The organism is Rhodococcus sp. D-46, assembly GCF_011290655.1.
Classification (GTDB): Bacteria; Actinomycetota; Actinomycetes; order Mycobacteriales; family Mycobacteriaceae; genus Rhodococcus_F; species Rhodococcus_F qingshengii.
The window spans coordinates 1-115,343 of the sequence record NZ_JAANTF010000010.1 but is presented as its reverse complement, the minus strand read 5'-3'; the positions used below and the strand labels follow the sequence as shown (position 1 = coordinate 115,343).

The following is a 115,343-nucleotide window of genomic DNA, read 5'->3' as shown; positions in this document are numbered from 1 at the left end:
CGTAGATGAGGGTGCGGAGCGTCGAATAATCGTGGCTTCGCGCAGCCGGGTGGGCAAGCATCATGTAGATGAGTGTCGGGGGAAGGAAGAGCGTCGTGATCTTGTGCCGCTCGATCGCATCGAGAATGGCGCCGGGATCGGCTTGATCCATCAGAATGTGGGTTCCGCCGTGACGATGCAGGGCGGCCGCGTAGATGCCCGCCGCGTGTGTGATCGGCGCGACGACGAGGTGACGCGGCGGCTCCGGGTAATCGAAGATCTCGTCGAAGTCTTCGAGCATGGCCACAAATGCACGGTGCGGAACGACAATTCCCTTGGGTTTGCCGGTCGTGCCGCTCGTCAGCAAGATCGCTGCGGGATCCTCCGGGGCGCTGGAGGGGAACGTGCGCGCAGGCTGCGCGGGTAGCCAGTCCTCCAGTCCCGGGTGCGCTAGCCCGGATCCGTCCAGCAAGACTACGCCCACCGGACCGACATCGACGCCGTCCAGTTCTGCCTCCAGTGACGTGTGAGCGAAGACGCCGGCGACCGAGATGTCGTGAAGCGTCTCGCGAACTGCTGCGGCTCCCATACGGTAATTCAGTGCTACCCAGGCACATCCGGCACGTACGATGCCGTAGTTGACCGCCAGCCCGTACACGTGATTCGGGCTGAAGATCGCAACACGGGATCCAGGTGCGACACAGGCCGCCATGATTCCGGTCGCGACTCGGTCTGCAACCGAGGCGATTTCGGCGTAAGTCCATTCACGCCCCTGCGGGTCGATCGCGAACACCCGCTCGGGAAATTCGGCGGCGCCGTCGTAGAAACTGTCGACAAATTGCTTCATTGGTCGTCCTTCTGGTCAGTTGCGTCCGACAGTTCAGGTCGAAAGGATGGTCACGACAGCAACGGCTGCGTCGTCACCGAGCCAGCCACCACCGTTCTCCGCGAGAGCAGTCCGTGCGCCTTCCCGTTGGCGGTCTCCTGCCCGGCCGCGCAGTTGATCGACGAGTTCGACGATCTGCGCGCACCCGGTCGCGCCGATCGGATGTCCCCGAGAAAGCAACCCGCCACTCGAATTCACCGCGATTCGCCCGTTGATCGCGGTGGCGTTGGTTCGAATCAACATCGACGCTTCGCCCGGTGCGCAGAATCCAAGGTCCTCGTAGAGTCCGAGTTCAGCGGAGGCTGTTGCGTCGTGAACCTCGGCGACATCGATGTCCTGGGGTTCGATTCCGGCTCTCTCGTAGGCTGCGCGAGCAGCGCGAGCGGCAGCGACAGGGCCGGCGACGTCTCCTAAGCCCGAGGTGATTTCCACTGCCCGAACGAACACGGGGGCAATCCCCCGACGACGCGCAGACTCAGCAGACATCACGACTACTGCGGCGGCACCGTCTCCGATCGGGGAGCACATCGGAAGGGTCAGCGGGTCCACCACGGTTCGAGCCGCAAGCACCTCGCCTACAGTCGTGGTCTTACGGAACTGAGCGCGGTGGTTGAGCGATCCCGCCTGACGACTCTTTTCGACGATTCGCGCGAAATCTTCCTGTCCAAGATCGTATTTCGCCATTCTTCGACGAGCTGCGTCAGCATAGATGTCCATGAAGATGCTGCGATTCGTTCGACCGTCCAAGCGTTCGACAAGCGATCCGATATCTCCGACGTCCGTGCCTCCGTTCAAAGCCGCAAACATCGCTGCTTTGTCCGGATAGGACATCTTTTCCGCCCCGACAGCCAGCGCCACTTCGCGGGCACCGGAGGCAACTTCGAGGCATGCCGTTCGAAATGCGGTCGAGCCGGAGGCACATGCATTCTCGACATTCACGATGGCGCGTCCGAGCAGTCCGGTGTCGCGTAGTGCAACCTCACCGCGGATCGAGTGCTGACCACTCATAGCGCCTGCCGTGGAATTGGAATAGGCAACGAACTCGATCTCGTCCACCCCACATCCACTGTCCGCGAGAGCCTCGTCGACAGCCTGACGGCTCAGATCTACCAAAGTCCGTTCCGGGAACATTCCGAAGGATGTCATCCCTACTCCCGCGACGACAACGTCTTCCATAAATGACTCACTCTCCTATTTTTCTGACTCTATAGTCACTGAACGTACATAGCCTGCAATGCAACGTCAAGAGCCGATTTCCGTTCACGTACAACCTTGTTCGTGATGCTTCACCACGTTACTCTGACTTTGAAGTCATCTTTACGACTAGATAGTCACTAACTCTGGAGGCCGTAATGATCCCCCCTTGGACCACCGAGCAGGAGGCCCTGCTTTCATCGTTCGTCCAGTTCTGTCGGGACCGCGTCCGTCCTGCGCTCGAGGCCTCGAAAGAACCCATCGGCGCAAGCCGAGAGCGGTTGCTGCCGCTGCTTCGCGACTTCCTCGGATTCGGCCTCGGCAACGGGCGAGTCCCGGTCCCCGACGGAGGACTCGGCTTGGACGCAGTCACGGCAGGGCTTATCTTCGAAGCCGGGATCGAACATGCCGTCGACGTCACGACACCTGCCTTCATCAACGAGACAGTCGGTCTCGTTCTCGCGCGCCACGCGTCAGCTCCCCTACGCGAGCGCTACCTTTCCCCGCTCATGACGGGCGACAGGATCGGCGCCACAGCGAACACTGAATCGTCCGGCGGTTCAGATGTCCGTCGCACGGCAACACGCGCAACGCGAACCAGTGACGGTTACCACCTGCGCGGCACGAAGGTCTGGATCACCAACGGCCACATCGCCGACTTCACCATCGTGCTCGCCCGGACCGACGACGATGCCCTGGACCTATTCGTAGTCGACAAGGAAACCCACGGCTACGGCGTGACACCCCTGGTCACCAACGGATCGATTACCACCGCCGAACTTTCCTTCGATGTCGAAGTGCCCACAGACCATCGTCTCGACACCCACGGCAAAGGGCTGGGTGCGATGCTCGGCACCTTCCAGGAAGCGCGGGCGCTCGTCGCTCTGAACGCTGTCGGCTTGGGACAAGCAGCCCAATCGGCAGCCCTGCGCTACGCCGATGAGCGGGAACTCTTCGGCGATTCTCTAGCCGGCAAGCAACTCGTACAGGCCAAGCTGGCAGACAACCATGCTGAGATCCAGGCCGCACGCGGGCTCGCATACCAGGCGCTGTCTCTCGTGGATCGAGGTCAGCCATTTGCACTCGCGTCTGCGACCGCCAAACTGTTTGCCACCGAAATGGCCCATCGCGTCGCCGATCGCGCACTCCAGATTCACGGCGCTTACGGCACATCCCCTGATTTTTCTGTCGAAAAGTTGAGCCGACTCATCGCGATGACCCGCATCTACGAGGGTCCGTCCGACCTCCAACGGCTCATCATCGGCAAGTCCCTCACCGGACGCGCAGCTTTCTGATCACCCTCAACCGCAAGGACTCTCCGCATGACACTTCCCCTTTCCGGACTCCGGATCGTGACTGCCGCCGAGCAATACCCCGGGCCGTACGCCACGATGATCCTGGCCGATCTCGGCGCCGAGGTCATCATCGTCGAACGCCCAGGAGCCGGCGATCCGACGCGAGCGTTCCCCTCCTTCCACGCCGCTCTCAATCGCAACAAACGCTCGGTGGCGCTCGACCTCAAGAGCGCCGAAGGCCGCGCGGGATTGCGCCGACTCCTTGGCACTGCGGACGTGTTCATGGAGGGATTTCGCCCAGGAACAATGACTCGTCTCGGTTTCGGTCCGGACGACGTCAGTGCCATCAATTCGCAGACCGTGTATGTCTCGATCACAGGATTCGGGCAGACCGGCCCGAACCGCCTCAGAGCAGCACACGATATCTCGTATCAAGCCTCAGCGGGACTGCTCCATGCGAGAGTGGCCGATCGCGACACTTCCGCGATCGACGAATTGGCTTTGGGAGACCTGTCGTCGGGCACCTTCGCGGTGGTCGGCACGCTCGCTGCCCTCCTCGCCCGGCAACAGACCGGGCGGGGCGCGCATGTCGACGTGTCGATGACCGACGGACTGGTGTCCTGGCTGACTGCGTCACTCGTGCCGTCGTTGAACGATCAGCCGAATCCCGAGCTCGGATCAGCCGAACCCGCCTACGGGCTGTTCGCGTGCGCCGACGGCAAGCTGCTGAGCTTGTCGGTCGCATACGAGGACTGGTTCTGGGAGCCGCTGTGCGACCTCCTCGACATGTCAGATGTCCGTGAGTTACCCCGAGCGGCCAGGATCCGGGGACGCGTGGCTCTACGCGACCGGCTCGAGAACGCGCTGCTTCAACGCACCCGTGACGAGTGGTCCGGCCTGCTGGATGCGGCGGACATCGCCTGGTCTCCCGTCCTGGACATTGCGGAAGTTCAGCAGGACAAGCACTTTCGAGATCGAGATCTGTTTCACGCAGTGCCACTCACCGATGGCACGACGCTGACCTGTGTAGCCCAACCGCTGATGTTCGACGGTGCCAGACCTGGCCCCACACGCGGTACTCCCCAACTCGGGGAGGCGAACCGCGACCTGTTGTAGCCCGCCACTGCTCAGGAGGCGGTCAAGCCGTCGAGCAGCATCCCGGACATCTCGACCGCGAGTTCCGCCGGCGACTGGTCCCGATCCGGGTCGTACCAGCGCGGAATCCAGTTGATGGCTCCCATCACGGTGCGCACGACTAGTAGTGGGTCGAGGGCGGCTTTGAGACTGCCGTCCGCGACTCCCCTCTCGACCATGGTCGAGAGGCTCAGTTCGAATCCGCGCCTGCGCTCGACCGCTTCCTTCCGGTCCGCGGGCCGCAGGGCGTCGACTTCCAGCAGTGCGGCGCAGGCACCCAGGTTCTCCGCAATCCGCTCCAGGTAATACCTGATCGCAAGCCTAAGTTGCTCTGCACCGGTAGTGGCGAATGATGAGTGCTCCATCGCTGCGTCACCGATGTCGAGTGCTTCCTTGTGGCACTCGAACAGAATTTCCTGCTTGTCCCGCACATAGTTGTAGAGCGTGCCCTTGGCGATGTTGAGCGAGCGAGCGACGTCGTCGAGGGACGTGTTGTGGTACCCCTTTCGCCCGAATGCGCGAGAGGCCTCTTTCAAGACAGCCTGGCGTTTGATCTCACGGACCTGCTCACTCGTTTTGTGTTCGTTCTCCCAGCGCGCCATTGCTCGGTGCTCCCCCTTTTGTCCATGCAGACAGTCGGTGTCTGAGACTGCCGTGCCTACAACTGCCGATGCCTACAACCAAACAGATCCATTCGATTGTCATCGGTATGACACCACAGATCAATTCGATGACTGTGATGGCTAATGGAGTGAACATCAAGTATGACGTGTTTCTTCACAGGCGGCAGGGCCCGACTTGACGTCGGGCCCTGCTGCATGGTCACCGCGGTTCAGCTACACACCGGTTCGCCCAATGCGTTGTGAGATCCGTTCGCGATCGTGACAAGTTCGAAGCATCCCAGAGCGACGCGATCGGTTGGGGAGAGTTCTACCGAACCGAACCACGGACCGTCATCCAGGGTGAGCGAATCGTGAGCCTTCATGAGGGTTTCACGGTTCAGATCCTCACCTGCATCTTCGAGAACGGCCGCCAGAATCGTTGCGTTGGCAATGCCCACCATCGTCCACTGATTGGGTTCAACCCGTTCCCCGTACTGACGGACTATGTCGTTGGCCGCCTTGACAACTGGGTCTGCCTCATCTTGATAAGGCCTGACCGACAGGGCGGAAACGACGCCGTCCGCGGCAGCACCGGCATTCGTTGAGACGCTCGAGTCGTATCCGACCGACGACATGAGGGTCGGTACGTTCCAGCCCAACCGTTCTATGGCGAGGAGCCCTTGCGTAGCGAACTTCGGAGCAGACGCGAACAGTAAGACGTCCACTCCCGCTTGACGCAGCGCAGTGATCTGCGTCGAGACATCTGCATCGGTGGTGCCGTAGCCCTCGGAGGCGTAGCGTCCGGCAAACGCAAGGGTCAATGCCGCATCGACCGTCTTACCCGAGTTGTCGTTCTGGTACAGCAGGCCGACCTTGGCTCCGGGATGGATTCTTTCGATGTAGTCGATCCACAGTGCCGATTCCATGCCGTATGTCGGCTGCATGATCGACACGAAGGGCATCGGTGGATCTACGAGTGCGTCCAGGCCGGTGATGGCAAGAAGCGTCGGTATCTCGTCCCGATTGTTGGTTGCAGCAACAGCACTTTGCGTGGCGCCGCCGACTCCTCCGACGACGGCCAGCACTTCGTCGGACTTGACCAGTCTCGACGTCTCGGTCACGGTCTTCGCCGGATCGTACGCATCATCGCGGACGATGAGGTCGATCTTTCGGCCGTGAATTCCACCGTCCGCGTTGACTTTCGCGAAATACGCCTGCATCCCCTTCGCGAAACCGCTGTAGGATGCTCCCGGACCGGTCAACGGAGCGGTCATTCCCAAGCGCACCGTGTCGTCGGTGACACCGACGACACTGGACTCATCCGACCCGCGTGCTTGGCCACACGCAACCAGGGTGAGCGCCGTCGCACACGCGACCAGCACAGTGATTGGCTTCAATTTCTTTCTCCTTCTTCTGATGTTGCGTCGACTGGAATTTGCGCTGGTGCCGCGGGACCTGGAACCAGTGATGCATCGGTGACTGTCGTTCTGCGGTGCCATGTGTGGAACAGGGCACCGAGGCGCTGCGGAAGGCCGGACAGACCCGTCGGCATCAGCAGGAGGACGAGAATCAGCACGATCCCGAAGACGGCCTGCGGGCCGAATGCCACGGAGAATCCCGACCCCACCGGTACGGAGATCTCTTCGAGATGGGTTTGCAGAAGATGTACGGCGCCGGCTCCGATGAATGCACCGACGATGGAACCCGTGCCACCGATGACGACCATGACCAGTAAGTGGATGCCGAGCATCAGACCGAAGCTGTCCGGACTCACGAAACCAACTGCAACGCTGTAGAGACCGCCGGCCAGCCCGGCGAGGAGTGAGCTGACGAGAAAGGCTTGCATCTTTGCGCGTCCTAGGCTGATCCCGATACCGCGAGCTGCGACAGGGCTGTCGTGCATCGCACGGAGACCGAAGCCGACGGGTCCGCGCGCGATATTCCAAGTCAGCACACCGGCCACTATCGCGACGGCCAGAACCAGCAGGTAGAGAAACTGGTCGTCCGTGAGTGCAGGAATCGGTGAGTGCAGCGGCGGAATCGAAATCCCGTGCACCCCGCCGGTGACATCGGCGAAGTACTTGAGCAGGATTGGCGCCACGATCGCGAACGCACCGGTGAGAATCGCCAGATAGACGCCGTCGAACCGCACTGCAACGAGGCCGAGAAGCCATCCGATCAGCCCGGTAACCGCAACCCCTGCCGGGATCGCAGCGAGCACAGGCCATCCATGCTCGCTCGCGAGTATCGCAGTCGTGTACGCGCCGATTCCCAACATCGTTCCCTGGGCAAGGCTCAGCTGACCGCTCAACCCGAGCAGCACGTACAAACCCAATGCTGCGATCCCGAAAATCAAGACCTGCACGAGATCCACTGGTGCAATCAGTGACGGTGCGAGAACAAGAACGAGCAGAGTCGGCAAGGCCGAGGCACGAGCGAGCCCTAGTGCACGCCCGACAGCTACTCCGGCGATACCCGCAGCGACCAGAACGAGCCAACCGGGGATCCACGCCATGCTGTAGAGCACGCCGTAGACCACTGCCGTTGTAGCTGTCCCGGCGACCGCCGCGATGGTTCTGCGATTCGTCAATCGATTCATACCTTGACCACCGGTGCCTTTCCGAACAGCCCGCCTGGTTTGACCACCAGAACGAGAATCAGGGCGAGAAGTGTTACGACAATGCTCAATTCGGTGCCGATGAGCTTGAAACTACTTGCGACTGCGTTCAACAATCCGAGAAGCAGGCCGCACACGACCACCCCAGCTGGACTCGTCATACCGGCGAGGACCAAAGTGGCGAACGAGAACAGAAGCAATGCGTAGGCCGTACTCGGGTCCAGGAGAAGCAGATTCACGGCGAGCATTCCGGCAACCGCACCGACTGCCGACGCCAGACCCCATCCCAGCGAAATGATTCGATGATTGCTGATGCCCATGAGCGAGGAGGCAGTGGGATTGTCGACTACGGCGCGCATCGCCAGACCGACACGTGTCAGGCGGAACAGAGCCGTCAAACAGAGCATCACACACGCTGCTGTGCCCAGAATCCCGATGCTGACCCAGCTGACGCGGGCATCCCCGATCTCGACAGTCCCGGAAGGGAACGGCGACGGGAACGATTTCGGTCCCCCCGGCCACCAGTCTCGTTGGAAGCTGTTGAACATCATGAACAGCCCGATCGTCACGATCATGACAGTGAGTGGGTTGGCCGCGCCCGCAGGCCGGACGAAGATTCGCTCGACCACGACACCGAGCACGAACGAGAAGAGAACCGTCGCAGCGAATCCCAGCCACAGACTCACACCGAAGCTCACGATCAGAGACCAGGCTACGTAAGTACAAAAGACCGCCATCTCCCCCTGAGCGAAGTTGAGCACGCCAGTGGATCGATAGACCATCAGCAACGACAATCCGACGAGTCCGTAGATCACGCCGATCGCCACCCCGTCCACAACGAGTTGCAAGCTCAGATTCATGCCGTTTCTCCCAGATAGATTGCTCGCAGTGACTCGTCCGACCGGATCTCGTCAGCGGTTCCGGAAACACTGATCCGCCCCGACGCCATGACATGCGCGTGCGACGCGATAGACAGCACCGTCGTAATGTCCTGCTCCACAACAAGTACGGTGAGATCTAGGTCCCGACACACTTCCCGCAAGGTGCCGTACACCGCGGCAACAATCTTCGGCGCCAATCCCAGTGATGGTTCGTCCAGAAGCAGCAACTCCGGCTGCGCCATGAGTGCGCGCCCGATCACCAACATCTGTTGCTCGCCGCCGGACAAAGTACGCGCTGTCTGCGATGTTCGGGCAGCAAGCACGGGGTAGTACTCGAGGACACGATCGAGCATCGACCGGTCGACGCGGCGTCGACCGAGGCGATGACTGCCCAAGCGGAGGTTCTCGAGCACCGTGAGGTTGCCGAAAATCTCACGTCCTTCCGGGACTGTTGCGATACCCGCCCGGGCGATTCGCTCAGGAGACAAGGACTCGAGGCGCCGACCTTGCCAGACGACCGATCCGCCAATCGGCCGGACGAGGCCGTTGACAGCTTTGACGATGCTGGACTTTCCAGCGCCGTTGGCGCCGAGCAATGCGACCACTTCGCCTGGCGCACAGGCAAGGTCGACACCATCGACTGCTGCAACAGCGCCGTAGGAGACTGTCACTCCAGTCAGCTCAAGCATGTTCGCCTCCCGCTGGAACGCCGAGGTACGCCTCGATGACCTTTGGATTCGAACGGACTTCGACCGGCGTCCCCTCGGCGATCGGCTTTCCGGCGTCGAGCACGTGAATGCGGTCGCTGATCGACATGACCAGCGGCATGTGATGTTCGACCAGGAGAACCGACACGTCGAGGTCGGTCCGGATCCGTGTGATGGACTCTCCGAGTTCGTCGAGATCGGCATGGGTCAGTCCCGCTGCCGGTTCGTCGAGGAGCAGTAGACGTGGCCTGCCTACCAGTGCTCTGCCGATGTCCACACGCTTCTGCACCCCATAGGGCAGGGCGGTCACCGGAAGATCCAACAAATCTTCGAGACCGAGCCGACGTGCCACGTCCAGGGCAGCGGACCGCGCCGAACCAACGAGCCCGGAACATCGCCTTGCCCAGATGGCACCCGCGAAGAGTCCACACCGCTCGACCGCTTCGTAACCCACGGCCAAGGTTTCCGCGACTGTCATCGAACCGAAAAGCTCGAGTCCCTGATAGGTCCGGCCGATTCCCAGACCCGCGATCGCATGGGCGGGAAGTTCGAGAAGATCCTTGCCCTTGAATCTCACCTGACCTGCCTGCGGATCAACTATCCGCGTAATCACGTTGAACGCAGTCGACTTTCCTGCACCGTTGGGCCCGATGAGCGAAACGATCTCCCCCTCTCCCACCTCGAGGGATAGACCGTCGAGGGCCTTGAGCCCGCCGAAGCGAACTTCGATATCCGACACTTCCAACATTGCCGCTCCAAAATGGCCTCATGGTCAATTACTTGACTTTCAAGTCATCGATTGATGTGATGCACACCATAAAGGTGAAGATTTCTGCTTGTCAATGCCGACCCCACCGTGGCCCGAAACATGAAAAGGACTGGGACAGTGCGCTTTTTTACAACACCACCAATCGAGAACGTCACGTTCGGCGAGGGCGCACTAGAGGCTCTGCCCGAGCGACTCAGATCCATCGGAGGCACCCGGGCGCTCGTCGTCATGTCTGCATCCCTGGCCAGAGGCAGCGTCGGGGAGCGGGTACAGACGGTCTTGGGCGGTGCGGGAACCGGCACCTTCGCCGAAACCCCTCAGCATGTTCCTCGGGAAGCCGTCCTCGCCGCCGCACGGATGGCCAGAGAATGCGGCGCTGACAGCGTGATCAGCGTCGGCGGCGGTACGTCAATCGACTGCGCGAAGGGTGTCGCGATGTGCCTTTCTCAGGGCCTGACCGAGTTGCCCCAATTCGACGCTTATCGCGCACTTCGAACAACGGACGGCGAGGTCATACTTCCAAAAGAGCTCGAATCAGCCATCCCACACGTATCGATTCCTACGACACTGTCTGGCGCCGAGCACACCGACATCGTCGGCATCAGCGATACTCGGACCCACGCCAAACACGTCTTCCGCTTCCGGGCCCTGGCCCCTCGCGCCGTCATCCTCGACCCACACGTAGCTGCCTACACCCCTCCACAACTCTGGGCTGCGTCGGGAATCAGAGCACTGGATCACGCAGTCGAAAGCATCCTGGCCAGCGGGAGCATTCCTTTCGTCGACGCTCTCGCCACGAAGGCGATACGCATGCTCGACGAGCACTTGGCGCACAGCACATTTCATCCCGACGATGCGGCCGCTCGGTCAGCGTGCCTCGAAGCCGCGTGGCTGGCAATCTTCGGAATCACGAACACTGGAGCCGGACTGTCGCACGCAATCGGCCATCAACTCGCGACTCGGTTCAACCTCCTTCACGGAGTGTCGTCGGCGATCATGCTCCCGACGGTAATGGAATTCAACGCCCCCGTGACCCGCGAGAAGCTCGCGCTCATAGCCGCAGCCTTCGGGTGCACCGACGACGGATACGCCTCATCTGCTCCAGAACTTGTCCGTCAGTTCGTCGACCGGCTACCCGTACCCAAACGAATCTCAACGGCAGGAGGCAACCGTTCACACTTCGCCGAGATGGCCTCAGAGATCGCGGGCGACATCTCCTTGGCATCCAACCCCCAACCCGTGACCGAGAGCAGCATCGTCACGCTACTGGAAGCGGCGTGGTGACGATCAAGGGTTGGGTAGCCTGGAACGAGCTTCACCCTGATGAGCTGCGCGTCATTTATCGCATTTTCTTGACCAATTCTGCTCCATGGACGGAATCGTCATAGGATAGGAGGGAGTCGGGCGCACGTCATTGCGCTACACCTACCTATCGCGGCTGCGTCGCGAGTCCCGAGAATCCTTGCAGTCGTGTTTGTTCTCGTGACCGGCGCCTGCCTGGCGACAACGACGACTCCCGGCTCATGTCTTTGTCGAAACGGACTGACAGAAAACCTCTTTCGATCTGCCGGCTTGTTTCATTGCCAATTCATTCAGGAACCCTGCAGATTCAGCGGAAGGCTCGTTCTCGACCGCAAGAAGGTCGTTCAGGGCCTTGGTGAAGACGTGGCTTCGATCTGACAGTCTTCGCTGCACATCCGGTCTCGCCTGCAGTTTCGCGCGGTCGTGGCGCCGGTCCGCTCTTGCTTGCATAGCAAGCGGGGCCGTGCAAGCGACTCCACTCGATCCAGACCCCGTATTCAGCGGCCGAACCGAGCCATCCGTGATCCTGACAAACTGGGGCGGGGTACCCGAGATCGCGCGACCTGATTAGCTCAATCCCAGATTCCACACGGGGTTCGGGCCGGACGGACTGTCCCCTTTCCGATGCAGGTATTCTCATGGCTGAAATCAAGCGAAAGCTGCGCCCCGTCGTGGCAGTGAGTTTCGAAGGCCGCCTGATCACGGATCTGGTAATGAATTCACCACTACTCGCCGACATCGCGCAACGGCTCCCCGAAGAACCCCGTTCGATGAACTAGTTGCTGTCCAAGCGGGGCCGAGATCGCTGGACAGTCTGACATTCATCGAGAGGTGGAGTCAGAGCGTGACGATCGGGAATGCAGGGTGAGGGACGTCGAGAAGTCCGAGTAGTAGTGTAAAGACCTCCGAATCTCTTGTATTTTCCAGCTTTTCGAGACTGGCACCAGTAAGTAGGCCGAGCAGTTCAGGCTTGGTGAACGTGACAGAAAGGTCGACCTTGGCCTCAGTGCGAGGGTTCAGAGTGCGGAAGAACGTCTCCGTTGGAGAGGGTGAGGGGCAGCGTTAGATCGAGATCGGTGAAGCGCCAGTCGATGCGGAACGAGTCCTCGGCCGCGCGTGACCCGTCAACTCGGATCGCGAGGGTATCGAAGAGTTGCTCAATCGTCAGCGCAGTTACCAACCCGGCACTGTTATCCACCGAAATCGGAGCGACTCCGTGGCGCAGTTCTTGGGCACCGGTGAAGTTGAAACCGCGCCACGTCGCATTCTCAGCGCCATAGCCGAGTTGGGTGAAAACGCCGGCCAGAACCTCCTTGGCCGCAGTGTTGTCCAGGTCCGCGAACACCGCGTGCTTGAGCAGTTCGGCGCCGCACCAAGATCGCCCTTCTCGGCGGTCGTGAATCGGACACGGGCCGCCGACCGCAGCCCGCAGCCCGCAGCCCGCAGCCCGCAAAGCCAAGAAGGCTCAGATCATGCCGGCGGTCGCTGGCTGTGCCTCGCCTGACCGCCACATCGACTTGCCGGCGAGGGTTGGACGGTGCAGTGATCGTTCAGATCGCAGCGGCCGGTGTAGTCATGGGCCAGCGGAACCGACCGCGATCCCGTTCACAGACAAGTTATCCCAGGTATGGGCCCAGCTCTGGCCCTTCAGGTAGCCGAAGAAGGGTCATGGTGACGTCTGCGTCGGTGTCGGACGAGACGACCCTCCTTGCCCCATACAACGGCTGGGATCAGGTCAGTTCGGCGCTGGCATTGGGGACCCGGCCTGACCATTCTGACCGGGTCCCGTCGAACGCCACACGTGTTGAGCACACAACGCGAATGGCCAACCACATGTCAGATCCGACCCCTCGATTGAATCCGACCCGTCGAATAGTTTCGGCAAGCATCAGGCAAACACGCAGATCGGACAAAAATCCACCAAACGAACGAGGATGGCCCCTAGCCTCAGAGGAGATCGGGGCGCGATCTCGACAGTGCAGCGGAAGGCCCACCCCCGGCGAATGGACAGCCGGAGGGCAGGCCCTGCGCGGCTGAACTGACCACTCAGAATCGCCGCAGCAAAGAAATGATATCTGATTTTGTTGTTGTGCAAACCTCGCGCCTCAGTGGTTCGCGACCGCTGATCCATGGAGGTTCTGCCCTGGACGGAGAAGGAATTGGATATGGATGTGGAAGAAGAACAGCAAGTGATTACTCACGGAACTTCGCGCTCGAGAGTCCGATATCCACCGGGACCGCCCTGTCGGTGCCACCGTCGCCGGACTTCGAAAGTTGGAACGTCGCCGCGCCCGGGAACGTGCTCGTCGTCTCGACACCTAGCGGCACGATCGCAGCGTGGAACTGGCCCAGCACCGACGGACATGGCTCTCCATGAATACCGGCACCGACGCCCGAGCACTACTCCCGAGACCACAAATTTGTCGCACACTTCATCCCCGCCGGAAACTTCCTGACCGGCAATCGCGAGGACAAGACTCATGACTTCCGATCACCCGCACGATCCTTCACCCGAATCACCAGATCTTCACACTCTGATCCTCGAGGTAGCCGACGACTACGATCACGGCCGAACCTCCCTGCACGCCTTGGTAACCGTCTACGAATCGATCGTCGACACGTACGAGCACGAACAACACGATCGCCACGAAGACCTACGCTGGGCATGGGGGCAGATCGAAATCATGAACGCTCTACGCCACGATGACCCGAGCCGCGCACCGCACGACGAGGACCAAGTGTGCGAAACCATCGATGGGTTCGTGACCACATTCCAGTCGCTCCATTCCGCCTGAGCCATCGCCAATAGTGCTGGCGATCAGCAGGTTCGATAGACCGCAGGTCCCTCGATGATCCGCAAGATTCAAGCCACAGACGGTGTCTGGCTCAACGAGGAGTGACCTATGGACTGCCGTCGACGATGCGTCCTTTGCCGAGCCTACTCGCCTGCAAGGGAACTCGGGGAATGATCTGCACTGACAGGTGCGGGTGCAGCCTGCAGAATGAGCGCAAGACGTCGACGGTGGACCGACTGGATTGTGTATGCGCGCACTCCGCAGGCTGCTGGCGGAACTGTACCCGGAGATGACTGCGTCTAATCTCTGCTGTTCGCAGTGGCAGTCGGCGGCCGAGCGCAGACAGCGACACACATCGACTCAGGAAGGGTGCGTGATTCTCGGGTGTTTTCTGTTGGAAACACCTGCAGTTCGCACCGGTGATGAAAGCGGTGGCGGAATCCACACAGGGTCAGGCCGATGCGGGTGTGTGAAAAACCACTCCCCTCACACCGGCTTTCGCATCAGCGTGGAAGGCCACGCTGCAGCAAACTAATCGAAGTCAGTGCGCAGCGTCGAAGGCGTCGAGGATCTCCGCTTTGACCCGCCCCCGTGGCGCCACGTCGTAGCCGTTCTTGACTGCCCAGTCCCGCACTGCCTGCAACTGCTCTTTCGAGCGCCCTGAACCGGTATCCTTCGCCGTCACATCAGCTTTACTGCCGCCGCGTGCCTTTCCGACCTTCTCGGCCACCTTCACGAAAGGCTCGAAGGCGGCGTTGAACTTGTCGACGTTCGTCGGCCGCAAATCGATCAGATAACCACCCCCCAACACGAGAAGTAGACACGCGTGACCGACGTTGCCACCAGCAGTGGGACGGCACGAGCGCAGCCTCGCGCGCGGCCCATCGAACCGCATCGAGGCCCGATTTCGAACCATCGACCCCGACGACGGCGGGACCATCGACGTACGTGGGGGCTCCTCTGGTGAGTTCGCCCAGCTGGTCTTCACCATCAAGCTGGTCACCTTGATTTCGATAGGGCGAACAGCCTCTGCCCGGGGACATGTTCATGACTCGTTTCACACTCTGGCTGGGCGGCAACTCTGTAGGCGGCAGTGCGATCGCGCACACACCGGGCAGACATCAGCTCTCCCCGAGCCCGATCACGGCGACGCTGAACGAAGAGGTCGATCCGAAAAACGCCAGCCAGCTTCTAACACGTTGAAGCACTTCGCTATCCAGAAGAAGGAGTGACGATAGACATCGACACGATCATCGGCCTACGGGCCTCGCAGTGGGTACCACCAGAACCGGACGGTGACAATGATGCAGCGTTGCCATGGCAACGCTGCCCAGCAGGATTTCCCGCGCGGCAGAACGCCCACGAGATCCGACGACCACTACAGCCGCGTTGCGCTCCTCCGCAACGGCACACAGCGCATCTGCAGCACCCCGGCCGGGAAAACCTCGTCCAGGATGCACCCGAACGATTTCTTCCCCACCGGCCGTAGCAGAAGCAGTATTCGGCGACGTGAGGTCGTCGTCGACATACACCGTCAGTAGGGAACGATCCGGAAACAGACGAGTTGCCATCTCAAATGCTGTCTCGGCACCGCGAGAACCATCCCTACCCACGACCACCGGGCCGTCAGGCAACGCGGCATGCTCGGAAGACACCATCGGTTGGGGGACCACGACGACAGGACGTGTGCTGTAGTGCACGATCGTATCGGACACGCTCCCGATCACAGCGGCAGTTCCCCTGAGCCCCCGGGAACCGATGAGAATCAGATCCGCGTCGACTTCCTCGGCGATCTGCGCGACTCGCAATCCCTCGCCGCCCCACGACTGTTTCGCCAAGGGCGTGGCGTCCCATCCGGCCGCGCGAGCTAATGTTGCCCCCCTGTTGACGAGCCGTTCGGCTTCGCGCATGCCCTCGTTCTCCACCATTTCGGTCAATTCCGTGACGTCACGTGCGCGAGCGAGCAGGCGATTGCGCATCGTGTCGCTGGCAAATGGCGGACTCCACAGGTGGGTGATCCATGCGTGAGCTCCGGGGAACAGCAAGGCGCCGACATCGATCGCGGCATTCGATCCCGGCGAACCGTCATACCCCACAACGACATTCACTGACACCGCAACCTCCTGATTCGGCAACGACGACGAGAATTGTCGCCGGCCACTCGAGAACGACTGCACCGAGCAAAACGACGGATGTGTCCTTCGGATAAAGAAGATCGCCAACGGTCCAGGACACGCTCGCTGCCACGCCGTCGGGGCGATGCAACTAGCGCTTGCGTCCAGCGTGCCCACAACAAGATCCGCCGAAACCCTGCTTGTCCGGACCCACAATCATGTCGTCCTTCATGCGGGCGCCGTATTCACCGCAGAGACCCCACAACCGAGCTCGAGCGCATGACTTGCACCCGAGCAGGTTCTGACGAGTCGTCAGTTCCCTCCAGCTCAGCGGCTGAATATCGAACAGAATGTAGGCCGCAACCCTGAAGATGGTGCAGCGCGGCACCGCAACTGATGCGCGATTGTCGACCGGTGGGATCAGCCGCCGGAAGTAGCCTGCTGCGGTCACCTAAGAGCTTTCAGCTCACTGTCAGAGTTCTCCCATCTCCACGGCTGACTGTTATGCAAAGAGGTTGCCCGACATGCCAACTCGACGGCAAGCTGCACGACGCTCGAATCGGTTCTGGTGATATCCATTTCCCCTTCTTCAGAGTCAACCAATCAAAGGTTCCGGATACTACTGTCAGTTGAGACGTCCAGTAGCGACGTCGCAGCGCCGAGGCATCTACAGAAGCGGCCGATTGTCGCCGACTGGCAGATATCAGAAACCGGCTGACACCGATAGGCAATGACACCGGAAATGACTTTCGCCTCTGCTATCAGGACCACCGCTGGCCGACGATTCAGGAACAGCCCGAAAATTTCCGTCTCGACTCGAAGGAGATCGGCCGTGAGAATCAACGCCCCTGTAGTTGTCGGCTACGACGGATCGGCGCAATCTCGTCAAGCAGTGTCGTGGGGTGCACACGACGCTGCACTTCGCAGCGCACCTTTGCTTGTAGTGACCACCATGTTCACCCCGTCAAACTACGGTGTTCCGATCGGCATGCCTGCTCTCTACTTCGACGAGCAGAAGACATCGGCGAAAAGACGCTTGGCGGAAGCAACCGAACTGGCGGCTGCCGCAGCGGGAAAGCACGTACTCGACGTCGATGTCGAACTTGCCAACGATCCACCTGTCGTCGTTCTCCGTGAAATTTCCAAAACTGCAGGACTATTGGCTGTAGGAACCCGTGGTCATGGGGAACTTACGGGCGGGCTGGTGGGCTCGGTGAGCTCATCCCTGGTGGTGCACGCACTATGTCCTGTGGTCGTCCTTCGTGGAAACTTTGACGACGACCAAGACACCGACACACGTCCTGTAGTCGTCGGCGTCGACGGAAGTGTGCACAGTGAACCTGCTATCGCCGCAGCCTTCGATGAAGCCTCACTGCGAGGGGTCGATCTCGTCGCGGTACACGCTTGGTCGGATATCGCCCTCGACATTGTTTTCTCGAAGTTCCGGGAAGTCGATTGGGAGGCACGCCACGACACCGAACGCGCCCTCACCGCGGAAAGCCTCGCCGGATACGGTGATCGATACCCCGACGTGCGTGTGACAACAGTGATAGTCAAGGACAAGCCGGGCAAGAATCTGATCGTCCATTCCGGACGCGCACAATTGGTCATTCTCGGTCGCCGTGGGCGCGGCGGATTCAGTGGAATGCTTCTCGGAAGCACCTGCAGGGAGGTTCTCCACGGGGCACAGTGTCCACTGATGATCGTCAACAGTCATCGTTGATCACCGCGAGCCACAGCTCCCGACTTTTGGCACCGATGACGACTGGCAGAAGAAGGTATCGAGTCCTGATCGGACATCTCCTTGATACGGGAGGCGAAAAGGCGAAGCGAAACTGGTCAACCAGGTGACCTTCCGACGTCTCGACGTGGCACAAACCGAAACTTGAAACCCGCGATCGACACAGCAGAAACGATGCTCACCCCCTGTCCGTTCTCGTCAGCATTGCAGGCATTCTCGCGTCAAGGCAGCATCCAAGAGCAACATCCGACACAGTTCAGACACGCCCTGAACACCAACCTGGACCGCGTCTGCTCGGAATGCACTGCGCTGCAGAATCACTGACGGGACCACCCAGTGGCGTACATTGTGAATACCTCTTCCACAGCCGCTCGGGCCGGGTACGGAGAACTCGCTGCGTGCGTTGCAAAGCGATTGGGTCCTTCGCAGGCTTACGAAGACTGCCACGCTTGACTTCAGCCCGTAAAACATACGAGGCTGCTCAGTTCACCCAGGACCGATCGACAGTGCAATGACAGCGCCATTCGGTTCCTCATGCATTGCCGAGCAACCGATCCCACGCTACGGAAGCCTGGGGAGGTTGCCTCAATGGTGCGTTTCATAGTCCGCGAAGCGACGTACTCGACCGGCTCCGAATTCATACTCCACGGCGGGTGCACATCGGGATTCACTCACCCCGTTACCAATGTGAGAAGAATGAGGCTGAAGGATCCGCTTCCAGGCAACCCGGTCAAGTTCGGAAGTTCACACGTCATCGAATCGAGGACAGTTGACCCTACTGACATCACCCGATGAGGAGTGAAATCGGAGATGTCAGCAACCATTTGCATCACAGGAGTCAGCTATGAGCGTTCTTTCCCCCGGAAGCTCCCGCCCGGCAATGCTACCGGCTTGGCCGTCACTTCCCGACTGGTCCGATTTGATGGCCAGATTCGAGGCAATGCCGGCATGGTCTTCGCTCGAAGGCCACATGATTCGCGTCGAAGAACATCTCGAAAAGGGCAGATACATCCTGCGCGCCGAACTCCCCGGAGTAAACCCCGAAAAGGACATCGATATCAGCGTCCGCGACGGCCAACTGACAATCAAGGCAGAACGCACCGAGACGCAGGAGGAGGGCACCCGGTCAGAATTCCACTACGGGAACTTCTTCCGATCGATGTCCTTGCCCACTGGCGCGCAGGAAGATGACATCGATGCAACCTACGACGACGGCATCTTGATGGTGACGGTACCGGTTTCCGAAGCACAATCGCCGGAAAAGCACGTCGAAGTCAAGAAGGCAATTGATAAGGGCAGCAAGAAGAACTGAACGATCAATCCTCTGTCCCTCAGGGCTGGTACACGTCATCGTTCCCGATCTAGGCAAGTAGACCTAAATCAGTGGTCCCCCTGATCGTTGCTCTCTGGCTCGCACAGGCAGCGGCAGCGGCGTGGAGCACCGTCGCCTTCGTGATCGCTACGCTCAGCGCCCTCATACTGGGTGTGTACATGCTGGTCGGCGCGATGACCGGATCGGCGACCATACAGCCCGGGCTGAAAACCACGAATAGAATCTCACTACAAGCCAGCCCTTTTCGGATTCTTCCGGGCTGCCTTCGCCGGGATTCACTGGCGAAAGCCTTTACCCACCAAAGAAACCAACCGATGCGGGCGATACATTGTCCACCGCATTACCCGAGGAGATGTACCACAATGTCATCTACCCACGCACCCATGCACACGCATCCAGACATCGTTGCCCTGCGCGAGCGCTACGATCAGGTGGCCCAGCAACCTACCGCCCAAATCGCCGACGGCATGATGCTGTTGTCCGGACTGTACGGCGCTGCATCCGCGTGGATCGTCGGCTTCGATAACCAAACTGCCCTGACCGTAACGAACCTGATCACCGGTCTGGTTATCGCGGTGCTCTCGGTGGCGTTCGGAACCGCATACGGCCGCAGCCACGGCCTGACGTTCGTTGCACCGTTGCTGGGGGTCTGGTTGATCGCGTCCCCTTGGATCGTGGCTGGCGTCGATACCAGCACGGCGATGATCTGGTCCAATTCGGTTGTCGGAGCACTGGTGTGCCTTCTCGGGCTTGCGACTGCAGCGGTAGGAGTGGGACGGCGCGCGCAACGGCGGGAATCGCATGACCAATGACCCGAACGCTATTGCCTCCGACAAACAGATATCCGGTCACGTCGAATGGTTCAACCAGGAGAGCGGGTTCGGTTTCATCGCACCTGACGGCGCAGGCCCCAGCGTCTTCGTGCACCATTCCGAGATAGCAGGAAGCGGTTTCCGCACGCTTGATGAGGGAGAGCCTGTTACTTACGACCTCGACGTGACTACACACCCGCCCCAGGCCCGCAATGTCCACAAGAATTCGCGTACCCGGTGCACACGCGCCGAAATGACGTGAACATCGTTGCGAACCAATATCGTCCGGTGCATCGTCAGGCAGAGGAGTGAGTCGAATTATGAGCAGTTCCACCAAAACAGCTGCGGGCCGACCAGAACAGGTCTTTCGGAATCGTCGAGAAGCAGGTCGTATGCTCGGGGAACTACTGACGGCTTACCGCGGCGATCCGGATGTTGTCGTCCTCGGCCTCGCACGCGGAGGCGTTCCCGTGGCATGGGAAGTAGCGGCAGCGTTGGACGCTCCTCTCGATGCGTTTGTCGTGCGCAAACTCGGTATCCCGGGGCACGCCGAATATGCCATGGGAGCCCTCGCCAGCGGCGGGTCCGTGGTCCTCAACGACGACCTTCTCCGTGACCTCGCCATCTCCTCGGCGCAACTGAGCGAAGTCGTGGTCCACGAAGGCCGCGAACTGGCACGCCGCGAAGCTGTGTACCGGGAGAATCGGCCGCCACCCGAAGTCGCGGGCAAGACAGTGATTCTTGTCGACGACGGTCTCGCCACAGGCGCCAGCATTTTCGCCGCGGTCGACTCGATCCGTCGACAGGAGCCTGCGCGGATCGTAGTCGCGGTGCCAGCGGCACCGGAATCGACGTGCCGCGAACTCGGCGCAATGGTCGACGACATGGTGTGTGCGACAATGCCCTTTCCGTTCCGTGCGGTCGGCGCCTCGTTCTGGGATTTCAGCCAGGTGACGGACGAGGAAGTATGCACATTACTGCGAACCTCGACCCACGGGCAGAACACAGATAGCGCCAGGATTCACAACTTCACTTCGGCTGCGGGAACTATTCGAGTTGCCAGCGAAAGCGCGCCAGATGGTGTTCCGCCTCGCGACGTTCTACTCGATCTTGTCGGTGATGCACGCGTAGTGTTGATCGGCGAAAGTTCACACGGCACTCACGAGTTCTACGCTGCACGTGCCGAGATGACACGAATCCTGATCGAGGACAGGGGTTTCAATGCTGTCGCTGCGGAAGCCGACTGGCCCGATGCTTACCGAATCAACCGATATGTTCGCGGGCAGGGGCAGGACACTTCGGCGGAGCAGTCACTGCGCGGCTTTGAGCGATTCCCCGCCTGGATGTGGCGCAATACGGAGGTACTCGACTTCGTTGCCTGGCTACGCGAGCATAACGCGGCCAGCGCAGCAGTCGACGGTCGCCAGGTAGGGTTCTACGGACTCGATCTCTACAGCATGCACCGATCCATCCAGGAAGTGATCGAATACCTCGAACGCGTGGATCCGGATGCGGCACGGCGCGCTCGTGATCGATATTCCTGCTTTGACCAGGTGGCAACAGAGGACGGTCAGTCTTACGGCTACGCAGCAGCTTTCGGCGCCGGCGAATCGTGTGAGACAGAGGTCGTCGAGCAGCTGAAGGATCTTCAGCAACATGCCATCGCCTACGTTGACCAAGACGGCATCGCCCCGGAGGACGAACAGTTCTACGCCGAGCGCAACGCGACCACGGTGCGTGATGCAGAAGAGTACTACCGCACCATGTTCCGAGCCAGGGTCTCATCATGGAACATACGCGACCGCCACATGGTCGACACCCTCGATGCGTTGGTCAAGCACCTCGACATTAGGGAAGAACCGCCATCGCGTGTGGTGGTGTGGGCCCACAACTCGCATGTCGGCGATGCCCGTGCAACCGAGGTGGGAGCGCACGGCGAGCTGACGGTCGGGCAACTGGTCCGCGAACGATATCCTGACACCTGTCGTCTGATCGGCTTCAGTACGTATGAAGGGACTGTCACTGCCGCCGGCGAATGGGGAGGACCGGCCGAACGGAAAGTCGTCCGCCCGGCGTTGCCCAGTAGCGTCGAGGAACTTTTCCACGAGGTCGGCCGAGGTTCATTCCTCATCCGCACCCACTACGGGCCTGCTGCCGACACACTGCGGACTGCACGTCTGGAACGTGCTATCGGTGTGATCTACCGTCCCGAAACGGAAAGACAAAGCCACTACTTCCACGCCAGGTTGTCCGACCAATTCGACGCGGTGGTGCACGTCGATACGACAAGGGCCCTTGAACCGCTCGACCGCACAAGTTTGTGGATTGAAGGAGAACGTCCGGAAACCTATCCCTTTGCACTGTAATTCTTTACGCCGTGCGGGCCGGACATCTACCACTGTCACTGACTTTATGCGAGAACTACTGCGATGGTCGCGGTGTCGATGTCGAACGAGAACTGGCGGGGAAAGAAGACAGGATTCGGGAGGTAGTTCGGGCCCTGTTCCACGGATCTTTTAAATACCGCGGCCCGGTCTGGTTCGCCGAGGCGCGCAACTGAATCCTCCCGACATCACCACCGCGAGGCCAGCACCACCGCGAGGCCAGATTGGGTGTAGACGGACGTACGCGATCGAGCTGTGGGAAGACCACGGCACCGATTTTCGTCCAGTATCCCTCGGGTGGGAGTGGTGAAGTACTCGTCGTGGCGCTGGTGAAGGTAGAACCAGCCCCGTATGATGCGGCGATCAGCCTAACCACTCCGATCAGCGATAAGACACCCCGCCGACGAGCACGACCATTTTGCGCCAGTGTTCACTGATCCGCCCTTCAACAAGGCATTCCCATACGGTGCCCATCCGCTGGCAGCGAGATGCGTTTGACCAGGTCCGCCTGGTGGTCACCGGCCTCCCCGCAATCGAGCGCCACAGCGCGGCGCTCGGTCGAAACGGTCATGAGGACAGCGGTGAGAGAACTGGCGGAGGAACCGATAGTTTTCGATCTTGCTCGAGATGCATCGGATACACCTACAAGCGAAGGCACCGTAAACCGGGGAAGGGGACGAGATGCAATCTCAGGACGGTATGCGAGTGGAAACGTAGTCGGTGATATTTGCCAGCGTAACTAGTGCGGCATAGTCGGACTCCGGAATATCGACTCCGAGCCTCGAGTGCAGTCGGACAAGGAAGTTCAGCCAGTCCATCGAATCTAGATCCACTTGACTGCGAAGGGATTGATCGCGGACTAGGTCGTTCTCGTCGACTTCGGGTGCGATGTCTTGTAGTGCAGCGATCACGGAAGCCTCGATGTCGGATACGTTCACATTCAGCTCCTTCTACAAATCTTGCGGATGTTGCATCAGTTCACGGATCGCGGCCAGGAACAAAGCTCCACGGTGACCGTCGGAGGCTCTGTGGTCCGCTGCCAGCGAAGAGGTGACCACCTTTCGAACACACAGTTTTCCGTTGTCGACCCACGGCCGCTCCGCAATCTGCCCGAATCCGACGAGCGCCACCTGCGGCGGATAGATGACTCCGAGGACCGCTTGGACGCTTCGCTCGCCCAGATTCGTCACCGTCACGGTCGGATCCGACATCTCGGAACTGCGCATCGATCCAGCACGTGCGCGAGCCACCAGATCCGTCAGCTCGGTCATCAGTTGCCCAAGAGGCTTTTCAGCCGTGTCGTGTATTGCCGGGGCAACCAGGCCGCCGTGGCGCAGAGAGATCGCAACACCCACGTGCACGGATTTGCTCGGGCTGAACTCGCCGTCCTTCCAGAATCCGTTTATCTCGGGGAAGCGTTGTGCTGCAAGTGCAACGGCCTTGAGTTGCAGTACGGCCATCAACAGACGCCCAGTCACCGGTTGACCGGCATTTTCACGTTCGAGCCACTCGGCAGCTGCGTCCAGAGGAATTTGGTCGGTCAAGTAGTAGTGCGGAATCTCACGCTTGGACCGACTCATCGATGCTGCGATAGCCCGGCGCATCTCCTTGGCCTTATCGACAGGTACGACCTCGTCTTGTCTTGACGTGTTCGACCGCGCGGCATTGAGTACGTCGTTCAGCGTCACCGACGAGAGCGGTCCTGTTCCCTCGAGCGAGGCGGTGTCAATGCCGAGTTTCTCCGCTTCTCTGCGCGCCACCGGGGATACCCGAATTCGCCGGTGCGGTTCCGCTCTGCCCTGCAAGGATGTCGACTCCGCAGTCGCGTCAGGAGCGGACTCGCCTGGTTCGAGGAGCCGTGCCATCGCAGTCCCCACCGATACGCTGGTCCCGGGTTCGACCAGCAACTGATACATCGTTCCCTTCCGCCAGATTTCCACGTCCACTGCGGCTTTCACGGTGTCCACCGTTGCGACGGCTTGACCGCGCTCGACTTCGTCTCCCGGCTTGACCAGCCAGTCGGTCAATGTGCCCTCCTCCATATCGGAGCCCAGGGAAGGCAGTACGAAATCAAACATAAGGGTTCCTCACGTCACCGGTCGCCTGTCACGTTCCACGCCGTGGACACGATCGTCTCCATCTGAGGGATGGCAGCCTGCTCGAGGTGTCTCGAGTACGGCACCGGAACTTCCGCGCTGCACACTCGACGCGGTGGCGCGTCGAGTTCGTAGAACGCCGTCTCCACAATCCGAGTCATGACTTCAGCTGCCAGACTTCCACTGCGCCAACCTTCGTCGACGACGACAGCTCGATGTGTCTTGCTCACAGATGATGTGATCGCTTCTGTATCGAGTGGTCGTAAGACGCGGAGGTCGAGCACCTCGGCGTCCAGGCCCTCCTTTGACAGCACTTCTGCCGCAGCCAGGGTTTTCGGCATGGAGCCGCCGTAACTGATCAGGGTGATGTCCTTGCCGACCCGACGGACCGTCGCGGACTCGATGTCGACGGGTTGCGGCCAGTCGATGTCGTCGACGGTGTTGTAGAGCCCGACGTGCTCGAAGATAATCACCGGATCCGGATCCGCGATGGCTTGGGCAAGCATGCCGCGTGCGTCGGTAACGGTTGCGGGAGCCAGCACGCGAATTCCGGGGATGTGGGCATACCAATTCTCGAGGCTGTGGGAGTGCTGAGCCGCGAGTTGTCGACCGGCACCGGTCGCCATCCGGACAACTACCGGAACCGAGAATTGTCCCCCGGACATGTGCCGTATCGATGCAGCGGTGTTCACGATCTGGTCAAGTGCCAGCAAGCTGAAATTTACCGTCATGATTTCGACGATCGGTCGCATCCCGCCGATTGCCGCGCCGATCCCGACACCGACGAATCCCAGCTCCGACAGTGGCGTGTCTCGGATACGGTCGGGTCCGAATTCGGCAAGCAGTCCCTTCGAAACCGCGTAAGTGCCTCCGTAGCAACCGATGTCCTCCCCCATCAAAAAAACACGACCGTCTGCCGACATCGCTTCGCGGATCGCCTCCCGCATCGCCTCGCGGTAGCTTGTCTTCATTAGTTCTCCTTTGCTGCATCCACGGGAGTCAATACATCTCGCAGGAGGTCCTCGGGAGCCTCACAGGTTCCGGCTTCAGCGAATGCGACGGCGGCTTCGACCTCGGCAGCTACTACATCGTCGATCCGAAGGAATTCCGCTTCGGTGAAGAGGCCCAGGCCTTTGAGCCTCGCGGAGAAGGTGTGAATCGGTCCACGTTCCTTCCAAGCGTCCACTTCCGCTTTGTCCCGATACAGTTCCGGGTCGAACATCGAATGAGCACGAAAGCGGTATGTCTGAAACTCTACGAAGTGCGGCCCCCCGGTTCCACGCACATGGGCTGCACCCGCCCGCGCGGCTTCGAGGCTCGCAATCACGTCCATCCCGTCGGCCCGCAGTGTCGGGACGTCGAAGGAAGCTGCCTTGACGCACAAGTCTGTCTGAGACTCGGACCGAGCCAGCGCGGTACCCATCGCGTACAGGTTGTTCTCACAACAGAACAGCACCGGAAGTCGCCACAGGGAAGCCAGGTTCATCGATTCGTGGAAGGCACCCTCGGCCATGGCTCCTTCTCCGAAAAAGCATGCGGTAATGCTCTCTCGTCCCTGCATCTTGTCCGCCATCGCCAACCCGACCGCCAGTGGGATGCCACCGGCGACGATAGCGTTGCCACCGTAAAAATGTGTCGTCGCGTCGAACAGGTGCATCGATCCGCCTCTACCCCGCGAGCAGCCCTCACGTTTTCCGAACATTTCCGCCATGATGGCGTTCATGGACACCCCGTGAATGAGTGCGTGTCCATGTTCGCGGTAGGTGGCGACAACTGAATCACCGGGCAGCAAGGCGTGCAATGCGCCGACTGCTACGGCTTCCTCTCCAACGTACAAGTGCAGGAATCCTCGAATCTTCCCCGCTCCGTACAGTTCTGCGGCCTTTTCCTCGAGACGGCGGATACGAAGCATGTCGGTGAGAAGTTCGACCGCGAAAGCCTTGTCGTAGGGAAAATTGTTCACGGTCATCCGCCGACCTCCAGTGTCGATATGTCGCCCTCCGGCAGTCCGAGCTCTCGGGCCTTCAACAACCGCCGCATAATCTTTCCGCTACGTGTGTGTGGCAACGCGTCGACGAATTCGATCTCTTTGGGTGCGACTGCGGCTCCGAGTCTCTTTCGTGCATACCCGAGCAGTTGACGACGAAGCACATCGTCGGGGTTCCAGCCACTCTTGACCGAGACGAAAGCCTTCACCACCTCGCCGACGGTCGCGTCGGGCTTGCCGATCACCCCAGCTTCAGCAACCGCCGGATGCTCGGTGAGGACGTTCTCGACCTCGAACGGCCCGATGAGGTGGCCTGCCGATTTGATGACGTCATCGGCGCGGCCGACGAACCAGAAGTAGCCGTCGGCATCACGTTTGGCGAGATCACCGGTCAGATACCAATCACCCGAGAAGCAGGTACCGTAGCGCTCTTCGTTGTGTAGGTACCCGCGGAACATGGCCGGCCACCCTCGTCGTAGCGCGAGTTCGCCCTCGGTGTCAGGCACGTCGACGACCGAGACCGTACCGTCGGGGGATCGGGTGGCGATACCGGCCTCGACACCGGGCAGCGGGCGCCCCATCGACCCTGGTTTGATGGCGAATCCTGGAGTGTTGGCGATCATGATCCCGCCGGTTTCGGTCTGCCACCAGTTGTCGTGGATCGGATGCCCGAGTACATCTCGGCCCCACAGAACTGCATCGGGGTTGAGAGGTTCGCCGACGCTTGCGATGAATCGCAGTGTGGGAAAGGAAAACTCGCGGGCAAGTTCCGAGCCGCATTTCATCAGCATACGAATCGCGGTGGGGGCGGTGTACCAGACCGTCACCTTCAATTGTTCGAGGATGCGGTACCACCGCTCGGCGTTGAACTCTTCGGTGTCTACGACGGAAGTGACACCGTGTAGCAGCGGGGTGATGACGCCGTACGACGTCCCGGTTACCCAGCCTGGGTCGGCGCTGCACCAGTACATGTCAGTCGAGTGCAGATCAAGCGCGTAGCGTCCGGTCGCGAAATGCGTTGCGACAGCGCCATGGACATGAATGGCGCCCTTAGGTGTGCCCGTGGTTCCGCTGGTGAAATGAAGCAGGGCAATGTCGTCAACGGTTGTCGGTGTGATCTCTGCATCGTCGTCGACTTCCGACATCGCGGTCTTCAAGTCGATTGTCCCTGCAAGGTCGGTAGGCGTATCACCTGCGCCGATCAACAGCACGTGGCGCAGCGTCGGAAGATCGGCACGCATCTTCTCCACACGTTGGCGGTACAGACGTTCAGTGGTGACAAGCACGCGGGCACCGCCGAGCCTGATACGGGTCGCGAGAGGTTCCGGACCGAATGCGGAGAACATCGGCGAAACGATGCATCCGTTGCGCAGTGCCCCGAAGAACACGGTATACAACTCCGGGATGCGTCCCATGTAGAGGAACACCGGATCGCCCTTGACGACCCCGAGTTTCCGGAGGAGGTTGGTGAAGGTCCTCGACCGTCGGGCTAGTTCGCCGAAACTGATGTCACTGACCGTCAAAGTAGTCGACGCCCCCGGCGGACCGACGATCCGGAAGGCTGTCTCGTCCCGCAAGGGCCCGTCAGCGTTCCGGTCGACGGCATAGTGGGCGATGTTGCATCCGCCCGGACATCGACCGAGTTCACGATTGATCTCGTTCCAGGAGAAGCGCTTTCGTTCGCCTTCGTAGTCCGTGAAGTTCGGTGGACAATCGACGTCGAGTGAACTGTCGATGATATCCATAGGTTGCCCCGTCGGTTCGGCGTAGTGCGTGTCGATCGTTTAGGTTCACTTCCAGCGTCGCCTCTGCGCTACCACGCGGATAGGGGCTTAGGACCGTAGCGGGACTCTGAACTGCCATTGCGGCCCGAAATCCATGGCGCTCGGACGTATCCACGACGAAATCGACTACGGCCGGGTTACGATTCGGCGCCTCCAAACACGCGCCGACTGCTTCGTAGCCTGCCATGGTCAGTCCTCGTCGAACGATGTCGACTCATGGAAGCCCAGATCGTTTTGACTGTCGATCTGACCGACCGTTGCCCCGGAACGAATCGAGTCACATACCAGTAGCGACGAAGCAACGACGCAACGCAAGACGCTGCAGTGCATTGACCGAGAACAGTCCACCAGCGGGCACAACATGCAAACACTACGCCGACGAACCGTTTCATTGCCCACCGCAAAGAGATACGACGACAGGCAAAACGAAACCCCGGCCGAAGAAGTGCACTGACCGAGGCTTCGCCAGAACGTCATTCGCATTGAGCACACAACACGAAGACCTGTATTCCATTCGGACTCCGCCCCCTCATGGCTGAACCCGCACCCCAGCGTAGAACCAGACATCGCGCCCGAACAGCCTTATTACGCGGCAGGTGACCAAAGACCTCCCACCGCTAGTCCCCTGCCATACCGCGGGCACAGAAATCGCCACGTGTCCTCGCCACGCAGACTGTGCCGGTGTGGCCGACTTCCACTGACGAGCGGACGCTAGCAGCGAATAACAGCAGCAGCTCGACCACTCCAGACTTCCACTGCCCCGGTGGCGCCGAATCCGGGGCCGATCCCGTCCGCGTGGTTCGGCATGCTCCAGCGCGCGTGTATTTGTCGAGAAATGCGTCGCCAGTTCAGCAAATCCTGCCCAGAACTGCGGGGCGGCGCCCCTGTCCTGGGTGACCTCCCATCCGCAGCCACTACAGCTGCCTCTCCGACTGCACGGACAGCATCGCCGGATCACGAGTTGGCCCGTACGGCAAGTCCGACGTTTGGTGAAATGACCGAAGCCCTCTCATTTGAGCATCTCTCGTAGACCTGTGGCCCTACAGTCCCGCAACGTCGAGGTCGACACTGACAGAAGGACAATCCCGGGAGACTGCAATGATCGACAGCTATATGACACCGGTTCGGTGGTGGCGCCTGAGGCCGTGGTCCAAGAACCCGCTCATGCGGCGCAGCGACCGGATCGAATCCGTCATTGTCCTTGTCGTCGCGGTGATGGTGTTGGTGCTGGTGCCGCTCGCCGGTGCCGTCGGCACCGCAGCCCACGCCCGGTTGACCGACCAATCCCGCTCGGCCGCCGCCAGCGGGCGGCAAGTCCAGGCGCTACTGCTCGAGAATCCCCGTCCCCCGGTAGCGGAAGCTCCAACCCGAGCCCCAACTGGACGCGACCAGGTTCGCGCCCAATGGGAGGTCGACGGCACCGAGCGCTCCGGCCTCGTCGACACCGACGTAGGCGCCGAGGCCGGGCAGACCGTCACAGTCTGGATCGACACACGCGGCAACTACATGCGGGCCCCGAACACCGGAACCGAGAACGCGATCGAGGCCATCAGCGTGGCATTCGCCTTCCTGATGCTCGGAACAACGGCGGGCGGACTGCTGTTGCTCGGGATCCGCTACCTGCTCGCGGTATACCGACGATCGGGGTGGCAACGGGAATGGCAAAGTCTCGAACGCACACCAGGACGGCCTGTGAACTGACTCGAGACGTTGGATCGGGCCACCACTGATCTTGCGTGGGGAGTGACACGACCCTGCCCGGTCTCGCGCCCGCCGGATACTGACAAGACGCGCTACCGCCTGTCCACACCGCCGACGCGGGGAGCGCGGAGCACTTCCCAGGCTCCCGCGTCTAGCAGAGTTGATTCAGACCAACAGACCAACGTGATCGTCGCACTCGATCGTCGCACTCGTCCGAGGAGCACATTGTATGCATCCGACGCGGGTCCTGCCCTTACATTCAGAGTCTTCCCTTTCGGATGGCTCTGCCTGAGATTCCGTCCTGCGGCATCTCGGGGGTTTGCGGGCACAACTCTCGGTGAGAAGCCAATTCGAGGTCGAAGTGCACGGTCACCCCGTCGCGGCGCAACGCGCCGGTCCAGCCCTGTTCGGTGATGACCGCGAGCATGAGAGTGTTCTCGGCAAGAATTTCCGCGGTCAGGTGCGCCACCCCATGAAGGTACGCGGCCTTCCCCAAATGCCGCACCAGCTGTGTGCCGATACCGTGCCGCTGTTCATGACCGGTAACGACGAGTGCCATTTCGGCGCTGATGTTCCCGGGAGTGGTGTCGGTGACAACATAATTGGCGACACCGACAAGATGAGCGCCCTCGAAAGCACCGAGCGCGAAGTGTGCGTAGTCCTGTCGGCAGAGTTGGTCCGCGAACTCGTCGAGATGCTTCGGGCGCGGCGTGAAAAAACGCAGGTGGGAGTCGGCGGCGGACAGCTGCTCGTGCAGGTGCATCACCGAGTCACGATCATCGACAGTGAGGATGCGAGTGGTGACTCCCGGGATCGCTGTATCGTTCGCCGAGACGGACACCACCCCGGCGAGCACGCCCGGCTCATGAGTCCGGTCGGGTTCATTCGGTGGTGGCCGGGGTGGGCAGATCATCGTAGGGCACCGGCTGCGGTGGAACAGGTACTGGCTTACCGACTCCGCGCCCTCAACGGCTGGGATCCGCCGCCCGTGGGTTCCGATGACCACCAGCTGTGCGCCCGCTGCCCGCTCTGTCAGTACCTGCCGAGGTGATCCGGGTTCGACGGACGCGGTGACGGCGACGCCCGGGAAAGCGCGGCGGGGTACGGACAGGATGTCGTCGAGGGTGTCGTGCTCCGCGCCAGGGCCGGGACCTGTGTTCTGCTCGGGTGCCGGTGGAGTGGGTCGGGCGCGTACGGCGGCCAGTGGAGCGCCGAACAGGTCCGCGTATTCGAACGCTGCCATCGCTGCCGCGGCGCTGTCGGTGGCATGGTCGACAGCGAGGATCACAGGCCGCTGGTCGGGCCGCTGTCCGTGTTGTCCCCGCCAGATGACGATCGGGCAGGCGGTGTGTTCAGTGAGGGTGCCGGCCCGTGAGCTCGCCGCCAGGACGTCAGTGTTCCCTGCATCGGGATGCCCGAGGACGACTATCCGCGCATCTTGTCCTACGGTGGCGAGTGCGTGCGAGGTGGAGGGATCGATCTGTTTGCCGTCGACTTCCTCGATCAGTGCACCGCTGACGTCGAGATCGGGGAATCGGCTGTGTACGACCGCGACTGCATCGTCGACGACTGCGGTTGGAGTCGAATACGGTGCACTGGCATCCGGATGGTGGATGATGTCCGCCCACTTGTGCTCGCGGGCCGCAATGTGGACGATCCGCAGCGGGCAGTGCAGGCGTTCGGCAAGGGCTGCGGACCACAAGGCGGCGTCGTGCCCGATAGGCGGTTGGTCCACGGTGACCACGATCGGGTCGTGTTCGTGTGCAAGCATGAGTTTCCTCGATGTCGGAGGCGGGCTACGCCGCCCCTCATCGTCTCCGGAGCCACGCGGGTGAGGCAATGGACACCGGCGCTGTGCTTGGCTCCCGTCTCTTTCGTCAACGAGTCCCGGGCCTGGGGTGGTCAGTGCGCCGTGGCACGGTCTATCTCGTAGATCATCAACTCACCATCGGTGGAGGACACGGAAAGCCATCCCCCGCGATCTCCGAGACTTCTGCGGAAGCCCCTGTCGGCCTTCCCTGCTATGGGGTCAGGGTGGGAGGGCTTGGGGGCGCAGATGGCCTCGCCGAACGCATCGAATGCGTGATCGGGAAGGTGACGGGCGATGTCGACCTCGCTGATCATGCCCACCAGACGGTGATCGTCGAGAACGGGCAGGCGACGAATCTGGTGTACTTCCATCACGGTGACGCCCTGTTCGACACTCGCCCCGGAATCAAGCTGGTATGTATTGCCCTGCGCGAGATCGGTAGCGGTCATCGTGGCCGGGTCCAGCCCAGCGACAACGCATTTGACGACGATATCCCGGCCGGTGACGATGCCGTGGAGGCGATCGTTGTCACCGCATATCGGCCGCGCCGCGACGTCCAACTCCCGCATGCCCTGTGCGGTGGCGAGGGTGTCGTGTTCACCGATGCAGGTTGCGCCGGTGTGCATGATCTCACATGCTGCGGTCACGAGTGATAATCTCCAGAAGTCATTGAAACAGAATGGGATTCACAATCAGCAGCCCGACCCGTTCAGCGGCCCCGGGTTCCGGTCACCGCGGTGGCCAGCAGGTAGCAACCCGCCACGACGGCGGCCAGCGCAGCAATCACGAAGGCGACGATGTTCCAGGCGCCGATCGCGGCGAGCATGAGCCACATGGCCACGATCATCGCGACGATCATCTTCGGCATGTCGGCCTCGCATGTTGGGAGTGTGTCGAATTCAGTCCGCCGGGACCAAGAACCAGCAGGCACGGCGGCTTCCGTGGCCTGGACGTTCCCGTGCCCGGCACAAGTCAGTGGTGGCCGTTGCCGGCCGCAGTCTTCGTGATCTCGATGCGCTTCTCCGAGGTCGAGGATTCGGCGACCGGCATCGTCACGGTCAAGATCCCGTCGGTGTAGGCGGCGTTGATGTCGTCTTCCTTCGCGCCGACTGGTAGCGGCATGGATCGGTAGAAGCTGCCGTAACGAAACTCCGACCGGGTTCCTTCCTGGTGTTGTTCGGCACGCTCGGCTTTGATGGTCAACTGTCCGTCCCGAACACTGATGTTCACGTCCTTCTCCGGGTCGACCCCCGGTAGCTCGGCGCGTAAGGTGTACCGACCCTTGTCAAGGTGCTCCTCGACGCGGATCATGTGCCCTTCGAGCGAGATCCACGGCGGCATCGACTCGAATCGAGCCATCAGGTCCGACCAATCGGGCAGTGTCGGCCACGTCGACGACTGCCGGGGGCGGCGATGGGACAAAATATTCATAGAAGGCTCCAAACGAAGAGTTCTGGTTGGTGACCTTTCGATTCCACACCGCATACACAACCTCGAGTAGGGTCGACGGTCATCGTTCGGACGACCGTCGGACGTATCGAGACGCGTGTCCGGGCAGCGACACACGAACATCCCACCGACTCGATCCGGCACTCGACCGGGATCACGGCCTGCACACGGCGGTCGAGATCGGGGACCGCCCCATCGTGGGCATCGGTGATCACTAAAGCGTTGTGGGGTGGTACCCGAAGTCACCATGCTCTGCACAACACCGTTCATCGCTGACCGAGTAGTCATCAACTAGCCCCCTCGCGCTTGGGCCCCTGAAGGTTTCGCAATCGAGGCCGAACGCCTCTACGCGATATCTCCCGACGTCGTCACTGTGAAGGAAGCACGAATCCGATCACCCCACAGAAGGACAATCGCAATGAGTCCCGCACCCTCGACCAGTAATGACCACGACATCCAGGCCGCTGTCCAAGACGAGCTCTCCTGGACTCCAGCGGTGGACTCCGCCGGCATCGGGGTAGCAGTTGACGACGGCACTGTCTCCCTCTCCGGTGAGGTCGACAAGTACTCGACACGCCTGGCCGCCACACGCGCGGCGCTACGTGTGCGCGGGGTCACCGCTGTTGTCGACGACTTGTCGATACATCCGAACGCCACAGAATCCGTCTCCGAAACCGACATCGCCAAAGCCGTCGAACACGCCCTGACATGGGCCTCCAACGTCCCCAACACCGTCAAAGCGAGGATCGACAACCACAATGTCACCCTGCAAGGTGAAGTGAAATGGGACTTTCAACGGCAAGCTGCTAAACGGGCCGTCGAGCATCTACGCGGCGTCAACTCCGTCGCCAACACCGTCACTATCAGCGAAAAACCGTCTGCTCCCGATGCCGAACGCCGCATCGCGCAGGCATTGATTCGCAACGCACAACTGGACGCGACAGCCATCGATGCCACAGTCTCCGGTAACACGGTCACACTCACCGGCACCGTCCGCTCGTGGGCGGAAAAGCACCAAGCCGAGCTGGCGGCGTGGGGATCACCCCACGTGACCGAGGTCGACAACCAGATCACCATCCGCCTCTGAACACTTCCAAACGATAGCGGCCACAGACACACATAGCGCTGAGCGGTAAACGCTCGACCATTTCGATGAGTCGCGCTGAACAGTCTGTCACGTAGTGACTTTCACCCCCGCCCACAATCTACGTGGTCCAGCATCGCGGCGCGGCAAGACCACTCGCCCGGCGCAGCAACGTCGGTGTTGGCGCAAATCCGAGCGATTCCCGGCCCAACCTCATCGGAAAGCAGCGGCACCCGCCCAGTCCTTGCTCGAGTCCTGAGCGAACGAATTTCCGCCACCGCTCCCCCACTTCCACTTCCACTTCCACTTCCACTTCCACTTCCACTTCCACGAAACTGTCGACCATAACAACCGCTCCGCTCTCAGCGCTCAGCGCAGCCGGACCCGATATGGCAAGAGTCCGGTCCGGAACGAACTCGGCATTGGCCGACTCCAAACACATCGATAACCTTGCTCCCCGTTCGCACGACGACGCACCGCTCACCGCCCAGATTCTCTCTCGATCGCTCAACGATCGTCTCGAGCACACGTAAGAAATCGAAGTCCGTGGCGAGAAGAAGAATCACCTCGGCAAAGCTCAATAATATTGAGGGGGAATCTATTCTAAGATCTGATAGCCGTGCCTCTACTATCCGGCACCGAAGTCCAGTCTCCTGTGCAGAGATCGAGCGAACACTTGCATTCCTGATGATTCTCAGCGACATGGAACCCTTACGCAATGCCCGAACACGAGGCTGCCGCACGTCGTCCGTCGCGGAAGACGCTGGACGTTGCACGTCCGACCAATAATAAGGCCGACTGCTAAAAGCCCGAAGGGCTTCGGATCGACAAGCCGGGCCGCAGGACCACACGGGTCGTCATCCACAGGATGTTTCGCTCGCGGTTCCTCGTTCCGCCCTGAAGAAGACACCCCGGTTCAGACGCCCCAGAACTCGCGGATCCAATCGCAGGACTTAGTGCTCGACCAGCGACCGGGTCCTGGGTCTCATCGTGCCGCCCGCACACGCGCCGCGACTTCTAAGACCTCGTCGATCGACAAGGACTGTGCGCCGGGGACTTTCGCTCGGTCATCGTACCGACGCAGCCGAACGGCCGAAGGCCACCACGGGTGCGAGACCCAAGCATCGTCGACAACCGGACCGCCTTGCTCATTCAAGGTCACGATTGATTCGAGCGACAGCATCTTCGCGTATCCGTGATCAGTAGCCATCAGGTAGCGCTTTGCCGCGACGTGTGCGCCGGCCAGCCAGCCCACCCGCCGGCCGAACCGGGGGGTGAGCCACTCACGGGCAATCCGATCGTGAGGCGCGTCCGTACCGGCCCCTATCAGTGGACTGCGCGCCAAATCATGCAAAGCGGACGCCAACACCAATTCGTCGTCGGCACAATCGACCATAGCGTGATGAGCCGCCTGCAACGCATGGTCGAGTTCGTCGACCACCTCGCCATCGAAAACACTTCGCAGCGAATGCAGAAGTGCAGCAGTCTCTTCGAGCACGAAAGTGTCGTCCATGATTGTCACGCTAATAGCAGCGACCGGTCCACCCCAAATCGTTCACTTTGCGTTCTCCGCTCATCGTTTTGCTGTTTCACTCAAGTACAGGCGAGTGGTCACCGCGATCAGATTCAAATCGACAACACGCTAGCCAGTCGCTGGGCGGGAACCGAAAATTCGACATGAACGACCTGTTCACCGTTCAACGCGATGAACGCGCCCACAACCTCGTGTCCGAAGGCAACGCCCTCGACGCCGCCTGCTGCATCAACACCGACCTCCAGCAAACAACCCGGCAACGGATTCGGCGCCTCCCCCGAATAGCGGCGAGCGCAGCGGGGAATGCACCGGTCTGGGCGACGGCCGGTGGAGCGCGGCACCCCGCTTGCCGACCGGGAGTGTGGTCTCGCCGCGCCGCAGTCCTGATCGCTCCTAGTCGTTCATGAACCAACCACGAACCTGCGCCTCATGGTCGATATATCGCTCGCCCGAAACATCGACGACGACCTTGTCGATGGTGCCGCCGGTGAAGGGAAACGGCGAAGTGTAGTCCGGCGTCACCGGAGATGCGCTATCACGTCCGACACAGATGCCGTCGCCGACGAGGCAGAACACTCCGGGTTGAGTGACGATCTCCCCGGCGGCCACCTCCTTGTCGTCGAGGAAGAGAGTCAAGGTCCCGGCGAAGCCTGGCATGGACGAATCCGAGCTTTTCTCGCGCATGGCGAATTCTGCAGTACAGACGTGGGATCCGGGCATGATGTCGCGGTCTGCTACCAATTGCTGTAGATGGGTGCCCAACCAGTTGAAGGCGTAGTGGAGTCGGCGGTCCTTGACGTAGAGACTGTGCCCGCCGGCGACGCCGCCGTGGGCATAGACGACACCCTCCGCTTCCGCTGTGTCCACATGGAGCCCGGCCGCGATCGTGTACGAACGTCCGACGATCGATACACCGGCGGACTCGGGAACGTCCGCCGAGTTCGGGTAGTACTCGTAGTGGTTGCGACTCTTACCGGGGCGCGGGCGATCAGCGAGGACCTGTTCGAGGGCGCTGCGGTCATCGAGCGGCAACCCTCGATAGAGGCCGGCGTAGTAGAACCACAGGTCCTTCAACTTCTGCAGACGTTCGGGTTCGGCAGCCGCAAGATCGTGAACTTGAGCGCGATCATCGGTGAGGTCGAACAACTCCCACGCGTCATCGTCGAAGTGGCCCCACCCGGACAGCGGAGGATGGACGGAGCAAGCCAACCATCCCTGGTGATAAATCGAACGCTGGCCCAGCATGGTGTAAAACTGTGTATCTCTTCCGCTGGCATCGGGGTCGGTTAACGATGCCGCAAAACTCTGACCCTCGATCGGGCTCTGCGTGTATCCCTTGAGCACCTCGGGCGGTTCGATTCCGATGAGCTCGTAGAGCGTCGGGACGACGTCGACAGCGTGGATGTACTGGGCCAGTGGCTCGCTGTGGGGTTCGAACTTTCGCGGCCACGCAAGCAGACACATGTCGGCGATGCCGCCCTCATAGCCTGCCCAACGCTTCCAGTACGGGAACGGGGTGTCGAGCGCCCACGCCCAACCCGTGTTGTAGTGGTTGTATGAGGCAGGGGTGCCCAATTCGTCGATGTGCGAAAGTGTTCCCTCAGTGGAATCGGGGACCCCATTGAAAAATCGCCATTCGTTGAAAGATCCGTTCGGGCCGCCTTCGCCGCTGGCGCCGTTGTCGGAAATCACGATGACGATCGTGTTATCGAGCTCCCCGGAGCTTTCCAGGAAGTCGATCACTCGACCGAGCTGATCGTCGGTGTAGGAAATGTAGCCGGCGAACACCTCCGCCATCCGCACGAACAGCCGCTGTTCCTCGGCGGTCAGCGAATTCCACGGCCGGACCGTGTCCAGTAGCGGCCACGGTTGCCCGTCAGGCCCGGTGGTGGCGGGCTCCCCGTGCGGGTTGATCGGCGACAGTTCGGTGTTCTCAGGGAGTAGCCCGAGGTCCTTCTGCCGCTGGAGGATCTCGGCACGGATCGACTCGTAGCCCTGATCGAAGATGCCCTTGTACCGGTCCGCCCACTCGGTGAAGACATGGTGCGGCGCGTGCCCCGCCTGCGGAGCGAGATACATGAAGAACGGTTTGTCGGGATCGATCGATTTGGCATCACGGATGAACTCGATCGACTTGTCCGCCAAGTCCTTCGACAAGTGATATCCGTCCTCTGGTGTCCCCGGAGGGTCGATCGGATGGTTGTCGTACACCAGATCGGGAAACCAGCTGCTCGACTCCCCGCCGAGGAAACCGTAGAAACGTTCGAACCCTCGGCCGAGCGGCCATCGCGTCTTGACTGCCGACAGGTTCATCTCCTCACCCGGAGTGAGATGCCACTTCCCGACGCAATATGTGTTCCACCCCCGTTCGGCCAGTACCTCGGAGATGAACCCGTTCTCGAAGGGAATGTGAGTTGAGATCCCCGGAAACCCTGCACTCAGCTCAGCAACCGTGGCCATGCCGTTGGTAGTGGCATTGCGACCGGTCAACAAGGAGGCGCGAGTGGGGGAGCACAACGCCGTGGTGTGAAAGTTCGAGTAGCGTGCACCCATCTCCGCGATCCTGCGCATAGTGGGCGTTTGAACCGGACCACCGAAAACATCCATGGTGCCGTATCCCACGTCGTCCCACGCGATGAGCAAAATGTTTGGTGCGTCTTCGGGAGCTCGATCCGGCAAGTACGGATCCCAGTCCGGAACAGAGTCTCGAATGTCGACCGAAATCTTCCCCTTGTACGCTCTCGCCATAACGTCGCTCCTGATCTCGGGCCGCTCCCCTGCCGTCACCCCTGGCGAGGATGCCTCACGTCTCTTCAGATGTGAGGTACCCGTTCTCAGCACGCGGTACCCGTCAAGACCTCGCCTTGCGGTCGGCCGAGTCGGCAGCTGTGTCGATCTGGACCGATGATCGGGACCCATGCGCTCCCGACGCGAGTTGACGGCGAGAGGGAACCCGGAGCTTCCGCCCGATCTCGTGTTCCGACGCATTCTGCCCACGTTGCTTGAAACATCGGATTCTGAGCGTGAACGCTTCGATAACCAAACATGCACGGCCACGGCGAGCGAGACTGAACATTTCGGACTGGTCAAATTCATTGACGCTGAGTTCGATGGGGATCCATTCGTGTCGTGGAGGGTGAAAAGAATCGGATCCATGTCCGGCGTCTCCGATGGCGCGGAACTGCCTCCCCTCGCTCGGCGACCTCCGGATGACGATCCTGATATTTCTCCGCGACAACAGCGGTGAGACCACCCGGGAAATCCTCGCTACCCTCGACTCGGGTCGAGATTTGATGCATGGCTTCCAATGTCAACATCCCCCAGCCGAGATAGAGTGTTTCCAGTCGAACAAACGCTGCGATTACCCGCGTCACCAACGCCCATTCGGGGAAGCCGACCAGTTCAAGAGTTCGTTTTGCGTTCTACCCCAAAGAGATTCGCTCAAGGCATTGTCATAGCCATCGCCGATCGATCCCATCGACACGACCAGCCTTGAGTCGCGCGTCCGGATGAACGCCCAGGACGTAAATTGCACTCCGCGGTCCGAGTGAATGAGAGAGCCGGGGTCGGGCCCTATTTGAGATGACGGTTCCCAGAGAAATTCGTCATCAAACGTCGCTGCCTTCGAACTGTCGCTTGACCACCCGACGAACCTCCTCGAAAACGTGGCCTTTGACAACGGCGCAGTAGGTCCTTCGTTCGCGTTCCTGGGTCCAAGGTGTGGAATATTCGGCGATATCCGTGAGCCACAACTTGTTCGGCTCGTCACGAGTGAGTTTACGGTCCACGAGATCGCACGCGGCCGAGGGTCTCCTTGGGACGTGCCCGCCTGCTTCCCGGAAGTGCTTCCACACCAGTAGCTCTCATCAGCAATTCGATGCAGCCGTGCCCAACAGCACTACCGTGACCAAGAGTGAGTTCAGTGTGGATACGCCGCGCACCACGTCAGCGCGGCAAATCGCGGTGAAAGCATTCTAAGGGCGGCCGCCTTCACACTCGTGGAAACCGGACTCCGATATCAACCGTTCTCCGCGAATCCTTTCCAACCGAGCTGGAAATCGCCCGAAGTGGCATGTCCGCATGCAGGCTGCGGTGCAGCGACACGTCGACCGCGCGGGCCCAAGACTGTCGTACTGCTGACGAATGCTCCCGACGGGATGGTACAGAAGGTGTTCTTGCTGCCTGACGTGCCGGGGCAAGGGTGTGACCGTCTTCGGCAAATCAGGTCCAGACGAGATCGACCGGCAACCGTTCGGCGGCCTGCCAGTCCGGCATCCAGCGGACGATGTCGACTTCGGTGACAGTGACTTTGGTGACAGTATCAAATGGGCATGGACCGCTCTGGGAGCAGTCGAGCTACATACGCTCAGGTCGCGTTCCTGCGCAAGAGACCACCTACGCCTACGACTAGGATGGGACCGAATCGTGATTCACCGCAACGGGATTGAACTGCACAATTAAGCGGCGTCGATCCCCTGTCGAGTGCGCTGCCCGACAGGTCCAACCGCCTCGAAAGCATCGGCGATCCCGCGTGACTAGGCCTGTGCAGATATTTACGAGTACTTGCGACCGAAAATTGGATCTTCTATCAAACACTTTTGCACTGCAGCATCTTGAAGACACGTAGATAGCCGTTCACTACCCGGAAATATCGCGGCGCCTGAACCCCCATAGCGCGACGAGGACTGTGAGCGTCACCGTGCCGGCGGAGACCAGGATGGCCGGCACCGACAATCCGGTACGGAGCGGATCGTGCCCGGCATACTGATAGAAGGGGGAAATCTTTTGCCATGGCTCGAGCCAGGACACGATCTGGCCGAGTCCATTGACAATGTATGCGAGTACTGCCGCGACAGCGGGCACTGCACGGCTGACGACGGCGCGTCCCGTCAATGTCCCGAGAGCGGCTGCGAAAGTCCCGTAGACAAGCGCGAGCAGAGACAGGTGCACCATCGTCGCGGCGACGTTTCCGACAGGCAGCACCATGTCGGCCACACGCCCTTCACAGACTAAGGCCACTCCGGTCACAGCCCCGAGAAGGGCGATCCCGATCGTCATGGCCACGAACTTCTCGACGAAGATCCGACCCCGACTGATCGGGCTGGACAACAGCAGGTCCAGAGTACGACGCTCCTCTTCTCCCGCGACCGCCGCGGCACCAGTCGCTACCGCGTAGATCAGAAGCAACATCGGACCCATGAACGCCAGCAATTCCACCTGGATGTACCCGACCGGTGTGGACATGTCCGCGCCCGACATCACGAATAGTGCCTGCATCGCCTTCGGCATCTGTTCGATGAAACCACTGATCGAGGGTTGATCGCGTACGCTCGGCCAGATCGCGACGTACATAGCGACCAGCAGTGACAATCCCACCGCCCAGGCCGGCAGTGATCGCCGCTGATCCCACAGCGTCTTGGTGAGGACGCTTCGCATCCACACCGCCCTGGTGAAGGCAGTATGCGCGCTCACGAGTTCCCCGATCCGTACAGTGCAATGAACGTCTCGTCGAGACTCGCTTCCGCGCATTCGAAGTCGACAAGGGTATACCGCCCGACGTGTTTGATCAGCGTATCCAGCGCGGATTGTGTTGCGCTGCAACGAAGTGTCGTGCCGTCGACCGCTATGTCGCGGAGGCCATCGAGATGCTGGAAGTCAGCGGCGTCGACTGAGTCCACGAACTTGGCGACGACGTGATGCAGAGACTTTTCCTGCAGATCCTCGAGCTTCTCGACAGCCACCAGATGGCCCTCCCGCAGGACACCGACCCGGTCAGCGATCCTTTGAACTTCGCTCAGGACGTGCGAGGACAACAGCACCGTGCCTCCACGTGCGGTATGTTCGCGAAGAATCGAGTAGAACTCCAGCTGGACGAGCGGATCCAAACCACCAGTCGGCTCGTCGAGGATCAACAGATCCGGTCTACTCATGAGGGCCAGTACCAGGGCGAGCTTCTGCCGATTACCCTTCGAGAGCGCACGCACAGGTTTGTCGAGCTGCAGGTCCAACCGACTCGCCAATGTGTCCCCGTGCTTCCGGTCGCGGTCCCCCCGCAGATGCTGCACGTAGTCGATATGCTGGCGGCCGGTCATTCTCGGATATTGCGCCAGCTCACCAGGGACGTACCCGACTCGACGATGAACCGCCACTGCAGCCGACCAAGCATCGATTCCGAACAGCTCCGCTGCCCCCGCGGTGGGGCGCAGCATGCCCATCAATAGTCGTAGGGTTGTGGACTTGCCGGCACCGTTGGGGCCAAGGTATCCGAAAACTTCACCCCGCTCGATACGCAAATCGACATCACAGAGCGCAACCAGACGACCGTACGATTTTGTCAGCCGGTCGGTTCGAACCACCACATCGAAAGCGGAGGGCATGCTTCGACGATCTCAGCCGTCGACAAACGGTGCTAGTGTCTTTCGGCCCTGCGATGGAAGGACGTGACTGTCGTCGAGTTCGTCAGGCGCGGCCAGGGCTGGGCGATCATCGCCGGTTGGGCGAATTCGGCCCTCCGCCACTCTGCTCGATTGCGACGACACCGTTCACACCTCACAGTTCCTCGAGATGTCGAGCGAGGTGGAAAGCGGTGCATGCGATCTCATGGTTCTCAAACCTCCGGTTGGGCCCTCCAATTCCGGCCTTACGCCGACGAACGCTGGTGGATACTCGCACCGAGTTTGCTCGCGGCAGCAGCACTCACCTGATCGGCATACGATTGCAGTGTTGATTGGGGCACTGGTCTGATTGCGGAACCTGAGGGACCGACTCCGGCATCGCGAAGTCGCAGCGGTACTTTCGGATTGACGTGGCGAATGCAGCGCGGGACGAGCCACCTTCTACCTGCAACGTCCCAAGACGACGGCCGACGAGATCGACGCAAAGCGTGAGCAGGTAAGTAGGGAACAGCCAGACTGTCCGAGCCGACATCGTGCGCATGGGCGGGTCCTCGTCGCTCGAGAAGTCTTTTATCGGTTACGCATTCATGATGCTGGGCATTGCCACCGCAGCATATTCGATGTCTGCGTCGGTTCGGCTGTGCACCGAGGAATATTCGTAGCGGGTTGAACCGGTTATCGCTGGCACTATCGGCCGAATTCGCCTGGCGTGGAGTCACATCGCATTCGCGTTGATCGGTCCCAGTATTGCCCTCACAGTCGCCGGATTCGCTGTGGGAGGGATCTGCGGCATAGTAGTTGGAGATAAATCGGCACCACACCCGGCGAAGTCGGCGCCGCCGAGATCCAGAAACCGGCAGTGTGTGTTCGTGGCCCTGTGACCGTCATCCTCTTCGGGACGACCTCGAAATTCACACCGACCGCATGCGAAGTCCTAGTCACATTCTTCGTTGTCTCCCTGGACGGTTCACTTGTGCAGCTACCCCCAATCGACACTGGATCTCGAACCATTGGCACACACCCCAACTTCCTGGTTCAGACTTCAAACCAGCGCCGCTACTGCGGCCGACGCTGATCGCGGCAGCACTGAACGCGGTGGGCTTGCTCGTATTCCGCCCTCACGACCTGCGTTGCGGTGTCAGCCCGACATTGTCACCGTGGCGTCTGCGTGCCTAGGCCCGAGTGCCAACACGGCTCGAAACCCTTCGGCGACCGCTGTCATCAGCGCGGGTTGGTCCGGAACTGCTCTCACATCGACGTTGATCCCGATACACACACGCGACGCGTACGACATTAAAGTCGCGTTGAAAGCTGAGCCGAGGGTAGGACTGAAAGCGAATTGACGGGTTATCCGCGCACCGGCGAGGTACAACGGTGTCGAAGAGCCCACGACGTTAGAAGCAACAAAATCCATGTGCTTGAGCATGTCGCCTGTGACCGCGACGGGCAGCAAGTTAAGCATCCTGGCCAAGTAGGGAGATAGCGGAATCGCCGGCTCGCTCCGCCAACGGTCGACGATTATGTGAACACGACGGATCAGTTTCTCAGGATCTGCAATATCGACAGGAAGAGCGAACCTTGCAAGAGTGATTCGGTTACCTCCCAGCGGATCACTACTGTCACGGAGGCTGATGGGCAATGTCACCCTCAGTTGAGTCGGCACGTCGCCGCGGCCCCGGTGGTAGTCGGCCATGCCCAGTAGAAGCGCAGCCAAGAACACGTCGTTCATCGAGCATTGCGTGCCTGCCGCTGCAGCGGCCAGCGCCGCCACCGGAAATTCGATCACGCCGAAACCACGACACGTACTCCGAGCAGTCATCACGGGTGACATCGTTGTGGTCGCCGGTCGCGTCATACGCGCCGTCGACCCGAGGATTCGTGCCACGTCGCGCATCGTCGCGACGGGATGGCGCACTGCGTGCGCGGCGCTTCGGGCCATCGCTTCGGTCATCGCCGCACGTGGGTTTTCGTGTGTTGGAAGAACAACGGGTGGTCTGCGTTCGTCACTGTCCCGAGTGGGCGCGCCAGTCCTGGTGTCATCGGTAATTTCGCGTGTCAATTGCATTCCCCCGACCCCGTCGGTCAGGGAGTGATGAACTTTGACTACGAGCGCTGTTGCACCGTCGTCCAGCCCGTCGAGCACTGTGAGTTCCCATAGCGGACGGTCCTTGTCGAAGGCCGCCATCCCACTCATCCGAGCGAAGTCGAGGACGCCTTTCCAACCGCCCGGCGGTGGTACGGAAGACCTTCGAAGGTGCCAACTCAGGTCGAAGTCCATGTCATCCACCCACAGTGGCGGTTTCCACGGAAATTGTCGTGCAACCGCTTTGCACCTGAAGAGCGGTACCACGTCGATGGCGTGGTTCATCGCGGCGGTCAATCGTTCATGATCTGGGAGTCTGTCCAGCACGATGATCGAGACGATTGTCGAGCGGAGTACCGGATCGGCTTCCATCCGCCAAGACATCAGGTCGGTCTGCGTCATCGATCGTGCATGTTCGCCACTCATATCTACTCGATTCACTTGTCAACGCAACCGATGCAGGATCGGCGATCCTCAGGGCCGTAGTCGAACCTCGTCAACACCTGGCACCGTTGAAGCAAGTGCAGTCACGACACCTCGCTCGGGATCATCTTCGGAAATCCCGCTGACTGTCAAAGTTCCGTCGACGAAACCCACTGCCCACAGATCAGGTCCACCGTAGATGTCGAGCCTGTGCCTCACTTCGTCCACGATTCGATCGGGATCAAGAGCGAGCAGCTCGATCAAATCCTGGCGTGTTACCACTCCGATGACGTCCCTCTGGCGGACGATCGGAACTGCGCGCAGCCCAGAACGCAGCATTTCGGATGCGATGTCGTTGACCGCGACGTCTTCGGTCATTGCGACAACAGGTTGCGTCATCACGTCAGCGACGGATTGTTCGGTCGACTCGGGCGCATGCTCTTGCGACAGTCGTTCGAACCCACTTCTGAGAAGGTCACCTTCGGACACGATCCCGACCAGTCGCTTCTGCTCGTCGACTACTGGGAGTACTGAGAAACCTGACCGCGCAATCTCTCGTAGACAGTCGCCCACACTTCGCGCCTGATCGATTGTCGTCACAGGGCTACTCATGATGTCTCGTGCACGCATGACAATTCTCCTCTAGCTATCCCGCTGGACGTTTCGTCCCATCTCGCGAACGCACGAACGCGACGAATTGATGTTCCCAGCGTGACAAACATGAACCGTGAACCGGAAGTGTCTTCGGCATCCTGGGCAATGGAAATCGACCCCGCGGGGAGTGACTTCCGCCTCTGTAGACCTGATGCGGGACGGAGTTTGCTGAACACTGTCGCTCGCTAACCCAGGCGCACAGCACTCGGACGGGAGAGCTCATGAAAGCGAGTTCCATAGATGCCAGGCGTCGGTGGGTAGAGCCGATCGACGCTGTCGGACCCGAAGACGCACCGACCGTCGGCGGCAAAGCCGCGAATCTCGGCGAACTGAGGCGATCGAACTTTCCGGTTCCGCCGGGGTTCGTGATCACCACCGCCGGCTATCTCGACGCCATGGACGCCTCCGGCTTGAGAGTCGACCTGAAATCAGGGGAACTACCGTCTACCCGCAGCGCCGAGGATGCAGTCGCAGCATCAGTCGTACCCAAAGCGCTGCAAGAGCAGATCATCGACGGCTATCGCGCGCTGGGGCCATCAGGTACGCGTGTCGCGGTCCGTTCGTCCGCTCCCGCAGAAGACGCGTCCGATACCTCGTACGCAGGCATTCACGAAAGCTTCACAAACGTCGCCGGCGACGAAGGCTTGATCGACGCCGTAAGGCGATGCTGGGCATCGTTGTGGTCGGATCGAGCCTTGTCGTACCGCAACCTTCAAGGCGTTGAGGACGAGCCGTCGCTGGCGGTTGTCGTCCAACTGATGGTCGAATCGGACCAGTCGGGGGTCGTATTCACTGCCGACCCGCGCACCGGTGCGCGGGACCGTATCGTCATCGAAGCTGCTACCGGCTTGGGGGAAGTCGTGGTCGGTGGACAGGTGGAACCAGACACTTACGTGGTATCGAAACCGGGCTTCGACATCATCGATGTGCATATCGGTTCACAGGCATTCGCGATCTCGCTGGCCGAAGGGACTGAAAAGGCGTCGGAAATCCCTCTCGCACAACGCGAGCACCAGGTCCTGACCGACGACCAGATCCACCAGCTCGCAGCATTGGCCGCAGCCGTGGAAGAGCACTACCGGCGACCACAGGACCTCGAATTCGCCTACAGCGGAGGACAACTGTGGCTGGTCCAGACACGCCCGATCACCACCCTTTCCGAGCACCCGGACGCACCGGCCGAAGCCCAACACGACGCCGGCGAAAAAACACATGTCCTCGCCCAGGGATTGGGCGCCGGGCCGGGAACTGCTAGCGGACGCGTCCGAGTCCTGCGTTCAGTGGCCGACGGTCGTGATTTGGTCGACGGCGAAATACTGGTGGCCCCGATGACGCGACCGGACTGGTTACCGGTTCTCCGACGAGCCGCCGCCATCGTCACCGACGGCGGTGGCATTACCTGCCACGCAGCTATCGTGGGTCGCGAACTCGGCCGACCGGTTGTCGTCGGAACACGCACGGCAACAAAGGATCTTGCAGACGGAACTTTGATCACAGTCGACGGAACTGCAGGAACGGTCATTGCGGCAGATTCCGTGACCGCCGACTCCTCGAAAAATGCGACCACCACCATGCCGAGGACAATGTCGACACCCCGTTCGGCGACCGCGACATCCGTCTACGTGAACCTGGCGACTCCCGAAGCTGCAGAACGGACAGCGGACACGGACGTCGACGGAGTAGGACTCTTGCGAGCTGAATTCCTGATCATGGACGCTCTTGAAGGGCTGCATCCCCACACGATGATCGCCCGAGGTCTCCACGGAGAGTACGTGGCCAAAATGTCTTCTGCCCTGTCACGTATTGCCGCCGCTTTCGGAGCCCGACCGGTCATCTACCGCGCAATAGACCTCCGCACCAACGAGTTTGCACATCTCGAAGGTGGTGACATCGAACACCACGAAGACAATCCCATGATCGGCTACCGAGGCTGTTTTCGCTATGTGCGGGAACCGGAATTGTTCGCGCTCGATCTCGATGTCATCGCCGAAACGCGAAAGAACTATCCGAACGTGCATTTGATGATTCCGTTCGTTCGCACCGAATGGGAGCTCGCGCGCTGTTTGGCACAATTGGATGCCCACCCGCTCGGGGCGGATCACCGGATGCTTCGATGGGTGATGGCCGAGATACCCTCGGTTGCCCACTGGATTCCCAGGTACGCGGCAATGGGCATCGACGGAGTGTCGATCGGCACCAACGATCTCACTCAACTTGTGCTCGGAGTCGACCGGGATTCGGAGATTTGCCAAGAACTCTTCGACACCATGGATCCTGCCGTCCTCGAAACCATCGACACCATCATCGAGCGTGCCACCCTCGCGGGCATGACGACCTCGCTGTGCGGACAGGCAGTGTCAACCAACCCAACTCTGGCCGAACACCTCGTGAGGCAAGGCATCACGTCGGTTTCCGTGACCCCTGACGCGGTTGACACCGCCCGCCATGCAATCGCGGTCGCTGAACGACGAATCATCCTCGCCCGAGTTCGTTCGGGCGGACGCCGACATCCGAGTCGATGGCTTGACTGAGCATCGGCACCTAGTCGGATCGGACCACTCTCCGATCTGCCCGTGCACGAATCCGTTCGAAGAAGACCTCCACGTCGGCTGGTAAACACGGTGCCGTCCCTGGGGTCTTCAACATCGCAGCCCCGGCTGCAACACCGAACCGAACCGCATCCATCAGCGAACGCTGATGGATGAGCGAATACACCATCCCCGCAACCATGCTGTCCCCCGCGCCCACACCACTGATCGATACGACATCGACCGACGGCACACACTCACACATGTCAGCAGTCACCAGCAAGGCTCCAGCGGCTCCAAGCGAAACGACCACCACCTCCGCAACCTTCTGCGCAACAATAGTTCTCGCCGCGTCGACTTGCTCCCCCCGAGTCTCGAGGGGGCGGTCGACCCATTCACGAAGCTCTCGGATACTCGGCTTGACAAGATAGACACCACTTTTCAATGCGCGCAATGCAGCGCCAGAGGTGTCGACAACCAGCCGCGCTCCGGTTCCCTCCAGGTAATCGACCAACTGCTGAACAAAACCTGCACCCACCCCCGGTGGCAAACTGCCGCTCACGACAACATATCCGGAATCGACGGCGAACTCACGCACTCGCACGAGACACGATTCCACCTCGGCAACGGTGAGAATCGGTCCAGGCAACACAAAACGATACTGCTCACCTGTCGACTCGTCGTCCACGGTGAAACTCTCGCGAGTCGATCCTGAGACGGGCTCGGCCCAATACCGTACTTGTTCACCGATCAGAAGGTCCTCGACCGCTAGGCCGCAATGACCTCCCGAGGGAAACACTGCCATCACGTCGCCGCCGAGCACCCGGAGCACTCGCGCGACGTTTAATCCGCCGCCGCCGGGATCACGACGAGGTGCCGCACAACGCACCTTGTCTGTCGTGTGGACCGTACGCGCGCTGGTCGCTATGTCGAGTGCCGGGTTCATCGTCACCGTCACGACGCGAGAGTCACTCTGCTCCATGTAGTTTCACTTCCAGATGCAGCGTTGATCCATCACGACGAAGCGAATTCGCCCAACCACGGTCACGAATGACCTGCAGCATCGGTGCGTTCGCACCCAAAATTTCGGCCACCATACGCCGTGCCCCATGCAGGTAGGCTTCATCCTCGAGCCGCTTCAAAATCGAAGTCCCGATTCCGTGCAGCCGGTCGCCTTGCGCAACCACGAGGGCGAACTCCACCGTAGTCGGCGAAACCCTCTCCAACGCAACATAGCTTCCGACCCCCACCAATTCTTCGCCGATGAAGGCACCCAGAGCGCATCGCTGATCGTTGCACTCGCACAGTCGATCGGAAAAGGTGGTGAGTTGCTTCGGCTGCGGTCCGAACCACCGCATGTACGAATCATGTTGGTCAAGATGCTCATGGAACCGTTGAACAGCAACCGCGTCGGATGCTCCGAGACACCGGAGAGTTGCAGTGCCGATTCCGCTGCCAGTGGCGGCCATCGATCATCACCTGATTCGGCTGGGGATACTTTCCGATTGAACCGTGCCGTTGCCTTCAGGGGGCAGAGCCTTTTGTCATCGAATACCGTCCTTCGCCCCTACCCGCGCCGGCAGCCCATGCGCGAAGCTCAAACGTGGAGGAATACCGATGACGCCCGCAAGGAGGATCCATGACTGATACGGGATCTCCCACCGACCTGACCAGCGAACAATTCGTCATCGACCGAGACGGACTTGACGAGCTGATCACGGTGTTGATCAGCGAAGGTTATCGCGTCATCGGGCCGACTGTCCGCGACAGCGCTATTGTCCTCGACACTCTCGACTCCGGTGATCAATTGCCGACGGGATGGGGTGTCGATACCGCCCCTGGCCTGTATCGACTACGGAGGAGAGCAGATTCTGCCGTCTTCGGTCACTCCGCCGGCCCGCAATCGTGGAAGCAGTACCTGCACCCGTCGCGGCAACAACTCTGGAGCCAATCCACGGACGATACATTCCACGCACCGCCGACCGAACCGGTCAGATACGCATTTCTCGGCGTACGTGCGTGCGACCTGGCAGCGATCGGCATACTCCAGACAGTGCTCTCTGCTGGCGGAAAGGCGGCAACAAATCTATTCGAGGGTCTTTTCGTGATCGCAGCCAACTGCACGGAACCCGGCGGCGTGTGTTTCTGTGCGTCGATGAACACCGGCCCGAAGGCCAAAACCGGCTACGACCTGTGTCTGACCGAAAGGATCGACAACGACGGCCACCGATTCGTCACCGGGGTCGGCACCACGGAAGGATCACGGATACTCACGCTGGTCCGCGGCAGGCAGGCAACCGACGAAGAAACGACCGAGGCCGCAGGCGCTGTCGCCGACGCAGCAGATCACATGGGTCGGCAAATGCCAGACGTCGATCTTCGCGGCATGCTCCGCGACGCACGGGACGCCGATGTCTGGACGGACGTCGCGTCACGATGCTTGACGTGCGGAAACTGCACGATGGTGTGCCCGACGTGCTTCTGCACTACCACCGAGGACGTCTCCGATCTTGCGGGCGACAATGTCGAGCGATGGCAGCACTGGTCGTCATGTTTCGACCTGGACTACTCACAACTGCACGGTGGCGCAGTACGTGTCAGTGGTGAGAGCCGGTACCGACAGTGGATTTCTCACAAGTTGGGCACCTGGCACGACCAATTCGGTTCGTCCGGGTGCGTCGGTTGCGGCCGATGCATCGACTGGTGTCCAGTGGGAATCGACATCACGGCGGAAGCGGCACGCCTAACCGGCGCTTTGACTGAGGAACCCGACAGCGATACCGGTTGTCCCTCATGAACGATCACGCCTGCGAGCAGCGCCCAAGAGAAATCGAAGGTCTGGCCGACGATCAACGGTCTGAACTCGCTGCCTTCTCACGCGAGGTTCAGCTCGCGCCCGGGACCGTGGTGTTCCACGAAGGCGCCTCCGCTGACAGATGTTGGTTTCTTCGGACCGGCCGGATTACGCTCACCACCAGAATTCCCGGACGTGGCGAGGAAACTGTCGAAACACTTTCTGCCGGTGAAATCTTGGGTGTGTCCTGGTTCCGCCCACCTCGACAGTGGCAATGGACAGCGACCGCGGTCACTCACGTGACAGCAGTCGAAGTCGATGCCACCATGTTGCAATCTGTCGCCGAGAGCGATCCGGATCTCGGACGGGCGATCTACTCGATACTGGCGGACACACTACTCCACCGATTGCAGGCAACACGCGCGCGCCTGCTCGATCTCTATGCACGCGAACATGTTCGGTGAACAACTCGTCCCGACGCCGTGCAAGGTTGTTGCCCGCCGGGACGAGAACAGCGATACCTCGACCCTGACCCTGGCCGCGCCCTCGCAGTCGTTCCCCGGGTTCCGCCCCGGCCAATTCATGATGGTCTACGCACGGGGGGTGGGCGAGATTCCGCTGTCGATCAGTGGGGACCCAGCTCACGCCGATCACACAGTGGTTCATACTGTTCGGGCTGTCGGTGCCGTCAGCCGCGCGCTGCACGAAGCCTCCATCGGTGACATCGTAGGTGTCCGGGGACCTTTCGGAACGGGATGGGATCTGGATTCCGCCAAAGACGATCTGATCGTCGTTGCAGGAGGCGTCGGGTTGGCGGCGGTACGTTCTGCAGTCTTGGAGGCACAGGCCTGCGGTCGATTTCGTCGAGTTGTCCTCAGCGTCGGTGCTCGCCGACCATCCGATCTCCTGTACCGCCCAGATCTCGACAGATGGAGCCGGGGAGACCTGGTCGACCTCGAGCTGTCCGTGGACGTGGCAGAACCTGACTGGCAGGGTCATGTCGGATTTGTCACGCAGTCCCTGAACCGCCTCGTTCTCGAGCCCGGTCGCACGACGGTACTGCTGTGCGGCCCCGAACCGATGATGCGGATGTCGGCTCGGACCATGATCGGCCAAGGCGTTGAGCGCGAGAATATTCGAGTATCACTGGAACGGAACATGCAGTGCGGGACCGGAGTGTGCGGGCACTGTCAACTCGGCGAACTCCTCCTCTGTCGTGACGGTCCGGTAGTCGACTACCACGCGGCCGAGCCACTTCTCGCAGTGAAGGAGCTGTGATGCCCTCACCCACCATGGCGGTATGGAAATTCGCATCCTGCGACGGATGCCAACTGACTCTGCTCGATTGCGAGGACGAACTACTCACTTTGGCCGACGCCGTTCACATCTCACATTTCCTCGAGATGTCGAGCGAGGTGGAAAGCGGTCCATACGATCTCTCACTGGTCGAAGGCTCCATTACCACCGCTGCCGACATCGAACGTATTCATGCCATCCGCGAGAATTCCCGGCATCTGGTGACGATCGGCGCCTGCGCCACTTCTGGTGGGATACAGGCTCTCCGGAACTTTGCGGACATCGCCGAGTTCATGTCCGTGGTCTACGCGAGCGGCGAGTACATCGACACTCTCGCGACGTCCACACCGATCGCAGACCATGTCCCGGTCGATTTCGAACTACGCGGCTGCCCCATCGATCGACGGCAGCTCCTCGAGGTGATCTCGTCGTATCTGACCGGGCGGAAGCCGAACATCCCGGACACCAGTGTCTGCGCCGAATGCAAACGACGTGGCCTCACCTGCGTCATGGTCGCCGACAGCACACCGTGTCTGGGACCCGTGACCCATTCCGGCTGCGGCGCGCTGTGTCCGGCACAGTCGAGGGGTTGCTATGGATGTTTCGGTCCATCAACCCACCCGAACTTGATTGCAATGGCGGGGTGGCTGCGCACCCGCGGGATGACCGGCGAGAGTATCGAGCGCGTCTTCTCGACATTCAACGTTGCCTCCCCCGAGTTCGACGGGATCAGGCGAGATGGACAGTGAAACGAACACGGATACCACCCGACTGACGCTCGGTTCCCTCGCCCGTGTCGAAGGGGAAGGCCGCCTGGCGTTCACGGTCCGACACGGCCGGGTTGAAGCCGCAGAGTTGAACATCTACGAACCCCCTCGATTCTTCGAGTCATTTCTCCGGGGCCGCGATTTCCGCGAGCCTCCCGACATCACGTCCAGGATTTGCGGAATCTGCCCTGTCGCTTACCAAGTCAGCGCCTGCAACGCGATCGAGCAAGCATGCGGTGCGCACCTCCCCCAACCGATTCTCGATCTGCGACGACTTCTGTACTGCGGCGAGTGGATCGCCAGTCACACACTGCATATCTACTTGCTGCACGCCCCTGATTTCCTGGGCGCGTCCGACGCGATCGAACTTGCCCGTATCGCGCGTCCCGACGTCGAACGTGGGCTTACGTTGAAAAAGGCGGGGAACGCGATTCTCGACATGATCGGTGGCCGATCGATTCATCCGGTCAACGTACGCCTCGGCGGGTTCTACCGAACGCCGACGCCCAGTGAACTCGCGCCCCTCGCCGAACAATTACGCTGGGCACTCGACGATGCTCTCGCGACCGTGCAGTGGGTATCACACTTCGAGATCCCAGATGCCGAGGTGGATACCGAACTACTCGCACTGGCTCAGCCAGGCCGCTACGCGATCGAAGACGGCGTGTTGACAACCACATCCGGATCATCGTTCGCGCCGGAGGAATTCTGCGATCACGTCGCGGAACGGCAAGTTCCGCATTCGACCGCGCTGCACGCGCACCTCGACGGCCAGGCGTATCTCACCGGACCGCTGGCTCGATACAGCCTCCACTCCACCGAACTCTCGGAGACCGCTCGTCAAGCGGCCACCGAGGCCGGCTTGGGAACAGTGTGTCGCAACCCGTTTCACAGCATTGTGGTCCGCGCCGTCGAGACAGTGTTCGCCGTGGACGAGGCACTCCGCCTGATAGGTGAGTATCACCGCCCGGAATCGCCGTACGTCGACGTGTCACCCCACGCCGCAACCGGGTACGGCGTCAGTGAAGCCCCCAGAGGCGTGCTGTACCACAGCTACCAACTCGATTCCGAGGGCCGAATCCTGCGGGCCACAATCATTCCGCCCACCTCGCAGAACCAGGCAGCAATCGAGAACGACCTCCGCAACACCCTCGCCGCGAACCTCACGCTGACAGACGCCGAACTGACCGAACTGTGTGAACGGACCATCCGAAACTACGATCCCTGCATCTCGTGTGCCACTCATTTCCTCGACGTGACAATCAACCGCAAATGACTGTCACAGTGGTCGGAGCCGGCAACGAATTCCGCCGAGACGACGGCGTAGGACCTGTGGTGGCGCGAACGATACAAAGCGAGCACCAAGCCGGCGTGAACGTGGTCATCGACAACGGTAGTGAACCTTCAAGGCTGCTCGAAGCATCGACAAGGTCGGATCTGGTGATCATCGTCGACGCTTCAGTCTGCGCTCCGTCTTCCGGCAGCGAGGCGCAACCTGCCGGAACAATTCGTCGGATCACGGATTGGTCGAGAGAGCACTCCGGAATACTCACCAGCTCACACGGACTGGGCATCCTAGAGGCGCTGGCCTTGGCTGCCGCGCTCGGCCGAGAAACCCACCGCGTGGTGATCTACACGATCGAAGCACACGACACCGGCTACGGCATCGGACTTTCACCCTCCGTTGCAGCTTCTGTCTCTGCGGTACTGTCTCTGATCGCAGCCGAAATCTCCGACGTGCAATCTCGGGATCTACCTCCTGGATGGTAGCGACCAGGTTAACGGAGGCGTGGTTGTGACCTTTGCCATCGATTGGCGTCGTTCGCCTCTACTCGGCCGATCTTCACCGGACGAAGCTGAAACCACACCGGCTTCGAAATGGCCGTGAGGATTGCACATCAAGCGACAGGCATGCGTGAACGGAACATGACAAGTCCACCACCACAGCCGAATTGACACCCAGGAACCTCGACAGAGGAGGAATCTGATCGTGAACGAGAAGCATTGGACAGTCGACATAACCATCGACGAGCACACCGCCGAAGAAGGCAACCGGACTCGGGCCATCGCACGCCTTCGCTCGAGGGACGATACCCACATCGTCGGATCCGGTTTCGCTCGGTGTAACCCATCGGATCGCGATGTGCCCGAGATCGGTGACGAGCTCGCGGTCGCGCGTGCTCTTTCCCATTTGGCCCGTCAACTGATCGAGGCTACCGCTGCAGACCTCGAAAGTGTCACGCACGAACCCGCCCACCTGAACGCCTAGCGACATCTCGGGAAGATGTCGAAATCGTAGAAATCGTTGTCGACCAAGGAGATAGCGATGTCGGACAAACTGACTCCCCTCGATGCAGCCTTCCTCGAGGTCGAGGACTCCGATCGACACGCGAATCTCTCCATAGGCGCGGTTGTAGTCGCCGAAGGACCCACACCCACCGACGACGACTTGATCGAGAGACTAAGCACCCGAATTCGATCCCTCCCCCATGCTGCGGATAGGATTCACGCCATCCCGCTCGATCTTGCTGCACCTACGTGGGTCCCTGATCCGAATTTCGATCCAGCTCGCCACTTCACACGGATCGGAGTGCCGAGACCAGGGCGAATGCACGACTTGACGGACACCGTCGCGTGGATCATGTCCGAACGACTCGATCGCGATCGTCCACTGTGGCAATGCTGGTTGATCGAGGGCCTCGAGGACGGCCGCTGGGCAATCCTGGTCAAGGCCCACCACTCTCTCATGGACGGTGTTACCGGGGCCCGATTATTCGACGTATTGTTCGACGAACCCCTCACCTCCGGACCACCAACGGACAAGGAAGCACCGAAAGAACCAGAGTCGCTGTACGGCAAAATGATCGGACTCTACTGCTCGACACTCCGGGCGCCGCAACGGTTGGCCCGCCGGTCCGTCCGGATCGCGGAAGGTACTGCCCAGTTGGCAGGCGATCTGCTGATCCCGAGCGCGAACGGTTCCCTCAACGGGCCGATCGGACATCAACGGCGATACGGGACAGCACAGGTGCGAATGCACGATGTAAGAACTATCTGTTCCGCCTTCGATGTCACCGTGAACGACGTTGCGCTCGCGTGTGTGACCAGTTCGCTGCGCTCACTTCTCCTGCACCGCAACGAAGACATCAGCCGACATGCCGTGAGGACACTCGTCCCGGTCTCTGTTCGGGCATCGAACACCGCCACGTCGTTCCACAACCAGGTCTCGCTCATGCTTCCCTTCCTTCCCGTCGATATCGTAGATCCACTAGACCGCTTGCAGACGATCCACCGCAGACTCTCCCGGCACAAGAACGGCGGTGAATCAGGCAGTGGACAAACGATCACGGCAGCTGCTCAGTACGCACCATTCATGTCCTCCGCCTGGTTCATTCGTCTCGCGATGCGCTTTCCTCAGCGAAGTATCGTCACCGTAGTCACGGACATTCCGGGTCCGACCGAAAAGGGCCGACTGCTAGGGCGTGAAATCATCGGTATCTATCCGTACGTACCGATTGCAGTGCGGTTGCGACTCGGATTCGCAATCCTCAGCTACCACGATCAACTCGCATTCGGAATCACGGCTGACTACGATTCGGTCTCCGAAGTCCAACTTCTCTCATCGTCGATGGAACAGGAAGTCGACTCCCTACTGCGCTCCACGCGGAGCCCCACGTCCGCCGGCGAATTTCACTGATTCGGTCCCGAATTCGATTCATCCGGTCCACAGTCACGCAGTGGCAGGGTCCATCCGTGACGCCCGGCGTGTGCACCACAATCGATCGCCGGCTCGTTTCGACCTTCAGTGAGCAACGCTTCCAGGGGGCGAAATCTACAATCTCGATGACTAGGTCAGTCGGACAGTCGCGCCCGGCCGGAGTTGTACCACTCGACCACGGCATTCGATCTCGATCGGCGGCTGGTTGCCGACCCCGGCACTGACGTGCACTTCTCTCCCATTGATTCGCAGATGCAGGCGGTGGCCCCGGTAGAAGATGGGAAACTCGAGAACTCCGAGTGGTTTCGGCCAATGCGGGGAAAAGATCAGGCGGTCGCCGCGGGTCTCGAGCCCGGTGAAGCACCTTTGCAGCAAGTCGACGCTTCCCGCCATGGCGGCCAGGTGTATTCCCTCTGCGGTAGTGCCCCCCTGCACATCGGCGATATCGGAACGAAGGGCCAGGTCGAAGAATTCCATCGCACGGTCGCGGTTGGCCCGAGCCAGCACCCAGGAATGGACCACACCACTGAGCGTCGAACCGTGCGATGTACGTGCCATGTAATAGTCGATGGTTGCGGGGATGGCATCACCCACAAACTCATAGCCCAAACCATGGAGGATGCAACGCAACTCGTCAGCGGACAACAAGTAGAACAACATCACTACGTCGGCCTGCTTGGAAACCTTGTAGGAGTTGACGTCGTCACCCTCTGCCTCGAGGAGTCGGTCGAGGCGTTGTAGGTCGCCGTATCGCTGACGATATGCGTCCCAATCCAGTTCAGGAAGGTCCGCGTACCCCTCGAATTGGCTGATGACATCGTCGTGAAACGGGACGAACATCTTGTGCGTAATGTCTCTCCAGCGCTCGATCTCCAGTGTGGGCAGTTCCAGCTTCTGAGTCAGGTCCGACCGGATCTGCAGTGGCACAACATCCAATGCCTCGAGGGCTCGCAGGATCACCCACACCGACATGACATTGGTATAGGCGTTGTTGTCGATCCCGTCACAGGGAGCATCCGGATATCCGGAGTGGAATTCGTCAGGGCCGATGATGCCCTGGATGACATACCGTCCGCGCATCTGGTCGAGTGAAGCGAGATCCGCGTAGAACCGAGCGATTTCCACCAGCATTTCGGCACCGAACTCGATCAGGTATTCCAAATCGCCGGTGACCTGATAGTACTGCCACACGTTGTACGCAATCGCGATGCCGCTGTGATGCTGGCGCCGACTCGGATCCGGGTTCCAGCGCCCGGATCTCGGATTGAGATGAAGTTGCTGGCTCTCTTCCCGTCCGTCACTACCCGACTGCCAGGGAAACATCGCTCCTCGATGACCGGCTTCGATCGCAGCCCGACGGGCCTCCCCCAATCGACGGTACCGATACCGGAGCAAGGACCGCGTCAGCGTAGGCAAGCGCAGGTTCAGCGCCGAAAAAACGAACAACTCGTCCCAGAAGATATGTCCACGATAGGCCTCTCCGTGCAATCCGCGAGCCGGTACTCCGGCATCGCGGTCGGCGGTGTTCGGCGAGACCGTCTGCAGCAAGTGAAGTAGATGAAATCGGATTACACGCAGTGCGTGACCGTGACCAATGAGGTCGATGCCCATGCGATCCCACAGACTTGCCATGGTGAGAACGTGACCGTCGAGCAATTCATCGAATCGGTCTGGACGAGACAGCCAGCGCTCGGCTTCGTCCGCGGGCTCGGTCACAGCGGGATCACGTCCGGTGAACACCGTCACCATCTTCTCGAGAGTCGCCGAGCAGCCCGCTGCGAGATGCAAAGATATGTCGTGCCCGATCCGCCCTTCTCCTTCTACCCGTCGATACTCAGTCGAAGTCGGTTCGCCATCGCTCCACACCGTATGCCGGGCGGCCATCGCCACCGGTATCCGAGAGCGATTGGTCTGCACCACGAGCAGAACCACGTTCTCGGATAGCTCTCTGGCCTCCAGCAGTACGAGGTGTTGAGAGCCGAGTTCGCGATAACGCTCCACCAACCCGTTGCGGACCGTACCGTCCAGTTCCGAACGGATCTCGAGTAGGCCCGCCCAATCTTCAGCCACGATCGTCGTCTCGAGCGCACAGGCATGCGGGAGGTGCATGGCAACACATCTCCGCTGGATAACCGTCGTGGTGTATCCCTCCATGTCGCGCACCCGGAATCGGCGCGTCAGCATTGCCCGGCGAAGATCGACGTACTGGCGATACTCGAGCACCTCCACAGTATCGATATCGAACCACGGGCCCCCGTCGATCCGGAATGTCACCGGCAACCAGTTCGGCAGGTTGACGATGCTCTCGTTGTCGACTGTGATTCCCGATACTTCGTCCTGCAAGCGGTTGAAGACGCCCGCAGCGTACGTGCCCGGATAGTGGATGGCCCCGGCACAGCACTCCGGAGCACATCCCCGAGTGGCGAATGCTCCATTTCCGAGGGTGCACAGTGCCTCCCTCAACTTCTCTGTGTTCGGATCGTAGCCTTCGAAGAACACAGTCCAGGGATCGCCGGCGGGTGGCATCGTCTGCGCGCCGCTGCCCAGCAGATCTGCCAACCATTGCACCAATTTACGGACCTGGACGGGACTGTCTACCGCGAACCGAGCAGCCGACCGCCGGTCGCCGTTCTCGAAGTGGCGCACCACGATCCCGACGCCGCGGTCGCGGAGTATGACGAAAGCATCCTCGTCGGTGAAGTCATCGCCGATGTAAAAAGGCAGCACGTTGTCGGCATCGACGAGGTGATCGAGAATCCAGTCCAGCGTTCGACCTTTGTCCCAGTTAACGTCAGGGCGAAGCTCGATCACCATCCGTCCGCGGGTGGCACGAAGCCCGGTTCCACCCCCAACCTCCTGAACCACCGCGGAAGTCTCAGTGCGCCTGTCGAGGTCGGCATTGCGATAGTGGACTGAGAGACCAAACCGCTTGCGTTCCAGGACAACCCCAGGAATACCGGTCAAGCGATCACGTAGAATGTCCGCCGCGCGCTCGAGATTCGGCACCGAGGCCACAGCCAGGTCATTTCGATAGCGCTGCCCGTCCGGCCCGACGATTTCGAAACCGTGACTACCGGCGTACCAGATTCCGGGCATGCCAACTCGGGTCTCGATGTCCGCCAGATCGCGGCCGGTGATCACGCCGATCGTGCAATAGCGAGTCAGCCTCGCGAGATCTTCCTTCATCCCGTCGACGAGAGTGGCAGCGGCTGGGTCGTTCACGATGTTCGATAGGGTTCCGTCGAAGTCAAGAAAGACGACAGGTCGCCGGGAACGCAAAAGGGTCGTCAGCTGACCGAGTGATGTGAGAGCTTCCGGTATTTCCGACATTCGGCGGTCGTGACGACGTGGGTGGATCGAAGGCATAGTCATGGACTCGACTCCAACGATTCATCGATGCCTGCGGGAAGCCACTCGTCGCAATTGTCGGACACGATCGGCCACGAAGTATCGCCGGATTCCTTGATACACAATTTCTTTCGATGCCATTCTCTATTCGCCAACGCATTCACCGCCCGGCTGTCGGACCATCAGGAGTGGGCACGGCGTTTTGTGCAGCAAAGCTGTGCCGGTCGAGCCGATGTCCATCCCCACGAAACCGCCCCTTCCTCGGGTTCCGACCACAACGAGCTGGGCATCGGCCGCCAAATCCAGGAGATGCTCAACAGGCCGGTCCCGAACCAGATTCCGCCGCACCCTGACCTCAGGGAATTGCTTCCACCACCTGGACACACTTTCCGCCAGCACCAACCGGCCTGCCTCCTCTACCGCAGCGCGGACCTCGGTCGCCGAATCGTCATGCAGCGTAGACATATCCTGGTCGAAACAAGCGTGCAGCACGATCAGGGACGCTCCACGAAGAGCACATTCTTCGAAGGCGAGACCGATGGCCGGCTCACTGTTCATCGAGCCGTCGACGCCGACTACGACGGGCCCCTCGACGGTCTCGTCCCTTGACCAACCGTCTATCACTGCCACCGGGCATTTCGCTCGACGTGCTACGGCCGCGCACACAGAACCGACAAACCCTCTGGAGTACTCATCGAGCCCGCGACGACCGAGCACGATCATCGATGCATCGGCGGATCGATCGATGAGCGCTCCCGGAGCATACTGACGTGACACTTCCCCGCGGACCTCGATCGAACCGGCGACAGCCTCGGCCCTGGCGATCCCCAGGGCCGTGGCAAGCACTCGATCTGCGCGGTCACGTAGTTCGCGGGCGAGGTCTGGACCATCATTTGTGCGTCGATAGGTCGTGGCGCACACGAGCAGTAGCGGCACGTCACGCAAGGTTGCCTCCCTTACAGCCCACCCCAGAGCATCGCGCGAGTGCTGAGATCCGTCTATTCCCACAATGATCGGAGATCTCGCCATCAGGACCTCCACAACAATCGATGTCAGCGTCAAGCACCAATACGTTCGCAACCATCGCTTCCCCCACACAACTGTTCAGCTCGACCCGACTCGGCTCAATCTGACTCCGGGGGCACGTCGTACAGCGCGGCGCCAGCGGTCACGCCCGCCCCAGCCGCGACCAGCATCGTTCGAGAGCCTGCAAAGCGTCGCGGTTTCTCCCTCGCCAATCCTGCGATCAGGGCAGCCGTGTGAATGTACTCGTCGTCGGCCACGATGACCCGTGAGCTCGCACTCCCCAACCGTGTCGCGAGTGCCGAACGGAATGCCGGGCGAGCCGGAGCAGCCACGATGAAATCGACCTCCGCCAGAGCGATTTTCGCCTGCCGCAGGCATGCGGAAACTGCTTCGTGACCGGCTGCGGCGTAGTCGTCATCGAGCGAGTCGGACACTTGGAAACGCAGGATGTTTCGATTGTCTGCCTGTCCGACAGTTGCCCGGAAAGACTCCCCGCGGTCGAGATCATTGACCCAATGCACCGGGCCAAGACCATACCGATCATCGGTCCAGCGGCATAACGCCGCTCCCCCGGCTGCCGAGAACGGAAACCTCTCACTGAGCCGATGCCCCGGGTCTGCATCACTGGCAACGACGAGAGCCCGTTCGATCACTCCGGAGCGGAGGAATCCGTCGACGATCTGCAGCGCGGTCAGGACGCCACAGGTGCCATTCGCGATATCGAAAGAGAAGGTCCCGTGATCGCCCGTGTGCGGGTCTTCCGGATGAGCGCCGATATCGTCCTGAATCAGCGCGGCAAGAGCCGGCTCACCAAGGTTCCGGTCGCGATACAAACCCGCGTTCACGAGCAGATCCAAGCCATCCGGGCTGCAACCGGCCTTTCCGAGGCACGACTGAGCCGCCGCTACCGCAAGGTGCAGTGCGCTGTGCCGCCTCAGCCATCCAGCCCGAGTGACCATCACCTGCTCAATGATCGTTCCCATAGCGCGCCACCAGTTCTTCGTCGATTTCCACAAGCACTACCCCGATCTCCAGCCCGGAGGCCAGGGAGATCAATGCAACTGTCTCTCCCGGTTTGATCCGGCCGGCCTCGAGTTCTTCGACCAATGCCACGGTATGAGTTGTCGAGGCTGTGTTCCCGTATCGATCGACGGTGATGACCGCGTCATGGCGCGGACTGTCGCCGAACGACAGCGCCATCTCAGCCATGCCCTTCTTGATTGCACGCGCCGACGTTTGATGGGTGATCACATGGTCGATGTCATGGATCGACAGTCCGAGTGTGTCTAGTACCTCGTGCAGAAGTAACGGGGTATCGGCGATGGCGGCCTTTTGAATGGCTCGCGAATTGGTGAACATGCGAGCACCCGGCTCCCCGCCCTTCGGGTAAGCGAGACACAACCGGCTGTAGTCCGCGACCGTTGTAAACCCGGCGATGCGGATCCCGACTGCGCCCACGGGCGCCCGTTCGAGGACGAGCGCGGCGCCCGCATCGCCCAAGGTCAAGGAAGCCAACTCTCTGCTCAATATGTTGTGAATATGCTTGGCAGCATTGTGACCGAGCTGAGAGATATACTCACCGCTGACAACCAGCGCCCGCTCGATCAGTCCCAGGCGGATCCAATTGTTGGCCACCATCACCCCAGTGAGCATCCCAGCACAAGCATTGGAAAGATCGAAGCTCATAGCCCGGTCTGCACAGAGGTTCCGCGCGACGGCACTACTCATCGTCGGTTCTAGCCATTGAGTCATACCGCCCCTAAACTTGGTGATACTGCAGCTGATCACCACATCTATCGACTCGACGGCACAACCCGACCGACGCAAGGCATCCCGCGCAGCTGCCGTTGCGAGAGTGTAGGAATCCTCATCGCCCACGCTGACCCGCCGCTCGTGGATTCCAGTCAGTCGTTCGAGATCGATACCCGTGTTGTGGCGTGTTGTCGCCATCAAATCCTCAGTCGTAAGTCTGGTGACGGGAAGATGCCGACCTGCCCCCGCCACCCGCGTTCGATACGGCACTCGTCTGTCGTCATTTTCCGAGTCCGTCAACAGCCAGTGTTTGACCATTTCACTTGATACCTCGCGCCGGCGTTCCTGAATCGTGAGTTAGTGCATCGGCATCATCTGCATGGGCGGCAGTATGCCCATTCCGTGGAGACACATCATGAACATGTGGAACATCTGCATGGCATCCATGGCCGTCACCTCCTTCGTACTTGTGCCGAACCACTCAGGGGGATGGGTCGGTTCGCAGAATCGCCAGCCGGCTTCGATACTCGTTCTCATCTATATCCCCGCGCGCGAATCGCTCGGCAAGAATTTGCTCGGCGCTGTGTCGCGGCGGCGGAAAACTCTGCAACCGACTGCTTCCAGGCGGCTGACTCCCCGACTCTGTCGGTCCATGTCCGGCGTAGCGAATGAGCAGAAAGATCCCCAGGATCAGCAAGCCCCAAAACAAGGCCATACCTACGAACATCAGCAGGTAACCCCAACTACTGAAATAGTGATCGTCGTACATCACAGCGAGGCCTCCCATCTCTCCATGCGTGCCGTACGCACTTCCCCACCAGCGGAGCACTCACGCATACTCCTTCATGATGCGCCCTTACACGACGCGCACACAGAGTCTTTCTGCTCATATCGGCAGATGCGCCAAGCCCCGCCATGCTGCCGCAAGTCCGTGTTTGTAGAGCACTTCTGCTCCACCTTCCCCAAGCGTGCCGGCGCAGGAATCTTCCCGATCAACACGACGTTTCAAAGAAGTAACGCGGTGGTAATCGACGACCCAAGATCGACTGAGAAGTGCAGACCATGACGAACCTCCCCGAGATCGAGGAGCTACTCTCGACGACCGTTTCATCCACCCCTCGTAGGGACGGATCCGACGGGGGTGCTCCCCTGTCCACTCCAGGCGTCATGCTGATCGACCCACGGTTCGGTCAGCTGGCTGCCCAGTTCTTCCGCCTCTTCGAACGCCCTTCCAACGGCGGCGGAGCGCTGGCGGTCTACCTCGAAGGAGAACCGGTACTCGACATCTGGTCCGGGTGGTCGACCCGCGACACCCGTTGGAACGCTTCCACGGTATCTGTGTCCTTCTCCACCGGAAAAGGGGTTGCCAGCACGGTATTGCACCGTGTCGCAGAACGTGGGCTCATCGACTACGACGCACCCATCGCGAAATACTGGCCCGAATTCGCTTACGCCGGCAAGGATGACGTAACCGTACGGCAACTGTTGACCCACCGTGCCGGGCTACATCGCGTTCGCGGACTTGTCACCGGCCGACTTGCGATGCTCGATCACGACGGCATGGCCAACGCCCTGGCCTCGGCAACACCGGATATCCGTCGCCTCGACTCACCCGGGTATCACGCAGTCACATTCGGATCTCTCGTCGCCGAACTCACGACGCGGGCAACCGGAACATCGTTTACCGACCTTGTACGTACCGAGATAGCGGAACCTCTTGACATTCCGGACTTCTGGTTCAAGGTCCCCGAAGACGAACGTCATCGAATTGCGAAGCTGTTTCCTCATATCAATCAGTTCAAGGTGCCGTGGGATACAGCTTCTTACGCTTTGACCCGTCTACCTGTCCTCAAGAACATCGCGGATGCCGGAATGCCGGCAGGCTTCGACGAACTCGTCCGCAATCCCGTCATCCATGATTACGTGATGCCTGGTTGGAACGGTGTGTTCAGCGCGCGAGCTCTTGCTCGCATGTATGCAGCACTTGCCAATCGAGGAATGGTCGGAGGAATCAGGTTCTTGAGCGAAGACACCCTCGAACAGATGGGTGAAGTGCAGACTACTGCGCGCGATTACGTTCTCGGAGTCCGCATGAACTGGCGGCTGGGTTATCACTCGGCATTTGTAACCAGCCGCACCCAGTCGTTGCAAGCCTTCGGGCACTACGGGCTCGGCGGATCAGGTGCGTTCGCTGACCCGGAAACTCGTTTGTCCGTCGCATTCGTCACGAACCGAATGGGTGGGTCTCTGACTCCGTTCGCCGACCTCCGGTTGGCCGGACTGGGTGCCAGAGCGGAATCCATCGCCCGCGCACTATAGGCACTATAGGTTGGTCGCCTGCTCGATCAGCGGCGTCGCGTCCACCGCCAGAATTCATCGCACCCCCACACCAAGACCGGTAAGGGCAGCAACCACAGAACCTGATACCACGTGGGCGAGACTGTGCCGAATACACGCTGCGCCGACGGAAGCGTCACCACAACAGCGGCGAAGACAATCTCGAACGCAATCCCCCAGAGCAACAACCGATTCGAGAACAATCCAATCTTCCATAAGGATGCATGCTCTGTTCGAGAAGCGACGGCGGTTCCGATCTGGCACGACACGATCCCGAGGAAACTCATCGTCGTTGCCAGCTTCCAGGTGTGTTCGAGCGCACCTGAAGACACGTCGGCTCCGAAAGTCCAGCCTCCAGATAGAAGAGCAGCCATGAACAAGACCATGACTGCTGCAGCCGACGCGCCACCGAGCACGCCCCACGATCGCACCAGCATCATCTTGTCCACCACATTCTGTGAAGCTTTTCGCGGTGCCCGATCCATCAAGCCAGGCTCCTCCCGTTCCCGACCGAGTGCCAATGCGGGCAATGTCTCAGTGCCCAAATCGATTGCCAATATCTGCATCACGGTCAGGGGAAGTGGAATCTGACCGCCGGACAGGGCATACACCAGGAAGGGCACCACTTCGGGAGTCGCGTGCGCAAAAATGTAGACGATGAATTTACGGACATTGTCATAAACCCTGCGCCCAGCTTCGACCGCGTCGACGATAGTGGCGAAATTGTCGTCAGTGAGAACCATCGTCGCAGCCTCCCGAGCGACGTCAGTGCCGGACCGTCCCATCGCCACTCCGATGTCCGACCGTCGCAGAGCTGGAGCATCATTGACACCGTCGCCGGTCATCGCGACCACATAGCCACCGGCGCGAAGCGCATCTGTGATCCGAAGCTTCTCTTCCGGCGAACTCCGAGCGAAGATGATCTCGTTGTCGGAATACAGGAGTTCGTCGAGATCCTTCTCCGACATTTCCTCGAGTTCAGATCCGGTGACTACCTGAAGGCCCCCTCGGCCGATTCCCACACTTTCTGCAATTCCGCGTGCGGTGAGTCCATGATCGCCGGTCACCACAATGATGCGAATACCTGCAGTATGGCATTTCTCCACCGCGGCAGCGACTTCCGGGCGTGGAGGGTCGATCATCGCCACGATCCCTAGCAGTGTCATGTCTCGTTCGATGTCGAGACGAGACAATTGCTCCTCCTCGCCGATGATCGACAATCGTTCCGCCACGGCGATCAGTCGTAGTCCTTCCCGTGCCCAATCGTGGACCGCCGACGCCACCTCGGAACGCTCCGAGGACGTCAGATCATGCTCAGACGCATCGACCCCCACAATTCGGGAACACAAACTGAGGATCTCCTCCGGCGCCCCCTTCGCCTGGATCCGAAATTCATCTCCGACCCGGTCCACTGTCGACATCCTGCGAAGCTCGGGATCGAAAGGAAAAATCGTGTGGTGCACGTGAGTGGTCGCCGACAACGGCTCACCGATATCTGCCGCAGCCCGCAGCATCGCCAACTCGGTCGGGTCCCCCGAATCGTCCCCGCCGTCTTCAACGCGGCCGTCCCCGATTTCGGCATTACAACAGTAAGTGATCGCATGCGCTACACGACGCGGGACAGACCCCTCGGGCCACGTTGAATCGGTTGCTCCATTTGCGTCGAAGGAAAGAACGCCACCAGGCGTCCACAGTCTGGTAACCCGCATTCGATTCTGTGTCAGAGTTCCGGTCTTGTCGGTACAGATCACGCTCGTCGAACCGAGCGTTTCCACCGCCGAAATCCTTTTGACCAACGCCCCTCGTTTAGCAAGGGTGCGTACTCCAACTGCCAGCGCCAACGTGATGATCGGAAGGAGCCCTTCGGGAACATTGGCAACCAGGAGTCCGATCGCGAAGTTGATCGAATCTCCCCAGGACAATCCCGCAATCAAGCTACCGAGGGGGATGAATGCCGCGCCCATCACCACCGCTACACAGGCGATCAGCCAGGCAACCTTCTTCACTTGTTTCTCGAGTGGACTCTCGTCACGACCCACGCGCTGTGAAAGGGCAGCGATACGCCCGATCTCAGTACGCATACCAGTTGCGAAGACCAATCCCGTAGCTTTGCCGCCGAGCACATCCGTTCCACTGAAGGCGATGTCTCGGGCCGAAACCAAAGGCCCTGCATTACTTGTCGAATCCGCAGAAACAGTGACCGGAACCGACTCTCCGGTCAGCGTGGACAGATCTACCTGCACCGAGCCCGATATCAGTCGTACATCTGCCGACACTCGGCGACCTTCGTCGAGAATGATCACATCACCTGGAACCAAGGTCCGTGCATCCACCACTTGCTCAACGCGGTCACGGACCACAGTCGCCGTTTCAGGGAGAAATGCAGAGAGCGCCTCCACCGCTTGTTCGGCATGTAATTCCTGGACGAACGCGAACAACGCATTGACGAGAATCACCAGGACGATCGCCACCGCCAGTGGAGAAGCTCCACTGACAACAGCAAGCCCAGCGGCAACCCACAGCAGCAACGCGAGGGGATGAGTCAACTGCCCGAGTATCTCGCCAGGCCACTCACGTCCACGCCGACGCTGCAGTTCGTTGGAACCATGAACAACGGATCGACGTTCGGCTTCTCTGGCCGAGAGACCTTGCCGATCTGACCTGAGATCTCGAAACATTCGTTCCACGGATTCACGCGGATTCACCGCATCTGATTCCGAATCAGCGACCGCCTCGGACACATGCACACCTCCTCACGAACCGAGAACCAAACGCAACTACTCCGATCGAGGTTTCCCCGTCCGAGGACGCAATACCAGGGCACTCGGTCGTCAACTCGGGCCGTACAACCCACTGATCGAATCAGTGTCCGCCTGCCGTGCAACTAGTGACTTTCGGCCATGTATGCAATCGACACGCAACGCGAAGCTTGACGAAGACCGGACATGCCTGCAGATCCGCCCGCATGACAGTGCTCGTCTGGCACCCTGTCCCGCACAGAATCGAGAATCACCATGAGCGCCACCATCATCGTCGTCGTGGTTGCGGTAATCCTGTTCCTGATTTTCGCAATGGCGATACGAATCGTCACACAGTACGAGCGCGGTGTTCATTTTCGGCTCGGACGGATCATCGCGGTACGAGATCCGGGTCTTACGCTAATTATTCCCGCTGTCGACCGTATGACCAAGGTATCGATGCGTATCGTCACGATGCCGATCCAGTCGCAGGGAATCATCACACGAGACAACGTCAGCGTGGATATCGCAGCCGTTGCATACTTCAGAGTCATCGACGCGGAAAAGTCCGTGGTGACAATCGAGAGCGTCAACTCTGCCATCGATCAGATCGCGCAAACCACTCTCCGCAACGTGGTGGGTCAGCATTCTCTCGACGAGGTCCTGTCGGAAACGGCCGTGATCAACACCAGCATCCGTCAGATACTCGATACCACGACACTCGACTGGGGCGTCGAGGTAACGCTGGTAGAACTCAAGGACATTCAGCTTCCGGAAAGCATGAAACGAGCCATGGCGCGGGAAGCAGAGGCAGAACGAGAGAAGCGGGCAAAGATCATCGCAGCGGAAGGGGAAGCGCGCGCCGCCGCTGCACTCGGCGAAGCGTCGGACACCATGATGGATCACCCGTTGGCGCTACAACTGCGCAACCTGCAGACCCTCGCAGAGCTCGGCGTCGAGAAGAACACGACCGTTGTGTTCCCGGCCCCCCTGATGAGCGCGATCGGCGAACTCGGTTCGTTCCTTCACCGAGAAAATGCATCTGCGGAAGAGCTCTCCAATCGTAGTTCGAAAGACAACGGCTCGAGGGAAACGGCCTTCGACGCCGGCTCTCTCACCCTCGGTCAGTCATGATGTTCCCTTCTGGCCGAACCGATCCGGACGGCCGGCACCATGCGTAGGGATCTTATTCGCACGGCCATTGAGCCCAGTCACTGGTGGAATCAAGCTCCCTGGTCCTCGAACCAACTCATGCGTCCATCGGATCGACTCTGGTCTTCATTGGTCATCAGTGCAGTAGCGATCGGGGCTCTAGCCGTCCCTGTTGCAGCAGCAGTCGGCACTTCCGTCTACGCATCAGGCCGAGCACGAATCGAACAACAACACAACGTCTACAGCCAATGGAGCGGCACGGTCAGTGCGACTCCTGGGGTATCCGTGGACGGGATATTCGGGGCGAAGGCCACCACAGGCTCGCGCAAGGACGTGACATGGACCATGAACGGAATCTCCCGGACGGAACCAATGACCGCTCACTTCGACGCACGCCCGGGAGAGACGATCACAGTTTGGACGGATGAAGCAGGTGATCAGGTTCCACCTCCTCCTCAGACGTCGATCGCAGCTGTCGACGGCATCGCTGCCGCGATCACGTTGTACTCGGCGACCATTCTGTCGACGCATGTAACACTCAGCGCTGCAGGATCATTGATCCGCTGGTACAACGACCGCGCGTGGGAGAAGGAGTGGTCGAGCAAGGCCCCACCACTCGCATGACGTGCCGTACACCAGAGCATCGGCGAAGTTGGATCGAGCAGAAGTCGGATCGAGCACGTGTCGGCCTCCGCACCTACGGCGTCCCTCGAACTGCTGATTCCGGCGCCCGTCAGGATACGTGCGACGGGTCGGAACTGATCAGTCTGCGTTGCAGGACAGATGTTGCAGAACATATGCAGATCACGCACCTCCGCCCGCCTCCTCGGATTGATCTGCGAGGACGAAGTAACTTTCTTCTTCTTGCCGAAAATGCAACACCAGCACCGCATACAACCCATACAGACAGGCGAGAAGGTCTCCGACCTGTGTGTCGGCCACTTCCCCTCGCGCGTCTGCAACCCGAACATGATTGTCTAGCCGTCGACAAAGCCTCTCGATTTCGGAGTGTGCGTCGGCCACCGCGGAAATGGACTCGGCACCGCCCAACGAATGCTCCAGCGCCGGGTAGAGTTTCGCCCCCTCAGCCCGCTCATGCGGAAGAACCACGTCTTGAAGAAAACGATCGGTCTGGTGAAGTCGCCGAAGCGCCCATGTACGGTCGCCTCCAACGAGAGCTTCCGCAGTGGCACGAATGATATCGAGATCCGCACGTATACGGCGATGCTCAATCGAGAATCCGCGAAGCATCTCATTGAGCTCAGGACCGAGCGGCGGTGTGCTCAACCTCCCCCGTCCGAGCGCGCGTAAAGCGTTCAGTATGACTGCAACGTCAATCACCTCCTGTAACAACGCCCCTACCGCCGGGACCAAGAACCCGAGAGCCGCAAATATCATCGCGATCCCCGAAAGGCCGGTGCCGATGGTGGCGCTCTGGAGCGCAATTCGACGAGATCGCCGAGCAATATCCATTGCATCAGCCATTCGAGACAACCGGTCGGTCGTCAGGACGACGTCAGCAGCTTCGGATGACGCAGTGGCACCGCGTGCACCCATGGCAACGCCGACGGACGCTGCGGCGAGCGCCGGCGCGTCATTTATTCCGTCACCGACCATCACCGTCACGGCGCGCTCCGATTCTTCGCGCACTCGCGCGACTTTGTCGGCAGGTTCCTGTTCCGCATGAACCGCGTCCAGTCCGAGAACACATCCGACTTCGACCGCCGGTTCGGGACGGTCGCCGGTCAGCATCACGATCTTGGTGATCCCTGCCGATCGCAAACGGCGTATCGTCCAGCGCGCATCACTGCGAATTGGATCGGCCAGGAACAGCGCCCCCCTGAGCTGATCGTCAATGCGCACCCACACAACGACGGCCCCGTCGAGCCGCGCCCGATTCTCCACTGAGGCGGCCCAGTCCGGACGATCGATCGTGTCGGCGATCCTACCTACTTCGACATCATGACCGTCAACCTTTGCACTAACCCCATACCCTGGCCGTTCGGTCACCGATTCGGGGGTACTCAGTGACAGACCTTGCGCGCGAGCACTTCGGACGATGGACTCCGCCAAGATGTGTGAGGACACTTGGTCTGCGGATGCAGCCAGGCGAAGAATTGACGAACTGTCGTCGTGGTCTCCGCAGACGATGTCCGATTGCGTGGGTTTCCCGGTTGTCAATGTCCCTGTCTTGTCGATGACAAGAGTCCGTGCATTTCCCAACATCTCCAAAGCACCGCCGGACCTGACGATCACACCGATTCGAGACGCCCGAGACAAACCGGAGACGATCGCCACCGGCGCAGCCAACAACAGCGGGCAGGGGGTCGCGACGACCAGTACGGCGACCGCACGTGCCGCGGATCCACTCCACATCCAGGCGAAGCCACTCACGAGCAATGTTGCAGGTATGAACCACGCCGCCACGCGATCGGCAACACGCACGATCGGCGCGCTCTCGGCTGCCGCTTCCTGCGCAAGCGAAACAACACCGGCATAAGTGCTCGATCGGGCGGGCCGACTCGCCTCGATACGGCAACCGGCACCCGCGTTCACTACGCCACTGCGGACCGAATCACCGATCGAGCGCTCCACTGCCTTCGACTCACCTGTGAGCGTTGATTCGTCGAAAACTGCCGGTTCACCGACGACCCAACCGTCGGTGGGTACAACTTCTCCCGAGCTCAGGAAGATTCGGTCTCCTGGCACAATCTCGTCGACGGCCACCCTCCGAAGTTGACCGAACTCTTCGCGTTGCGCGGTCCTCGGGACATGTTCACGAAGCGAACGCAAATCTCGCGCCGCTCGACGATTGGCCGCAGCATCGAGAGTTCGCCCGGTCGCCAGCATGACTGCAATCAACGCTCCGGCCAGATACTCCCCTATCCAGATCGTCCCGAGCAGCGACAGCACGGCAATGACGTCTACCCCCGCCTGTCGTTTGCGCAACCCTTCGATAACCCACCACCCTGCCGGGAGCAACGCAACAATGGTGCCGAATACCCACAGCCCATCTGCCAAGGCTCGCTGATCGAGCATCCGCGCGAGGAAACCGACCGCCAGGGCGGTCGCAGTCACGATCAGCAGAATAGGCTCGGCGATCGTTGTCAAGCGCTGGAACAAATTTCGGATCAGCGACATGTTCTCAGGGTCCCCATCCATTCGACATGATCACTAGTGCCGTAATGCCCGACTACAACATCGGAATGCCCCGAGACGATCGACCCACCGCTTCGTCAGACTTGGAGGACCGTAGAAATCGACGCATCTCCCAGCGCGCAATAGTTTCAGTTTCGAGGAGCAGATCACATGAGCCGGCATGCTCCGTATCTCGACGTCAAAGAGACAAGTACCGGAGTGGTCGTACTTGCCGGAAGCCGCGCGTACAAGGTCAAGAAGGCCGTCTCCACGCCGTTCCTCGATTTCAGTGAGCCGTCACAACGGGAAGACGCTCTGCGACGTGAACTCGCGTTGAACAGGAGGATTTGCGCGGAGGTCTATCGCGGGGTGACGCACGTGGTCGATCCGTTGGACCACTCACGTGAGCCGATTCTGGTGATGGAACGAATGCCCGATGATCGACGACTATCCGCATTGGCGGCGACGAATGGGGATATCGCGTACCCATTGGAGCAGATCGCGACAACTTTGTCGGAGTTTCACGCACGCGCAGAAAGGAGCGAGCGTATATCGGAGCAGGGAAGGTCCTCCTGTGTCGAACTCCGTTGGAATGCAAATCTTGCCGAACTGCGCCAACTGTGTTCGGGGCTCGTTCCACCTGGCCGACTCGATCATGTCGAGTCGATGTACAAGAGATATCTGCGTGGGCGTGCGCGCCTGTTTGATTCGAGAATTTCCACGGATCGCATCGTGGACGGCCACGGAGACCTACTCGCGGATGACATTTTCGTGCTTCCCGACGGACCCAAAATTCTGGACTGCCTGGACTTCGACGATCAACTCAGGTGTGTCGACATTCTCGACGACAGCTGTTTCCTCGCCATGGACTTGGAATTCCTCGGCCATCAGGATCTCGCGCGAATGTTTCTCGCATCCATGGTGACGAAATCGAGTGATCAGCCGCCGATCTCGCTGATCGATCACTACATCGCCTACCGTGCGATCGTACGCGCCAAGGTCGACGCTTTGCGTCTGCAGCAAGGAAATTCGGACAGTTTGGCAGGGCTCGAACGCCACCTGATTCTTGGTGAGAACCACCTGCGGAGCGCACAGGTCAGACTGTGCCTGGTGGGCGGCTTCCCTGGGACCGGTAAGTCGACACTTTCTGCTGCACTTGGTGAACACACCGGCGCTACCGTCATATCCAGCGACCGAGTACGGCGCGAACTCGTCAACTCCGGTGCACTCGGCGGCTCCGCCGACACCTATCGGTCCGGGCTGTATTCACCCGATTCGGTTCACACTGTGTACAGCGAGATGCTCCGGCGGGCCCACCATCGTCTCTCGATGGGTGAATCGGTCGTACTCGACGCAACGTGGGCACGATCTCGACACCGCAGGGAGGCCGAATCATTATGCACAACAACATCATCAACACTGATCAGTTTGTCGACCAGCGCTCCGCTGCCCGTCGCAGTACAACGAATAGCCATGCGAACCGACACGCTGTCCGACGCCACCGCGGCAACGGCAGTCGCTATCGCGCAAGAACACGACCCATGGCCGGAAGCGATATCGATCGATACCGACACATCCATCGACGCCAGCGCCGCGTCGGCGCTGGATGCCTGGAAAAATTCAGTCAACGTGGGTTAGTAGTATCAACTCGAAACGGTCAATACTTCGTCTAGTGGACGACGGCCGGTCTCCTCTGGGCGATGTTCCCCGACTCCGACTTCGGACGTCCCTGCATCGTGTGCAGTGGCGGACGGATTTCTCTGCACCCCCACACGAATCATGACCTGGGGATACTGAAGCGTCTCGCCCGATCTCGAGGCAACATCTCGAACAATTTCCCGGCTCGAATCCACTTCTGTCAGATGCGTCAGAGGACAGGTGGCAAGGTGCGATGCAGTGGCGTGCAGCAGCAGCGAGGACATCGCCTGACCCACGTTCAGCCAGTCCATCGGCAGATCTGCAACCGAACTGAGCAACATCAAAGCTGCATCGTCTCCGACTCCGTATCCGATTCTCAAATGCCCGGATGGAAACCCTCGCGCGGACGCAGATTCGTGAACCGACAGCGCATCCGGTAGCACACCTCGCGGCAATCCGTCTGCTGTCGGAGTCGGGCGGATCCAGCTCTCCAGTTCGTTCCAGTACGCCGGATCGCTATGGTGCTGCTCTGCTGAAAGAGTTGCCGCGCGATCAAGCATGCCCGCGAATCGCTTTGACAAGCTGATCGCCGAGACGCCGAACACCGAGGCGTGCTGGGCAAGGTTGACCAGGGAGCCGAGGGGAGGTGCATCGAATGGCCGGCGGTCGGACCTTCGGCGCTCCAGAGATGCGAAGAGTGCTGCCTCGGAACTCATCGCGCGTGGGCGCCCTCTGAACGTGATCACCGCGAGCAGATCGGGTTGCCCTCGGTCGGGAAAATTTGCCACGATCGGCTCGATGAGATTGTGTTCCAAGGTCACTCGCAAATGATGTAATGCAGCACCGCAACTGATGATCGACTGCCTCCCCGCGGGATCCTCCACCGGGATCGAGCGCAGCCGATCGACACGTAGTTCAAGTGTGCCGCGCTGCAATCTCCACGACCACGGCTGGACATTGTGAACGGACGGTGCGGTGCAGGCCCAACGGACAGCATCGGTGATTGTCTCGGCATCTGCGCTCGCGTAGTGCACCATGGTCGATCACTCTCGTCGAAGTGGTCCGCTGTCGGACGAGCGGCGAACGTCTCTGTTGATCGTGTCCCCCGGCACGTGGTGTTCGCTACGGTCCTTTGTCATCGTCGAACTGCCGTGAAGCATCCTCCGTTCTCGCGGAATACTCGAACGTACCGCTACGGAGTTGCTCCACGATGCCGTCCGCCCACTCGTCGATGTCGGACCAGTCGCGCGCATCCGAATATCTACCGCCCATGATCTTGAAGACAACGCGACCCAACAGTGGCCAGTCTCCCCGTGTCAGCATGCCGGCGAATCTACGATGGTCGCGCAAGTCGGCAGACTCGCGGAGTTTCGTCACGGTCTTGGGTTCAGACGCTGTCGTTCTGATTCGACGAGTCAGACGAGGAGCCAGAAGAGTTGACGTCGCTCCCCACGTCGCGACTGAAAAAGCCCACACCGGTTGAGTCTTCGCTGCCGAACTCCGACGAAAGACCGCTTCCCTTGCTGCGGGCAGCCAATCCATTCCGTGAATGGCGCTTCCCACGATCACAGCGTCGAACCATTCGTGCCCTGGGTCCTCTTCCACTGCCGACAGTGACACGTCGAATCCCGGGACGCCACATCGGTCGGCTATCTTCCGGGCGATTCCTCGAGTCGACCCGTTGGCACTCGCGTACTCGATCAGCACTTTGATCATCGTCACCCGTTCCAGTCTGGTAGTGGCACCGACCAGACCAGCTTCGTACCGCTTCCAGGGAGCGGCCGTACCTCGAACGTCCCGTCCCGTGCGAGCGCCCTGTCGCACAGGTTCTTCAATCCACGCCGGTGCGTGGTCGGTTCGAAACCTATACCGTCATCCTCGATCACGATGGTCAATGCATCGTGCACGTCGACGGTGATCCCGACGGTGGACGCGTGGGCATGCTGGACCACGTTGCTGAGAGCTTCTCGTACTACCGCCTCAGCTTGCTCTCCCAACGAGGCATCTACAACTGACAGCGGCCCTCGGACTTGGACAGTTATCCGCAATTCGGTGTCAGCGCTCGCTTCTGCTACTACCTGGTTCAATCGTTTTCGGAGAGACAGCGCTCCGTCGTCACCTGAATGCAGGTCGAAAATGACACGGCGAATGTCCTGAATTATTTCTTGCAGGTCACCGATGGTCGCGTCGAGACGCCTCTGGACTTCCGGCGCGCGCGCACGCTGAAGGGTCCCCTGTACGGACAACCCTACGGCGAAGAGCCGCTGAATCACGTGATCGTGAAGGTCACGAGCAATCCGATCCCGATCCGAGAGAATATCCATTTCGCGCATCCGACGCTGATTGTCAGCCAGCCGCAGTGCAACCCCGCCCTGGTCGGCGAACGCCGACATCAACGAAACTTGATCGGCGGTGTATTGCTCAGATCCCTTTACTTTCAACACGACCAGAACGCCCTGAATGTACTGGCCGTCTCTCAGCGGCAGTACGATCGCGGGTCCGTACTCGTTCTCGTCACCGAATCCAGGATCGAAGGCCAACGACTCGGTTGAAATCGGCATCTTCGACCTGTAAGCGGCACCGGACGTCGAGCAGTCCAACGGAATGCTGTGCCCCACCAGGATCTCGGATTCGGGTCCACTGGCAACTGTGATTACCAGCTCGGCTGGCTCTCGTCCTGTTACTTCCGGGTCGGGGGGCACGGCGAGAAACGCACAGTCGGAGTGTGTGAGAGACGAGGATCTGTCTGTGATCAATTGAAGGACCTCCAGCGGATTCACCCCGGCCAACAACTCGGTGGTTACCTCACTGGTCGCCTGCATCCACTCCTGCTTCATCCGAGCCAACGCGTAGAGCTGCGAATTGTCGATCGCGATTCCAGCGGCTGCAGCAAACCCGAGAACTGTCATTTCGTCGCGCGCTGAAAACTCCTCTCCGTTCGATTTCTCAGCGAGGTAGAGATTTCCGAAAACCTTGCCGCGCGTCTGAATCGGCACCCCGAGAAAGGTTCTCATCGGCGGATGGTGTTTCGGGAAGCCGACCGAGGCGTCGTGCTCCGCCAGATCGCCCAACCGCAACGGCCTCGGATCGGAGATCAGAACACCGAGCACACCGCGCCCGCGCGGAAGGTCACCGATCAACTTCGTCGTCTCCTCGTCGATTCCTTCGAAGACGAACTGGTTCAACTCATCGCCCTCGCCGACTACACCGAGCGCCCCGAACTTCGCGTCGACCAACGCGATGGCAGATTTGACGATCGTCCGTAGCGTCGAATCCAGATCCAGACCGGAGGACACTGCCAGCAAGGCTTCGAGAAACCCGTCGACGTGGATGAGTTGTTCCATCGGGACGCCCAAGTTGACCGACGTCGTCCCGCTCTCCAGGCGGGAGCTCGACTCGCTGTTCGTCATGGCGGCGGCAGATGTTCGTGCATCTTTGTTGCCAGTATCGCCGCCTGAGTTCGTCTCTCGACGCCCAGCTTGCTCAACAATCGCGACACGTAGTTCTTCACTGTCTTCTCCGCCAAGAACATCCGCGCCGCGATCTGTCGATTCGTCAATCCTTCTCCGAGCAATCCCAGCAAAACGCGCTCTTGTTGGCTCAGTTCCTCGAATGGACCGTTCTTATCCGCTGCATCGGTTCGCAGCTTGGCCATCAATGCGGCAGCAGCCCTGTTGTCGAGTAACGATTTCCCCGCACCGACATCTCGAACCGCTCGGGCGAGATCCAGGCCTTTGATGTCCTTGACCACGTAACCACTCGCACCGGCCAGGATCGCGTCGAGCATCGCCTGGTCGTCCTCGAAGGAGGTGAGGATCAAACACCGCAAACCAGGCAACTTCGACAGAAGTTCACGGCACAGTTCGATGCCGTTTCCGTCAGGAAGCCGAACGTCGAGCACAGCCACGTCGGGCTTCAGGGCCGGGATCCGCGCAATGGCATGGGCGTAGTCCGACGCCTCTCCAACGACTCGCAACCCTGGGTCGTCCTCCAGCAACTCGACGAGGCCGCGCCGAACAACCTCGTGATCATCCACCAGGAACACGTCCGTCATCGAACCATCCGTTCTGCCACCATCGGCGCATTCGCCCACATAGAACGACTACCCAGCGGCGGACGAACGAATCACCCCGCTCAACTCAGGGTGAGGACATCCGCGACGGATCGTCGTGGTGTCTCCGCCGGCCGGGTGGCCTCGGGCGCTCGCCCGATTCGGACCAACATCTGCGGCACGCCGATCTCAGGAACCAGTTTCCCGATGACCGAACGACTCACTGTCACTTCGGTCATGTGCGAGAGCGGGCAAGTCGCCGCGCCTCGCACCGTCGACTCGAGTAAGACGCGAGAGAGCGCTTGCCCGGCTCGCAACCAGTCGATACGTGCGTCAGCCGGGGTACCGAGGGCCACGACAGAGGATTCGTCGATCGGGCCACCGACTTCTACAGGCGAATCGGGACGGAAGGGAAATTTCCGTCCCAGCGGAACGCCACCGGCGCCGGAAACAAGTGCAGTTGCGGGAATACCGCCCGATTTCAAAGAATGCCCAGCCCACCAATGAAGCTCGGCTTGATACTCCGAGTCGTATCGTCTGGCTGCAGCTGTCGCTTCTGTCGCGGCGGTCAGGCCGGTCCGTTGAGCCTCGTTCAGCACCACAACTCTCACCTCCCAGCCCGCGGCATCGTGAGCCACACTGTCAACCACGTCGTCGATCTCCTCGAATATCCCGAAGGATCGCCGGTCGGTCCGCCGACGTCGGATAGCCGTCAACATGTCGAAGTCGTGGGAACGGGGATGCCCGTCATGCCGAAAGGTGATAGTGGCAAGAAGACTCGGGGACACCGCACGTTGTTCGTAGTGAATCTCTGCGTTCCAGCGCAGCCCCAAGAGACCTACTCTCAGATGGTCGAGAGCAGCACCGCAACTGATATGCAGTTGCCGCCCCGTGGGATCGGCAGCCCGCAGTAGCCTGCTGTGATCACCGAACAGTTGCAGCTTGCCGTCCGTGTAGATCCATCGCCAGGGTTGGCTGTTGTGCAGAGACGGCGCACGACACGCGAGATCGACAGCAAGTTGGATCACGCTCGAATCCGGTCTGGTGAGGTCCACGTCTCCTCCGATCTCGGGCGGCCCAACGCCATTCGCACGGCCCTCAGTAGAGAGCGTTGCAGGATCACACGTTTCGCAGTAGTGCCAATGGTCACCGACGAACCGATTGTGTGAATGTAGATCCAACCGACTGGTGACACCGAAAATGACTTTCTCCTCTGCCGTCGCCGATGGCTTTCGCGAAAAATTCGGTCACGGCCAGTTGGCATCCATCGCGATGAGCAAGGAGAACAGTCGTGAAAATCAACCCACCTGTCGTTGTCGGATTTGACGGGTCTTCGCAATCACGGGACGCGGTGTGGTGGGGCGCGCATGAAGCCGCACTCAAAGGCGCACCTCTACTCCTCCTGACGACAATGTTCACCCCGACCACCTACGGCGTTCCGATCGGTATGCCGGCGTTCTACTTCGACGAACAAGAAGCAGCCGCCAAGAAACGACTTGCCGAGGCGACCGAACTGGCCAAGCAAGCGATCGGCGACAGTGCAGTCGAGATCGATGTCGAACTGGCGTCGGATCCTCCGATTCCAGTCCTTCGCCACATCTCCAAAACTGCCCGGGTCATCGTCGTCGGAAGCCACGGACACGGCGAATACACCGGCGGTCTAGTCGGTTCGGTGAGTTCGTCGCTGGCAGTGCACTCCCTGTGCCCGGTCGCCGTCATCCGGGGACTCGCTGGCGACGGGGATGTCGCCACTCGTCCCGTTGTAGTCGGGGTCGACGGCAGCGTACACAGCGAACCCGCCATCGCAACCGCCTTCGAGGAAGCCTCCATTCGCGGCGTGGAGTTAGTTGCGGTCCACGCATGGTCCGACGTCGCCCTCGACGTAGTTTTCTCGAAGTTCAGGGAGGTCGATTGGCACGCTCGTCAGGACACCGAGCGCGCGCTACTCGCCGAAAGTCTCGCTGGCTACGCCGATCGCTACCCAGATGTCGGCGTCAACACCGTCGTCGTGAAGGACAGGCCTGGGCGGAATCTCGTGAATCACACCGAACGAGCGCAACTGGTTGTCCTGGGTCGACGCGGTCGTGGCGGATTCAGTGGGATGCTCCTCGGTAGCACCTGTCGAGAGGTGCTTCACGACGCGCACTGCCCGGTGTTGATCGTCAACAGTCACCGATGAACGAGATGACTCCCCGAGTTCCCGCTGCACAATGGATGATGTCGTGGCACGTCGACAGACCCGGCCCTGTCGAGACGCACCCACTCGTCAGAAGACTTGTACCACGCCCGACAATAGGTGCCGACGAACTACTCGTTCGGGTTCTCGCCTGCGGAGTGTGCCGAACCGACCTTCACGTCGCCGAAGGCGACCTGCCCGTACACCGCCGCAACATCGTCCCCGGTCACGAAGTGGTCGGGCTCGTCGAAGAAGTCGGAACATCTGTCGAAGCGTTCCTGCCGGGAGATCGTGTCGGGGTTGCGTGGCTCCACTCGACATGCGGTGAATGCCGCTACTGCCGACGGGGAGACGAGAACCTGTGCCCGAACTCCACCTACACCGGCTGGGATGCCGACGGCGGGTACGCCGAATATACGTCTGTGTCAGAAAGATTCGCACTCAAACTTCCGTCGGGATACCACGACAACGAGCTTGCACCACTCCTGTGCGCGGGAATCATAGGATTCCGCGCGCTCAAGCGCGCAGACCTACGCGAGGGAGGGCGGCTGGGAATCTACGGTTTCGGCGCGAGTGCACACCTTGCGGCCCAGGTGGCCATCGCTCGCGGCGCGGAAGTACATGTGATGACGCGCAGCGAGCCCGCGCGCGAGCTTGCCCACTGTCTCGGAGTCACTTCGGTACAGGGCGCATACGACCGTCCACCCGAACCACTCGATTCGGCAATGCTTTTCGCGCCGATCGGCGAACTCGTTCCCACCGCTCTCGAGGCACTGGACCGCGGAGGTGTCCTCTCCATCGCCGGAATACACCTCTCCGACATACCTGTGCTGAACTACCAGAAACATCTGTTCTACGAGCGCGAGGTTCGCTCGGTAAGTTCGAATACCAGGCGAGATGCCTTGGAGTTCCTCGAATTCGCCGGCAATCACCACCTCGATGTCCACACCACGCCCTATCCGCTCACTCATGCGAATCGCGCGCTGGAAGACCTGGCGGCCGATCGAGTCACCGGTGCAGCAGTACTGATGCCATGAGTATCTGGCGCCCCGAGAACTCCGAACACGCCTCGGTAGTCATTGGTGGACAAGTATTTCGAGCAGTCTTGTTCGACATGGACGGAGTGGTTACCGATACCCGACAAACGCATCGAGCGGCGTGGGGTTGCTTGTTTCACGAATTGAGCGAGAGTGGCGGCGTCGGGAACGTGGAACTCGATGACGAGAGCTACCGAGAATTCATCGATGGGAAGGAGAGAAATGCAGGTCTACGGTCATACCTCAACTCCCGAAACATTGAACTCCCCCTGGGGACTCCAGATGATCTCGTCGGCTCCGCGACGGTCGAGAACCTGCTCGAACGTAAAAATCGCTTCTTCCTCGCGGAACTGGAGCGAGAAGGTGTCGGGGTCATTGCCCCGACAGTAAGGTGGATCCGGCAACTACGTGCCGCCGGCGTACGTACAGCCCTGGTTTCGGCAAGTAAGAACGCGCCACGAGTGCTGGAAGCTGCCTGTCTCTCGAGCTGTTTTGACATCCGACTCGACGGCGGCGACATTGCACTACTCGGGTTGGACGGCAAGCCAAGCCCTGACACGTATCGGGAAGCCGCACGGAGGCTTGCGATTCCGCCCGCCGAATGCGTCGTCGTCGAAGACTCGATCGCCGGAATCCGCGCAGCCCGATCCGGTGGATTCGGTCTACCAATCGGACTTGGTTCGAGTGAACATCTTCGCGCTCTGACCGAGAACGGCGCCGAGCTCGCAGTCACGGACATCGGCGAGATCGACTTCCGCTTCGTCAGACCTACAGCACGCGAAGGCGACAACCACGATCCTGGATGCCGTCTCTGTGGTGTAGGAAACGAGACCGACTCGACACTCGAATATCGTGGGGTCGACCCGAGCGCCACTGGCCTTCGCGAGACCATGTCCACCGTGGGAAATGGCTTCTTTGCCACTAGGGGCGCGTTGTCGGAGTGCCACGACGATGGCATCCACTATCCCGGCACATACGTCGCGGGGTGCTATAACCGACTCACCTCGGACGTGGACGGACACTCACGCGAGGACGAAAGCATGGTCAATCTGCCGGACTGGACGACAATCGTCGTGACCGGTCCCGACGGAGAACGGCTCGACGAGAAATCAACGCTTGTCACTCACCACCATGAAAGTCTGGATCTCGCGCACGGAATCTGTTCCAGAGAAAGCGTGTTCAGCGATACGCGCGGTCGCGTCACTCGAATTCGACAACGCAGAATCGTGTCGATGGACGACCCGCACCTCGCCGCGATCACCATGACTGTCGCGGCCGAGAACTGGGAGGGAACAATCGACGTCACGTCCGGCATCACCACAAATGTTGTGAACAACAATGTTCCGGATTATTCGACTCTGGCCGGGAACCATCTCGATATCGTCTCGTTGGACACCATCGACGACCAATGCATTTCCGCAACGGTCCAGACCACTCGCTCCCACATCCAAGTCACCCAGGCCGAGCGCCTGCGCCTAGTCGACAGCGAAGAAGCCGTAACGCAGCGCAACCGTCGCGTGAGCACAGATCACTCCGGAATCATGCAGGTCGTCCGCTGCCGAATCAGCCGAGATCAACCGGCCAACGTAGAGAAGACATCAGCGCTCTTCACCTCGCGCGATCGATCGACACTCGATCCGAAGTCCGCAGCGTGGCAGCGAGTTCGAGAAGCAGAGACTCACGAGATACTGTTTCGACGCCACTGCTCCGCTTGGGATCGAGTCTGGCACCGATTTGCCATCACTCTCGCGGCCAGGGACTCCACGGCTCTCGCGACCAACGTCTCACTCCTCCACGTGCTTCAGACACTGTCGACCCACACGACAGATCTGGACGTCGGAGTTCCCGCTCGCGGACTCCACGGCGAGGCATACCGCGGCCACGTCTTCTGGGACGAGTTGTTCGTTGTGCCCATCCTGACGCGTCGGCTTCCCGAGCTGACATCGTCATTGTTGCTCTATCGGTGCAGACGACTGTCCCAGGCGCGCCGAAACGCGCGTGGACTGAATCTAGCCGGAGCGCTCTTTCCCTGGCAAAGTGGCAGCGACGGACGAGAGGAAACACCGACATTTCTCTTCAACCCGAGATCCGACCACTGGATGCCCGATCACTCTCGTCGTCAGCAGCATGTCAACCTCGCGATCGCCCACAATGTCTGGCACTACTGGCAGATGACTACCGACCTGGAATTTCTTGCCCATCACGGGGTCGATCTCCTCATCGAGAATGCGCGTTTCTGGATGGCAAAGTCCGAATACGACGCGAGCAGCGACAGATACGACATCCGCGGAGTCATGGGTCCCGATGAATTCCATGACGGCTACCCCGACCGCCCCGGCGCCGGGATCGACAACAACGCTTATGTGAACGTCATGACGGAGTGGTCGCTCATGCGCGCAGTCGACGCCGTTCGGGTACTCCGGAACGATAACCGCTACTTTCCCGGCCGCATCGATGTGAGTGAAGAAGAACTCACATCGTGGGACCGAATGAGCAGGCGGCTGCGCTTGACCTTCCTCGACAACGGCCTGATCAGCCAATTCGAGGGCTTCGGCGCGTTGACCGAACTGGATTGGGCCGACTACCGGTCACGATACGGGGACATCGGCCGCCTGGATCTCATTCTCGAGGCCGAGGGAGATTCGCCCATCCACTACAAGGCCTCGAAACAAGCAGACATCCTCATGCTGCTTTACGTCTTCACAGCGGAGGAACTGACCGAGTTGATCACACGGCTTGGATACGAGTTCGATCCCTCCGTGATACCTGAAATGATCGATTACTACTTGGAGCGCACCACACACGGTTCGACACTGAGCCGGATTTCCCACACCTGGGTCCTTGTACGGGGCAATCGATCACACTCGTGGGCGATGCTCCGCGATGCTCTGGCCGCGGATCTGTCCGACGCACAGCGCGGAAGTACAAGAGAAGGCATACATCTGGGCGCGATGGCGGGAGCGATTGACATTCTCGAACGCTGCTACACCGGACTCGATTTCCGGGACAATACTCTGTGGCTGCATCCGCAATTACCCCTCGAGCTGGATGAACTCGCCTTCACGATCTATTACCGCGGCCACCGCCTTCGAATACAGTGCACCCATTCGGATGTGACCGTGACATCGGAGACGAAAGATGTCCCACCGATAGAACTTTCGATACACGCCACAAGTTACACCCTTGCTGCAAGTTCCTCGGTGAACGTGGCGTCTACATCGCGGGCAGCTTCGGACACCGACGAAGTCTGAGCAGCGATCCCGTCACTCGACGTCAATTGGCGGATCGAGGGCGAATCCTGCGTCGGTCAGATCCGCATAGGCGGGCTCGCCGTGCGAACCGTCCTCTCGAACCTCGACGTATCTGGCCGAGTAGGCACGGGGATCAGCTGCGTTCTCCGATGCAGACAACCTCTCCAACACGACAGCGCCAGGCCATCGCGCATGCACCGCCGCAATCAGAGCCTTCCCGTCTACCGCCTCCGCCGAAAGCGGTCCGCCTTCACCAACGACCACCACATGCCGACCGTCTGTCAACAACCACACCCCTACCGGGAACGACCTGGCATCGACATTCTCGCCGATCACCGCCACTGTCTCCCCTGTTGCGCTCACCAACCGCGCAAACCTTTGCGAGTTCATTGTGCGCCTCCTGAGCAGCCGTACCGGTCGAGTCGCTACCTGCCGTCGACGCTAGCCCACAACAACCACCACCACAGGTGCCGACTGCACACGGACCAGAAGGCCGAAAGACCCTTTTTCGTGCACCTCGCGGCCCTGACCAGGACGTCCTGACTCCGGCACAATTCGAATCACGATCACCCGAGCACGGCGAGTGCACGTGAGCAATCGCCCTGTTGATTCCCGAGCGGAGCATTGGATGAAGACACTGGTCACGGCCGCAAGCCGCCACGGTTCAACAAGCGAAATCGCGGATTATCTCGCAAAATCCTTGCGAGAGGGCGGAATGGACGCCGACCGCCGCCATCCTGACGACGTTCTCGAACTCACCGAGTACGACACGATAGTCCTCGGGAGCGCGATCTATATGGGTCACTGGATGAAGGACGCAGAGGAATTCACCAAACGCTTCTCGGATGCATTGCGGCTTCGCCAGGTTTGGCTGTTCTCCTCGGGACCGATCGGTTCCGGCGAATCCACGACCGGTGTTCCATCCGACATCGCCACCTTGATGGAGAAAACCGGTGCCGTCGAACACAAATCGTTCGCAGGCAAACTCGACCGCGAAAGATTGGGGTTCGGTGAACGAGTGGCCGTACGAGTCGTTCACGCGCCCGAAGGCGACTTCCGGGACTGGGCTTCGGTTCGCTCCTGGGCTGAGTCGATCCGCGAGGCCGTTCGCACCACACGGCATATCGAATCAGAGGAAACGTCATGAACCGCGGAGCACCAATCGTGGTGGGTGTCGACGGGTCGGCGCCGGCGCTGTCCGCAGTCCGATGGGCGGCCCGAGAAGCCGTACTTCGCACTCGACCGCTCCACTTACTGTCCGTGATGCCTGACGACGCAGACACTTTCGGCGGTGCTGTCAAACTCGGTGCACCACGGTTTCCAAACCAACGAACTGTTGGTCGCGAACGACTCTCCACAGCTCGTTCCGAGGCGCTGCTGTCCGCAGCGACGCTGGGAGACAGAGAATTACAGATCGTCGACAAGCTGAGGTTCGGAAACGGTGTAGAAGCACTCCTCGACGAATCCCGCACGGCTGCGATGCTTGTCGTCGGATCGCACGGGCTCAATCAATTCGCCGACGCGATACTCGGCTCCGTCAGCGCGGCAGTGGTTCTCCATTCGAACGTGCCTGTCGCAGTCATCCGAAACGTCCCGAATTCGAAACAGCCGCAGATGAGCGGCCCGATAGTGGTGGGTATCGACGGGACAGAGAACAGCGAACCCGCGATTGCCGAAGCGTTCGAGGCCGCTTCACTCCACGGAGTGGAGCTCACTGCAGTCCATGCCTGGAGCGACTCCGACCTTACAACCGTGTTTCGCTCCGATCCTGACGGTGTATCGCTGGACTGGGACACGATCTCAACCGCCGAGCATGCGGTCTTGGCGGAAAGGCTTGCGGGGTGGAGGCAAGAGTACCCCGACGTCGCCGTTCGATGTGTCGTCGTACGTGACAATCCTGCAAGGCAATTGGAAATCGAATCGAAATCGGCGCGACTCGTACTCGTGGGACGGCGAGGACGGGGCGGATTCTCGTCGATGCTACTCGGCTCGACGAGTCGCCGTCTCATGCACACAGCGTCCTGCCCGTTGCTGATCATGCCGTCCCCCACCCGCCAGAAGGACCAGAACACGTGACAACGCACCTCGAACCCCAATCACCACCGAAGTCGCCCTCGGACCGCAACCAATACTCCGCCACAGTCAATCGACTCGCCGCGGAGTTCAAGGGACTCATCTCGGCGGAATGCATCAACATCGTCGTGACAGGCTGCCTCGACGATCTGTCCTGGACAACGCCGCAAGCCCGACCTGAACTCAGCGAACGACTCGCGCGGCAACGCATCATCAGCTATCTCGACAGCAAGGCCGACAACTTCAACTGAGGGGCTACGCATGACCGACCACGACGGAAGAAGCGCTCTCATTTCCGGAGGAGCGAGCCCGGTCGGTGCGGCCATCGCCAAAGCCCTGTCCGAAGAAGGCTTCGGAGTCCTCATCGGCGACCTCCTCGAAGGAGAAGGAAACGCCACGGCATCGAAACTCGGTGACCGCGTGGCGTTCCAGCGTCTCGACGTGACACAACCGGAGAGTTGGGAATCCGCCATCGACACAGCCGAGTCAACTTTCGGACATCTGTCCGTCCTCGTCAACAATGCCGGAATCATCGAGTCGGGAAGCGTGCAACTACAACGCCCCACGCAGTTCAAACATGTCCTCAATACCAACCTGTACGGGGCATGGCTCGGAATACACTGTGCTGCAATGTTCCTGACAGCCGCGGGCGGAGGTGCAATCGTGAACATCTCCTCCGCAGCGGGTCTGACCGGATACCAGGGAATGGGTGCTTACGTTGCCAGCGAATGGGGCCTTCGAGGACTTACCAAGGCGGCGGCCCTCGACCTGTGCGGCAACAACGTGCGAGTATGTTCCGTTCACCCCGGACCGATACAAGGCTCAGCGACAAATGATTTCGGCGGTTTGCCCTTCGTCGCCGATCAGCCTATCCCGCGTCTCGGAAGTCCGAACGAGATAGCATCGACAGTGCGCTTCATCGTCAGCGAAGCGACGTACTCCACCGGCACAGAATTTGTCGTCGACGGTGGATACGCTGCGGGGAGACCGCGCTCGTGACCGAAAGAATACCGAGGATGGTCGACCTGAACTGAACACGACCAGCGGCAAGCGCACAATGGTAAACCATGAGACGCAGAACCATGAGACTCGGAAACAAGAATCGGTGGCATCTGCATCCCGCAGTCCGTACGGGTTCGGAGCTGACCCGCGGAGAACGTGCGGCCGATGTGGTCCGCAACGGTATGGGGTCGTGGCCGTTCGTCTTCGTGTTCGTCGCGATCATGGGAATCTGGGCAGGGTTCAACGGCAATACCGGTTTCGATCCCTACCCGTTCATTCTGCTGAACCTATTTTTGTCGATGCTTGCCGGCATGCAGGGAGCAATTCTGTTGATCTCGGCGAAACGGGCGGACGCCATCAGTAGTGAAGTTGCGGTTCACACTCTCGACAACACCAATCAACTCCGACAGTTGATCGAGGCGAACACGGCACTGACCGAGACCGTCGCGGAACTCTCACGGGAGATTCACAAGCATGTCTGCACTCCGGAACACACCGCACGCTGACCGTCACGATCTCGTGTCTAGCGCGAGCAGCGGTGCCTTCGGACTCCTCACGAGAGCATCTGCGGTTGCGGACAGGGTCTTGGCGAAGAGGGTGGCGGTGGCTGCGTCGAAGAGATCGGAGGAGTAGACGAGTGCCGCCTCGATCCCGGCGGGTCCACCGGTTTCGTCGAATACTTCGGCAAAGTGAAAATGAAGGTCACACTTGGCGATGTCGAGTGGCCGCGGCGTGACCTCGAAGGTAAGCCCGTCGGATTCGAGCACTGCAGCAGGGAAGTTCTCGAACGACAATGCCACCTGGAAGAACGGGTGCAGCGATGTGTGACGAGGAGGATCGAGATAGTCGACCAGCCGCTCGAACTGCACGTCACTGTGATCGTGGGCCAACAGTTCTACTCGGCGACACTCGGCGACAAGAGCGTCGAAATCCGCCGAAACGTCGACGCGTGTGCGAAGCACGAGTGTGTTCACGAACATGCCCACGAGGTCGTCGAGTTTCGGATGGCCCCGGCCTGCGACCGGGCTACCGACGATGATGTCGTGGTCACCGGACAGAGCACTCAGTGTCGCCGTCAGGACGGCATGAACGACAGTGAACATCCCGGTCTCGGCTCGCTTTGCAGAGGTCGTCAACCCGCGATGAGTCTCCGGATCGACCAAGAATTCGACTCGCCCGGCCCCGAATGTCCACATCAAGGGTCGAGTGTGGTCGAGTGGCAGAGAAATCTCGCTCGGCGCCCCGTCGAGAACCGCCGCCCAATGTTCGAGTTGACCGACAGCGAGGTCGGTAGGCGCCTCCCGCGCTCCCAGAATTTCCGCGCGCCACATGGCGTAGTCCGAGTACCGCACCGCGGTCTCCGACCACGTCGGGTGCGTGTTCCGCGCGCGAGCCTCGTACGCGACGGACAAGTCGCGCGCGAGGATGGCGAGAGACCATCCATCTGCCGCAATGTGATGGACAACCGCCGCCAACAGATGATCGTCCCGACCGTATGCACACACGATCAAGCGAATGGGGATCTCGGAACGCACATCGAAACCCCGAGAGAGCGTCTGGTGAACGATCGATTCTGCATCGCTCGAATTCCCTTCGACCACTTGAAGTCCGCGCGGAATCCGGTCCGGATTCACCACTAGCGGGCGGGGCGAACCCGCGACATCCGGATACACGGTTCGAAGTGTTTCGTGCCTGACCATTACGTCCTGCACGGCCGAAGCCAACGCGTCGTGGTCGAGTCTGCCACGCACGCGAATTGTGAAGGGCAGGTTGTACAGAGCAGGCGAGGTGAGTTCTCGACCGATGTATTCCTGTGCAGGTGAAAGCAGCGGCGTCGAGGCGTCGACGGCCTGTTCCAATGGTGGCACCCACCCGACGTGTTGGCCGAAGGAACTCGCGAGCGCGGCGGCGCTCGGCGAGCCGAACAGATCACGAAAACCGAGGTTTATGCCGAAATCAGCGTTGAGGCGGCCGATCACTCGAGTTGCAGACAATGAGTCTCCCCCGAGATCGAAGAACGAATCGCTGTGGCCGATCTCGGTGGCCCTGAGCACTTCCTCGTAGGTACGGATGATGCGGGACTCGATCGGTGTTGCGACCCGTACCGATTCTCTCCGCTCGAAGGTGGGAGCGGGGAGCGCGCCCCGATCGACTTTCTTGTTCGTGGTGAGCGGAACCGCGTCGATGCGAATCACGACGACCGGGACCATGTATTCCGGCAACTTCTGTGTCAGAAGGCGTTCGATACTCGCATCCGAGTCCAAGATTCCCGAGTGCAGTTTCACGTAACTCACCAGCGCCGGCGAACCATTGGCCAGATCGCGGACCAACGTCGTGGCGAACTCGACCGACGGGTGGCCGTACAGGACGGAATCGATCTCACCGAGTTCGATTCGGCGCCCACGCACCTTCACCTGATCGTCTGTGCGACCGAGGAATTCGAGTTGGGCGTCGTCTGTCCATCGGACCCGATCGCCGCTTCGGAACATACGATGCCCCGCTGAAAGTGTGGACGCAACGAAACGCGCAGCCGTCTCCCCCGCTCCACCCTCGTACCCTCTGGCCAAACCAGGCCCCGACAGGTAGAGCTCCCCCGCGGCCCCTGTGGACAACGGCTCGAGCGATGCGTCGAGAACCACCGCCTCGACTCCGTGCATGAGCCGCCCGAGTGTCACACGATCGTCGACGTTCAAGACGTCGGTGATGGTGACACTGCATGTCGCCTCGGTAGGGCCGTACGCGCTTCGAACACGCACGAACGGCGCCCACCGGCGCATCAGTTCGTGCGGTAATTTCTCGCCACCGACTATCAGGAATTTCAAGCCGGGCACCCGTTCCGGAGCCAATGTTGCGAGCGCCGAGGGTGTTACGAGTAGATGTGTCACGGCACGACGGCAGATGAGGTCTTCCAGCTCGAATCCACCAACGGTCTCGGGTGGGCAGATCACCGACGAGGCGCCGAACAGAGCGGGAGCGAGCATCTCTACGACAGAGGTGTCAAAACTGGTTGAAGCACAATGCATTACGACAGAGCGTGAATCGAGCTCGTATTTCTCGCGAATGTCGGTAGCCAAATTGGCCAGGCCACGGTGAGTGACCGACACCGCTTTGGGCCGGCCCGTGGAGCCGGAGGTGAAGATCATGTAAGCCCGATGATCGGCATGTGCGGGCTCGGGGTCGAAGGACGGCGCGAAAGCATCGGGGTCACAGTCCAAGAACAGCCACTCGAGGTCGTACGGCAACGAACGCCGCATCCCGAAAGTCGTGAGCCCGATCCTTGGTTTGCATACACCGAGCATGTCCACGACCCGTTCGGCGGGGTGGGCCGGATCGATCGGTACGTATGTGGCTCCTACACGCGCCACAGCCCACATTGCCAGGACCGATTCGATGGATCGCGGGATCGCCACGACGACAACATCATCGGGGCCCACATCGACGGACTTCAAATGCCGACTCCAGAGTCCCGCCATCCGATCGAGGTGCCCGTAGGTCCACGATCTGTCACCGTCGGTGATGGCAACCGAATCGACAGCCCGGTGCACTGCGGAACGCAGAAGAGAATCAAGACTTCTGGGCTCGATCGAAGGCTCGCCACGCGCCGGACTCGTGGCTCCCAGCTCGGCATCCGTCCACAGGGGCGGAGCAGGATGATCCGGCGGCGTGTCGACGAATACCTCCAGAAACCGAACGAATCGATCATGATGGGCAGAAAGTTCGGCAGAGCTGTACAGCGCACCGTTGGCCTCGAGATCGACGCGAATGTTCCCTGTGTAACCGGGGTAGACGTTCAGCGCGATATCGTCGATCGGTCCGGTCGTGAGTATCTCGACGTGACCTCGTACCGCGCCCAAGCTCAGGGCCCTGTCGAACAACATGACGTTGACGACCGGACCGAAAGATTGCACTCTTGACTGCCGTCGACCGTCAGTCAGAGCGGACATGTCCTCCCGGCGGTAACGATGGTGCCGAAGTGCCTCGCTCAGTGCGCTCTCGACAACGCATACCGCCGAGGAGGGTGTCGATGCACCCACGCCGCGAAGTACCAGAGGAACCACGTTCGACATCGCGCCCGGCAACGATCTCGACGCAGCAGTCACTCGCCCGGACACCGGCAGAGACAAACACAGGTCGTCGACACCACACATCAGTGCCACGTATGACGCGAACGCCGATATCACCGTTGCTGCCGAGAGATCGGACAGTGGCACTGTGCCACTCGCTCGCAGCGTACTTCCCCGAGAAGTGCCCGTCGCGCTCGCTCCCAAGACCGGAGAGGAGGGAACTGACCGGAGTTTCTCGTGCCAGAATTCTCGATCGCGGACACAGCGCGGTGATTCTCGGTATCGGCTTTCCTGGCGGGCAACCGCCGCCACGCGATCCGACACAACCGAGTCGACCTGATCCGGCCTCACCGGACCAGCGGACAGATAGATCTCGGCGGTGCGGCGCATCAGAAGTGCAGCGGAGTAACCGTCGAGTGCGATGTGATGCGCACGGTAGTACCAGAACCAGCGATGAGGGCCGACCTGCAACAGATTGGCGACGGTGAGGGCAGTATCCGGAGCGAGAGTCGCCGTGCTCCACTCTCGATTCATCCACGTCATCGCTGCACGGACGGGATCGTCGTATCGACGGAAATCCAGCCTTCCGCCGACCAGTGTCAGATCAGGGTCTTCGTCCAATTCGGGCACTCCATCCGTCACACGTAGACGAAGGCCCGCAACGCCGAACTCACGGTGCGCGGCGACTGTCGATGATTCCAGCCGAGATGCGTCCAGCTCACCGTTCAGATCAACGAACTGAGCTATGACAAACGGCGACGCCGGTTCAAGGGACTGAGCGAACCACAACGAGCGTTGTGCAGCTGTCAACGGCGTCATCGTCTCGCTCGGATCACGACGATCTCCTCAGTGACCTGGTCAGGGTCGATGACGCCGATCGACTCCAGGTATCGCCTGCGCGACAGCAAGACCGGGCCGAAAGGAATCGAGGTCCTCGAGACCACCGATGCCTCGAGTTCGTTGTCGGCGAACAGTTCGACGGTCCGATCGATGCCGCTGAGTGCGGACTGGATCAGCAATATCGTGCCCTCCTTCTGCAGAACACCCGGTGCCGTCGCACATATGCGATCGAGCAACAGGCGTCCGTCGTTGCCTCCGTCCCAACTACGAGCACGGCCGGTGCGCGGCGCACGGTCGTCCACGGAAGGAACATAAGGCGGGTTCGAGACGACGAGGTCGAATCGACGACCGTGAAACGGGGTCAGGAGATCTCCGTGACGGGCGTGGATTCTGTGACCGCGGAGTCGCCCGTTCATCCAGGTGCACACCGCGGCACGTCGTGAGATATCCACGGCGAAAACCGTTCCCGCCCCAGCCTTGGCCGCACACACACTCAGCGCACCACTACCGGAGCACAGATCGAGAACCTGAGAAGACGCATCCAACTTCTCGGCGCGTACTGCGTCGGAAATAAGACGAGTATCGCACTGAGGCGAATAGACACCGGGAAATCGAATCATCACACTGCGCTCCTGCCGTGGACTTACTCGGTGGATGTCTACGACTGCTCCTGCCAGACTGCCTTCGCTCCGCTCTCACCGATGCGATAGACCTGAACCATCGAACCCACTGCCGCGACAACTGCGATCGCCGCTATCGCGACTGTCACGACTCGGAGCAGCGTCGAACTGTCGGACAGTGAAGTTCGTGCGCCTCGCCACTCGGTGAATCTATCGGTATGCAGGACCCACCATGTCGCCGCGAACACGAACACCGCGATGGACCAGATCAGAAGTTGATCACCGAGTTCGGCGTGAATCTCGATCAACTCGCTGTGAGGCGAATTGTGTTCGAGCCATTCACCTGCATCGGTGGTGATCGATACGAGTATCAACGTGACGAGGGCGATGGCCGGTGGAAAGATCCCGAGCCTGCGCCGAGCACTCGGCCACAGAACGGAGCAGAGAACCAGAACCGCCGAGAGCGGAACCAACACGACAACGAAATGAACGAGGAGTGGGTGAGCGGGTAATCCGCCGATCGTGGTCAGGCCCATGTCGATCAACGTAGGCAGGATTTCTTGGAGAGTTCTGGGGACCCTGCTCGAACGTGCTCGGTGTCAACGAGCTACCGGCAGCACAATCTCGAAGGACGAGCCGACATCCGGTGTCGATTCGACGAAGACTTTACCTCGGTGCGCGTGCGCGATCTCACGAACCAAGGACAATCCGATGCCATATCGCCGGCTACCGGCGGGTTGAGTCGGGCCATGTGAGAATCGGTCGAACAGAACCGGAACCGCTTCAGATTCAATTCCGATTCCCGTATCGCTCACGCGGATTCTGACGTGGTCGCGATCTCGCTCGACGCGGAGAAGGACGTGCCCTCCTGGACGCTCGTGAGCAAGCGCATTGTCAACGAGCGCGAGAACCGCTCGGCGCAAAGCCGATTCGATCCCCAAGACCACTGGCTCTCCAGTTCCGGCCTTGCTCACGTCGACAGCAATGCCAGATTTCTGAGCATGATCGGCCACACTGTCACGGACCTTCTCACACACTGCCGCCATGTCCACTCGATTCCGGGGTTGTCCGCTGTCGTCCATCGATGCGGCCATCAACAGGTCCTCGATGACTTCGCCGAGGGCCCGAGTGTCGTCCACCAACCCGTTGAGCTGCGAAACAAGCTCAGAAGACTCGAGCGAGTCTCCGCGTCGAGCCAAAAGTTGTGCACGAGTGTGCAGTACGGTCAACGGCGCACGTAGTTCGTGCGACGCATCGGCGACAAAACGACGTTGCAACTCGAGCGCCTGCGTCAGCGGCTGAATCGCACGTCGGGACAACAACACCACCACGCCCACAGATGCAGCAATTCCGGTGAGTTCGGCAAATCCAAGTGCGAGAAGTAATCGCTGCCTTCCTGATTCATAGGGCTCGAGCGCCGCGATCACGACAACGCGACCTTCCGCACCGTCTGAGACGAAGGCCCTGAAGTTACTGTCACCATCGGTGAAATCCGAATACCCAGCAGGCGAATCCAAAAGTTCTGCGGTCCCGGTGGGGGCATGCACGCTCACGGTCTCCACGCCACCATTGGAACGAAAGGCCAGCGACATACCGGGTGGAGGATCGTCCGCATCGTCTGCTGTGGCTGCAACCTCGGTCAGTGCAGAACGAATCTGACGATCCTGTGCCCGCGCATAACCTACATAGGACACCGCTCCGACGATCAGCAACACGGCACCGAGAGCAATGGCGGCTTGAACCGCAGCTGACCGTCCGGCTCGCCGTAGGCGCACCTCGTCACCGAACCCGATCCCAGACGACCGCCTGTCCTTGTTTTTGCTGCGGACAATCATGATCCGAGCCGGTATCCGAGGCCGTGGACGGTGGCTACGACGTCCCTGCCCAATTTCCGCCTGAGATAGTGGACATAAGTGTCAACGGTGCCTGGAGTATCTGCACTTCCGAACACCCGCCCCAGAAGCTGAGTCCGAGAAAAGACTTGCCCAGGCGATGCGCACAGAAACCCGAGCAGTTCGCTCTCGCGTTCGGACAACGAGGTCACCGATCCGGATTCGGTATCAGTAGCCGTTCGGTTCGCTCGATCGATTTCCCACCTACCGACCACGATCGGCACTACGGAAGTTCGGCGACGCAACAGTGCACGCATTCGAGCCAACAACTCGGGAATCTCGAAGGGCTTGACCAAGTAGTCCTCGGCACCGGCATCGAGTCCCTCCACACGATCGCCAACGGAACCGCGAGCAGTAAGGATCAACGACGGTACTGAGCAATCCCTCACCCGGAGGATTCTGAGCAATTCCACACCGTCGATGACCGGTACTCCACGATCGAAGACGAAAGCATCGTAGCTGCGGGTCAACGCCAGATGCAGACCGACTTGTCCGTCGTGCGCCACGTCCACCTCGTGCCCTTCCTCCTCGAAGAGGTCCGCAAGCAGGCCCGCCAATTGCCGGTCGTCCTCGACAAGAAGAATTCGTGGTTTCGCGCCCATGCCTGCGAGCCTGCCACGTCCGTTCTGAGAACTCTCCAAGATTGCACCGCGATCGTGGAACTCGGAACTCTCCGACGGCACGACCGATTCCCCGCAGCTTCACAGCAGACATGCAGCCCCGGACAAGCACCTCGGCCGATTGTTGAGTTCTCAATCGAACCTTCGAGAGCAGGCATCAGATGGAAACACCGGAAGACGGATTTCGACGCACCCGAATCGTCACCGGGACCCTCGTGGCATTCGGAGTCGTGGGCGTTGTCGGCGGAACAGTACTCGCCTATTCGGATACGCAGGCCACGCCGATCACAGCGACCACAGACGAAACCAAGCAATCGAGCAGTCCACCTGACGGCAGTTCGACTCCGAACTCGCAATCGACAACTACCTCACCCGCGGCGGCACCAAAGATGTCGAGCGGAAGTTCCACTCCCCACGCTCGATCGGCCGGATCGTGACCACCTCCCCGATCGTCGCGAGTTCCATGTGGAGGGTGTGGGGCCTCGAAGCCACGGTCGTGGTGACAAAACCCGAGGCGATTCAATCGGCCAGGTCGATCATCGACGAGCGCCTTCTCGAAATAGAATTGGCATGCAGTCGATTTCGTGACGATTCAGAGATTCGAGCTCTCGAAAAGTCGACAGGCCTACCGGTCGAAGTGAGTAGCACGCTTGCCCGGCTGATCCAGACAGCACTCGATGGCGCCGAGCGCACTGACGGAGCCGTCGACCCGACCATCGGTACAGCTGTCGTCGCGCTCGGATACGACCGCGATTTCGCGCTGATCGAAGGCAGGGACGTACCGATCAAGACGTCCTTCGTGTCTACTCCGCAGTGGACCTCGGTCAGGCTCGACGGACAAACAGTCACAGTTCCCTCGGGCGTCCAACTCGACCTCGGGGCAACGGCAAAGGCACTTGCAGCAGACGAATGTGCACACGCCGTCAGCATGTCACTCGACTGCGGTGTGCTTGTGTGCCTCGGCGGAGACATCGCTACCGCCGGACCGGCGCCGGACGGTGGGTGGATCGTCCTCGTCCAAGACGGCCACGACGCCCCGGCTGATACGGTCGCCATTCCAGGCGGGACATCCATCGCTACATCGAGCACCAGGAAGCGTCGATGGTCGCAAAATGGTAGACACGTGCACCACATAGTCGATCCGCGGAGCGGCACCAGCGTTGATGCCGCATGGCAGACAGTCACCGTCGGCGCGGACAGTTGTGTGTCCGCAAACCTCGCGAGCACCGCCTGCATCGTCCGAGGTTTCGAAGGTGCACGGAACCTCCTGAACACCGGGCTACCGGCGCGACTGGTGGATCGTGCAGGTGCGGTCCGCCTACTGAACGGATGGCCGACGGACGATGCGGTCGGCACCGGCAGAAGGCAACCCTAGTCGTGGACGAAGCACTGTGGGCATTGGGTCGAGGGACAGGTATCACCGCTCTCGTATTCTTGACTGTGTCGATGATTCTCGGAATCGTCACGCGGTCCGGTAGGGCTCTACCGGGACTACCTCGATTCGGCGTGCAGAACGTACACAGGGCCGCCGCCTTGATCGGGGTGATCCTCGTAGTCGTACACATGCTGGCACTGTTGGCCGATCCGTACGTACAACTGAAACTCGTCGACTTCGCCTTCCCCTTCCTGGGCAACTATCGTGCCTTCTGGCTCGGACTGGGCACCCTTGCGTTCGATGTTCTGTTCGCGGTGTCCTTGACAGGACTGCTGCGAAATCGCATAGGCAACAGCACTTTTCGACTCGTTCATTGGAGCGCGTACGCTCTCTGGCCGATCGCGTTCGCGCACGGACTGGGAAACGGAACGGACTCTGGACACACATGGTTTCTCGCCATCGCCATCGGATCAGCCGTCGCGGTGACCGGAGCAGTTCTCTGGCGAATCCGGACAGACTTCGTCGAATTCTCGACCCTGCGCCTCCGAGAAGGGACATGACGTGACAACCGAATCTACCGATGCCGGCCTTCTCGCCGCATGCTCACCCGATCTAGCCACCCACACGGCCCTCCACGGCCACAACCCACGCTCGTCACGGGGTACCTTGAGCCGACAGCTCGCCGATGCGGGTCTCCACGGGAAAGGTGGGGCGGCATTTTCCACTGCGCGAAAACTCGATTCCGTAACTGGACGGCGTGTTGTGGTTATCGCAAACGGCAGCGAAGGCGAACCGCTCAGCGACAAGGATGCAGTACTACTCGAACGTGCGCCGCACCTCGTCCTCGACGGCCTACAACTCGTCGCACACGAGTGCGGAAGCGAAGAAACATACCTGTACGCAGGATCCCAGCAGCTTCACTTCCTCCGGAATGCGTTGCAAGAAAGAAGGACTGCCGGGCTGACCGAGCCCTTGGTCACACTCGTGGCTTCACCGAAGACATTTATCAGCGGCGAAACGTCCGCGGTAGTCGGAACGATCGAAGGCCGAGCACCCCTTCCTCGAGACCGTTCGGTACACAGCACCGTGGCGGGGCTGAACGGTCGACCCACCGTGGTTCACAATGTCGAGACACTGGCACACATCGCACTCATCGCGCGATACGGACCCGAGTGGTTTCGCACGCGAGGGCTGGGCGGCGCGTCGGGGACCACCTTGATCACCCTGTCAGGTGATGTGACCGTGAGTGGTGTCGTCGAGATCCCGATGGGAATTCCATTGGATCAGTTGGTGACCCAGTATTCACGTACTGATACTCCGTCGATCAGAGCAGTCCTCGTCGGCGGGTTTCACGGAGGTTGGGTGGATGCGCAAGACTTGCCGACCACAAACATGACAACAACGGCTTTGGCGACGGTCGGTGCTTCGCCCGGCGCCGGAGTCATTCACGTACTGGGTCACGCAAGGTGTGGTCTGAAGACTTCAGCCGACATCGTTGAGTATCTCGCCGATCAAGGCGCTCGTCAGTGTGGACCGTGCATCAACGGAATGCCCCGAATGGCACGCGCGTTGTCCGATATTGCCTATCGCTCAGGGGCGGCCTACACCCAGGAGTCGATCCGATATCTGGCGGATCTGATCGAAGGGCGTGGGGCATGCAAACATCCGGACGGGACAGTGAGATTCGTGAGGAGTTCCCTTCGCGTTTTCCAGCACGATCTCCGAATGCACGCTGCAGGAGCCTGCGAGGTCGGCACACGGATGGGAGCAGCATCATGAGCACAAGAACGCCCAAAGTCCTACACATCGATTGGACTACGTGTGAAGGTCGAGGACTGTGCACAGAGTTGCTGCCGACCCTGCTGACGCGTGACGAATGGGGATATCCACTCCCACGCGATCGCCGACGTGAGCCACACATCCCCACCGAACTCGAAACGGACGCTCAACGCGCCGTCAAACTGTGTCCCCGAGCATCATTACGGATTATCTCGCGACCGGACCGATAGAATGCCTGGCCACGTCAACAACGAACGAGTACAACGTCGTGCAGGAACGCAGGCGAGAGCGCTTCTGGCCCAGCCATATTCGAAGATCGACGAGCTGTCGGCGCGTATCGAATCCGCGCTGCGACTAGTGCGGGGTCCCGTCCGGTCACTCCCGCATTGGCGTCGGCGGCGCGCACCGACGCGGTGGCTCTGCGCAAGAACCTTCATTGAGTGCATGCTCTGGTCGAGCAATCGATATGCCGCTTTCGAACACGGTGATCAAAAGCCGACAGCCGCCCTGGACACAGTCACGTCCAGGTTCGGTCACGACGACGGGCACAGTGCTCACGGATTTCCGTGATATGCGAATTTCTCGAACACGCGGGGCTGTCTCTAAATCGGTGTTTCGGCCCGACTTGCCGCCCCACGCCGCAGGACCACGAAACCTGTTCGGTGAGATCAGTTCTCAGGCCACGACGGGCCGAGCACTTCACGTGCCAATTCCGCCAAAGAGGTGAAGCCGCACAGCGGCCCTCTGAAATTCTTTCATCACCCCACCCTTCGCATATCGATATCGGAACTCGATAGTACTAGCGTGAATCGAACGGTGATTCCGCATCCGGACGTCCCACTGTGCCACCGAGGCGAAATCGTGCAAACCGCTTCGATCTTCGACCGCTGCAGCTCGCCCTTCGCGACGCCACCTCGCTCCTCCGGCCGAGCAGGCCAGAGTCAGCTCCCTCAACGCATTACCGCCTGAACACAGCGAAGCGGGGTTCGACAGTCACGCGGTACCCGAAACGACAGACACACTGCCAACGACGCTCACCGACAAATGCTTGCTTCGAAATACGCGACCGCGACTGAGGCAGCATCGGGCCGTGTTGCCACGACGGTAAGCCATTCTCGACGTGCTCAGTTCACGGGTAGACGGCAATCTCAATGAGATTGCCATCCAGATCCCGACAGTAGTGCGACACCATCTCTCCGAGGGCACCTAGCTTGGTCACGGGCCCGTCGAGCACCTCCACCCCACAGCTCTCCAGGTGGGCACTGACAGCATCCGGCGAAGCCGACGTGACGAAGCACAAATCCTCGGAACCTGCCGCCGCGACGGCACCGGTGGTCCAGCCCGGGTCTTGCTCCACCGTTCCGAGAGGCCTCAAATTGATCTTCTGATTTCCGAACTTCACCGCAGTGCGTGCCGTGGGGCCGAATCGCTCGATCGTCATTCCGAGTACTGTCGCGTACCACTGGGCTGTGGCGTCTACGTCGTGACAATTGATCACGATGTGGTCAAACCGCTCGACCGAGAATCCCATGGTTGTGCACCTCATTCATCACCGTAAACGTCTCCAGAAAGTCACCCTACAGCGACGGCCCTACCTGCGTTCTTGTGCACATGCCCCGCTCCGAGCGGCCACTTCCCGAGAGTCGCGAGGCGGGCACCGAGCTTGTGAATCCGCTGGATGCCCTTGTAGGCACCGGCCGCTTCGTCATGTCCGCTGGGGGCTCAGCGACAGAGCCGCGGTCAGATCTGGGGTGTGATCAGGATTTCGGTGCTGCACGATTTCCTAGTCTGCCGATCCCTGCCGACTGGGCAAGAGGTGGCCCAACCGGATCGCGGCTGTCCGGCCGCCCCGGTTGAGCCATGCGTGCCCGACCTAGCCCACTCAGGCGGCACGCGGTTCTCGGTGGTCCGCTCCGGGCCGCACGCTGAACCGGAGCGGTGCGAGCGGTCCGATTGCGGCGTGCTCGGACCAGGTGCCCACCGGCACCGAAGCGTGACCGCAGCTCCGTGGTCGGCGCGTACGAATAGTCAGGGACGGGCGCGCCGTCTTGGAGGTCCGCCGACATCAGCTGTGAACATCCCGTCGGCGGACCATGCGTGTCGGGACCGATGAAAGTTCGACACGCAGATCAGCGGTCCACCGGTGAGAACAGGTGGGGTTCATCCGATGGACCAAACCACTAATGCCCCGCCCATTCAAATTGCAAACATGGGCGATCCGTCCGGTCGCTCGTTAGTAACAACCGGACGGATCAACCGCACCTCTGCCGGAACAGCGGGCACGCAGTCAGGTGGCCCCGCGGACTTACATGGTCACGTCTGTCCGAGGGGACGATCCCTTGCTGCCCGCAAATTCTCTGACGAAACCGGAACCGGTAAGCTTCGCCGTCACATAGCCTTTATTGGGAGACAGTTGCCGTGAAGTCCTAGACCCGGTGGGCGTCCACGCTAAAGTTGACGAATACGCTGAGGATCTAGCAGACAACTCGGAGGATTGCGTCTTGGTGGAGAGACTGATTCTACAGTGCGTCGACGATCTCGACGGGATGCCCGTCGCCCATGAGGTCAACGAGAGAATTGAATTCTCCTTCCGCGGAACGGATTACGTGATCGATCTGAGGCCAACCAATGCGGAAAGGTTGAAAGCCGTTCTCCGGCGATACATCGCTTGTGCACAACGGATCGACGCCAAGGCCGTCGATGCAGAATCCCGAGGTGTCGAAAAGCCCCTCGATTTCGGACATACCGAGCAGCAGTTGCAGGCCTTACTCAGCTGGGCAAAGATTCATAACTATGCAGTGTCCCCGTCCGGAGGGATCACGAAGCAGATCATTCAGGCATTCAATGCTGCGCACCGACGATCTTCGTTCGACGATAGAGTCGTAGGTGGAGCAGTACAGGCACCCAGATAGGCGCGGCCTCACCTCCGATACAGGTCAATAGCATTCTCCAGGTGCCACGGCAATCTTGCTTGCGTTCGTCGAAGACCGCGTATCGGGCAAACGACAAACGCAAGATACTGCGGTATCTGTAAACACTTGGACGGCACGTCGCGGTCACCGAATTTTGGTTTGCGTTCAGCCTCCCCACATCCATCCGGCAGGACCGAATCAAGCTCTCCCCTACCTGACTGACGCTGAGTTGCACCGCCGGGTCAGTAAACTTTGATATGCCCGGGGTCCACGTGCCATTCGCCGAGTTCCGCCGGAACGTACTCGATCTTTCGATCGAATATCCGGAGCTGGACGGGTGACGTGGCGCCGAGTGCAGGACCGAGATCGGGAGGGAATGCCTCGACTTAGCGACCATTGAAGGGTTACCGACCCGCTGACACACCCGTCACGGAGAATCGATCAGCTCGAGGCCGCAATTCAGCAGTGAAGTCGCCGAAAGAACGAAAGTTGCCCCACGCCCGAACGGGCATGGGGCAACTTCTCACCGAGCATTTCGACGCTGCATATTCAGCGCACCCGGGAAGTCACATCGACTCGACGCGCGGCACCCGCGCCCGCAATCATGGGTGCAGATTGCCCGCGCCACCGTTAGGGGCAAGAACCGAACCGATATTCGCGTCGGTTCGCGGGTTAACATCCGTCGCCAAGCACATCGTCGGGGCGTACTGAGTTCCGAACAGTGTCGCCTTCGACAGGAACGTCATGTAATTCTTCGGGTTTGCGTACTTCCCGGCATCACCGTCGGTGTTGATGTAAACCGCAGGGTTGGAGGAAGTCGTGACAACCTGAACCGAAGGTAGCGTGAAGGTCGCGCCGGCAAGCGCGGTCAAACCCGCATCAGAGGTATTCGAGCCGCCCGGACTCGCACCCGCAATCGTTGTTCCGACTCCCCCGTTGAGTGAAAGGTACGACCCTGCAGCGTCCGCAGCACCACTTGCATTTACTCGCGTGACTACCGGAGTGCCACTGAATCCACTACCCGTCCCGGAGACGATGGACGCAGACGTGAAGGTCACCGGATCGATCTTGAATACGAGGTTCAATCGATTCAGATTGATGACGGTTGCGCCACCGCCACTGGTCGGAACAGTCTGCGAGCCTGGCTGAATCGTGTAGGTGCCCGGCGTCGACGACGAGTGCGCAACCGACATGGAGTGAGCCTGAAGCGGCTGGTGAACATTGCCCGCAATGAGCGAATTGGGGTCACCCATGCATGCGTTGTTGTAATTCGTCGTCACGCTATGGGCCGACGCCGGCACCGTTGCCGCAAACACCAGCCCTAATGCTGCCGCAGAGATCGCAGCAGTAGTTCCGGCACGCCGAGCGAGAGATACAGTCATTGTGATCCTTTTCTTTCATTGAGAAACGATTGACGTTCAACAAGATGAAATATCGCAATCGATTTCGAATCGCGACATCATCACAAAGAAAATCTCCTCCTCCCTACACGTAGACAGAACGAACTCGGGTACAGCGCCATTCCGGGGAGACACATCCCGAAGGCGAGAAATATTCGAATACCGTTGCAGGACAGCCTGAGAGCAGATTTCAGCTCAGCAAAGTCCACATGGTCGGCGGCAAGAAGATCGATATATGGGTAAGCCTTCGCAGCGATGCTGAAGAATCACATCCTGCGTCCAGTGCCGGCGAGAATGGTTTTCACATCCCGAAACCCTAGAACAGGTACCAGTTTTCTCATTTCGCCGACAAAGTCAAGGAAAAGCGAAAAGTTCATACTTTAGACGCAACGCCAGGGCCTTCGCCTCCACTGGAAGTCGGAGAACCGGTCGAACAGTCGAACAGAATTGGCAGACAAGGTAACCGAATTGACTCCGCGGGAGATCGATTCATTCCGCGCTCGTGTTGCCATGTGATCCTTCGCGGGATCGCGCGAGTCAACCTGGCCGCCCCGGCCATCCGTTAGTGCTCTTGGTCGATAGTTTGCAAATCTCGTCCGAAATGACCGAAATCGGATACTCTTCTGCCACAGGCAATCCAAGCCACAAGGGATTCGGATGTGGCACGAATTGACTACCAGCCGCAGGGGGACTGACCGGGAGGTTAACCGTTGGACCTGCGTTACGTCGCCTTCGCGCGTGCCGATCCGTCTTACTACGACCGCATCAGAACAGCGACTCGACCTCATTCACCGCCCAACCAGCACTTCACTCCCGACAGGTCAGTGGATTCGTCGCTCTGGCGACCCGGCCCCTTAGGCGGACGGTGTGACTGCCCGTCGCCGGAGGTGCCGAATGAGGGGACCAAAGCCGCGGAACAGATCCCACTGGTAAAGATCCAGAACGTGAACTGAACACCCACAAGCGGCGTGCACAATGCACCCGGGGAGGCAGTTTCCGATTCTTGGTCGCGACATTCCAAGTCACTCGATATCAGCGTCGCGCCTTGGCAGTTATCGATCGACCGGCCAGCGATCTTCTGGATGAACATGTCAAGTACCGTGCCGCAGTACAGTTCTTTTCCGCGAAAAATTCCGGCAATTACATTGACCCACAAGTTATTTGGCGCGATAGGATGAAACTTCCGGTGCACGAGATCGTCCGCCGTCGCGACGCCCTTTCAACCGTTGGTCTTGGCCCGTCCAGGCGGGCCAGCCACGCCGACGAGCCTCATGAGTTCGCCGACGAGGTTTTCGCTGACCGCGATGTCCATACTGCGCGTGTGCTCCGCATGGACACATCAAGACCCGTAGGCTTGTGCGAGGCTGTGTGGAGTTCTCCGATCAGCGTGGAGTTCTCCGATCAGCCCGGTGAGCCGCTGTTCGCGTATTCATGTCGGGTGACAGCGGCTGGATCTTGTAGATACACTAGCCGAGGTTGCTGACACCCAAAGCCGGCAACAACCGTTCACGGGGCCCGGCGTCGACGAGCATGCCGAACATCGGGTGAACCCTTCTGGGGCCGAGCGGTTCTCCCCGACCAGCGCCGCGGCAGTTCGGAGAGTTTTGACTTCGATTTCGAGCTCGCGGATGCGTTTACTCTCTTATGTCAGCTGCGCAGATTCTGTTCTGGTGACTTGGCCGTTCGCCCCGACCTTGGCGAACCCACGTGTGGAGCGCGGCGGCGCTGACGCCGAGTTCGTATGCGGCGATGATGATCGGTTTGCCAGCTCGGACAAGGGTTGTGGCCCGGAATCGAAGCTCCGGCGGATACGGTCGTGGCATGAATCGAAGCCTTTCAGCGAGGCTCGGTCTGCACTCCGAGGTGGGTAATAGACCTTGAGGTCGGTCGAGATGCCAACGCTAGCCCTGGTGATCGCGTCGAGCTGAATCTGACTCGAAGGTCGACTGACCGAACTGTGGCCTTGTTTGCATCTGTCGGTGCTCGTTGCCTGCCGTTCGTGGCTTTCGGCTGCAACGTACGTCGAGCCGGTGTCCCCCTCGATTCTTATCTCATCGCAGTCATCGATCACGTGGGGTGACTGCTGGACATTTCACTGCAGCGACGACAGCCACGGGGTACAAGGCTCTGCTGCATTCGTTTTCGTCGATTGGTCTGGTGATTCGGATCGGAGTCGAGGGCACCGGTTCGTATGGCGCCGCCGTGACCGGGCTTCTGCGCAGCCAAGGCTTCGAGGGGTCGACATGAACCACCCAATCGGCAGGCGCAGCGTTTGCGAGGCGGGACCGATTCGATCGATGGGGAGGCGCCGGAGAGGTCCGTACTTTCTGAAACCGCACGCGTTTTCCCGAAGTCACACGGCGGACGATCGAAACGAGCCGGTCACTTCGCAGCAGTTGGTCTGAAATTGCGTTGACACTCTCCGGCACCAACTAATTCGCTACGCAATGTCATCGTCAGCGCCCCTCGCGACTTACGTGATCGGCTCGAATCAATGACAACCGGAGCCTTGTTGCACCACTGCGCGACGGTGCGAGTCGGACAGGACGCATCTGCTGATCCTCGGGAGGCGGCCAACTCGACGCTACGGTTGTTGTCCCGTCAGGTGATCACTCAGGGCAAAGAAATGAACCGGCTTCGAAGCGAACTCACCGATCTCGTGCGCCGAGTCAACCTTGTCCTGCTCGCCGCACCGATCGGCGTCAACAGCGCATCCACACTGATCATCACCACAGGCGACAATCCCGAAAGACTACGCAGTGACCCATTGTTCGCCGCCCTGTGCGGATCTCTCCGATCGACGCGTCCTCAAGAAAGCACAACCGCGGCGGAGATCGTCATGCCGACAATGCGCTCTGGCGGATCGCGATGATCCATACCAGTAGCGACATGCGATAGCGCGCCTACGGCGCACGTCGACCAGTGGAAGGGAAATCGCTGACGAAGATCCAGCGATGCCTCAAACATCACACTGCCCGTGAGATTTGCACGTTGCTCGTGGATCCGCCGACGGCTCCGCGCTCCGACGGTCTTCGGCCGCTCCGACCCAACGGCGGCCTGTCCACGCAGTCCGTCGCCGATCATTTCCACGTCTCTCTGACAACGATCTCGCGGACAGAACGGGCCACCAAGCCGAACTACGAGTCCGCATCACGCTACCGCGCATGAATGAAAGAGTCACCTGCACAAGACACTTGACGTCAACGGGAGTATCCAACCAGGAGAAGTTCCGAACTGACAACGGACGCTATCCTCTTACTTCAAGACCTGTCAGTCGCCGCCGGCAACGTCGGAGATGCCGGCCAGTTTCGCAGAACCCCGCAATTGGTTCGCTCAGCTTCTTCTGCTGAACGCAGGCCGATACTTCGGAGATAATCCGAGGTATCGGCTTTTCAAATCGTAATCACAACAGAAAATGCGGGCCGGATCGTCACCTATCGACGAGCCGACCCGCGTATCAGGTTATTCCGCGCTGAACGAGGGAATCATCATGCTTCCCATCACCGCCAAGCCGCTGACATCTCGAAGCGAACCCAGAGCATTACTCAAGAAGGAAAAAAGCATTAGATACTCACCTCCTTAAGTCGCGAGTAGTCGGATCGGAAGGTCATTCCTTCACCCATCCGTCACTCGACAATGCGGTCAGCATCTCGAAGAAGCTGATGTGGATCGCTGACAGTGACCCGGTGAAAAGACCGAAAACATCTTCCAAGGAACCCATTTGTTCCCTCCTAAACTATTTGAACGGATTGAACGGGACGTCGAGACCGAAGTCCACGGAGAGCGCAACAGGCATCGTGATGATGGACTTGAAGGCGGTCAGCATCATGGGCAAGAGTGCCGAGACCGAACCCAGATCAGATGAATTCATGTCGCATCCTCCTATTCGCTCGAGATTCCAGTGAGCCCGTCAATGACGGCCCCGCCGGCATCGATTGACCCGTAGGCGAAATTCAGAATCGCCTGCAAGAACGGAACTAACATTTCCCACTCCTTCGCAACGGACAGTCGTATGTCGCCGGTAAGAATTTCCGTCACCCGAAGGACGGGATCTAGGGCCGAGCGATCACGATGTGGATGTAACCGTAGACACTGTTTTAGAACTCGTGCCAGTTTTCGCGATTTATCTCAATTGTTCCGACTTAAGTCGTAGTTTCAGCACCTTTACAAGGGGTGCATTAGTACTTAAGTTGCACAGAATACGCTCGACAACGACACCTGCCAGTACCTCACACAAGGGAGACCCATCATCGTTGCGTTCCATTGTCCACGGGCGCAGAGTTCAGAAGCAACTAAGACTCGACCAGCCGTCGACCACGCAGTCGCGTTGACACGTCAAACCCTCACCGACGCGGGCACCACCCATCCCAGCCAACTCTCCGCTCGCTATCTGAGCGGCGGTTCGTCGCGGATCCCACTGGTCCGTCAATGCCTCTCCACCCTGGGGCCGATCGCGACGCTCGGCGACCCGAAAACAGTGGTCGCGCATAGCGCACTGATCGGTGCCGGCGTTTAACGAAGTCATGCCAACCACCCGCTCCCCCCCCGGCACCGAGGCACGTGCACTCCACCTTCACTATGACCGCCTCCACCACTCGAAGTCCTCACGCGCCCAACACGTCCGGCAGCAAGAAACTCGAATACCTGACAGCGGCCGCCGCCGGCACTCTCGTCGTCATTGCCGCAACCGTGGCAGCCCCCATCCTTCTGCGTCCCACAGCCAACGACACGAACGCGGACAACCCAGCAGCAGCCGCCGGCACCACCCCCTCAACCGCCGCTGCCGGACAGGTCGCCAACACCGACGCCATCAAAGCTGCCCCCCACAGCCCTGAGCAGTGCCTCCGAAAACTGCCGGCAATCCACCTTCACCACCAAAGGCACCCTCGTGATCAGCTGCGACATCAAGAAAGATCCAACCAACTCTCCAACAACCTCTCCGAGTACAGCGACCACTTCATCGCCAGCCTCAACCTGAAGGAAGCTAATAGGACCGTACTCGGATAGCGAGAATGCGATTACGGAAACTACACCGTGGTCGAAAATGATTCCTGCACAGCTGGAGTCAACATCAGGGACGGCGCCACCGGACAAAGTACGGGAAGTTCCGTCGACATAGAAACCGGCCTCACAGACGATGTGTGCGGCATGACCGACACCGCTGCCGCCACCAGCTTCTTCCGAACGACAGGCCGTCTCTGACCGTCAGACTGCGAAGCCGACCTCTACCAAATCCACCGCAGCAATGTGGCTGCCTTGCGGTTCGCGGTAACCGCCGGTCGAAACGGTCAGGAATAGAATCAATGTCTTTCACAGAATGAATCGCAGCAGAGTTCATTTCGGGGGACGCCGAAGACTGCCAGGAAGGCGTCACCTTTCCGCTGGCAGCGTGCAGTCGGGGCGCTCCCACTGACCACCGACGCGGGTACAGGTATAGCGTTGCTCGCACAACCAGCGTCGTTCGAAGACGGCAAATAAACAACTGCGCTCCGGTCTCGGCAGGGCCTTAGTTATTCCGCGCTCTCGGCACGCTCTCGATCGAGCGGTGACCGCTTCGTGTTGACTACGTCTGATACCGGCCTGGTCGTGGTGCTGAAGACGCGGCAGCACTGCGAACAGATCTCTCCGTACTCGACCACGATATTCGATGATCCTGCGAGAACCCCATACAGCATAGTGTGTTTGATGAAGAACGATTTGAAACCGTGGCGACTGCCATCCATCCAGCGTTGGGATACTCACGTATCGACCTTGGCCACGTCGGCTCAATCAGCCACACTACATACCCTTCGCCCTATGTCGACCTTAGTGGCGATACCTCGAGCCCCACTCATCTTGCACAAGAGTCGGCGAGTTGGGCGGTGGAACGGCCGCGAGTACGGAACGATTACCCGGGAAGGAGGGTCGATATATCTCCGACGTGGGCACCTGCAGGGGGACGCCTACCACTCCCACCCGGCGCTATCGGTTGCCGATGCCTCGCCCTATACGCCGAAAATAGATACACCGAATGGTGTGCACGGCGCACGGTCACCAATACGAAGCATCGGAATCCCTCACAGAAGAGGGAGTTCCGCACAAGTACGGTTCCCTCACGTATCACGGCGTCACCAAATCACAACGAGAGTATCGAACAGAATGTAGGCCGCAACCGCAAATACCAGGTATGCGAACCAGTGTTGAAGTTTTCCGGTGTCGGTGCGGTTGCCGAATTGTCCGGCGACCAAGGAGGCAACGATCGCAGCTCCGGTGAAACTGATCGTGATGGCCGGATCGATGGCGACGCCGCTACCGAGATGTGAGAGCAACCCGGCGGCGGAGTTCGCGACGATGATCAGAAGCGAGGTTCCGATCGCGATCTGCATGTCTATTCCCAACATCAGGACCAGGGCGGGGATGATGAGGAATCCACCGCCGACGCCGAAGAGTCCGGTCAGAACGCCGACGGCGAATCCGGCTGGGATCGCACGAGGTGCGCAGCGACGCCAATTGATACCGGAATCACCTATGCGGCAGGCGGTCCCAATATCGCCGCGGTCGGCAAGCATACGAGCACCGGCTACGATCATGACCGCGGCGAACCCGATCATGACAACGGACTGCGGGAGCAGTCGCCCGAGGGCACTACCGAGGAAGGTTGCGGGGATACCTGCAGCGGCGAACACAGCGGCCAGCCGCCACTGCACCAGGTGGGCACGCACTTTCGGGATGGCTCCGACGGCAGAAGCGACGCCGACCACGATCAGTGAGATTGGGATCGCCTGGTCGATGCCGAGGCCGAGGCCGAACACCAGGACCGGTACGGCGAGGATGGATCCGCCGCCGCCGAGGAGTCCGAGAAGGATGCCGATGACAGCGCCGGCCGCGAGTGCGATTGCGAGGGTCATCGGATTCCGTTTCCGTTTATTGGTAGCCGGCTGTCTTCCGCGTGGTCACGAGTCAGTGTGGTTGCGTGGTAAGTGAATCGAGCGCAGCTTGCAGTCTGGTGCTCGCTTGGTCGGCGACTGCCTGCAGTGCCGGCTCGCCGGTGACTTCGGCCATGAGGGCGGGGTTCATCGCATCAACGATGACGCTGTTCGTTGCGGTGCGGTCGGCGCGCACGACGACGTTGCACGGCAGCAGTAGCCCGATCTGACGCATGACGTCGACGGCGCGATGCGCCAATGGCGGGTTGCAGGCGCCGAGGATGAGGTAATCCTCGATGTCTTCGTCAAGTTTGGCTTTGAGGGTCGCTTTCATGTCGATCTCGGTGAGTATCCCGAAGCCCTGATCGGCCAGGGCTTTGCGGGTGCGTTCGACGGCGTCGTCGAAGGTGGTGTTCAGGGTGGCCGTGAGAGCGAGTTGCATGATCTACGTCCTTCTTCCGGGATTGGGGGCCTGGGATCGGTCAGCGGGCGCCGAAACGTGGGATGCCGAGGCGTTGAAGTATCAGGCTCATCGGGCACCACCCCACTGCGCTGTAGAGCAGGAGATTCGCGGCGACGAACGCGGTAAGAAGCAGCCACCAGATGGAGAAGATGAGGGTCAACGCCACACTGAGCAGGACGACCACCCCGCCCAGCAGGGGAACGATCCGTTCGATGGTCCAGCCGTGGTGCCGAGGGAGAGCTGTCATGATCTGTGTCGTCCTTTCCGTTCGTTGTCCCCGATCGTCGCCTCGGCCTCAGGCGAGCGCGAGGAAGAGCTTTTCGAGTTCGGCTTCGGTCATCGGTTCCTTGCCGTTCGCAGTATCACCGGTCATACATTCACGCAGACCGGTAGCGACAATCTTGAAGCCGGCGCGATCCAATGCACTCGAAACCGCAGCGAGTTGGGTGACCACGTCCTTGCAGTCGCGGCCCTGTTCGATCATCGAGATCACCCCGGCGAGTTGACCGTGAGCACGGCGGAGCCGGTTGAGTACCAATGCGATGCTGTCGTCGTCGCCGACCATGGGATTTCCTTCCGAAGGTGAATCAGCAACCTCAAATATACCCCTATGGGTATTCCCATGTGGGTGGTTCGGGAGATCTGTGCGTCACAGCTGCCGAACCACCCCCGGACCCTGTCAGTGCGAAAAACTCATGTTGGGCAATACCTTTCGCAACCACGCCGGGGACCACCACGCGGCATGTCCGGTCAACCGCAGGAGCACCGGCAACAGGATGAGCCGGATCAGGACCGCGTCGAGTAGGACAGCAACACCGAGAATGATGCCCATTTCCTTCGGCGGTAGCGGGTCAGCGAGCGCGAAGGTGAAGAACACTGCCACCATCACCGCGGCGGCGGCGAAGATCACTCGTCCGGAATGAGCCAAACCTGCGATGTGGGCAACCTTCGGGTCCCCGGATCGTTCGTAGTGTTCTTTTGCCGTGGCGAGGAGGAACACGGTGTAGTCCATGGCGATCGCGAAGATCATTGCGAAGAAGAACACCGGCCCCCAGCCGTCGAGGAAGCCTTGCGGAGTGAAGCCGAGCAGGGATGCACCGTGCCCGTCCTGGAAGATCAACTTCGCGACCCCGAATGCGGCTGCGGTGGAGAGCAGGCTGACCACGGTACCGAGGATGGCGATCAACGGCGCCTGCAGCGCCACCAGAAGCAACACGAACCCGAGTACCAGGACGATGCCGACTATGAGTGGGAAGTAGTCGTTCAGCGCTTGCTGCAGATCGAGGTTCTCCGCCGGTGCGCCGCCCACGACCGCACCCGAGGGGAGGTCCGCACGCAAGGTGTCGAGGATAGTGCCCATCTGTGCATCCGATGGGTCGACGGTCGGCATGGCCTGCAGCATCACATAGTCACTGCCGTCCGGGGCGGGCTGCGGCGGAGTGACCATGGCGATGCCGTCGACCGAGGAAGCAGTCTGCGCCGTCTGCGAGGCTTCGGCGGCGGGAGCGATGATCTGCAACATGCCCGGTGCACCCTCTCCCATCTGGGCCTGGACGAGTTCGTATCCTTGGCGGACCGGGGCGTCGGCGGGGACGACTTCGATGGAAGGCATCGCTACCTTGAGACCGAGCACCGGGATCGACAGCGCGATCAGTACCAGGACAGAACCGATAGCGAACGGCCACGGGTGCTTGTGCAGCAGTTCACCCCATGCGGCGAACTTCGGCGAGCGGTGTTCTTGCCGCTTGGCGTAGGGCAGGGATCCACCATTGACCTTGGTGCCGAGTTTCCCGAGCACTGCTGGCAACAGAGTCATCGAGGCTAGAAGGACGAAGAAGACGGCGAGCATGATGCCGATCGCCATCGTCCGCACCGCGGGGGCCGGAACGAGAAGGACGGCAGACAAACTGACCAGCACTGTGATTCCGGACAGGACAACGGCTTTGCCTGCGGTGTCCATGGTTTCCGCCACAGCTGCCTGCTTGGAGGTGGCGTGCGCGATCGCGTCGCGAAAGCGGGCGACGATGAACAACGCGTAGTCGATACCGAGGGCGAGAGCGAACATCATCGCGAAGTTCATCGCCCACACCGAGATCGGAGTGACCTGGTTGAGCAGGACCAGGCCACCTGCGGAGGCGACGAGTCCGGCCAGGGTCAACAGCAACGGCAGCCCTGCGGCGACGAGGGACCCGAACGCGAGCACCATGATCGCGAGGGTGACCGGCCAGGAGAACAGTTCGGCCTGAATCATCGCGTCGTGGTTCGCTTTGTTGAAATCACTCCACAGTGCCGAAGCACCGGTCGGGTAGACCTCGATGCCGTCACCGGACAGAGCGGTCAATTGGCCCTTGAGATCGTCGACGGCCTTGACCATCTCGTCGGTGGACGTGTTCGCGCCCGCGATGAGAATTCCGGTGTGTCCGTCCGGGCTGATGGACATTCCCGGTTGCGGTGCGATGATCGCACCGAAACGGGTGTCCCCGGCGAAGACATCCGCGACCGCGGTGATGGTGCGCTGCACGTCGGGACTGTCGACGGTTCGGTCGTCGGAATGGACCACGACCTGGACCGCGGCCGAGGAGTTACCGACGAAGTGCTCCTGTGCCAGTTCGCGGACCTGGACCGATTCGGACCCGTTGGCTTGCCACCCGGCGCCCGCGAGGGAACTGAACACCGATGGTGCGGCGGCGCCGAGGGCGACGAGGACGATCAGCCAGACACCGATCACCCATTTAGCATTGCCTGCCATGGCCGCGCCCATACGTCCGAGCACTCCGCCGGGGGATCGAGACGCCGACGTAACGCGTTCCTCGACAGTAGATTTGCCAGTCATTGATTGACTCCTGAAGATGTGGCGAATGGGGGTGGCGTGCGCAGCAGCGTCCGGCGCACCGGTCAGCGGCCGAAAAGAGACCGAAAGAACCCGGAACCCGAATCAGGAGCAGGAGTGCAGGTGCAGCGCCGCACTTTCGGGACACCTGCCATGACCTGCTCGGAATGCTGGCCGCACCCTGCCCAGGTGATCTTGGAGCAGGAAGAACATGTCGTGGGGTAACACATCTGATTTCTCCTTGTCAGACGCCGTGCCGCCTATGAGGCACGAAAGTTTCAGTGATCAGGCACTATTCGGACGACCGCTCGATCCAGGCCGTGTATCCGCCGACCAGATCGCTGACGTTCTCGATGCCGTCGGCCCGCAACAGTGATGCAGCGACGGACGAGCGCCAACCGCCAGCGCAGTGCACGACGATGGGCCGGCTACGTGGAAGGTCCGCGATCTGGGAGCGGAGCTGGGCGAGCGGAATCGATTGCGCACCGTCGATGACCCCGAAGTCGCGCTCGCCGGGATTTCGGATGTCGATCAAGGTCACTGCATCCGAATCCAGGAGCCCCTCCAGTTCGACCACAGCAGTACGCGGCGCGGTACGGACAAGGTCGGTGAGCGAGTTCGGAAAGATTCCGTCGACGTCGACAGTGAGGTACCCGGCTGCATTGTCGGATCCGATGCGCGCCAAACGCATCGCCGCATCTTGTTCCTCACCCGGATAGGTGACGAGTACGATGCGCTCGCCGATATCGGCGACCATGCCACCGGTTTCAGCGAACCTGCCGTCGAATCCGACATTGATCGAGCCGCGCAGATGCCCGCCGGCGAAGTCGTCAGGAGTGCGGGCGTCGAGAATGCGAGTTCCGATGGCCATTTCCGTCCGGAGCTCCTCCGGCGTCAGCTCGGGTATGCGCCGATCTTGTTCGAGGAGAGCGTGATTCGACCTGTTCAGGGTCACATCGGTAGAAAAATACCGCGGCACCGCAGGCTGACCGTCGGTGATCAGAGCAACGAACGTATCTTCGCTCATCGGCTGCACCGACGGGTTCGTGCGGCGCTGCTCGCCGATGGTGGAGGTCAACTCGGAGGAGAGGTTCTTGCCGCAGGACGATCCTGCGCCGTGGGCCGGCATCACGGTCACCTCATCGGGCAAGGTCAGCAGCGTCTCGTGGACTGTGCGGTACATCGCCCGAGCCAGGTCGGTGTTGGTGCCGTCGCCGAGGTTTGCAAGGTCAGGGCGACCGACATCGCCGATGAACAGCGAATCCCCGGTCAGCACAGCGGAAGGCGCGGGATTTGAATCCTCTCGCACCAGCAGACTGATCGACTCCCATGTGTGACCTGGGGTGGAGAGGATCTCGATGTCCACCTCCCCCAACGTCAGGTGTTCGCCATGCCGCAGTCGGCGGATCGGGTAGTCCGTGTCCGCGGTTTCACCGAAGCCGATCCACGCACCGGTCGCCTCGAGCAATTCGAGGTGGCCAGAGACAAAGTCCGCATGAAAGTGCGTGTTGACGACACCCTCGATGATCAGACCGTAGCGGGCTGCATCCTCGAGGTATTCGGTGATGTCGCGGCGCGGGTCGACCACGATGGCACGGCCGGTGCTCTCGTCACCGATCAGGTACGACGCATGCGAGAGGCACTCGATGTAGTACTGCTCGAGGATCATCAAACAACCTTTCCTGGATCTGGAGGATGGTATGCACACAGGTTGCCATATACCCCCCAGGGTATGTCAAGTACCCCTGGGGGTATAACTAGTGCGAATCGGAAATACCGACAAGAAAGATGTCCGGGCGCGGAGCCGGTTTCGGAAAACTGGATGGGATCACGTCAGGGGGCGCGATCATGCGACGCCGGCGTTGAGTACAAGAATGGCCGCACCGTGGACGAACTGAGCCAGCAGTAACACCCACAGCGACGGCCAGGCGAATATCCCCATCACCGCCGCACCGAAGGCGACTGCAAAGTTGAAAGCCCACTCTGCCGGATCTGTTTGTCGCGACGTTTGTCGGCGCAGACATTCCCACCGATCCGCAAGACAGCTGTCAGCCTGAAGCCTCGAAAGTCCAGTTCCGGCAGTGGGTCAGGCGCCTACGGCGATGTGCCCGGCCTGGCGTCCCGGCGCGTGACTGATTTCCATTGGCGACCGGATCGGGGCAACGAGAACAGCAGCAGCACAACTACTCCAGCGAGCACGATACCGATCAGATTGACACCGAGCTGAGCCAGCGAACTCAGCACGACATTCCACTTACCTGCGAAGACCGCAACGA

Annotated in this window: 100 protein-coding genes and 2 pseudogenes (1 of these 102 running past the window's edge); 44 read left to right on the top strand and 58 right to left on the bottom strand. The window is 60.3% G+C overall.

The window, feature by feature from the left end; genetic code table 11:
* Both G9U53_RS25150 and G9U53_RS25145 read right to left on the bottom strand, forming a co-directional pair.
* A protein-coding gene (locus tag G9U53_RS25150) for an AMP-binding protein (RefSeq protein ID WP_165639386.1) crosses the window boundary here: on the bottom strand, window positions 1-826 show its 5' portion. Its footprint begins 722 nt before the window's first position; only the first 826 of its 1,548 coding nucleotides appear in the window; the start codon lies at window positions 824-826; its stop codon lies beyond the left edge, outside the window.
* A gap of 33 nt (window positions 827-859) precedes the next feature.
* Window positions 860-2,041 carry a thiolase family protein gene (locus tag G9U53_RS25145; protein ID WP_165639385.1) on the bottom strand — a complete coding sequence of 394 codons (1,182 nt, stop codon included), beginning with the start codon at window positions 2,039-2,041 and terminating at the stop codon, window positions 860-862.
* 176 nt (window positions 2,042-2,217) lie between these two features.
* Between G9U53_RS25145 and G9U53_RS25140 the strand changes: the two genes are divergently transcribed.
* Window positions 2,218-3,354, top strand: coding sequence for an acyl-CoA dehydrogenase family protein (locus tag G9U53_RS25140; RefSeq protein WP_165639384.1), 1,137 nt, complete (start codon window positions 2,218-2,220; stop codon window positions 3,352-3,354).
* Window positions 3,355-3,381: 27 nt separating this feature from the next.
* Complete coding sequence (locus G9U53_RS25135; RefSeq protein ID WP_165639383.1) at window positions 3,382-4,470, top strand: CaiB/BaiF CoA-transferase family protein; 1,089 nt, start codon at window positions 3,382-3,384, stop codon at window positions 4,468-4,470.
* An 11-nt stretch (window positions 4,471-4,481) separates the two neighbouring features.
* On the opposite strand, the gene G9U53_RS25130 is transcribed toward G9U53_RS25135, so the two are convergent.
* From G9U53_RS25130 to G9U53_RS25105, 6 genes are all read right to left on the bottom strand, one after another.
* On the bottom strand, window positions 4,482-5,090 hold the full coding sequence (locus G9U53_RS25130) for a TetR/AcrR family transcriptional regulator (protein WP_165639382.1): 609 nt from the start codon (window positions 5,088-5,090) through the stop codon (window positions 4,482-4,484).
* A 230-nt stretch (window positions 5,091-5,320) separates the two neighbouring features.
* Window positions 5,321-6,487 (bottom strand): ABC transporter substrate-binding protein, encoded by a 1,167-nt coding sequence (locus G9U53_RS25125; protein WP_165639381.1) that lies wholly within the window; start codon window positions 6,485-6,487, stop codon window positions 5,321-5,323.
* On the bottom strand, window positions 6,484-7,689 hold the full coding sequence (locus tag G9U53_RS25120; RefSeq protein ID WP_207624582.1) for a branched-chain amino acid ABC transporter permease: 1,206 nt from the start codon (window positions 7,687-7,689) through the stop codon (window positions 6,484-6,486). The genes G9U53_RS25125 and G9U53_RS25120 overlap by 4 nt, the downstream gene beginning before the upstream one ends.
* Window positions 7,686-8,567: a branched-chain amino acid ABC transporter permease gene (locus G9U53_RS25115; RefSeq protein WP_165639379.1), complete on the bottom strand. Its 882-nt coding sequence runs from the start codon at window positions 8,565-8,567 to the stop codon at window positions 7,686-7,688. Before G9U53_RS25115 ends, G9U53_RS25120 begins: the two co-directional genes overlap by 4 nt.
* Entirely contained in the window at window positions 8,564-9,277 is a 714-nt protein-coding gene (locus G9U53_RS25110; protein WP_165639378.1) for an ABC transporter ATP-binding protein, read from the bottom strand. Before G9U53_RS25110 ends, G9U53_RS25115 begins: the two co-directional genes overlap by 4 nt.
* Window positions 9,270-10,043: an ABC transporter ATP-binding protein gene (locus G9U53_RS25105; protein WP_165639377.1), complete on the bottom strand. Its 774-nt coding sequence runs from the start codon at window positions 10,041-10,043 to the stop codon at window positions 9,270-9,272. The genes G9U53_RS25110 and G9U53_RS25105 overlap by 8 nt, the downstream gene beginning before the upstream one ends.
* Window positions 10,044-10,181: 138 nt before the next feature.
* Between G9U53_RS25105 and G9U53_RS25100 the strand changes: the two genes are divergently transcribed.
* Window positions 10,182-11,348 (top strand): iron-containing alcohol dehydrogenase, encoded by a 1,167-nt coding sequence (locus G9U53_RS25100; RefSeq protein ID WP_165639376.1) that lies wholly within the window; start codon window positions 10,182-10,184, stop codon window positions 11,346-11,348.
* A gap of 656 nt (window positions 11,349-12,004) precedes the next feature.
* Entirely contained in the window at window positions 12,005-12,145 is a 141-nt protein-coding gene (locus G9U53_RS25095) for a hypothetical protein (RefSeq protein WP_165639375.1), read from the top strand.
* 224 nt (window positions 12,146-12,369) lie between these two features.
* On the opposite strand, the gene G9U53_RS25085 is transcribed toward G9U53_RS25095, so the two are convergent.
* Window positions 12,370-12,825: an alkyl sulfatase dimerization domain-containing protein gene (locus G9U53_RS25085; protein WP_165639374.1), complete on the bottom strand. Its 456-nt coding sequence runs from the start codon at window positions 12,823-12,825 to the stop codon at window positions 12,370-12,372.
* 609 nt (window positions 12,826-13,434) lie between these two features.
* Here G9U53_RS25085 and G9U53_RS33630 point away from each other — a divergent pair.
* The gene (locus G9U53_RS33630; protein WP_242692712.1) at window positions 13,435-13,743 is read left to right on the top strand and encodes a DUF6188 family protein; all 309 of its coding nucleotides are present in this window, start codon (window positions 13,435-13,437) and stop codon (window positions 13,741-13,743) included.
* A gap of 103 nt (window positions 13,744-13,846) precedes the next feature.
* Window positions 13,847-14,161, top strand: a complete 315-nt coding sequence (locus tag G9U53_RS25080; protein WP_165639373.1) for a hypothetical protein — start codon at window positions 13,847-13,849, stop codon at window positions 14,159-14,161.
* 541 nt (window positions 14,162-14,702) lie between these two features.
* Here G9U53_RS25080 and G9U53_RS25075 read toward each other — a convergent pair.
* Entirely contained in the window at window positions 14,703-15,164 is a 462-nt protein-coding gene (locus G9U53_RS25075; RefSeq protein ID WP_347570828.1) for an Lsr2 family protein, read from the bottom strand.
* A 44-nt stretch (window positions 15,165-15,208) separates the two neighbouring features.
* Here G9U53_RS25075 and G9U53_RS25070 point away from each other — a divergent pair, with 44 nt between their 5' ends.
* Window positions 15,209-15,364: a hypothetical protein gene (locus G9U53_RS25070; protein WP_165639372.1), complete on the top strand. Its 156-nt coding sequence runs from the start codon at window positions 15,209-15,211 to the stop codon at window positions 15,362-15,364.
* Between the two features lie 47 nt (window positions 15,365-15,411).
* Here G9U53_RS25070 and G9U53_RS25065 read toward each other — a convergent pair whose 3' ends face one another.
* Both G9U53_RS25065 and G9U53_RS33335 read right to left on the bottom strand, forming a co-directional pair.
* Window positions 15,412-16,275 (bottom strand): universal stress protein, encoded by an 864-nt coding sequence (locus G9U53_RS25065; RefSeq protein ID WP_165639371.1) that lies wholly within the window; start codon window positions 16,273-16,275, stop codon window positions 15,412-15,414.
* Between the two features lie 151 nt (window positions 16,276-16,426).
* Window positions 16,427-16,726 (bottom strand): hypothetical protein, encoded by a 300-nt coding sequence (locus tag G9U53_RS33335; protein ID WP_207624579.1) that lies wholly within the window; start codon window positions 16,724-16,726, stop codon window positions 16,427-16,429.
* Between the two features lie 381 nt (window positions 16,727-17,107).
* Here G9U53_RS33335 and G9U53_RS25060 point away from each other — a divergent pair, with 381 nt between their 5' ends.
* The 5 genes from G9U53_RS25060 to G9U53_RS25040 all read left to right on the top strand — a co-directional run bounded on the left by G9U53_RS25060 (window position 17,108) and on the right by G9U53_RS25040 (window position 22,527).
* A complete protein-coding gene (locus G9U53_RS25060) occupies window positions 17,108-17,998 on the top strand; it encodes a universal stress protein (protein ID WP_347570827.1) in 891 nt (296 codons plus the stop codon).
* An 862-nt stretch (window positions 17,999-18,860) separates the two neighbouring features.
* Window positions 18,861-19,328: an Hsp20/alpha crystallin family protein gene (locus G9U53_RS25055; protein ID WP_165639369.1), complete on the top strand. Its 468-nt coding sequence runs from the start codon at window positions 18,861-18,863 to the stop codon at window positions 19,326-19,328.
* 404 nt (window positions 19,329-19,732) lie between these two features.
* Window positions 19,733-20,161 (top strand): SPW repeat protein, encoded by a 429-nt coding sequence (locus tag G9U53_RS25050; protein WP_165639574.1) that lies wholly within the window; start codon window positions 19,733-19,735, stop codon window positions 20,159-20,161.
* Window positions 20,151-20,423: a cold shock domain-containing protein gene (locus tag G9U53_RS25045; RefSeq protein WP_165639368.1), complete on the top strand. Its 273-nt coding sequence runs from the start codon at window positions 20,151-20,153 to the stop codon at window positions 20,421-20,423. Before G9U53_RS25050 ends, G9U53_RS25045 begins: the two co-directional genes overlap by 11 nt.
* A 58-nt stretch (window positions 20,424-20,481) precedes the next feature.
* A complete protein-coding gene (locus tag G9U53_RS25040; RefSeq protein WP_165639367.1) occupies window positions 20,482-22,527 on the top strand; it encodes an erythromycin esterase family protein in 2,046 nt (681 codons plus the stop codon).
* Between the two features lie 707 nt (window positions 22,528-23,234).
* Here G9U53_RS25040 and G9U53_RS25035 read toward each other — a convergent pair.
* From G9U53_RS25035 to acsA, 5 genes are read right to left on the bottom strand one after another with little or no spacing between them, the layout of a single operon-like run.
* Window positions 23,235-23,483 carry an acyl carrier protein gene (locus tag G9U53_RS25035; RefSeq protein ID WP_165639366.1) on the bottom strand — a complete coding sequence of 83 codons (249 nt, stop codon included), beginning with the start codon at window positions 23,481-23,483 and terminating at the stop codon, window positions 23,235-23,237.
* Between the two features lie 12 nt (window positions 23,484-23,495).
* Complete coding sequence (locus tag G9U53_RS25030; RefSeq protein WP_165639365.1) at window positions 23,496-24,623, bottom strand: dihydrolipoamide acetyltransferase family protein; 1,128 nt, start codon at window positions 24,621-24,623, stop codon at window positions 23,496-23,498.
* A gap of 14 nt (window positions 24,624-24,637) precedes the next feature.
* Window positions 24,638-25,612: an alpha-ketoacid dehydrogenase subunit beta gene (locus tag G9U53_RS25025; RefSeq protein ID WP_165639364.1), complete on the bottom strand. Its 975-nt coding sequence runs from the start codon at window positions 25,610-25,612 to the stop codon at window positions 24,638-24,640.
* Window positions 25,612-26,610: a pyruvate dehydrogenase (acetyl-transferring) E1 component subunit alpha gene (gene pdhA / locus G9U53_RS25020; RefSeq protein WP_165639363.1), complete on the bottom strand. Its 999-nt coding sequence runs from the start codon at window positions 26,608-26,610 to the stop codon at window positions 25,612-25,614. Before pdhA ends, G9U53_RS25025 begins: the two co-directional genes overlap by 1 nt.
* Entirely contained in the window at window positions 26,607-28,373 is a 1,767-nt protein-coding gene (gene acsA, locus G9U53_RS25015; RefSeq protein WP_165639362.1) for an acetate--CoA ligase, read from the bottom strand. Before acsA ends, pdhA begins: the two co-directional genes overlap by 4 nt.
* Window positions 28,374-29,510: 1,137 nt before the next feature.
* Here acsA and G9U53_RS25010 point away from each other — a divergent pair.
* Window positions 29,511-30,113, top strand: a complete 603-nt coding sequence (locus G9U53_RS25010) for a hypothetical protein (RefSeq protein WP_165639361.1) — start codon at window positions 29,511-29,513, stop codon at window positions 30,111-30,113.
* Between the two features lie 259 nt (window positions 30,114-30,372).
* On the opposite strand, the gene G9U53_RS25005 is transcribed toward G9U53_RS25010, so the two are convergent.
* From G9U53_RS25005 to G9U53_RS24990, 4 genes and pseudogenes are all read right to left on the bottom strand, one after another.
* On the bottom strand, window positions 30,373-31,884 hold the full coding sequence (locus G9U53_RS25005; RefSeq protein ID WP_165639360.1) for a GNAT family N-acetyltransferase: 1,512 nt from the start codon (window positions 31,882-31,884) through the stop codon (window positions 30,373-30,375).
* A gap of 263 nt (window positions 31,885-32,147) precedes the next feature.
* A pseudogene (locus G9U53_RS25000) lies at window positions 32,148-32,570 on the bottom strand (CBS domain-containing protein); the annotation flags it as partial.
* Between the two features lie 62 nt (window positions 32,571-32,632).
* Window positions 32,633-32,791 (bottom strand): hypothetical protein, encoded by a 159-nt coding sequence (locus G9U53_RS24995; RefSeq protein ID WP_165639358.1) that lies wholly within the window; start codon window positions 32,789-32,791, stop codon window positions 32,633-32,635.
* A gap of 104 nt (window positions 32,792-32,895) precedes the next feature.
* The gene (locus G9U53_RS24990; protein WP_165639357.1) at window positions 32,896-33,354 is read right to left on the bottom strand and encodes an Hsp20/alpha crystallin family protein; all 459 of its coding nucleotides are present in this window, start codon (window positions 33,352-33,354) and stop codon (window positions 32,896-32,898) included.
* Between the two features lie 436 nt (window positions 33,355-33,790).
* Here G9U53_RS24990 and G9U53_RS24985 point away from each other — a divergent pair, with 436 nt between their 5' ends.
* The gene (locus G9U53_RS24985; RefSeq protein WP_165639356.1) at window positions 33,791-34,459 is read left to right on the top strand and encodes a BON domain-containing protein; all 669 of its coding nucleotides are present in this window, start codon (window positions 33,791-33,793) and stop codon (window positions 34,457-34,459) included.
* A gap of 982 nt (window positions 34,460-35,441) precedes the next feature.
* Here the strand turns inward: G9U53_RS24985 and G9U53_RS24980 are convergent.
* The 6 genes from G9U53_RS24980 to G9U53_RS24955 form a co-directional block, all read right to left on the bottom strand.
* Window positions 35,442-35,969 (bottom strand): HD family phosphohydrolase, encoded by a 528-nt coding sequence (locus G9U53_RS24980; protein WP_207624578.1) that lies wholly within the window; start codon window positions 35,967-35,969, stop codon window positions 35,442-35,444.
* A gap of 414 nt (window positions 35,970-36,383) precedes the next feature.
* Entirely contained in the window at window positions 36,384-38,738 is a 2,355-nt protein-coding gene (locus G9U53_RS24975) for an arylsulfatase (RefSeq protein WP_165639355.1), read from the bottom strand.
* A gap of 1,890 nt (window positions 38,739-40,628) precedes the next feature.
* Window positions 40,629-41,462 (bottom strand): ABC transporter permease subunit, encoded by an 834-nt coding sequence (locus G9U53_RS24970; RefSeq protein ID WP_347570826.1) that lies wholly within the window; start codon window positions 41,460-41,462, stop codon window positions 40,629-40,631.
* Complete coding sequence (locus G9U53_RS24965; RefSeq protein WP_165639354.1) at window positions 41,459-42,367, bottom strand: ABC transporter ATP-binding protein; 909 nt, start codon at window positions 42,365-42,367, stop codon at window positions 41,459-41,461. Before G9U53_RS24965 ends, G9U53_RS24970 begins: the two co-directional genes overlap by 4 nt.
* A 1,156-nt stretch (window positions 42,368-43,523) precedes the next feature.
* A complete protein-coding gene (locus tag G9U53_RS24960) occupies window positions 43,524-44,870 on the bottom strand; it encodes a wax ester/triacylglycerol synthase domain-containing protein (protein WP_242692710.1) in 1,347 nt (448 codons plus the stop codon).
* Window positions 44,871-44,942: 72 nt separating this feature from the next.
* On the bottom strand, window positions 44,943-45,521 hold the full coding sequence (locus G9U53_RS24955) for a CBS domain-containing protein (RefSeq protein WP_064688400.1): 579 nt from the start codon (window positions 45,519-45,521) through the stop codon (window positions 44,943-44,945).
* Between the two features lie 245 nt (window positions 45,522-45,766).
* Here G9U53_RS24955 and ppsA point away from each other — a divergent pair, with 245 nt between their 5' ends.
* On the top strand, window positions 45,767-48,076 hold the full coding sequence (gene ppsA / locus G9U53_RS24950; RefSeq protein ID WP_165639352.1) for a phosphoenolpyruvate synthase: 2,310 nt from the start codon (window positions 45,767-45,769) through the stop codon (window positions 48,074-48,076).
* Window positions 48,077-48,086: 10 nt separating this feature from the next.
* On the opposite strand, the gene G9U53_RS24945 is transcribed toward ppsA, so the two are convergent.
* Together G9U53_RS24945 and G9U53_RS24940 are read right to left on the bottom strand one after the other, a co-directional pair.
* Entirely contained in the window at window positions 48,087-49,055 is a 969-nt protein-coding gene (locus G9U53_RS24945; protein ID WP_165639351.1) for a 1-phosphofructokinase family hexose kinase, read from the bottom strand.
* Window positions 49,042-49,431, bottom strand: coding sequence for a GNAT family N-acetyltransferase (locus G9U53_RS24940; RefSeq protein WP_242692708.1), 390 nt, complete (start codon window positions 49,429-49,431; stop codon window positions 49,042-49,044). Before G9U53_RS24940 ends, G9U53_RS24945 begins: the two co-directional genes overlap by 14 nt.
* A 281-nt stretch (window positions 49,432-49,712) precedes the next feature.
* Between G9U53_RS24940 and G9U53_RS24935 the strand changes: the two genes are divergently transcribed.
* The 8 genes from G9U53_RS24935 (at window position 49,713) to G9U53_RS24900 (ending at window position 56,627) form a co-directional block, all read left to right on the top strand.
* Entirely contained in the window at window positions 49,713-50,870 is a 1,158-nt protein-coding gene (locus tag G9U53_RS24935; protein WP_165639349.1) for a 4Fe-4S dicluster domain-containing protein, read from the top strand.
* The gene (locus tag G9U53_RS24930) at window positions 50,867-51,331 is read left to right on the top strand and encodes a cyclic nucleotide-binding domain-containing protein (protein WP_165639348.1); all 465 of its coding nucleotides are present in this window, start codon (window positions 50,867-50,869) and stop codon (window positions 51,329-51,331) included. Before G9U53_RS24935 ends, G9U53_RS24930 begins: the two co-directional genes overlap by 4 nt.
* A complete protein-coding gene (locus G9U53_RS24925; RefSeq protein ID WP_165639347.1) occupies window positions 51,321-52,145 on the top strand; it encodes an FAD/NAD(P)-binding protein in 825 nt (274 codons plus the stop codon). The genes G9U53_RS24930 and G9U53_RS24925 overlap by 11 nt, the downstream gene beginning before the upstream one ends.
* On the top strand, window positions 52,145-52,912 hold the full coding sequence (locus tag G9U53_RS24920) for an oxidoreductase (RefSeq protein ID WP_054186604.1): 768 nt from the start codon (window positions 52,145-52,147) through the stop codon (window positions 52,910-52,912). The genes G9U53_RS24925 and G9U53_RS24920 overlap by 1 nt, the downstream gene beginning before the upstream one ends.
* Complete coding sequence (locus G9U53_RS24915; RefSeq protein WP_165639346.1) at window positions 52,902-54,206, top strand: Ni/Fe hydrogenase subunit alpha; 1,305 nt, start codon at window positions 52,902-52,904, stop codon at window positions 54,204-54,206. Before G9U53_RS24920 ends, G9U53_RS24915 begins: the two co-directional genes overlap by 11 nt.
* Window positions 54,203-54,700 (top strand): hydrogenase maturation protease, encoded by a 498-nt coding sequence (locus tag G9U53_RS24910; protein WP_165639345.1) that lies wholly within the window; start codon window positions 54,203-54,205, stop codon window positions 54,698-54,700. The genes G9U53_RS24915 and G9U53_RS24910 overlap by 4 nt, the downstream gene beginning before the upstream one ends.
* A gap of 214 nt (window positions 54,701-54,914) precedes the next feature.
* Window positions 54,915-55,199 (top strand): DUF1876 domain-containing protein, encoded by a 285-nt coding sequence (locus G9U53_RS24905; protein ID WP_081559322.1) that lies wholly within the window; start codon window positions 54,915-54,917, stop codon window positions 55,197-55,199.
* 57 nt (window positions 55,200-55,256) lie between these two features.
* Window positions 55,257-56,627, top strand: coding sequence for a wax ester/triacylglycerol synthase family O-acyltransferase (locus tag G9U53_RS24900; RefSeq protein WP_165639344.1), 1,371 nt, complete (start codon window positions 55,257-55,259; stop codon window positions 56,625-56,627).
* A 150-nt stretch (window positions 56,628-56,777) separates the two neighbouring features.
* Here G9U53_RS24900 and otsB read toward each other — a convergent pair whose 3' ends face one another.
* The 5 genes from otsB to G9U53_RS24875 form a co-directional block, all read right to left on the bottom strand.
* Window positions 56,778-60,020 (bottom strand): trehalose-phosphatase, encoded by a 3,243-nt coding sequence (otsB, locus tag G9U53_RS24895; RefSeq protein ID WP_165639343.1) that lies wholly within the window; start codon window positions 60,018-60,020, stop codon window positions 56,778-56,780.
* Between the two features lie 120 nt (window positions 60,021-60,140).
* The gene (locus tag G9U53_RS24890) at window positions 60,141-61,025 is read right to left on the bottom strand and encodes a universal stress protein (RefSeq protein WP_054187222.1); all 885 of its coding nucleotides are present in this window, start codon (window positions 61,023-61,025) and stop codon (window positions 60,141-60,143) included.
* Between the two features lie 95 nt (window positions 61,026-61,120).
* Window positions 61,121-62,005: a 3-oxoacyl-ACP synthase gene (locus G9U53_RS24885; protein WP_054187211.1), complete on the bottom strand. Its 885-nt coding sequence runs from the start codon at window positions 62,003-62,005 to the stop codon at window positions 61,121-61,123.
* The gene (locus G9U53_RS24880; RefSeq protein ID WP_165639342.1) at window positions 61,989-63,092 is read right to left on the bottom strand and encodes a 3-oxoacyl-[acyl-carrier-protein] synthase III C-terminal domain-containing protein; all 1,104 of its coding nucleotides are present in this window, start codon (window positions 63,090-63,092) and stop codon (window positions 61,989-61,991) included. The genes G9U53_RS24885 and G9U53_RS24880 overlap by 17 nt, the downstream gene beginning before the upstream one ends.
* A 163-nt stretch (window positions 63,093-63,255) precedes the next feature.
* Window positions 63,256-63,543: an SHOCT domain-containing protein gene (locus G9U53_RS24875; RefSeq protein WP_054187221.1), complete on the bottom strand. Its 288-nt coding sequence runs from the start codon at window positions 63,541-63,543 to the stop codon at window positions 63,256-63,258.
* A gap of 398 nt (window positions 63,544-63,941) precedes the next feature.
* On the opposite strand from G9U53_RS24875, the gene G9U53_RS24870 reads away from it, so the two are divergent.
* Window positions 63,942-65,093, top strand: coding sequence for a serine hydrolase domain-containing protein (locus G9U53_RS24870; RefSeq protein WP_242692743.1), 1,152 nt, complete (start codon window positions 63,942-63,944; stop codon window positions 65,091-65,093).
* A gap of 26 nt (window positions 65,094-65,119) precedes the next feature.
* On the opposite strand, the gene G9U53_RS24865 is transcribed toward G9U53_RS24870, so the two are convergent.
* Entirely contained in the window at window positions 65,120-67,852 is a 2,733-nt protein-coding gene (locus G9U53_RS24865; protein WP_347570825.1) for a cation-transporting P-type ATPase, read from the bottom strand.
* Window positions 67,853-68,125: 273 nt separating this feature from the next.
* On the opposite strand from G9U53_RS24865, the gene G9U53_RS24860 reads away from it, so the two are divergent.
* Entirely contained in the window at window positions 68,126-68,983 is an 858-nt protein-coding gene (locus tag G9U53_RS24860) for a slipin family protein (protein ID WP_165639340.1), read from the top strand.
* Between the two features lie 117 nt (window positions 68,984-69,100).
* Window positions 69,101-69,625 (top strand): hypothetical protein, encoded by a 525-nt coding sequence (locus tag G9U53_RS24855; RefSeq protein WP_081559310.1) that lies wholly within the window; start codon window positions 69,101-69,103, stop codon window positions 69,623-69,625.
* Between the two features lie 180 nt (window positions 69,626-69,805).
* Here the strand turns inward: G9U53_RS24855 and G9U53_RS24850 are convergent, their stop codons facing one another.
* Window positions 69,806-72,142, bottom strand: a complete 2,337-nt coding sequence (locus tag G9U53_RS24850; protein WP_165639339.1) for a heavy metal translocating P-type ATPase — start codon at window positions 72,140-72,142, stop codon at window positions 69,806-69,808.
* Between the two features lie 168 nt (window positions 72,143-72,310).
* Here G9U53_RS24850 and G9U53_RS24845 point away from each other — a divergent pair, with 168 nt between their 5' ends.
* Entirely contained in the window at window positions 72,311-73,777 is a 1,467-nt protein-coding gene (locus tag G9U53_RS24845) for an AAA family ATPase (protein ID WP_165639338.1), read from the top strand.
* 5 nt (window positions 73,778-73,782) lie between these two features.
* Here G9U53_RS24845 and G9U53_RS24840 read toward each other — a convergent pair whose 3' ends face one another.
* From G9U53_RS24840 to G9U53_RS24820, 5 genes are all read right to left on the bottom strand, one after another.
* Window positions 73,783-74,598 (bottom strand): hypothetical protein, encoded by an 816-nt coding sequence (locus G9U53_RS24840; protein WP_165639337.1) that lies wholly within the window; start codon window positions 74,596-74,598, stop codon window positions 73,783-73,785.
* Window positions 74,599-74,899: 301 nt separating this feature from the next.
* A complete protein-coding gene (locus G9U53_RS24835; RefSeq protein ID WP_207624608.1) occupies window positions 74,900-75,493 on the bottom strand; it encodes a flavodoxin domain-containing protein in 594 nt (197 codons plus the stop codon).
* Window positions 75,494-75,495: 2 nt separating this feature from the next.
* Complete coding sequence (locus G9U53_RS24830) at window positions 75,496-77,187, bottom strand: GAF domain-containing sensor histidine kinase (protein WP_165639336.1); 1,692 nt, start codon at window positions 77,185-77,187, stop codon at window positions 75,496-75,498.
* Window positions 77,184-77,831, bottom strand: a complete 648-nt coding sequence (locus G9U53_RS24825; RefSeq protein ID WP_064445020.1) for a response regulator transcription factor — start codon at window positions 77,829-77,831, stop codon at window positions 77,184-77,186. The genes G9U53_RS24830 and G9U53_RS24825 overlap by 4 nt, the downstream gene beginning before the upstream one ends.
* 80 nt (window positions 77,832-77,911) lie before the next feature.
* Entirely contained in the window at window positions 77,912-78,883 is a 972-nt protein-coding gene (locus tag G9U53_RS24820; protein ID WP_064444994.1) for a hypothetical protein, read from the bottom strand.
* Window positions 78,884-79,119: 236 nt separating this feature from the next.
* Between G9U53_RS24820 and G9U53_RS24815 the strand changes: the two genes are divergently transcribed.
* Genes G9U53_RS24815 through G9U53_RS24805 form a run of 3 tightly spaced genes read left to right on the top strand, consistent with a single transcriptional unit; the run spans window position 79,120 to window position 84,292 of the window.
* A complete protein-coding gene (locus G9U53_RS24815; RefSeq protein ID WP_064444993.1) occupies window positions 79,120-80,007 on the top strand; it encodes a universal stress protein in 888 nt (295 codons plus the stop codon).
* 35 nt (window positions 80,008-80,042) lie between these two features.
* Window positions 80,043-81,041: a zinc-binding alcohol dehydrogenase family protein gene (locus G9U53_RS24810; protein WP_207624607.1), complete on the top strand. Its 999-nt coding sequence runs from the start codon at window positions 80,043-80,045 to the stop codon at window positions 81,039-81,041.
* Window positions 81,038-84,292: an HAD-IA family hydrolase gene (locus G9U53_RS24805; RefSeq protein WP_165639334.1), complete on the top strand. Its 3,255-nt coding sequence runs from the start codon at window positions 81,038-81,040 to the stop codon at window positions 84,290-84,292. Before G9U53_RS24810 ends, G9U53_RS24805 begins: the two co-directional genes overlap by 4 nt.
* Window positions 84,293-84,304: 12 nt before the next feature.
* Here G9U53_RS24805 and G9U53_RS24800 read toward each other — a convergent pair whose 3' ends face one another.
* On the bottom strand, window positions 84,305-84,682 hold the full coding sequence (locus G9U53_RS24800; protein WP_064444991.1) for a hypothetical protein: 378 nt from the start codon (window positions 84,680-84,682) through the stop codon (window positions 84,305-84,307).
* Window positions 84,683-84,920: 238 nt separating this feature from the next.
* On the opposite strand from G9U53_RS24800, the gene G9U53_RS24795 reads away from it, so the two are divergent.
* The 5 genes from G9U53_RS24795 to G9U53_RS24775 all read left to right on the top strand — a co-directional run bounded on the left by G9U53_RS24795 (window position 84,921) and on the right by G9U53_RS24775 (window position 87,873).
* A complete protein-coding gene (locus tag G9U53_RS24795; protein ID WP_242692706.1) occupies window positions 84,921-85,439 on the top strand; it encodes a flavodoxin domain-containing protein in 519 nt (172 codons plus the stop codon).
* Window positions 85,436-86,368 carry a universal stress protein gene (locus G9U53_RS24790; RefSeq protein WP_165639333.1) on the top strand — a complete coding sequence of 311 codons (933 nt, stop codon included), beginning with the start codon at window positions 85,436-85,438 and terminating at the stop codon, window positions 86,366-86,368. Before G9U53_RS24795 ends, G9U53_RS24790 begins: the two co-directional genes overlap by 4 nt.
* On the top strand, window positions 86,365-86,616 hold the full coding sequence (locus G9U53_RS24785; protein ID WP_021344471.1) for a hypothetical protein: 252 nt from the start codon (window positions 86,365-86,367) through the stop codon (window positions 86,614-86,616). Before G9U53_RS24790 ends, G9U53_RS24785 begins: the two co-directional genes overlap by 4 nt.
* Before the next feature lie 10 nt (window positions 86,617-86,626).
* A complete protein-coding gene (locus G9U53_RS24780; protein ID WP_021344472.1) occupies window positions 86,627-87,364 on the top strand; it encodes an SDR family oxidoreductase in 738 nt (245 codons plus the stop codon).
* 68 nt (window positions 87,365-87,432) lie between these two features.
* Entirely contained in the window at window positions 87,433-87,873 is a 441-nt protein-coding gene (locus tag G9U53_RS24775; protein ID WP_223304627.1) for a DUF1003 domain-containing protein, read from the top strand.
* A gap of 3 nt (window positions 87,874-87,876) precedes the next feature.
* Here the strand turns inward: G9U53_RS24775 and G9U53_RS24770 are convergent, their stop codons facing one another.
* The 5 genes from G9U53_RS24770 to G9U53_RS24750 form a co-directional block, all read right to left on the bottom strand.
* Window positions 87,877-92,250 carry a non-ribosomal peptide synthetase gene (locus tag G9U53_RS24770; protein ID WP_165639332.1) on the bottom strand — a complete coding sequence of 1,458 codons (4,374 nt, stop codon included), beginning with the start codon at window positions 92,248-92,250 and terminating at the stop codon, window positions 87,877-87,879.
* On the bottom strand, window positions 92,247-92,894 hold the full coding sequence (locus tag G9U53_RS24765) for a HemK2/MTQ2 family protein methyltransferase (RefSeq protein ID WP_165639331.1): 648 nt from the start codon (window positions 92,892-92,894) through the stop codon (window positions 92,247-92,249). Before G9U53_RS24765 ends, G9U53_RS24770 begins: the two co-directional genes overlap by 4 nt.
* 35 nt (window positions 92,895-92,929) lie before the next feature.
* Window positions 92,930-93,427: a DUF2231 domain-containing protein gene (locus tag G9U53_RS24760; RefSeq protein WP_165639330.1), complete on the bottom strand. Its 498-nt coding sequence runs from the start codon at window positions 93,425-93,427 to the stop codon at window positions 92,930-92,932.
* A 63-nt stretch (window positions 93,428-93,490) separates the two neighbouring features.
* The gene (locus G9U53_RS24755) at window positions 93,491-94,726 is read right to left on the bottom strand and encodes a HAMP domain-containing sensor histidine kinase (RefSeq protein WP_165639329.1); all 1,236 of its coding nucleotides are present in this window, start codon (window positions 94,724-94,726) and stop codon (window positions 93,491-93,493) included.
* Window positions 94,723-95,385, bottom strand: a complete 663-nt coding sequence (locus tag G9U53_RS24750; RefSeq protein WP_207624575.1) for a response regulator transcription factor — start codon at window positions 95,383-95,385, stop codon at window positions 94,723-94,725. The genes G9U53_RS24755 and G9U53_RS24750 overlap by 4 nt, the downstream gene beginning before the upstream one ends.
* Before the next feature lie 179 nt (window positions 95,386-95,564).
* Here G9U53_RS24750 and G9U53_RS24745 point away from each other — a divergent pair, with 179 nt between their 5' ends.
* Genes G9U53_RS24745 through G9U53_RS24725 form a run of 5 tightly spaced genes read left to right on the top strand, consistent with a single transcriptional unit; the run spans window position 95,565 to window position 98,787 of the window.
* Window positions 95,565-95,840, top strand: a complete 276-nt coding sequence (locus G9U53_RS24745; protein WP_165639328.1) for a hypothetical protein — start codon at window positions 95,565-95,567, stop codon at window positions 95,838-95,840.
* Complete coding sequence (locus G9U53_RS24740) at window positions 95,837-96,778, top strand: FAD:protein FMN transferase (protein ID WP_165639327.1); 942 nt, start codon at window positions 95,837-95,839, stop codon at window positions 96,776-96,778. The genes G9U53_RS24745 and G9U53_RS24740 overlap by 4 nt, the downstream gene beginning before the upstream one ends.
* 2 nt (window positions 96,779-96,780) lie before the next feature.
* A complete protein-coding gene (locus tag G9U53_RS24735; RefSeq protein ID WP_165639326.1) occupies window positions 96,781-97,338 on the top strand; it encodes a ferric reductase-like transmembrane domain-containing protein in 558 nt (185 codons plus the stop codon).
* A gap of 1 nt (window position 97,339) precedes the next feature.
* A complete protein-coding gene (locus G9U53_RS24730) occupies window positions 97,340-98,557 on the top strand; it encodes an NADH-ubiquinone oxidoreductase-F iron-sulfur binding region domain-containing protein (RefSeq protein WP_257233702.1) in 1,218 nt (405 codons plus the stop codon).
* Window positions 98,554-98,787 (top strand): ferredoxin, encoded by a 234-nt coding sequence (locus G9U53_RS24725; protein ID WP_165639325.1) that lies wholly within the window; start codon window positions 98,554-98,556, stop codon window positions 98,785-98,787. The genes G9U53_RS24730 and G9U53_RS24725 overlap by 4 nt, the downstream gene beginning before the upstream one ends.
* 899 nt (window positions 98,788-99,686) lie before the next feature.
* Here G9U53_RS24725 and G9U53_RS24720 read toward each other — a convergent pair.
* The 3 genes from G9U53_RS24720 to G9U53_RS24710 form a co-directional block, all read right to left on the bottom strand.
* The gene (locus tag G9U53_RS24720) at window positions 99,687-100,088 is read right to left on the bottom strand and encodes a VOC family protein (protein WP_165639324.1); all 402 of its coding nucleotides are present in this window, start codon (window positions 100,086-100,088) and stop codon (window positions 99,687-99,689) included.
* 988 nt (window positions 100,089-101,076) lie between these two features.
* Entirely contained in the window at window positions 101,077-101,301 is a 225-nt protein-coding gene (locus tag G9U53_RS33625; protein WP_242692704.1) for a hypothetical protein, read from the bottom strand.
* A gap of 770 nt (window positions 101,302-102,071) precedes the next feature.
* Entirely contained in the window at window positions 102,072-102,851 is a 780-nt protein-coding gene (locus G9U53_RS24710) for a hypothetical protein (protein WP_165639322.1), read from the bottom strand.
* A 2,512-nt stretch (window positions 102,852-105,363) separates the two neighbouring features.
* On the opposite strand from G9U53_RS24710, the gene G9U53_RS24700 reads away from it, so the two are divergent.
* Entirely contained in the window at window positions 105,364-105,741 is a 378-nt protein-coding gene (locus G9U53_RS24700; RefSeq protein ID WP_165639320.1) for a hypothetical protein, read from the top strand.
* 125 nt (window positions 105,742-105,866) lie between these two features.
* The gene (locus G9U53_RS24695; RefSeq protein ID WP_207624573.1) at window positions 105,867-106,037 is read left to right on the top strand and encodes a hypothetical protein; all 171 of its coding nucleotides are present in this window, start codon (window positions 105,867-105,869) and stop codon (window positions 106,035-106,037) included.
* Between the two features lie 568 nt (window positions 106,038-106,605).
* On the opposite strand, the gene G9U53_RS34045 is transcribed toward G9U53_RS24695, so the two are convergent.
* A complete protein-coding gene (locus tag G9U53_RS34045) occupies window positions 106,606-106,740 on the bottom strand; it encodes a hypothetical protein (RefSeq protein ID WP_256065141.1) in 135 nt (44 codons plus the stop codon).
* 456 nt (window positions 106,741-107,196) lie between these two features.
* Between G9U53_RS34045 and G9U53_RS24690 the strand changes: the two genes are divergently transcribed.
* Both G9U53_RS24690 and G9U53_RS24685 read left to right on the top strand, forming a co-directional pair.
* Window positions 107,197-107,385 carry a hypothetical protein gene (locus G9U53_RS24690; RefSeq protein ID WP_165639310.1) on the top strand — a complete coding sequence of 63 codons (189 nt, stop codon included), beginning with the start codon at window positions 107,197-107,199 and terminating at the stop codon, window positions 107,383-107,385.
* Window positions 107,386-107,447: 62 nt separating this feature from the next.
* On the top strand, window positions 107,448-107,876 hold the full coding sequence (locus G9U53_RS24685; RefSeq protein WP_165639318.1) for a hypothetical protein: 429 nt from the start codon (window positions 107,448-107,450) through the stop codon (window positions 107,874-107,876).
* 1,100 nt (window positions 107,877-108,976) lie between these two features.
* Here G9U53_RS24685 and G9U53_RS24680 read toward each other — a convergent pair.
* From G9U53_RS24680 to G9U53_RS24650, 7 genes and pseudogenes are all read right to left on the bottom strand, one after another.
* Window positions 108,977-109,756: a sulfite exporter TauE/SafE family protein gene (locus G9U53_RS24680; protein ID WP_165639317.1), complete on the bottom strand. Its 780-nt coding sequence runs from the start codon at window positions 109,754-109,756 to the stop codon at window positions 108,977-108,979.
* Between the two features lie 52 nt (window positions 109,757-109,808).
* Entirely contained in the window at window positions 109,809-110,216 is a 408-nt protein-coding gene (locus G9U53_RS24675) for a DUF302 domain-containing protein (protein WP_165639316.1), read from the bottom strand.
* 40 nt (window positions 110,217-110,256) lie between these two features.
* Window positions 110,257-110,484 carry a DUF2892 domain-containing protein gene (locus G9U53_RS24670; RefSeq protein ID WP_207624572.1) on the bottom strand — a complete coding sequence of 76 codons (228 nt, stop codon included), beginning with the start codon at window positions 110,482-110,484 and terminating at the stop codon, window positions 110,257-110,259.
* Between the two features lie 48 nt (window positions 110,485-110,532).
* The gene (locus G9U53_RS24665; RefSeq protein ID WP_064074840.1) at window positions 110,533-110,802 is read right to left on the bottom strand and encodes a metal-sensitive transcriptional regulator; all 270 of its coding nucleotides are present in this window, start codon (window positions 110,800-110,802) and stop codon (window positions 110,533-110,535) included.
* 114 nt (window positions 110,803-110,916) lie between these two features.
* On the bottom strand, window positions 110,917-113,070 hold the full coding sequence (locus G9U53_RS24660; protein ID WP_165639315.1) for an MMPL family transporter: 2,154 nt from the start codon (window positions 113,068-113,070) through the stop codon (window positions 110,917-110,919).
* A gap of 289 nt (window positions 113,071-113,359) precedes the next feature.
* Window positions 113,360-114,736 carry an MBL fold metallo-hydrolase gene (locus G9U53_RS24655; RefSeq protein WP_165639314.1) on the bottom strand — a complete coding sequence of 459 codons (1,377 nt, stop codon included), beginning with the start codon at window positions 114,734-114,736 and terminating at the stop codon, window positions 113,360-113,362.
* Between the two features lie 425 nt (window positions 114,737-115,161).
* Window positions 115,162-115,343 (bottom strand): annotated as a pseudogene (locus tag G9U53_RS24650) (DUF389 domain-containing protein); the annotation flags it as partial.

Bases quoted from the DNA above. Each gene is read 5' to 3' on its own strand.
- G9U53_RS34045 (WP_256065141.1), bottom strand. From the start codon at position 106,740: ATGAATTCATCTGATCTGGGTTCGGTCTCGGCACTCTTGCCCATGATG.
- G9U53_RS24720 (WP_165639324.1), bottom strand. From the start codon at position 100,088: ATGGGATTCTCGGTCGAGCGGTTTGACCACATCGTGATCAATTGTCAC.
- G9U53_RS24810 (WP_207624607.1), top strand. From the start codon at position 80,043: ATGATGTCGTGGCACGTCGACAGACCCGGCCCTGTCGAGACGCACCCA.
- G9U53_RS24910 (WP_165639345.1), top strand. From the start codon at position 54,203: ATGACTGTCACAGTGGTCGGAGCCGGCAACGAATTCCGCCGAGACGAC.
- G9U53_RS24940 (WP_242692708.1), bottom strand. From the start codon at position 49,431: ATGCGGTGGTTCGGACCGCAGCCGAAGCAACTCACCACCTTTTCCGAT.
- G9U53_RS24960 (WP_242692710.1), bottom strand. From the start codon at position 44,870: ATGACGCAGACCGACCTGATGTCTTGGCGGATGGAAGCCGATCCGGTA.
- G9U53_RS24850 (WP_165639339.1), bottom strand. From the start codon at position 72,142: ATGTCGCTGATCCGAAATTTGTTCCAGCGCTTGACAACGATCGCCGAG.
- G9U53_RS25080 (WP_165639373.1), top strand. From the start codon at position 13,847: ATGACTTCCGATCACCCGCACGATCCTTCACCCGAATCACCAGATCTT.
- G9U53_RS24885 (WP_054187211.1), bottom strand. From the start codon at position 62,005: ATGGGAACGATCATTGAGCAGGTGATGGTCACTCGGGCTGGATGGCTG.
- G9U53_RS33630 (WP_242692712.1), top strand. From the start codon at position 13,435: ATGATATCTGATTTTGTTGTTGTGCAAACCTCGCGCCTCAGTGGTTCG.
- G9U53_RS24790 (WP_165639333.1), top strand. From the start codon at position 85,436: ATGAACCGCGGAGCACCAATCGTGGTGGGTGTCGACGGGTCGGCGCCG.
- G9U53_RS24755 (WP_165639329.1), bottom strand. From the start codon at position 94,726: ATGATTGTCCGCAGCAAAAACAAGGACAGGCGGTCGTCTGGGATCGGG.
- G9U53_RS24835 (WP_207624608.1), bottom strand. From the start codon at position 75,493: ATGATCAAAGTGCTGATCGAGTACGCGAGTGCCAACGGGTCGACTCGA.
- G9U53_RS24990 (WP_165639357.1), bottom strand. From the start codon at position 33,354: ATGAATATTTTGTCCCATCGCCGCCCCCGGCAGTCGTCGACGTGGCCG.
- G9U53_RS24860 (WP_165639340.1), top strand. From the start codon at position 68,126: ATGAGCGCCACCATCATCGTCGTCGTGGTTGCGGTAATCCTGTTCCTG.
- G9U53_RS24750 (WP_207624575.1), bottom strand. From the start codon at position 95,385: ATGGGCGCGAAACCACGAATTCTTCTTGTCGAGGACGACCGGCAATTG.
- G9U53_RS24935 (WP_165639349.1), top strand. From the start codon at position 49,713: ATGACTGATACGGGATCTCCCACCGACCTGACCAGCGAACAATTCGTC.
- G9U53_RS25120 (WP_207624582.1), bottom strand. From the start codon at position 7,689: ATGAATCGATTGACGAATCGCAGAACCATCGCGGCGGTCGCCGGGACA.
- G9U53_RS24660 (WP_165639315.1), bottom strand. From the start codon at position 113,070: ATGACTGGCAAATCTACTGTCGAGGAACGCGTTACGTCGGCGTCTCGA.
- G9U53_RS24675 (WP_165639316.1), bottom strand. From the start codon at position 110,216: ATGCAACTCGCTCTCACGGCCACCCTGAACACCACCTTCGACGACGCC.
- G9U53_RS25055 (WP_165639369.1), top strand. From the start codon at position 18,861: ATGAGCGTTCTTTCCCCCGGAAGCTCCCGCCCGGCAATGCTACCGGCT.
- G9U53_RS33625 (WP_242692704.1), bottom strand. From the start codon at position 101,301: ATGTCCGAAATCGAGGGGCTTTTCGACACCTCGGGATTCTGCATCGAC.
- G9U53_RS25050 (WP_165639574.1), top strand. From the start codon at position 19,733: ATGCACACGCATCCAGACATCGTTGCCCTGCGCGAGCGCTACGATCAG.
- G9U53_RS25105 (WP_165639377.1), bottom strand. From the start codon at position 10,043: ATGTTGGAAGTGTCGGATATCGAAGTTCGCTTCGGCGGGCTCAAGGCC.
- G9U53_RS24855 (WP_081559310.1), top strand. From the start codon at position 69,101: ATGCGTCCATCGGATCGACTCTGGTCTTCATTGGTCATCAGTGCAGTA.
- G9U53_RS24930 (WP_165639348.1), top strand. From the start codon at position 50,867: ATGAACGATCACGCCTGCGAGCAGCGCCCAAGAGAAATCGAAGGTCTG.
- G9U53_RS25095 (WP_165639375.1), top strand. From the start codon at position 12,005: ATGGCTGAAATCAAGCGAAAGCTGCGCCCCGTCGTGGCAGTGAGTTTC.
- G9U53_RS24770 (WP_165639332.1), bottom strand. From the start codon at position 92,250: ATGACGCCGTTGACAGCTGCACAACGCTCGTTGTGGTTCGCTCAGTCC.
- G9U53_RS24915 (WP_165639346.1), top strand. From the start codon at position 52,902: ATGGACAGTGAAACGAACACGGATACCACCCGACTGACGCTCGGTTCC.
- G9U53_RS24680 (WP_165639317.1), bottom strand. From the start codon at position 109,756: ATGACCCTCGCAATCGCACTCGCGGCCGGCGCTGTCATCGGCATCCTT.
- G9U53_RS25130 (WP_165639382.1), bottom strand. From the start codon at position 5,090: ATGGCGCGCTGGGAGAACGAACACAAAACGAGTGAGCAGGTCCGTGAG.
- G9U53_RS25070 (WP_165639372.1), top strand. From the start codon at position 15,209: ATGACTCGTTTCACACTCTGGCTGGGCGGCAACTCTGTAGGCGGCAGT.
- G9U53_RS25135 (WP_165639383.1), top strand. From the start codon at position 3,382: ATGACACTTCCCCTTTCCGGACTCCGGATCGTGACTGCCGCCGAGCAA.
- G9U53_RS24880 (WP_165639342.1), bottom strand. From the start codon at position 63,092: ATGGTCAAACACTGGCTGTTGACGGACTCGGAAAATGACGACAGACGA.
- G9U53_RS25110 (WP_165639378.1), bottom strand. From the start codon at position 9,277: ATGCTTGAGCTGACTGGAGTGACAGTCTCCTACGGCGCTGTTGCAGCA.
- G9U53_RS24845 (WP_165639338.1), top strand. From the start codon at position 72,311: ATGAGCCGGCATGCTCCGTATCTCGACGTCAAAGAGACAAGTACCGGA.
- G9U53_RS25025 (WP_165639364.1), bottom strand. From the start codon at position 25,612: ATGAAGACAAGCTACCGCGAGGCGATGCGGGAGGCGATCCGCGAAGCG.
- G9U53_RS25040 (WP_165639367.1), top strand. From the start codon at position 20,482: ATGAGCAGTTCCACCAAAACAGCTGCGGGCCGACCAGAACAGGTCTTT.
- G9U53_RS24670 (WP_207624572.1), bottom strand. From the start codon at position 110,484: ATGACAGCTCTCCCTCGGCACCACGGCTGGACCATCGAACGGATCGTT.
- G9U53_RS24700 (WP_165639320.1), top strand. From the start codon at position 105,364: ATGACAACCGGAGCCTTGTTGCACCACTGCGCGACGGTGCGAGTCGGA.
- G9U53_RS24975 (WP_165639355.1), bottom strand. From the start codon at position 38,738: ATGGCGAGAGCGTACAAGGGGAAGATTTCGGTCGACATTCGAGACTCT.
- G9U53_RS25045 (WP_165639368.1), top strand. From the start codon at position 20,151: ATGACCAATGACCCGAACGCTATTGCCTCCGACAAACAGATATCCGGT.
- G9U53_RS25010 (WP_165639361.1), top strand. From the start codon at position 29,511: ATGATCGACAGCTATATGACACCGGTTCGGTGGTGGCGCCTGAGGCCG.
- G9U53_RS24760 (WP_165639330.1), bottom strand. From the start codon at position 93,427: ATGGGCCTGACCACGATCGGCGGATTACCCGCTCACCCACTCCTCGTT.
- G9U53_RS24890 (WP_054187222.1), bottom strand. From the start codon at position 61,025: ATGGCGAGATCTCCGATCATTGTGGGAATAGACGGATCTCAGCACTCG.
- G9U53_RS24830 (WP_165639336.1), bottom strand. From the start codon at position 77,187: ATGACGAACAGCGAGTCGAGCTCCCGCCTGGAGAGCGGGACGACGTCG.
- G9U53_RS25115 (WP_165639379.1), bottom strand. From the start codon at position 8,567: ATGAATCTGAGCTTGCAACTCGTTGTGGACGGGGTGGCGATCGGCGTG.
- G9U53_RS24685 (WP_165639318.1), top strand. From the start codon at position 107,448: ATGACCGCCTCCACCACTCGAAGTCCTCACGCGCCCAACACGTCCGGC.
- G9U53_RS24985 (WP_165639356.1), top strand. From the start codon at position 33,791: ATGAGTCCCGCACCCTCGACCAGTAATGACCACGACATCCAGGCCGCT.
- G9U53_RS24805 (WP_165639334.1), top strand. From the start codon at position 81,038: ATGAGTATCTGGCGCCCCGAGAACTCCGAACACGCCTCGGTAGTCATT.
- G9U53_RS24980 (WP_207624578.1), bottom strand. From the start codon at position 35,969: ATGGACGACACTTTCGTGCTCGAAGAGACTGCTGCACTTCTGCATTCG.
- G9U53_RS24665 (WP_064074840.1), bottom strand. From the start codon at position 110,802: ATGGTCGGCGACGACGACAGCATCGCATTGGTACTCAACCGGCTCCGC.
- G9U53_RS24725 (WP_165639325.1), top strand. From the start codon at position 98,554: ATGAGCACAAGAACGCCCAAAGTCCTACACATCGATTGGACTACGTGT.
- G9U53_RS24875 (WP_054187221.1), bottom strand. From the start codon at position 63,543: ATGTACGACGATCACTATTTCAGTAGTTGGGGTTACCTGCTGATGTTC.
- G9U53_RS24945 (WP_165639351.1), bottom strand. From the start codon at position 49,055: ATGGAGCAGAGTGACTCTCGCGTCGTGACGGTGACGATGAACCCGGCA.
- G9U53_RS24900 (WP_165639344.1), top strand. From the start codon at position 55,257: ATGTCGGACAAACTGACTCCCCTCGATGCAGCCTTCCTCGAGGTCGAG.
- G9U53_RS24800 (WP_064444991.1), bottom strand. From the start codon at position 84,682: ATGAACTCGCAAAGGTTTGCGCGGTTGGTGAGCGCAACAGGGGAGACA.
- G9U53_RS25030 (WP_165639365.1), bottom strand. From the start codon at position 24,623: ATGTTTGATTTCGTACTGCCTTCCCTGGGCTCCGATATGGAGGAGGGC.
- G9U53_RS24920 (WP_054186604.1), top strand. From the start codon at position 52,145: ATGCCCTCACCCACCATGGCGGTATGGAAATTCGCATCCTGCGACGGA.
- G9U53_RS24745 (WP_165639328.1), top strand. From the start codon at position 95,565: ATGGAAACACCGGAAGACGGATTTCGACGCACCCGAATCGTCACCGGG.
- G9U53_RS24965 (WP_165639354.1), bottom strand. From the start codon at position 42,367: ATGCCCTCCGCTTTCGATGTGGTGGTTCGAACCGACCGGCTGACAAAA.
- G9U53_RS24870 (WP_242692743.1), top strand. From the start codon at position 63,942: ATGCTGATCGACCCACGGTTCGGTCAGCTGGCTGCCCAGTTCTTCCGC.
- G9U53_RS24795 (WP_242692706.1), top strand. From the start codon at position 84,921: ATGAAGACACTGGTCACGGCCGCAAGCCGCCACGGTTCAACAAGCGAA.
- G9U53_RS24775 (WP_223304627.1), top strand. From the start codon at position 87,433: ATGAGACGCAGAACCATGAGACTCGGAAACAAGAATCGGTGGCATCTG.
- G9U53_RS24825 (WP_064445020.1), bottom strand. From the start codon at position 77,831: ATGACGGACGTGTTCCTGGTGGATGATCACGAGGTTGTTCGGCGCGGC.
- ppsA (WP_165639352.1), top strand. From the start codon at position 45,767: ATGAAAGCGAGTTCCATAGATGCCAGGCGTCGGTGGGTAGAGCCGATC.
- G9U53_RS24995 (WP_165639358.1), bottom strand. From the start codon at position 32,791: ATGCCGAAGATGATCGTCGCGATGATCGTGGCCATGTGGCTCATGCTC.
- G9U53_RS24780 (WP_021344472.1), top strand. From the start codon at position 86,627: ATGACCGACCACGACGGAAGAAGCGCTCTCATTTCCGGAGGAGCGAGC.
- G9U53_RS24925 (WP_165639347.1), top strand. From the start codon at position 51,321: ATGTTCGGTGAACAACTCGTCCCGACGCCGTGCAAGGTTGTTGCCCGC.
- G9U53_RS25005 (WP_165639360.1), bottom strand. From the start codon at position 31,884: ATGCTTGCACACGAACACGACCCGATCGTGGTCACCGTGGACCAACCG.
- G9U53_RS24655 (WP_165639314.1), bottom strand. From the start codon at position 114,736: ATGATCCTCGAGCAGTACTACATCGAGTGCCTCTCGCATGCGTCGTAC.
- G9U53_RS25140 (WP_165639384.1), top strand. From the start codon at position 2,218: ATGATCCCCCCTTGGACCACCGAGCAGGAGGCCCTGCTTTCATCGTTC.
- pdhA (WP_165639363.1), bottom strand. From the start codon at position 26,610: ATGACCGTGAACAATTTTCCCTACGACAAGGCTTTCGCGGTCGAACTT.
- G9U53_RS24955 (WP_064688400.1), bottom strand. From the start codon at position 45,521: ATGCGTGCACGAGACATCATGAGTAGCCCTGTGACGACAATCGATCAG.
- acsA (WP_165639362.1), bottom strand. From the start codon at position 28,373: ATGGATATCATCGACAGTTCACTCGACGTCGATTGTCCACCGAACTTC.
- G9U53_RS24710 (WP_165639322.1), bottom strand. From the start codon at position 102,851: ATGACTGTATCTCTCGCTCGGCGTGCCGGAACTACTGCTGCGATCTCT.
- otsB (WP_165639343.1), bottom strand. From the start codon at position 60,020: ATGACTATGCCTTCGATCCACCCACGTCGTCACGACCGCCGAATGTCG.
- G9U53_RS25145 (WP_165639385.1), bottom strand. From the start codon at position 2,041: ATGGAAGACGTTGTCGTCGCGGGAGTAGGGATGACATCCTTCGGAATG.